General features: G+C 73.0%; 106 protein-coding genes and 1 pseudogene (1 of these 107 running past the window's edge). 49 read left to right on the top strand and 58 right to left on the bottom strand.

Annotated features, from left to right (window positions below):
* The 4 genes from H291_RS0101525 to H291_RS0101510 form a co-directional block, all read right to left on the bottom strand.
* Positions 1-551 (bottom strand): ABC transporter ATP-binding protein (locus H291_RS0101525; protein ID WP_033325389.1); only part of this gene is annotated, 551 nt, incomplete at its 3' end.
* A gap of 185 nt (positions 552-736) precedes the next feature.
* Positions 737-2,848, bottom strand: a complete 2,112-nt coding sequence (locus H291_RS0101520) for an alpha-galactosidase (protein ID WP_020013212.1) — start codon at positions 2,846-2,848, stop codon at positions 737-739.
* Positions 2,845-4,887: a beta-galactosidase gene (locus tag H291_RS0101515; RefSeq protein ID WP_020013211.1), complete on the bottom strand. Its 2,043-nt coding sequence runs from the start codon at positions 4,885-4,887 to the stop codon at positions 2,845-2,847. The genes H291_RS0101520 and H291_RS0101515 overlap by 4 nt, the downstream gene beginning before the upstream one ends.
* A gap of 101 nt (positions 4,888-4,988) precedes the next feature.
* Positions 4,989-6,119: an ROK family transcriptional regulator gene (locus tag H291_RS0101510; protein WP_020013210.1), complete on the bottom strand. Its 1,131-nt coding sequence runs from the start codon at positions 6,117-6,119 to the stop codon at positions 4,989-4,991.
* A 138-nt stretch (positions 6,120-6,257) separates the two neighbouring features.
* Between H291_RS0101510 and H291_RS0101505 the strand changes: the two genes are divergently transcribed.
* From H291_RS0101505 to H291_RS0101495, 3 genes are read left to right on the top strand one after another with little or no spacing between them, the layout of a single operon-like run.
* The gene (locus tag H291_RS0101505) at positions 6,258-7,547 is read left to right on the top strand and encodes an ABC transporter substrate-binding protein (RefSeq protein WP_033325327.1); all 1,290 of its coding nucleotides are present in this window, start codon (positions 6,258-6,260) and stop codon (positions 7,545-7,547) included.
* Positions 7,548-7,560: 13 nt separating this feature from the next.
* A complete protein-coding gene (locus tag H291_RS0101500; RefSeq protein WP_033325387.1) occupies positions 7,561-8,487 on the top strand; it encodes a carbohydrate ABC transporter permease in 927 nt (308 codons plus the stop codon).
* Positions 8,484-9,392 (top strand): carbohydrate ABC transporter permease, encoded by a 909-nt coding sequence (locus H291_RS0101495; RefSeq protein ID WP_020013207.1) that lies wholly within the window; start codon positions 8,484-8,486, stop codon positions 9,390-9,392. Before H291_RS0101500 ends, H291_RS0101495 begins: the two co-directional genes overlap by 4 nt.
* Before the next feature lie 54 nt (positions 9,393-9,446).
* On the opposite strand, the gene H291_RS0101490 is transcribed toward H291_RS0101495, so the two are convergent.
* Positions 9,447-9,656, bottom strand: coding sequence for an EF-hand domain-containing protein (locus H291_RS0101490; protein ID WP_020013206.1), 210 nt, complete (start codon positions 9,654-9,656; stop codon positions 9,447-9,449).
* A gap of 134 nt (positions 9,657-9,790) precedes the next feature.
* Between H291_RS0101490 and H291_RS0101485 the strand changes: the two genes are divergently transcribed.
* From H291_RS0101485 to H291_RS0101475, 3 genes are read left to right on the top strand one after another with little or no spacing between them, the layout of a single operon-like run.
* Entirely contained in the window at positions 9,791-10,384 is a 594-nt protein-coding gene (locus H291_RS0101485; protein ID WP_020013205.1) for a hypothetical protein, read from the top strand.
* A gap of 15 nt (positions 10,385-10,399) precedes the next feature.
* Positions 10,400-12,109, top strand: coding sequence for an acyltransferase (locus H291_RS34750; RefSeq protein ID WP_020013204.1), 1,710 nt, complete (start codon positions 10,400-10,402; stop codon positions 12,107-12,109).
* Entirely contained in the window at positions 12,106-14,451 is a 2,346-nt protein-coding gene (locus H291_RS0101475) for a beta-galactosidase (RefSeq protein ID WP_020013203.1), read from the top strand. The genes H291_RS34750 and H291_RS0101475 overlap by 4 nt, the downstream gene beginning before the upstream one ends.
* A 19-nt stretch (positions 14,452-14,470) precedes the next feature.
* Here H291_RS0101475 and H291_RS0101470 read toward each other — a convergent pair whose 3' ends face one another.
* From H291_RS0101470 to H291_RS0101460, 3 genes are all read right to left on the bottom strand, one after another.
* Positions 14,471-15,166, bottom strand: coding sequence for a GOLPH3/VPS74 family protein (locus H291_RS0101470; RefSeq protein WP_020013202.1), 696 nt, complete (start codon positions 15,164-15,166; stop codon positions 14,471-14,473).
* On the bottom strand, positions 15,163-15,972 hold the full coding sequence (locus H291_RS28205; protein WP_020013201.1) for a helix-turn-helix domain-containing protein: 810 nt from the start codon (positions 15,970-15,972) through the stop codon (positions 15,163-15,165). Before H291_RS28205 ends, H291_RS0101470 begins: the two co-directional genes overlap by 4 nt.
* A gap of 128 nt (positions 15,973-16,100) precedes the next feature.
* Positions 16,101-16,571: a carboxymuconolactone decarboxylase family protein gene (locus H291_RS0101460; protein WP_020013200.1), complete on the bottom strand. Its 471-nt coding sequence runs from the start codon at positions 16,569-16,571 to the stop codon at positions 16,101-16,103.
* 156 nt (positions 16,572-16,727) lie between these two features.
* Here H291_RS0101460 and H291_RS0101455 point away from each other — a divergent pair, with 156 nt between their 5' ends.
* Positions 16,728-17,654, top strand: a complete 927-nt coding sequence (locus H291_RS0101455; protein ID WP_020013199.1) for a S1C family serine protease — start codon at positions 16,728-16,730, stop codon at positions 17,652-17,654.
* Positions 17,655-17,668: 14 nt separating this feature from the next.
* Here H291_RS0101455 and H291_RS0101450 read toward each other — a convergent pair whose 3' ends face one another.
* Positions 17,669-18,349, bottom strand: coding sequence for an alpha/beta fold hydrolase (locus tag H291_RS0101450; RefSeq protein WP_020013198.1), 681 nt, complete (start codon positions 18,347-18,349; stop codon positions 17,669-17,671).
* 205 nt (positions 18,350-18,554) lie between these two features.
* Here H291_RS0101450 and H291_RS0101445 point away from each other — a divergent pair, with 205 nt between their 5' ends.
* The 4 genes and pseudogenes from H291_RS0101445 to H291_RS34890 all read left to right on the top strand — a co-directional run.
* Entirely contained in the window at positions 18,555-19,127 is a 573-nt protein-coding gene (locus H291_RS0101445) for a dihydrofolate reductase family protein (protein WP_020013197.1), read from the top strand.
* A 14-nt stretch (positions 19,128-19,141) separates the two neighbouring features.
* Positions 19,142-20,125, top strand: coding sequence for a helix-turn-helix transcriptional regulator (locus H291_RS0101440; RefSeq protein ID WP_020013196.1), 984 nt, complete (start codon positions 19,142-19,144; stop codon positions 20,123-20,125).
* A gap of 132 nt (positions 20,126-20,257) precedes the next feature.
* Positions 20,258-21,544 (top strand): AAA family ATPase, encoded by a 1,287-nt coding sequence (locus H291_RS0101435; protein WP_020013195.1) that lies wholly within the window; start codon positions 20,258-20,260, stop codon positions 21,542-21,544.
* Between the two features lie 73 nt (positions 21,545-21,617).
* Positions 21,618-22,148: pseudogene (locus tag H291_RS34890) on the top strand (RloB family protein); the annotation flags it as partial.
* A gap of 74 nt (positions 22,149-22,222) precedes the next feature.
* On the opposite strand, the gene H291_RS34385 reads toward H291_RS34890, so the two are convergent.
* Positions 22,223-23,035, bottom strand: coding sequence for a CHAD domain-containing protein (locus H291_RS34385; RefSeq protein WP_420038564.1), 813 nt, complete (start codon positions 23,033-23,035; stop codon positions 22,223-22,225).
* Positions 23,036-23,508: 473 nt separating this feature from the next.
* On the opposite strand from H291_RS34385, the gene H291_RS0101415 reads away from it, so the two are divergent.
* On the top strand, positions 23,509-24,579 hold the full coding sequence (locus tag H291_RS0101415; protein WP_020013191.1) for a radical SAM protein: 1,071 nt from the start codon (positions 23,509-23,511) through the stop codon (positions 24,577-24,579).
* A 20-nt stretch (positions 24,580-24,599) separates the two neighbouring features.
* Here the strand turns inward: H291_RS0101415 and H291_RS28200 are convergent, their stop codons facing one another.
* From H291_RS28200 to otnK, 3 genes are read right to left on the bottom strand one after another with little or no spacing between them, the layout of a single operon-like run.
* Positions 24,600-25,388 (bottom strand): DeoR/GlpR family DNA-binding transcription regulator, encoded by a 789-nt coding sequence (locus H291_RS28200; RefSeq protein ID WP_020013190.1) that lies wholly within the window; start codon positions 25,386-25,388, stop codon positions 24,600-24,602.
* 21 nt (positions 25,389-25,409) lie between these two features.
* A complete protein-coding gene (locus tag H291_RS0101405; protein WP_020013189.1) occupies positions 25,410-26,048 on the bottom strand; it encodes a class II aldolase/adducin family protein in 639 nt (212 codons plus the stop codon).
* Positions 26,045-27,283: a 3-oxo-tetronate kinase gene (gene otnK, locus H291_RS0101400; RefSeq protein ID WP_020013188.1), complete on the bottom strand. Its 1,239-nt coding sequence runs from the start codon at positions 27,281-27,283 to the stop codon at positions 26,045-26,047. Before otnK ends, H291_RS0101405 begins: the two co-directional genes overlap by 4 nt.
* 121 nt (positions 27,284-27,404) lie before the next feature.
* Between otnK and H291_RS0101395 the strand changes: the two genes are divergently transcribed.
* On the top strand, positions 27,405-28,781 hold the full coding sequence (locus H291_RS0101395) for a hypothetical protein (protein ID WP_020013187.1): 1,377 nt from the start codon (positions 27,405-27,407) through the stop codon (positions 28,779-28,781).
* A 52-nt stretch (positions 28,782-28,833) separates the two neighbouring features.
* On the top strand, positions 28,834-30,174 hold the full coding sequence (locus H291_RS0101390) for an SLC13 family permease (protein ID WP_020013186.1): 1,341 nt from the start codon (positions 28,834-28,836) through the stop codon (positions 30,172-30,174).
* Here H291_RS0101390 and H291_RS0101385 read toward each other — a convergent pair.
* The 3 genes from H291_RS0101385 to H291_RS32125 all read right to left on the bottom strand — a co-directional run bounded on the left by H291_RS0101385 (position 30,171) and on the right by H291_RS32125 (position 35,108).
* Positions 30,171-30,965, bottom strand: a complete 795-nt coding sequence (locus tag H291_RS0101385; RefSeq protein ID WP_020013185.1) for an SDR family NAD(P)-dependent oxidoreductase — start codon at positions 30,963-30,965, stop codon at positions 30,171-30,173. The genes H291_RS0101390 and H291_RS0101385 overlap by 4 nt on opposite strands.
* Positions 30,966-31,083: 118 nt before the next feature.
* Entirely contained in the window at positions 31,084-32,745 is a 1,662-nt protein-coding gene (locus H291_RS28195) for an HNH endonuclease (RefSeq protein WP_020013184.1), read from the bottom strand.
* A 689-nt stretch (positions 32,746-33,434) separates the two neighbouring features.
* Positions 33,435-35,108: a zf-HC2 domain-containing protein gene (locus H291_RS32125; RefSeq protein ID WP_026365272.1), complete on the bottom strand. Its 1,674-nt coding sequence runs from the start codon at positions 35,106-35,108 to the stop codon at positions 33,435-33,437.
* 183 nt (positions 35,109-35,291) lie between these two features.
* On the opposite strand from H291_RS32125, the gene H291_RS0101370 reads away from it, so the two are divergent.
* Entirely contained in the window at positions 35,292-35,624 is a 333-nt protein-coding gene (locus H291_RS0101370) for a nuclear transport factor 2 family protein (RefSeq protein WP_020013183.1), read from the top strand.
* Positions 35,625-35,629: 5 nt separating this feature from the next.
* A complete protein-coding gene (locus H291_RS0101365; protein WP_020013182.1) occupies positions 35,630-36,142 on the top strand; it encodes a MarR family winged helix-turn-helix transcriptional regulator in 513 nt (170 codons plus the stop codon).
* 6 nt (positions 36,143-36,148) lie between these two features.
* Here H291_RS0101365 and H291_RS28185 read toward each other — a convergent pair whose 3' ends face one another.
* From H291_RS28185 to H291_RS0101345, 4 genes are all read right to left on the bottom strand, one after another.
* On the bottom strand, positions 36,149-37,015 hold the full coding sequence (locus H291_RS28185) for a DUF4184 family protein (RefSeq protein ID WP_020013181.1): 867 nt from the start codon (positions 37,013-37,015) through the stop codon (positions 36,149-36,151).
* 22 nt (positions 37,016-37,037) lie between these two features.
* The gene (locus H291_RS0101355) at positions 37,038-37,550 is read right to left on the bottom strand and encodes a mycothiol transferase (RefSeq protein ID WP_020013180.1); all 513 of its coding nucleotides are present in this window, start codon (positions 37,548-37,550) and stop codon (positions 37,038-37,040) included.
* Positions 37,551-37,637: 87 nt separating this feature from the next.
* Positions 37,638-38,657, bottom strand: coding sequence for an L-idonate 5-dehydrogenase (locus H291_RS0101350; RefSeq protein WP_020013179.1), 1,020 nt, complete (start codon positions 38,655-38,657; stop codon positions 37,638-37,640).
* Complete coding sequence (locus H291_RS0101345) at positions 38,654-40,042, bottom strand: MFS transporter (protein WP_232215953.1); 1,389 nt, start codon at positions 40,040-40,042, stop codon at positions 38,654-38,656. The genes H291_RS0101350 and H291_RS0101345 overlap by 4 nt, the downstream gene beginning before the upstream one ends.
* 152 nt (positions 40,043-40,194) lie before the next feature.
* Between H291_RS0101345 and H291_RS0101340 the strand changes: the two genes are divergently transcribed.
* From H291_RS0101340 to H291_RS0101310, 7 genes are all read left to right on the top strand, one after another.
* On the top strand, positions 40,195-40,905 hold the full coding sequence (locus H291_RS0101340) for a GntR family transcriptional regulator (protein WP_020013177.1): 711 nt from the start codon (positions 40,195-40,197) through the stop codon (positions 40,903-40,905).
* Between the two features lie 116 nt (positions 40,906-41,021).
* Positions 41,022-41,714 carry an ABC transporter ATP-binding protein gene (locus H291_RS0101335; protein ID WP_157236647.1) on the top strand — a complete coding sequence of 231 codons (693 nt, stop codon included), beginning with the start codon at positions 41,022-41,024 and terminating at the stop codon, positions 41,712-41,714.
* Positions 41,711-42,994, top strand: coding sequence for an ABC transporter permease (locus H291_RS0101330; protein WP_020013175.1), 1,284 nt, complete (start codon positions 41,711-41,713; stop codon positions 42,992-42,994). Before H291_RS0101335 ends, H291_RS0101330 begins: the two co-directional genes overlap by 4 nt.
* Before the next feature lie 110 nt (positions 42,995-43,104).
* Positions 43,105-44,604: an arylsulfatase gene (locus tag H291_RS0101325; RefSeq protein WP_020013174.1), complete on the top strand. Its 1,500-nt coding sequence runs from the start codon at positions 43,105-43,107 to the stop codon at positions 44,602-44,604.
* Entirely contained in the window at positions 44,601-45,599 is a 999-nt protein-coding gene (locus H291_RS0101320) for a formylglycine-generating enzyme family protein (RefSeq protein WP_020013173.1), read from the top strand. The genes H291_RS0101325 and H291_RS0101320 overlap by 4 nt, the downstream gene beginning before the upstream one ends.
* On the top strand, positions 45,596-46,501 hold the full coding sequence (locus H291_RS0101315) for a haloacid dehalogenase-like hydrolase (protein WP_020013172.1): 906 nt from the start codon (positions 45,596-45,598) through the stop codon (positions 46,499-46,501). The genes H291_RS0101320 and H291_RS0101315 overlap by 4 nt, the downstream gene beginning before the upstream one ends.
* 53 nt (positions 46,502-46,554) lie before the next feature.
* Complete coding sequence (locus tag H291_RS0101310) at positions 46,555-46,968, top strand: hypothetical protein (protein WP_157236646.1); 414 nt, start codon at positions 46,555-46,557, stop codon at positions 46,966-46,968.
* Positions 46,969-46,977: 9 nt separating this feature from the next.
* Here the strand turns inward: H291_RS0101310 and H291_RS34380 are convergent, their stop codons facing one another.
* The 4 genes from H291_RS34380 to H291_RS28180 all read right to left on the bottom strand — a co-directional run bounded on the left by H291_RS34380 (position 46,978) and on the right by H291_RS28180 (position 51,594).
* Positions 46,978-49,725, bottom strand: a complete 2,748-nt coding sequence (locus tag H291_RS34380) for a helix-turn-helix transcriptional regulator (RefSeq protein ID WP_157236645.1) — start codon at positions 49,723-49,725, stop codon at positions 46,978-46,980.
* A gap of 232 nt (positions 49,726-49,957) precedes the next feature.
* Positions 49,958-50,413 carry a DUF7144 family membrane protein gene (locus tag H291_RS0101300; RefSeq protein ID WP_020013169.1) on the bottom strand — a complete coding sequence of 152 codons (456 nt, stop codon included), beginning with the start codon at positions 50,411-50,413 and terminating at the stop codon, positions 49,958-49,960.
* A complete protein-coding gene (locus H291_RS0101295) occupies positions 50,410-50,931 on the bottom strand; it encodes a DUF1269 domain-containing protein (protein WP_020013168.1) in 522 nt (173 codons plus the stop codon). Before H291_RS0101295 ends, H291_RS0101300 begins: the two co-directional genes overlap by 4 nt.
* A 96-nt stretch (positions 50,932-51,027) precedes the next feature.
* Positions 51,028-51,594 (bottom strand): hypothetical protein, encoded by a 567-nt coding sequence (locus tag H291_RS28180; RefSeq protein WP_020013167.1) that lies wholly within the window; start codon positions 51,592-51,594, stop codon positions 51,028-51,030.
* 205 nt (positions 51,595-51,799) lie between these two features.
* On the opposite strand from H291_RS28180, the gene H291_RS32120 reads away from it, so the two are divergent.
* Positions 51,800-53,230 carry a BadF/BadG/BcrA/BcrD ATPase family protein gene (locus tag H291_RS32120; protein ID WP_157236644.1) on the top strand — a complete coding sequence of 477 codons (1,431 nt, stop codon included), beginning with the start codon at positions 51,800-51,802 and terminating at the stop codon, positions 53,228-53,230.
* 66 nt (positions 53,231-53,296) lie between these two features.
* Positions 53,297-54,334, top strand: a complete 1,038-nt coding sequence (locus H291_RS0101280; protein WP_020013165.1) for a DUF4037 domain-containing protein — start codon at positions 53,297-53,299, stop codon at positions 54,332-54,334.
* Positions 54,335-54,339: 5 nt separating this feature from the next.
* Here H291_RS0101280 and H291_RS28170 read toward each other — a convergent pair whose 3' ends face one another.
* On the bottom strand, positions 54,340-55,005 hold the full coding sequence (locus tag H291_RS28170) for a M15 family metallopeptidase (protein ID WP_157236643.1): 666 nt from the start codon (positions 55,003-55,005) through the stop codon (positions 54,340-54,342).
* An 89-nt stretch (positions 55,006-55,094) separates the two neighbouring features.
* Between H291_RS28170 and H291_RS0101270 the strand changes: the two genes are divergently transcribed.
* Both H291_RS0101270 and H291_RS0101265 read left to right on the top strand, forming a co-directional pair.
* Positions 55,095-55,757, top strand: a complete 663-nt coding sequence (locus tag H291_RS0101270) for a response regulator transcription factor (protein ID WP_026365269.1) — start codon at positions 55,095-55,097, stop codon at positions 55,755-55,757.
* Positions 55,754-56,881, top strand: coding sequence for a sensor histidine kinase (locus tag H291_RS0101265; protein ID WP_020013162.1), 1,128 nt, complete (start codon positions 55,754-55,756; stop codon positions 56,879-56,881). Before H291_RS0101270 ends, H291_RS0101265 begins: the two co-directional genes overlap by 4 nt.
* 22 nt (positions 56,882-56,903) lie before the next feature.
* On the opposite strand, the gene H291_RS0101260 is transcribed toward H291_RS0101265, so the two are convergent.
* Complete coding sequence (locus tag H291_RS0101260; RefSeq protein WP_020013161.1) at positions 56,904-57,608, bottom strand: SDR family oxidoreductase; 705 nt, start codon at positions 57,606-57,608, stop codon at positions 56,904-56,906.
* On the bottom strand, positions 57,605-58,843 hold the full coding sequence (locus H291_RS0101255; RefSeq protein ID WP_020013160.1) for an MFS transporter: 1,239 nt from the start codon (positions 58,841-58,843) through the stop codon (positions 57,605-57,607). Before H291_RS0101255 ends, H291_RS0101260 begins: the two co-directional genes overlap by 4 nt.
* A gap of 77 nt (positions 58,844-58,920) precedes the next feature.
* Here H291_RS0101255 and H291_RS0101250 point away from each other — a divergent pair, with 77 nt between their 5' ends.
* A complete protein-coding gene (locus H291_RS0101250; RefSeq protein ID WP_026365267.1) occupies positions 58,921-59,394 on the top strand; it encodes a winged helix-turn-helix transcriptional regulator in 474 nt (157 codons plus the stop codon).
* 13 nt (positions 59,395-59,407) lie between these two features.
* On the opposite strand, the gene H291_RS0101245 is transcribed toward H291_RS0101250, so the two are convergent.
* The 8 genes from H291_RS0101245 to H291_RS0101210 form a co-directional block, all read right to left on the bottom strand.
* Positions 59,408-61,177, bottom strand: a complete 1,770-nt coding sequence (locus tag H291_RS0101245; protein WP_020013158.1) for an ABC transporter ATP-binding protein — start codon at positions 61,175-61,177, stop codon at positions 59,408-59,410.
* A gap of 87 nt (positions 61,178-61,264) precedes the next feature.
* Positions 61,265-63,586, bottom strand: a complete 2,322-nt coding sequence (locus tag H291_RS0101240; protein WP_026365265.1) for a PQQ-dependent sugar dehydrogenase — start codon at positions 63,584-63,586, stop codon at positions 61,265-61,267.
* 67 nt (positions 63,587-63,653) lie between these two features.
* Entirely contained in the window at positions 63,654-64,667 is a 1,014-nt protein-coding gene (locus H291_RS0101235) for a ThuA domain-containing protein (RefSeq protein WP_020013156.1), read from the bottom strand.
* Positions 64,668-64,735: 68 nt separating this feature from the next.
* Entirely contained in the window at positions 64,736-65,482 is a 747-nt protein-coding gene (locus H291_RS0101230) for an ABC transporter ATP-binding protein (RefSeq protein WP_026365264.1), read from the bottom strand.
* Positions 65,472-66,212 (bottom strand): ABC transporter ATP-binding protein, encoded by a 741-nt coding sequence (locus tag H291_RS0101225; protein ID WP_020013154.1) that lies wholly within the window; start codon positions 66,210-66,212, stop codon positions 65,472-65,474. The genes H291_RS0101230 and H291_RS0101225 overlap by 11 nt, the downstream gene beginning before the upstream one ends.
* Entirely contained in the window at positions 66,209-67,267 is a 1,059-nt protein-coding gene (locus tag H291_RS0101220; protein ID WP_232215952.1) for a branched-chain amino acid ABC transporter permease, read from the bottom strand. Before H291_RS0101220 ends, H291_RS0101225 begins: the two co-directional genes overlap by 4 nt.
* The gene (locus tag H291_RS0101215) at positions 67,251-68,135 is read right to left on the bottom strand and encodes a branched-chain amino acid ABC transporter permease (RefSeq protein ID WP_020013152.1); all 885 of its coding nucleotides are present in this window, start codon (positions 68,133-68,135) and stop codon (positions 67,251-67,253) included. Before H291_RS0101215 ends, H291_RS0101220 begins: the two co-directional genes overlap by 17 nt.
* A gap of 4 nt (positions 68,136-68,139) precedes the next feature.
* Positions 68,140-69,372, bottom strand: coding sequence for an amino acid ABC transporter substrate-binding protein (locus H291_RS0101210; RefSeq protein WP_051109350.1), 1,233 nt, complete (start codon positions 69,370-69,372; stop codon positions 68,140-68,142).
* Between the two features lie 140 nt (positions 69,373-69,512).
* On the opposite strand from H291_RS0101210, the gene H291_RS0101205 reads away from it, so the two are divergent.
* The 3 genes from H291_RS0101205 to H291_RS0101195 all read left to right on the top strand — a co-directional run bounded on the left by H291_RS0101205 (position 69,513) and on the right by H291_RS0101195 (position 71,617).
* Complete coding sequence (locus H291_RS0101205; protein WP_020013150.1) at positions 69,513-70,547, top strand: LacI family DNA-binding transcriptional regulator; 1,035 nt, start codon at positions 69,513-69,515, stop codon at positions 70,545-70,547.
* A gap of 205 nt (positions 70,548-70,752) precedes the next feature.
* A complete protein-coding gene (locus tag H291_RS0101200) occupies positions 70,753-71,115 on the top strand; it encodes an ArsR/SmtB family transcription factor (protein WP_033325319.1) in 363 nt (120 codons plus the stop codon).
* Between the two features lies 1 nt (position 71,116).
* Entirely contained in the window at positions 71,117-71,617 is a 501-nt protein-coding gene (locus H291_RS0101195; protein WP_020013148.1) for an SRPBCC family protein, read from the top strand.
* A gap of 122 nt (positions 71,618-71,739) precedes the next feature.
* On the opposite strand, the gene H291_RS0101190 is transcribed toward H291_RS0101195, so the two are convergent.
* Entirely contained in the window at positions 71,740-72,282 is a 543-nt protein-coding gene (locus H291_RS0101190) for a VOC family protein (RefSeq protein WP_020013147.1), read from the bottom strand.
* Between the two features lie 266 nt (positions 72,283-72,548).
* Between H291_RS0101190 and H291_RS0101185 the strand changes: the two genes are divergently transcribed.
* Together H291_RS0101185 and H291_RS0101180 are read left to right on the top strand one after the other, a co-directional pair.
* A complete protein-coding gene (locus H291_RS0101185; protein WP_020013146.1) occupies positions 72,549-73,958 on the top strand; it encodes an MFS transporter in 1,410 nt (469 codons plus the stop codon).
* Positions 73,959-74,110: 152 nt separating this feature from the next.
* Positions 74,111-75,397 (top strand): ATP-grasp domain-containing protein, encoded by a 1,287-nt coding sequence (locus H291_RS0101180; protein WP_020013145.1) that lies wholly within the window; start codon positions 74,111-74,113, stop codon positions 75,395-75,397.
* 63 nt (positions 75,398-75,460) lie between these two features.
* Here the strand turns inward: H291_RS0101180 and rpmF are convergent, their stop codons facing one another.
* The 6 genes from rpmF to rpmB are packed head-to-tail and all read right to left on the bottom strand — an operon-like array spanning position 75,461 to position 76,835.
* Positions 75,461-75,628, bottom strand: coding sequence for a 50S ribosomal protein L32 (rpmF, locus tag H291_RS0101175; RefSeq protein WP_020013144.1), 168 nt, complete (start codon positions 75,626-75,628; stop codon positions 75,461-75,463).
* Positions 75,629-75,631: 3 nt separating this feature from the next.
* The gene (rpmG, locus tag H291_RS0101170; RefSeq protein ID WP_020013143.1) at positions 75,632-75,799 is read right to left on the bottom strand and encodes a 50S ribosomal protein L33; all 168 of its coding nucleotides are present in this window, start codon (positions 75,797-75,799) and stop codon (positions 75,632-75,634) included.
* Positions 75,799-76,101, bottom strand: a complete 303-nt coding sequence (locus H291_RS0101165; RefSeq protein WP_020013142.1) for a type B 50S ribosomal protein L31 — start codon at positions 76,099-76,101, stop codon at positions 75,799-75,801. Before H291_RS0101165 ends, rpmG begins: the two co-directional genes overlap by 1 nt.
* Positions 76,102-76,115: 14 nt before the next feature.
* The gene (gene ykgO, locus H291_RS0101160; RefSeq protein ID WP_020013141.1) at positions 76,116-76,238 is read right to left on the bottom strand and encodes a type B 50S ribosomal protein L36; all 123 of its coding nucleotides are present in this window, start codon (positions 76,236-76,238) and stop codon (positions 76,116-76,118) included.
* Positions 76,239-76,293: 55 nt separating this feature from the next.
* A complete protein-coding gene (gene rpsN, locus H291_RS0101155) occupies positions 76,294-76,599 on the bottom strand; it encodes a 30S ribosomal protein S14 (RefSeq protein WP_020013140.1) in 306 nt (101 codons plus the stop codon).
* The gene (gene rpmB, locus H291_RS0101150) at positions 76,599-76,835 is read right to left on the bottom strand and encodes a 50S ribosomal protein L28 (RefSeq protein WP_026365262.1); all 237 of its coding nucleotides are present in this window, start codon (positions 76,833-76,835) and stop codon (positions 76,599-76,601) included. The genes rpsN and rpmB overlap by 1 nt, the downstream gene beginning before the upstream one ends.
* Before the next feature lie 125 nt (positions 76,836-76,960).
* Between rpmB and H291_RS0101145 the strand changes: the two genes are divergently transcribed.
* Positions 76,961-78,145 (top strand): GTP-binding protein, encoded by a 1,185-nt coding sequence (locus H291_RS0101145; protein ID WP_020013138.1) that lies wholly within the window; start codon positions 76,961-76,963, stop codon positions 78,143-78,145.
* A gap of 4 nt (positions 78,146-78,149) precedes the next feature.
* Here H291_RS0101145 and H291_RS28165 read toward each other — a convergent pair whose 3' ends face one another.
* From H291_RS28165 to H291_RS33595, 3 genes are all read right to left on the bottom strand, one after another.
* Positions 78,150-78,671, bottom strand: a complete 522-nt coding sequence (locus tag H291_RS28165; RefSeq protein WP_020013137.1) for a GNAT family N-acetyltransferase — start codon at positions 78,669-78,671, stop codon at positions 78,150-78,152.
* A 96-nt stretch (positions 78,672-78,767) separates the two neighbouring features.
* Positions 78,768-78,974, bottom strand: coding sequence for a hypothetical protein (locus tag H291_RS0101135; RefSeq protein WP_020013136.1), 207 nt, complete (start codon positions 78,972-78,974; stop codon positions 78,768-78,770).
* A gap of 199 nt (positions 78,975-79,173) precedes the next feature.
* On the bottom strand, positions 79,174-79,842 hold the full coding sequence (locus H291_RS33595) for a hypothetical protein (RefSeq protein ID WP_157236642.1): 669 nt from the start codon (positions 79,840-79,842) through the stop codon (positions 79,174-79,176).
* 307 nt (positions 79,843-80,149) lie between these two features.
* Here H291_RS33595 and H291_RS34030 point away from each other — a divergent pair, with 307 nt between their 5' ends.
* From H291_RS34030 to H291_RS0101110, 4 genes are read left to right on the top strand one after another with little or no spacing between them, the layout of a single operon-like run.
* Positions 80,150-80,356 carry a hypothetical protein gene (locus tag H291_RS34030; protein WP_020013135.1) on the top strand — a complete coding sequence of 69 codons (207 nt, stop codon included), beginning with the start codon at positions 80,150-80,152 and terminating at the stop codon, positions 80,354-80,356.
* Positions 80,357-80,412: 56 nt separating this feature from the next.
* A complete protein-coding gene (locus H291_RS33585) occupies positions 80,413-81,153 on the top strand; it encodes an ASCH domain-containing protein (RefSeq protein WP_020013134.1) in 741 nt (246 codons plus the stop codon).
* A gap of 54 nt (positions 81,154-81,207) precedes the next feature.
* On the top strand, positions 81,208-81,549 hold the full coding sequence (locus H291_RS0101115) for a hypothetical protein (RefSeq protein ID WP_020013133.1): 342 nt from the start codon (positions 81,208-81,210) through the stop codon (positions 81,547-81,549).
* Between the two features lie 47 nt (positions 81,550-81,596).
* A complete protein-coding gene (locus H291_RS0101110; protein ID WP_020013132.1) occupies positions 81,597-81,935 on the top strand; it encodes a hypothetical protein in 339 nt (112 codons plus the stop codon).
* A 54-nt stretch (positions 81,936-81,989) separates the two neighbouring features.
* On the opposite strand, the gene H291_RS0101105 is transcribed toward H291_RS0101110, so the two are convergent.
* Complete coding sequence (locus H291_RS0101105) at positions 81,990-82,601, bottom strand: TetR family transcriptional regulator (protein WP_020013131.1); 612 nt, start codon at positions 82,599-82,601, stop codon at positions 81,990-81,992.
* Between the two features lie 151 nt (positions 82,602-82,752).
* The gene (gene argS / locus H291_RS0101100; protein WP_020013130.1) at positions 82,753-84,501 is read right to left on the bottom strand and encodes an arginine--tRNA ligase; all 1,749 of its coding nucleotides are present in this window, start codon (positions 84,499-84,501) and stop codon (positions 82,753-82,755) included.
* A gap of 150 nt (positions 84,502-84,651) precedes the next feature.
* On the opposite strand from argS, the gene H291_RS28155 reads away from it, so the two are divergent.
* The 3 genes from H291_RS28155 (at position 84,652) to H291_RS33125 (ending at position 87,110) form a co-directional block, all read left to right on the top strand.
* Positions 84,652-85,197, top strand: a complete 546-nt coding sequence (locus tag H291_RS28155) for a hypothetical protein (RefSeq protein WP_020013129.1) — start codon at positions 84,652-84,654, stop codon at positions 85,195-85,197.
* 162 nt (positions 85,198-85,359) lie between these two features.
* Complete coding sequence (locus H291_RS0101090) at positions 85,360-85,983, top strand: hypothetical protein (RefSeq protein WP_020013128.1); 624 nt, start codon at positions 85,360-85,362, stop codon at positions 85,981-85,983.
* Positions 85,984-86,081: 98 nt separating this feature from the next.
* Positions 86,082-87,110 (top strand): nuclease-related domain-containing protein, encoded by a 1,029-nt coding sequence (locus H291_RS33125; protein WP_084467573.1) that lies wholly within the window; start codon positions 86,082-86,084, stop codon positions 87,108-87,110.
* 25 nt (positions 87,111-87,135) lie between these two features.
* On the opposite strand, the gene H291_RS0101080 is transcribed toward H291_RS33125, so the two are convergent.
* Genes H291_RS0101080 through H291_RS0101070 form a run of 3 tightly spaced genes read right to left on the bottom strand, consistent with a single transcriptional unit; the run spans position 87,136 to position 89,594 of the window.
* Positions 87,136-87,720, bottom strand: coding sequence for an NAD-dependent epimerase/dehydratase family protein (locus tag H291_RS0101080; RefSeq protein WP_020013126.1), 585 nt, complete (start codon positions 87,718-87,720; stop codon positions 87,136-87,138).
* A 51-nt stretch (positions 87,721-87,771) separates the two neighbouring features.
* Positions 87,772-88,410 carry a response regulator transcription factor gene (locus tag H291_RS0101075; protein ID WP_020013125.1) on the bottom strand — a complete coding sequence of 213 codons (639 nt, stop codon included), beginning with the start codon at positions 88,408-88,410 and terminating at the stop codon, positions 87,772-87,774.
* On the bottom strand, positions 88,401-89,594 hold the full coding sequence (locus H291_RS0101070; protein ID WP_026365260.1) for a sensor histidine kinase: 1,194 nt from the start codon (positions 89,592-89,594) through the stop codon (positions 88,401-88,403). The genes H291_RS0101075 and H291_RS0101070 overlap by 10 nt, the downstream gene beginning before the upstream one ends.
* Positions 89,595-89,722: 128 nt before the next feature.
* Between H291_RS0101070 and H291_RS0101065 the strand changes: the two genes are divergently transcribed.
* Positions 89,723-90,367, top strand: a complete 645-nt coding sequence (locus tag H291_RS0101065; protein WP_020013123.1) for a DedA family protein — start codon at positions 89,723-89,725, stop codon at positions 90,365-90,367.
* A gap of 79 nt (positions 90,368-90,446) precedes the next feature.
* The gene (locus H291_RS0101060) at positions 90,447-91,910 is read left to right on the top strand and encodes a serine hydrolase domain-containing protein (RefSeq protein ID WP_020013122.1); all 1,464 of its coding nucleotides are present in this window, start codon (positions 90,447-90,449) and stop codon (positions 91,908-91,910) included.
* A 148-nt stretch (positions 91,911-92,058) separates the two neighbouring features.
* Here the strand turns inward: H291_RS0101060 and H291_RS0101055 are convergent, their stop codons facing one another.
* Positions 92,059-92,586 carry a DUF6232 family protein gene (locus H291_RS0101055; protein ID WP_020013121.1) on the bottom strand — a complete coding sequence of 176 codons (528 nt, stop codon included), beginning with the start codon at positions 92,584-92,586 and terminating at the stop codon, positions 92,059-92,061.
* Positions 92,583-92,936, bottom strand: a complete 354-nt coding sequence (locus H291_RS0101050; protein WP_020013120.1) for a hypothetical protein — start codon at positions 92,934-92,936, stop codon at positions 92,583-92,585. Before H291_RS0101050 ends, H291_RS0101055 begins: the two co-directional genes overlap by 4 nt.
* 278 nt (positions 92,937-93,214) lie before the next feature.
* On the opposite strand from H291_RS0101050, the gene H291_RS0101045 reads away from it, so the two are divergent.
* The gene (locus H291_RS0101045) at positions 93,215-93,763 is read left to right on the top strand and encodes a hypothetical protein (RefSeq protein ID WP_157236640.1); all 549 of its coding nucleotides are present in this window, start codon (positions 93,215-93,217) and stop codon (positions 93,761-93,763) included.
* A gap of 2 nt (positions 93,764-93,765) precedes the next feature.
* On the opposite strand, the gene H291_RS0101040 is transcribed toward H291_RS0101045, so the two are convergent.
* Positions 93,766-94,800, bottom strand: coding sequence for an MBL fold metallo-hydrolase (locus H291_RS0101040; protein WP_020013118.1), 1,035 nt, complete (start codon positions 94,798-94,800; stop codon positions 93,766-93,768).
* 93 nt (positions 94,801-94,893) lie between these two features.
* On the opposite strand from H291_RS0101040, the gene ypfJ reads away from it, so the two are divergent.
* Complete coding sequence (ypfJ, locus tag H291_RS0101035; protein WP_020013117.1) at positions 94,894-95,778, top strand: KPN_02809 family neutral zinc metallopeptidase; 885 nt, start codon at positions 94,894-94,896, stop codon at positions 95,776-95,778.
* 163 nt (positions 95,779-95,941) lie between these two features.
* Positions 95,942-97,213, top strand: coding sequence for a threonine--tRNA ligase (thrS, locus tag H291_RS0101030; RefSeq protein WP_020013116.1), 1,272 nt, complete (start codon positions 95,942-95,944; stop codon positions 97,211-97,213).
* Positions 97,214-97,217: 4 nt separating this feature from the next.
* Here the strand turns inward: thrS and H291_RS0101025 are convergent, their stop codons facing one another.
* Together H291_RS0101025 and H291_RS0101020 are read right to left on the bottom strand one after the other, a co-directional pair.
* The gene (locus tag H291_RS0101025; protein WP_020013115.1) at positions 97,218-97,874 is read right to left on the bottom strand and encodes a hypothetical protein; all 657 of its coding nucleotides are present in this window, start codon (positions 97,872-97,874) and stop codon (positions 97,218-97,220) included.
* A 54-nt stretch (positions 97,875-97,928) separates the two neighbouring features.
* Complete coding sequence (locus H291_RS0101020; RefSeq protein ID WP_020013114.1) at positions 97,929-99,125, bottom strand: MFS transporter; 1,197 nt, start codon at positions 99,123-99,125, stop codon at positions 97,929-97,931.
* 128 nt (positions 99,126-99,253) lie between these two features.
* On the opposite strand from H291_RS0101020, the gene H291_RS0101015 reads away from it, so the two are divergent.
* A complete protein-coding gene (locus H291_RS0101015; protein WP_020013113.1) occupies positions 99,254-100,852 on the top strand; it encodes an ABC-F family ATP-binding cassette domain-containing protein in 1,599 nt (532 codons plus the stop codon).
* 154 nt (positions 100,853-101,006) lie between these two features.
* On the opposite strand, the gene H291_RS0101010 is transcribed toward H291_RS0101015, so the two are convergent.
* From H291_RS0101010 to H291_RS33120, 3 genes are read right to left on the bottom strand one after another with little or no spacing between them, the layout of a single operon-like run.
* Complete coding sequence (locus H291_RS0101010) at positions 101,007-101,954, bottom strand: SURF1 family cytochrome oxidase biogenesis protein (protein ID WP_020013112.1); 948 nt, start codon at positions 101,952-101,954, stop codon at positions 101,007-101,009.
* Positions 101,951-102,202 (bottom strand): hypothetical protein, encoded by a 252-nt coding sequence (locus H291_RS0101005; RefSeq protein ID WP_020013111.1) that lies wholly within the window; start codon positions 102,200-102,202, stop codon positions 101,951-101,953. The genes H291_RS0101010 and H291_RS0101005 overlap by 4 nt, the downstream gene beginning before the upstream one ends.
* Positions 102,202-102,615: a DUF3099 domain-containing protein gene (locus H291_RS33120; protein WP_020013110.1), complete on the bottom strand. Its 414-nt coding sequence runs from the start codon at positions 102,613-102,615 to the stop codon at positions 102,202-102,204. The genes H291_RS0101005 and H291_RS33120 overlap by 1 nt, the downstream gene beginning before the upstream one ends.
* Before the next feature lie 261 nt (positions 102,616-102,876).
* On the opposite strand from H291_RS33120, the gene fabG reads away from it, so the two are divergent.
* Positions 102,877-103,614, top strand: coding sequence for a 3-oxoacyl-ACP reductase FabG (gene fabG, locus H291_RS0100995; protein ID WP_033325355.1), 738 nt, complete (start codon positions 102,877-102,879; stop codon positions 103,612-103,614).
* Positions 103,615-103,774: 160 nt separating this feature from the next.
* Positions 103,775-104,309, top strand: partial view of an enoyl-ACP reductase FabI gene (fabI, locus tag H291_RS0100990; protein ID WP_020013108.1) — the 5' portion only. 236 nt of this gene lie beyond the right edge of the window; only the first 535 of its 771 coding nucleotides appear in the window; it begins with the start codon at positions 103,775-103,777; its stop codon lies off the right edge, out of view.

The following is a 104,309-nucleotide window of genomic DNA, read 5'->3' as shown; positions in this document are numbered from 1 at the left end:
GAGTCCAGGTTGCCCGTCGGCTCGTCCGCGAACACGACGTCCGGCTGCGCGATCAGCGCACGCGCGATCGCGACCCGCTGCTGCTGACCACCGGAGAGCTCACCCGGACGGTGCGTCAACCGACCCGACAACCCCAGGGTCTCGACCAGGGTGTCCAGCCACGCCCGGTCCGTGGTCGCGCCGGCCAGCTCGACCGGCAGCGTGATGTTCTGCTCCGCGGTGAACATCGGCAACAGGTTGAACTGCTGGAACACGAACCCGATCCGGTCCCGCCGCAGCTTCGTCAGCGCCTTGTCGCTCAGCCCGGTGATCTCGGTCTCCCCGAGGAACGCCTGCCCACCCGTGGCCGAGTCCAGCCCGGCCAGCAGGTGCATCAGCGTCGACTTACCCGACCCCGACGGGCCCATGATCGCGGTGAACCGGCCCTGCTCGAAGTCCACGTCCACGCCGTCCAGAGCGCGCACGATCGCCTCGCCCTTGCCGTACGTCTTGGTCAGGGAGCGGGCGCGCACTGCGGGCGACGACCCGGGCGTATACACGGTGGTGTCCATGCGGCAGACGCTACGGATCGGCGGCGTGCCAGGGCATCAGGCCGGGGTCTGGTCTTGGTCTGCCCCAGGGTCATACCTGGGTCGTACGCCCCCTGGGCCGCTGGTCAGGGGGCGGGCCCGCCCACGTGTCAGACGCACAGTTCCCTCGGGTGAACCGTGCGTCTGACACGTGGGGGACGGCGGGGTCAGTCGACGGCGTCGAGCTCAAGGACGACGGCCTGCGCCGGGTGCAGCAGCGGGAGCCGCAGCCCGACCGAGCCGAGCGCGGCGCCGGGCACCACGGCGTCGTCCAACGCCTCGAACAGCGGCGGGGCGTTGCGGGGGAGCGGGCCCGGCAGCGGCAGGGAGACGCGGTAACGCCGTCCGGGGTCCAGCCCGGGCACCCGCTGCAGCGCGGGCAGCGCGCGGTCGCCCGTGACCGACCGCGCCACCCGCACCACCGCCCGGCTCCGGTCCGGCGCCACGATCACGGTCGCGCTCGTCCCGGCGTCGCCGGTCGGCGGGTGGTGCACGTCGCCCGAGTGCAGCAGCGGCCGCAGCCGCCGGTAGGCGGCGATGCCCGCGCGGAGCCGGTCCAGCTCGTCCGGGGTGCACTCCGTCAGGTCCCACTCGATGCCGAAGTGGCCCAGCAGCGCCACGGCGATCCGCAGGTCCAGCCCCGTGGCGCGCTTCGTGGTGTGGGCCACGGGCGGGCCCACGTGCGTGCCGACGAGCTCCGGGGGCAGCAGCAGCTCGGTCCAGCGCTGGATGGCCAGGCGCTCGACCGGGTCGTTCGTGTCCGAGGCCCACACCCGGTCGGTGTGCTCCAGCACGCCGAGGTCCACGCGCGCCCCGCCCGACGCGCAGGCCTCGATCTCCAGGCCGGGGTGCCGGTCCCGGAGCGCGGCCAGCAGCCGGTAGACGGCCGCGGTGTGCCGGTGCACGTTCGCGCGGCCGCCGGTCACGGCCTCGATGAGGTCGCGGTTCTGGTCCCACTTGACGTAGTCGAGCCGGTACTCGGTCACGAGCGCCGAGATCGCCTTCAGCAGGTGGTCGAACACGTCCGCCCGCGACACGTCGAGCACGTACTGGTTGCGCCAGGGCCGCACCTCGTTCTCGATCGGCTGCAGCAGCCAGTCCGGGTGCGCGCGGGCGAGCTCCGAGTCGAGGCTGACCATCTCGGGCTCGAGCCACAGCCCGAACTCCATGCCCTGCTCCCGGACCACGTCGACGAGGGGGTGCAGCCCGTCCGGCCAGGGTTCCGGGTCGACGCGCCAGTCGCCCAGCCCGGCCGAGTCGTCGCGGCGGCCCAGGAACCAGCCGTCGTCGAGCACGAACCGCTCCACGCCGGCGTCGGCCGCGACCCGGGCGAGCTGCGTGAGCTTGCCCAGGTCGTGGTCGAAGTAGACGGCCTCCCAGGTGTTCAGCGTGACCGGGCGGGGCCGCCGCGGGTGCCCCGCCCGCCCGCGCACGTACCGGTGGAACCGGTGCCCGAGCCCGTCGAGCCCCGCGTCGCTCCAGACGAACAGCGCGGCCGGGGTGCGGAACGCGGCGCCGGGCTCGACCGTGACCTCGCCGGGCCGCAGCAGCGGGCCCGCGCCGAGCACGGTGCGGCTCTCGGGGAGGGCGTCGACGCGGTGCACGGCGTCGCCGCTCCAGGCGAGGTGCACGGCCCACAGCTCGCCCCGGCTCTCGTCGAACCCGGGGGTGCCGAGCGCGAGCACGAGCGGGGAGTCGTGCCCGGTGCGGCCGCGGCGCGACTCGCGCGCGTGGCTGCCCTGTGCGAGCGGGCGGCGCTGCGGCGTGCGTTCGCGCGTCCAGCGCCCGGAGAAGTCCATGACCTCCGCGGCGAGGTCGCCGACCGGCAGCGTCGCCTCCAGGATCGCGAGGTCGACCGGCTCGGCGCCCGTGTTGTGCAGCTCGTGCGTCACGGCGAGCACCCCCGACGGGTCGAGGGTCAGGTCGACGACGACGCGCAGGCCGGTCGCCTCGGCCGTCACCCGGAGGTGCCGCTCGTCGCCGTCGGCCCCGGTGCGGCGCCAGCGCGGCAGCAGGGCACGCCGCCCCACGTGGCCGGCCAGGCCGGGGCGGCCCTCCCAGCCGTCGTGCTCGCCGGGCAGCACCGTGAGCGGCCACGGCCCGTCCAGCGCGCTAGGCGACCCGGGGCGCGCGACCGACCGGAGCAGACGGCGCGCGTCGGCGGGGCCGAGCGGGCCGAGGTCCCGGCCCCAGTGCACCACCTCGGGCAGGCCGTCCTGCGGCAGCGCGACGACGACGCCGACGCCCGCCGCGCGCAGCACGTGCACGTCCGGCGTCACTCGGCGGCGCTCTCGCGCAGCACGACGACGCGCCCGGCGGGCACGAGCGCGGCGCCGTCGAACGTCGCGTCGTCGAGCAGCGACCGGCCCGACACGGCCACGGTCTCGTCGGCGTCCGAGTGGTTGATCAGGAACAGGACGTCGCCGTCCGCGGTGTTCCGGCGGACGGCCTCGATCCCGGTGCCGGCCTCGACCGCGCGGGGCAGGCCGAGCTCGGAGATGAGCCGGTCGGCGACGCGCGTGGCCGAGTCGAGCGGGAGCTGCGCGGAGACGTACCAGGCCGCGCCGTCGCCGACGGCGTTGCGGGTCACCGCCGCGCGGCCGGCGGAGTCGCCGTCGGCGTACGTGACGACGGCCTCGGCGCCGTGCAGGTTCGTGTCCTCGCTCCAGTCGGTCACCCGGCCGCCGTCGGACAGGAGCACGGTCTCGTCGGCCTGCAGCGGGCGGAACTCCTCGGTCGTCACCCCGAGCAGGTCGCGGAACGCGCCGGGGTAGCCGCCGCCGCGCACGCGGCTGGTCTCGTCGACGATGCCGGAGAGGTAGGTGGCGAGCACGGTGCCGCCGCCGCGCACGAACGCGTCGACGCGAGCCGCCTGCGCGTCCGAGACCACGAGCAGCGTGGGCAGCACCACGAGGTCGTAGCCGTCGAGGTCGGCGTCGACGGGCAGCACGTCCACCAGCACCTGCCGCTGCCAGAACACGCGGTGCCAGAGCCGGGTCTCGTGGGCGTACCGCAGCGCGCGGTGCGGCTTGAGCCCCTGCTGGAGCGCCCACGCCGACTCCTCGTCGACGAGCAGCGCGACCTTCGCGGGCTCCACGGGCGCGCCCGCGATGCCGGCGAGCCGGCGCAGCGCGGACCCCAGCTCCACGACCTCGCGCCACACGCGGCTCTCGGTGCCCGCGTGGGGCAGCATCGCCGAGTGGAACTGCTCGGTCCCCGCGGTCGAGGCGCGCCACTGGAAGAACATCGCGCCGTCCGACCCGCGGGCCACGTGGGCCAGGGCGTTGCGCAGGATCTCGCCGGGGGCCTTGGCGCGGTTGCGCTGCTGCCAGCTCGGCGCCCCGGTGGAGTGCTCCATGAGCAGCCACGGCTCGCGCGCCCGGGTCAGGCCGCGCATCCGGTCGGCCGCGAACGCGAGGTCCTGCTCGCGCACCCGGTCGTCCACGATCGTGTAGTGGTCGTTCGCCACGACGTCGACGTGCCCGGCCCAGTCGGAGTAGTCCACGACGTGCCCGCCGGAGCCGACCATGAAGTTGGTGGTGACGGGCACGGCGCTGCGCTCGCGCAGCACCGCGGCCTCGGCGAGGTAGTGCTCCAGCAGCTCGTCGGAGGAGAACCGCTCGAACGCGAGGAACATCCCCGGGTTCGCCTTGTGCTTGTCGCCCCGGGGCGGCTCGATGTGCTCGATGTCGGCGAAGGTGTGCCCCCAGAACGCGGTGCCCCACGCGGCGTTGATCGCCTCGACCGTGCCGTACTCGGCACGCAGCCACTCGCGGAACCGCGCCGCCGACACGTCGCAATAGCACCGCCCGTTGCCGCCGCCGAGCTCGTTGCTCACGTGCCACAGCCGCACCGCGGGGTGGTCGCCGTAGCGCTCGGCGAGCGCGGTCGTGATCCGCAGCGCGTGCTCCCGGAACACGGGCGAGCTCGCGCACCAGCCCAGCCGCCCGCCGGGCACCTCCCGCTCGCCGTGGGCGTCCACCGGCAGCACCTCCGGGTGCGCGTGCAGCAGCCAGCTCGGCGGCGCCGCGGTCGGGGTGGCCAGGTCGACGGCGATGCCGGCGTCGTGCAGCAGAGCGATGATCTCGTCGAACCAGGCCCAGTCGTACTCGCCCTCGCGCGGTTCGAGCAGGCCCCACGAGAAGACGCCGAGGGTGACGATGTTGACGCCGGCCTCGCGCATCAGCCGCACGTCCTCGCGCCACACCTCCGGTGACCACTGCTCGGGGTTGTAGTCGCCGCCGTAGCTCAGGCCGTCGGTGGGCCAGGCGGGCAGGTCGCGGCGGGTGTGGGGTCGTTCGGTCGCACGGCGGGCCACAGGGCATCCCCTTCGATGTCGGTGCGGGGACGGTTGCGCCCCCGGGGCGTCAGACTTGTCGAGCGCCCGCCCGTTTGTCAATACGCGAAACAAACAGCGGGTCAGAACCGCAGCATCGTCCGGATGCCCACGACGGCGCCGCCGCGGGCCCACTCGTCGAACTGGAACGGCTGGACGTCGAGCGCCAGCGGCGGGATGCCGGGCGAGCGCACCTCGTCGATCGTGGCCCGCACCTCGTCGCCCGCGAGCTCGAGAACCACGAGCCCGTCGCCCGCGAGCACGATCTTCTGCGGGTCCAGCGCGTTCGCCACCGTGCCGACCAGCACCCCGAGCGCCTGCCCGGCGTCGGCGAAGGCGCGCCGGGCGGCCACGTGGCCCTCCCGGGCCAGCGCGACGGCGCCCGCGAAGTCGAGCCCGGGCATGCGCAGCGCGTCCACGATCGCCTGGTTGGGCAGCAGCGCGCTCACGCAGCCGCGGTGCCCCTGCCCGCAGATGGGCCCCGCCGAGTCGACGCGCAGGTGGTCGAGCCGGCCCGCCCGCCCGTGGTGGCCGGTGACGACGCGGTCGTCGACCACGAACCCGAAGCCGACGCCGGTGCCCACGGTGATCAGCGCCAGCGAGGTGCAGCCCACGCCCGCCCCGAACCAGTGCGCGGTGGCCGTCAGCGCGCGCACGTCGTTCTCCGCCCCCGTGGGGATGCCGAGCCGCTCGGTGAGCCGTTCGGCGAGGGGCACGTCCGTCCAGCCCAGGAACGGCGAGTCGGTGACCATCTGCCGCCCGTCGACGACGGCGAGGTCGCCCGCCAGCGCGATCCCGCCGGCGACGATCGAGTCGAACCGCCCGGCGAACCCGGCGTGGACGGCGGCGATCTGGTCGATCACGGCGTCCGGGTCCCGCACGGGGATGGGCTCCTCGTGGGCCGCCACGATGCGGGCGCCGAGGTCGGTGACGACGGCGAACAGGGCGTCGCCGGTGAGCTTGACGCCCAGGAAGTGCCGGGCCGCGTGCCGCACCACGAGCAGCTCGCTCGGGCGCCCCGTCGCGCCGCGCAGCTCGACCTCGCCCTCGGTGACCAGACCGTGGTCCATGAGCGCGCGGGTCACGCGGGTCAGGCTCGCGCGGGAGACGCCGAGCCGCCGCGCGATCTCCGCGCGGGGCAGCGGGCCGTGGATGAGCAGCTCGCGCAGCGCGTTGCGCTCGGCGTCGCCGAGCGCGGGCCAGCCTCGTGACATCGCTTCCTCGTCTCTGGGGAGCTCGGATCCTATCCGGCACCGACTTTGTTTCAATAATTGACAAAGATTAGGCGCGCCGCCAGACTCTGGTCCAGTCGGCGCCCGGCCGCCGACGAGTACCGATCAAAGGAGATCCCGATGCGAATGAGACCCCTCGTGGCGTGTGCGGCCACGGTCGCCAGCCTCGCCGTCCTGAGCGGCTGCGGCGCCGCGAGCGCCGACCCGGAGGGCCCCGTCACCCTGGAGTACTGGGCGTGGCCGGCGGGCAGCAAGGCCGTCGTCGACGAGTGGAACGCGGCGAACCCCGACATCCAGATCAAGCTCTCGGACGCGGGCGGCGGGGACGAGTCGTCCCAGAAGCTGCTGACGGCGTCGCGCGCGGGCAACGCGCCCGACCTGGCGCTCGTGGAGTACACGACGCTGCCGTCGCTGATCGTGGCGGACGTGCCGCTGGAGATCACCGACTACGTGGGTGACGTGCAGGACGCGTTCACCGAGGGCACCTGGGCGCAGACGACGTTCGACGGCGCCGTGTTCGGCGTGCCGCAGGACGTGGGCCCGATGGCGCTGGTGTTCCGCGAGGACCGCTTCGAGGAGCTCGGCGTGCCGGTACCCACCACGTGGGAGGAGTTCCGTGAGGCCGCGGCCGCGGTGCAGGAGGCCGACCCGGACACCGTCATCGCCAGCCTGCCGCCCACGGAGTTCGGCTTCTTCGCCGGCGTGGCCACGCAGGCGGGCGGGCAGTGGTGGTCCGTGGACGGCGAGGAGTGGTCGGTCGGGATCGCCGACGAGGCGTCCCTGGAGGTGGCGGACTACTTCGAGGAGCTGGCCACCGAGGGGCTGATCCAGACGGAGCCGCTGCTGACCCCCGAGTACAACGCGATGGTCAACGCGGGCACCATGCTCTCGTGGCCGTCGGCGGTGTGGGCGCCGAGCGTGATCGAGTCGGTGGCCCCGGACACGGCGGGGAGCTGGGCGATGGCACCGCTGCCGCAGTGGACGCCGGGTGACACCGCGGTCGCCTACCAGGGTGGTTCCGCCCTCGTGGTCACCAAGAACAGCGAGCACCCGGAGGAGGCGGCGAAGTTCGCCACCTGGCTGAACGCGTCCGAGGAGGGCAACACCCTGCTGCTGGACGAGCAGAGCCTGTACCCGGCGTCCAGCCTCGGGCAGGAGATGGCGGAGAGCAACGACCCGCCGACCCTCATGCCGCAGCAGGACGACTTCTACGCGGTCTCCGCCGACATCTCGGCCCAGACCGTCCCGGTGACCTGGGGCCCGAACGTCAACCTCGCCAAGTCGGTGTTCGAGGACGAGCTGGGCAAGGCCATCCGCAACGGCACCCCCTGGCGCGACGCGTTCGTCGCCACGCAGGACGCGGTGGTGGCCGACATGAAGGAGACCGGGTTCGCTGTGAGCAACGGCTGACCGGGTGCCCTCGATGTCCACCACCCTGCAACCGGCGCGCCGCCGTCCCCGACGGCGGCAGGTGGCGCCCTACCTGTTCACCGCCCCGGCGGTCATCCTGTACGTCGCGTTCATGCTCGTGCCCGTCGGCTACGCCGTCTGGCTGAGCACGCGCGCCTACCGCATCGAGGGCGCCCTGCTCGGGCGCAAGACCGAGGTGTTCGTCGGCCTCGACAACTACGTCGCGGTGCTGACCAACCCGGAGTTCGCGGCGGGCTTCGGGCGGCTCGCGGTCTACGGCGTCATCGCCGTGCCGCTCACGCTCGGCCTCGCGCTCCTGTTCGCCCTCGTGCTGGACACGCCGGCCGCCCGCCTCAAGCGGTTCGGCCGGACGGCGATCTTCATCCCGTACGCGGTGCCCGGCGTCGTCGCGGCCCTGCTGTGGGGCTTCATGTACCTGCCGAGCACCAGCCCGTTCTCGTACGTCACCCGGGCGCTCGGCCTCGGCACCATCCCGTTCCTCGACGGCCCCGGGCTGTTCGGCTCGCTGGCGAACATCGCGATCTGGGGCGGCGTCGGGTTCAACATGATCATCATCTACACCTCGCTGCGGTCCATCCCCGGCGAGATCTACGAGTCCGCGCGGCTCGACGGCGCGGGAGAGGTGCAGATCGCGCTACGGATCAAGGTGCCGCTCGTGGTGCCGGCGCTCGTGCTCACCGGCGTGTTCTCGCTGATCGGCACGCTGCAGCTGTACAGCGAGCCCGCCACGCTGCAGCCCATGACGAGCGCCATCTCCAACACCTGGGTGCCGCTGATGACCATCTACCGCGACGCGTTCGGCACCGACGACCTGCCCCAGGCGGCCGCGGCGTCGACGGTGCTCGCGGTGGGCACCGTGCTCGTCTCGGTGGTCATCCTGCGCATCGTCAACCGCAAGCGCATGGGGGTCGAGAGATGAGCGTGCTGACCGCCCGCCCGGGTCCGGCGTCGACCCGGCGCGACCCGTCCGACCGGGCGCGCTCGCGGGCGCGGCAGGGCGGCTGGGGCGTGCTCCCGACGATCGTGCTGCTCGTGGGCGCGTTCTACTGCCTCGTCCCCGTGCTGTGGGTCTACGTCGCGGCCACCAAGACGCGCGGCGAGCTGTTCACCACGTTCACCTTCGCGCCCGGCACCGGGCTGGGGGAGAACCTGACGGCGCTGTTCGCCTACGAGGGCGGGCAGTACCTGCTGTGGTGCCTGAACTCGCTGATCTACTCCGGCGTCGGGTCGCTGCTCTCGGTGCTCGTCTCGACCATGGCCGGGTACGGGCTGGCCAAGTACGAGTTCCGGGGCCGCTCGTTCCTGTTCCTGTCGATCCTGGCCGGCGTGCTCATCCCGGGCATCGTGCTGGCCGTGCCGCAGTACCTGCTGCTGTCCCAGCTCGGGCTGGTGGGCACCCACTGGTCGGTGTTGCTGCCGAGCATCGTCAGCCCGTTCGGCATCTACCTGTCCCGGGTGTACGCGATGTCGGCGGTGCCGCAGGAGACGCTGGAGGCCGCGCGGATCGACGGCGCGGGGGAGTGGCGGATCTTCCGGACGATCGTGTTGCCGCTCATGGTGCCGGGCATGGTCACGGTGTTCCTGCTGCAGTTCATCGGCACCTGGAACAACTTCCTGCTGCCGTACATCATGCTCTCGGACCAGAGCCGCTACCCGCTCACCGTCGGGCTGTTCACGCTGCTGGCCAAGGGGTCGAGCTCCCCGGCGCTCTACTCCGTGGCGATCACGGGGGCGGCGGTCTCGATCATCCCGCTGCTCGCTCTCGTGCTGTTCCTGCAGCGCTACTGGCGTCTCGACCTCGTCTCGGGCGGGCTCAAGGGCTAGCGGACGCCGGCCGTCGGGCGCCCGGTACCCGGGTGCCCGACGGCGGGTGAGGGCTCAGGCGTCCCAGGCGATCGTGAACTCGGCGAGGTCGATCTTGCCGTCCCGGTCGTGGTCGGCCTTGCCGAAGATCTCGTCGAGGTCCTTGTCGGTGGTCTCCTCGCCCCGGGTGGCCATCGCCTGGCGGAACTCGTCCGCGGTGATGCGGCCGTCGCCGTCGGAGTCGAACTCGACGAAGGTGCGGGTGAGCTCGTCGTCGGCAGCCATGCTGATACCTCGCAAAGTCGGAAACAATTCGAACCGTATGCAATCACATATCGGTTTGATCGGTTGTGGAATTGCTGGGTGGTATGTCCGGTACGGTGCGGCGTGCTGACCGTCGAGAACCGGAGGACCCGACCATGAGGCTGTACGCGGCCGCCCCCGCGCGGGGCGCTCGGCAGGCGCTCGGTGACCTGCTGCTGCTCGCCTGGATCGCGGGCTGGGCCTGGGCCGGGCGCGAGGTCTGGTCGGCGACCCTGGAGCTGGGCGCCCCGGGCCGCGCGACGGCGTCCGCGGCCGACGAGATGGCGGGCCGGTTCCACGACGTCGAGGGTCGGATCGGCGGCATCCCGGGCGTGGGCGACGACCTGGCCGCGCCCTTCAGCGGGGCCGCCGACGCCGCGGAGAGCCTCGCGCAGGCGGGCCGCTCCCAGGCCGAGACGGTGGCCGACGTCGCGCTGCTCGCAGGCCTCGCCGTGTTCCTGGTCCCGGTGCTCCTGGTCGCCGTGCTGTACGTGCCGCTGCGGGTCCGGTTCGTGCGCCGCGCGAGCGCCGGCCGGCGCCTGCTGGCCGCCGACCCGTCGCTGCTGGCGCTGCGGGCCCTGACGAACCAGCCGCTGCGCGCCCTGACCAGGGTCTCCGACGACCCGGTGCGCGCCTGGCGCGAGGACGACCCCGTCGTCGTGCGCCGGCTGGCCGACCTCGAGCTGCGCAGCCTCGGGCTGCGCCGGTAGCCGTAGTCTTGCGGCGTGCATCACTCATCGGCTGACGGCGTCCGACGTATCGACTTCCTCCCCTGGGAGTACGACCCCGCCTCACCGGAGGGCGAGGCGCAGGCCGCGCGGCAGCGCGAGCTCACCGACGCCGGTGCAGAGATCGCCGCCGGTGCCTTCGTCGCCCCGAACGCCGCGGTGTACTGCGACTCCCTCGTGCTCGGCGAGCGCAGCTACGTCGCCGCCCTCGCCTACCTCTCGGGCGACCTGACCATCGGCGCGGACTGCTCGGTCAACCCGTTCGCCGTGGTCCGCGGCGAGATCCGGATGGGCGACGGCGTGCGCATCGGCGCGCACAGCTCGATCCTCGGGTTCAACCACCGCATGGACAACGACCGGCCGGTGTTCCAGCAGGGCACCTGGAGCAAGGGCATCACCATCGGCGACGACGTCTGGATCGGCTCCAACGCCACGATCCTGGACGGCGTGACCGTGGGCGACCACGTGGTGGTCGCGGCCGGCGCCGTCGTCACCAAGAGCGTGCCGGACTGGGCCGTGGTGGCCGGCAACCCCGCGCGCGTGCTGCGCGACCGCCGCGCCGAGAAGGGTGCGACCGCCCCCGACCTCGGCGACCGCCTGGCGGCGTTCGGCGACCGCGCCCGCGAGCAGGCGGCCGACCTGCTGGCCCGCTGCTACGAGGACGGCCGGTTCGTGGACCGCCCGGCCGCCGCCGCGGGCCCGCTCGCCCCGGCCGTGCGCCCCTGGGCGGACGCCGTCGAGCTCGCCGACCTGCTGCTCGGCACCCCGCCGCCCGGGTTCGCCGCCGCCGACCTGGTCCGCCGCCTCACGGCCCGCCAGGACCCGGCCACCGGCCTGATCCCGGAGGGCGACCTGTCCGACGCGGGGCTCGAGGAGCCGGGCCGCACCACCGGGCCGCTGTCGGCGACGGACGGCGACGCCGCCTACCACGTGCTCAGCGTCGGCTACGCGGTGCGGCTGCTCGGCGCGCGGCTGCCGCACCCCGTGCGCGCCGTCCACGAGCTGACAGACCGCGACCTGGCGGCGGCCCTCGACGCGCGCGACTGGGGCGCCCACGCCTGGGGGAGCGGCGCCGCCGTCGACTCCCTGGGTACGGCGTGCGCCCTGAACATCGCCGACTTCTCCGCCGAGCTGCCCGACGGCGGCGTCGGCCCGCTGTACGGCCTGCTGGGCTGGCTGACCGCCAGGGCGGACCCGGCCACGGGCCTGTGGGGCGCGCCGCAGCCGGGGTCGCGCTGGCTCCAGGCCGTCAACGGGTTCTACCGCCTCACGCGCGGCTCGTACGCCCAGCTCGGCCTGCCGCTGCCCTACCCCGAGGCGGCGATCGACACCGTGCTGGAGCACGCGGCCGACCCCGCGCTCGCCACCGCGGACGGCTGGACCGCCTGCAACGTGCTCGACATCGTGCACCCCCTGTGGCTCGCGGCGAAGCAGACCTCGCACCGGCGGGCGGAGGGCGAGGCCTGGGCCCGCGCCCAGCTCGACCGGGCGCTGGAGAGCTGGGCGGACGGCGCCGGCCTCGCGTTCGCGCCGCGCAGCGACGGCGCCGACGGCGTGCCCGGCCTCCAGGGCACCGAGATGTGGCTGAGCATCGTCTGGTACCTGGCCGACTACCTCGGCGCCGCCGACGCCCTCGGGTACCGGCCGCGGGGCGTGCACAGCCCGGACCCGCTGGTGCGGATCGCGCCGGTGGCGGGGGCGCTGTGACCGTCCGTCACCTTCGCGTCCCGGCCGCGCCGCCCGTACGGCCGGCGCCCCTGGACCTGGGTGACCCCGCCGGAACGGCGGACGCCGTCCGCCTCACGGACCGGTACGTGGAGCGGGACGGGCGGCCCTGGTTCCCCGTGATGGGCGAGTACCACTTCAGCCGGGACCGCCCGGAGCAGTGGGAGACCGAGCTGCGCAAGATGCGGTCCGGCGGGGTCGGCGTCGTGGCGACCTACCTGCTGTGGATCCTGCACGAGGAGGAGCGCGGGCAGGTGCGCTGGGACGACGCGCTCGACGTGCGCCGGTTCGTGCGCACGGCGAGCCGCGTGGGCCTCGACGTCGTGCTCCGCATCGGCCCGTGGGCGCACGGCGAGACCCGCAACGGCGGGTTCCCGGACTGGCTCCAGGCGCTGCCCGTGGCGCACCGCACGAACGACCCCGCCTACGTGGACCTCGTGCGCGGCTGGTACACGGCGATCGCGGACCAGGTGCGCGACCTGATGCACGCGCCCGGGCAGCCGGGCGGCCCCGTGGTCGGCATCCAGGTCGACAACGAGCTCTACGACCAGCCCGAGCACCTCGCCACCCTGCGCGACCTCGCCGAGGAAGCCGGCCTGCGCGTGCCGCTGTGGCTCGCGACCGGCTGGGGCGGCGCCCAGCTGCCGCCCGGCCGCGTGCTGCCGGTGTACGCGGGCTACTCCGACGGGTTCTGGGAGGAGTCCACCACCGGCTGGCCCGAGTTCGGCGCCACGCACTACGTGTTCAGCACCGTGCGCGACGACCTCACGGTGGGCGCCGACCTGCGCGACGGACCCGTCACGGCCCAGGCTGCCGACATGGCCGCGGCCGGCGCCGCCGACCCGTGGCCGTTCGCCACCTGCGAGCTCGGCGGCGGCATGCAGGTCGCCTACCACCGGCGCCCGCTGGTGGACGCCGACGACGTCGCGGCGCTCGCCCTGACCAAGCTCGGCAGCGGCTCCGCGTGGCAGGGCTACTACCTGTACCACGGGTCCACCCAGGTGCTCGGGGAGCTCTCGACCACGCAGGAGTCGCACGCGACCGGCTACCCGAACGACCTGCCGCTGCGCGACTACGACTTCTGGGCCCCGCTCGGGTCGGCGGGGCAGCAACGCCCGCACTTCCACGCGCTGCGCCGCCAGCACCTGTTCCTTCAGGCGTTCGGCGCGGACCTGGCGACCTACCCGGTGGTGCTGCCGTCCGGTGCTGACGGCGACGACGTGCGCTGGTCCGTCCGGGGCGACGGGGAGCGCGGCTACCTCTTCGTCAACAACCACCAGCCCGCCGCCGCGCCGCTGGCGGACGTCGACGGCGTCCGGTTCGAGGTGACGCTCGGCGACCACGCGGTGACCGTCCCGACCGAGCCGTGCCCGCTGCGGGCGGGCGTGGCGGCTGCCTGGCCGCTGCGCCAGCCGTTCGGGACGGTCCCGGCGCTCACCGTCCCGGCGCAGCCGATCACGTCGCTGGAGACTCCGGACGGGCCGGTGGTCCTGTTCGCAGCGACCGACGGCATCGACGTCGAGCTGCAGATCGAGGGCGTGCCCGCCGCCGACGTCCGCGGGGCCACGACCCGCCAGGAGGACGGGCGCGTCATCGCGGTGCCGGACGCCGCGCCGGGGCTCGCCGCCGAGGTCGTCGTCGGCGGCACCACGCTGGTGTTCCTGCCGCCGGAGCTGGCCGACGCCGTCTGGAAGGGGCCGGTCGACGGGCGCGAGAGCCTCGTGCTGTGGCGCGGGAGCGGCTGGTTCGACGGGGAGTCGTTCCGCGTCGAGGCCGACGCCGCCGACCGGACCGTCGACGTGCTGCCCGCCCTCGCGTCCGCCCGGCACGCCGAGGTGCCGGGGGAGGGCAGCCGGTTCACGCGGTACGCCGTCCCGGGCGAGCAGGTGACCTTTCCGCTGCCCGCGCCCCGGTTCGACGCCGTGGTGGCGCCGGTGCGCACGGGCGGCAGCGCGGGCCGCCTGTCGGCCCCGGACGACGCGGACTTCGCGGCGCTGGTCCCCGTGCGGCTGCCCGTGCCCGACGACGCCTTCACCGACGCCGAGCGGGTGCTGCTGCGCCTGGACTGGACCGGCGACGCGATGCGGGTCCACGTCGGCGACACGCTGGTCGCCGACCAGTTCTGGTCGGGCCGCGCGCTCGACGTCGACCTCACGCCGTACCGCGAGCGGATCCGGGCGGAGGGCCTGTGGCTGCGGGCCTTCGCCTGGTCGCCCACGGCCGGCGTGCACGTCGACCCGCGGGTGCGGCCGGCGTCCGAGGCGCCGGTGCTGGAGGTGCGGTCGGCGGCGGTGCGGGTGGTGCGGACCCGGGCGCTGCGCTGAGGCGCGCGTCGCGCCCGGATCAGGGGTTCTGGACGGCCGCGAACGCGATGGCGGCGCTCGAGACGGTGACCGCGATGGTGGTCCGGACGACCGCCTCGCCGGCGGCGGACGCACCCCAGTCGCCCTGCTCGAGCTCCTTGCCGCGCGTGTAGACCGCGCCGGACCAGGGGATGTCCTTGTCGAGGACCGGCAGGCTGCCGCTGGCGGAGAGCAGGGCCCCGAGCACCGCGGTGCGGGGGGCCGGGACTGCGCCGTCGGCCAGCACGGGGCGGACGGCGGCGACCAGCTCCGCCCGGCGGGGCGTGCCGCCGTCGGTCAGGGCGGTGGTGGGGATGAACCCGAGCGCCTTGCGCTTCTCGCGGCCCACGTGGCCGCGCTCGACGAGCCGGTCGAGCAGCGGCTCGCGCAGGTAGGGTCCCACCTCGGCGAGGAAGGTCTGCGCGCCGCGCGGCTTCTGGACGAGCAGGTCCCAGCGTTCGCGCAGCAGCGGGTCGGCGGGCGGGCTGCCGGCGTTCGCGGTGACCCGGTTGCCGGTCAGGCCGGGCTTGCTGTCGATCTCGACGTGGCCGCCCACCGCGAGCTCGGTGAGCACCGCGCCGGCCAGCGTGTAGAACAAGGTGTTCTCGCCCGCGATGGTGCCCGACCGGGGGTCGAACAGCAGCAGGAGCAGGTCCTCGGCGATCAGCGGGGTCGCGGGCGTGGCAGGTGCGGTCATCGTCTCGTCCGTCCGTCGGGGTCGGGTCTCGGGGTGCTGCGGGGACTCTGGTTCACGACGAGGTCCTCGGCGTCGAGCCGTTCGTCAGTCTCGCCGGTGACGATCAGGTGCGCGCGGTAGAGCACCTCGAGCTGGGCCGGGTGGTACAGCTCGCGCAGCGCCGGGACGATGGCGCTCTCCGTCCGCCCGGGCCCGTGCAGCGAGTGCGACTCGGCCTCACCGAGCGCGGGATACGCCGTGAGCTGGTCGCGCAGCAGGGGCGCGATGCGCTCGGCGAGGGCCTGCCTGGTCGCGCGGTCGGCGTCGGCGGGCAGGGCCTGGAACTCGTCGTCGGCGGCCGTCACCGGCTGCTCGTGCATCATCGTGCGCAGGGCGTCCATGGCGTCGTCGTCGAACACCTGCGCGTAGATCATCAGCATGGACCGGTCGACGTCGGACAGCTCGCCGCCGACGGCGCTGAACCCGGCGGGCAGGTCCGCCGGGGCGCGGTGGCGCAGGATCACCGCGAGCTCGGCCCGGACGCGCTGGAGCCGGGTGATCGTGGCCTCCAGCTCGGAGTCGAGCACGCGCAGCGCCTCGTCGGGGTCCTGGTCGGCGCGGCCCATCGAGGCGATCTGCGCGAGCGGCACGCCGAGGTCGCTCAGCCGCTTGATCTGCAGCAGCCGCACCAGGTGCGCCGTCTCGTACTGCTTGTAGCCGTTGGACCGGCGGGCAGGCTCGTCCAGCAGGCCGATCTCGTGGTAGTGCCGCACGGCCTTGATGGTGGTTCCCGCGATCTCCGCGAGCTGACGGGTGCTCCAGGCCACGGTCCGCTCCTCTCGGTCCGCCGGCGGGAACGCCGACGGACAAGAGTTCAAACCATGCCCCAGGGGCACGGTCAAGCCCGCCCGGCGGCGCGCCCGCCCCGTACCGAGGGCGGGCGCGCCGGACGGCGTCAGAACTGGCCGGGCACGTAGCCACCGGCGGGCTGCCGGTTGATGACGTTGATCCGGTTGTACGCGTTGATGAGCGCGATCAGGGAGATCAGCGCGGCGAGCTGGTCCTCGTCGAAGTGCTTGGCCGCCAGGGTCCAGGTCTCGTCCGAGACCCCGCCCGACGCGTCCGCGAGCCGCGTCCCCTCCTCGGCCAGCTCGAGCGCCGCCCGCTCCGGCTCGGTGAACACCGTCGCCTCCCGCCAGGTGGCGACCAGGTTGAGGCGGAGCTGCGTCTCACCCGCGGCGAGCGCGTCCTTGGTGTGCATGTCGGTGCAGAACCCGCAGCCGTTGATCTGGCTGGCGCGGATCTTCACGAGCTCCTGGGTGACGGCGGGCAGCGTCGAGTCCACGATCAGCTTGTTCGCGGAGTTGAAGTGCCGCAGGACCTTTCCGGCGACGGGGTTGCCGAAGTAGTCGATCCTGGCTTCCATGTGTTTCTGCCTCCTTGGTCAGGGTGGGCCCGGAGCCGGGCCCGGAGACATGACCGGGACCGGCCCGGAAACGTGACCGGCCGCGACGGAACAGGTCTGTCTGCCCGTGGCGAATCCACCTCCCGCCGCGCCCGCCGCGAGGTGTGTGATGGGCTCATGGACGATTCCGAGGCGCTGGACGCCTACTCGGCGTCGATCGTGCGCGTCGTCGACGCCGTGCTGCCGTCGGTCGCGGCGCTCTCGGTGCGCACGCCCCGCGGCGCCGGGGCCGGCAGCGCCTCCGTCATCCCGGGGGAGCGGCTGCTGCTCACCAGCGCCCACGTCGTGGAGGGCGGCGGCGAGGTACGCGCCGCCTTCTCCGACGGGTCCGAGGTCGCGGCCCGGGTGGTCGGCCGCGACCCGCTCTCCGACCTCGCGGTGCTCCGGGCCGACGACGTCGTGCCGCCCGCCCTGACCCTCGGCGACGCGGCGACGCTGCGCGTGGGGCAGCTCGTCGTCGCGCTCGGCAACCCCCGCGGCCTGGCCGGCAGCGTCACCGCCGGCATCGTGTCCGCCCTCGGCCGCTCCCTGCCCACCGGGGCCGGCCGGATCATCGACGAGGTGGTGCAGACCGACGCCGCGCTCAACCCCGGCAACAGCGGCGGGGCGCTCGCGGACACGGCCGGCCGGCTCGTCGGCGTCAACACCGCCGTCGCCGGCATCGGCCTGGGGCTGGCTGTGCCGGTCAACGCCACCACCCGCGCGATCATCGACACCCTGGTGCGCGACGGGCGGGTGCGGCGCGCCTGGCTCGGCATCGCCGGCACGCAGGTGGTGCTGCCCGAGCCCGTCGCGGAACGGGTCGGGTCGAAGACAGGCATGCGGGTGGCCGAGGTCATCGCCCGCTCGCCCGCCGACCTCGCGGGGATCCGCCGCGGCGACATCCTCGTGGCGATCGACGGCGCCACCGTCGTGACCACCACCGCCGTGCAGCGGCTCATGGTGGGCGACGCCATCGGCCGGCGCACCGAGGTGACCGTGTGGCGCAACGGCGCCCTCGTCGACGCGGTGGTGCTCCCGGAGGAGCTCGTCTCCGCGTCGTGAGGGCGCCGCCCCGCTTACCCGGCCGCGTCCACCAGGAGCCGGGCGAGCTCCGCCGGCCGCGAGAACATGGGCCAGTGGCCCGAGTCGAGGTCGACCAGGTCGACCTGCTTGGCCCGCGCGAGCTCCGGCACGTCGCCCGAGTCGATCCACTCCTGGGCCTGGGCGGGCGAGAACTCGGGGCACACGACCACGACGGGCACGCCGAACCGGCGCTCGTCGGTCAGGTGCACCACACCCTTGGCGACGCCCTCGGGCACCGGAACGGCCCGGGCCGAGAAGGTGGCGCGGGCCTCGGCGTCGAGGTCGTCCGAGTCCGGGCCCGCGAACGGCTCCCAGCCCGGGAACGCCATCACGCCGTCCGTGACCGGGAACAGGTCGGCGTAGGGCTTGCCGTCGTCCCACGGGAACCCGCCGACCAGCACGACGCCGGCCACGGCGTCCGGCCGCGCGTCGGCCGCCAGCCAGGCCAGGGTGCAGGCCGCGGAGTGCCCCACGACCAGCGTCCGGCCCGACGCCGCGTCCACGGCCGCGAGCACCGCGGCGACCTGGTCGTCCAGCGTGGCGTCCGTGCGCCCGTCGCCCTGGCCGGGCAGCGTGACCGGCACCGCCCGGTGGCCGAGCGCCTCGATCCGCGGGACGACGTCGTCCCAGGCCGAACCGTCGAGCCAGAGGCCGCCGATGAGCAGGATGTCCATGATTCTCTCCCGTACCGATCGAGCTGAGATGAGGTGCGGCGCGCTGCCGACCACACCAACGGTAGGACCGGTTCCGGACGATCCGCTTCCGGATCAGAAAACCTGCACGACGCCGATGAATTTGCCGCGACGCTCCCGTCCATCCCCGTAGAAAATGCCCGCAGCAGGCCGCACCGCGCGGCCGTCACGACAGGAGATCCACCCCATGCGCACCATCGTCGCCACGCACTTCGTCTCCCTCGACGGCAAGGTCGACCCCACCGGCGGGGACCCCGAGCTGCACGACACGGCGTGGACCTATCGGACCGTCGAGATGGTCCCGGAGGCCTACGAGCTCAAGGGCCGCGAGCAGGAGGAGGCCGGCGCGCTGCTGCTCGGCCGCGCCAGCTACCAGATGTTCGCGCCCGTCTGGCCCGACATGGCCGAGTTCACGCGCTACAACGAGCTGCCCAAGTACGTCGTCTCCACGACGCTGACCGACGCCGACCTGGCCGACGGTTGGGGCGAGACCACCATCCTCCGCTCGCTGGACGACGTCGCCCGGCTCCGCGAGACCGACGGCGGCGAGATCCAGGTGCACGGCAGCGTGAGCCTGACCCGGGCGCTCGCGGACGCCGGCCTCGTCGACGCCTACCACCTCCTGGTCTTCCCGGTGATCCTGGGCCAGGGCAAGCCCCTGTTCAGCGACACCGACAAGCCCGCCCAGCGCCTCAAGCTCACCGAGCACGAGGTGTACTCGAACGGCATCCAGAAGCAGGTCTTCGAGGTGCTGCGCTGACATAGCCTGCAGGGGTGCCGTCCGAGACCAGCCCCACCGCACGCGCCCTGCGCACCCTGGAGATCCTCCAGACCCGCCCGGGTACGACGGCGGACGAGCTCGGCGCGCGGCTCGGCGTCACCGAGCGGGCCGCGCGCCGGTACGTCGAGATCCTGCGGGAGGCCGGGATCCCGGTGTCGTCCGTCCGGGGGCCGCACGGTGGGTACCGGCTCGGGCGGGGCACCCGGCTGCCGCCGGTCACGTTCACCCAGACCGAGGCGCTCGGCCTGGTCATGGCCGTGCTCGACAGCCACCCCGAGGCCGACGACCTCGTCAGCACCGCGCTCGGCAAGGTGATCCGGGCCCTGCCCGAGGACGTCGGCCGGCAGGCCGCCACGCTGCGCGAGCACGCGTCGGCGGCCCCGGACCGGTACGCGGCCCGCCCGGACACGGCAGTCACCAGCGAGCTCGTGGCCGCCGTCGCCGCCCGACGGCGCGTGCTGGTCACCTACCGCGGCGAGTCCGGCAGCGAGTGGGTCGCCGAGGTGGACCCCTGGGCCGTCGTCGTGCGGTACGGGCGCTGGTACCTCCTGTGCCACTCCCACCGCGCCGACGCCGTCCGCACCTACCGCGTGGACCGCGTGCTCGCCGTCGAGCACACGGACCGGGCCTTCGAGCCGCCCGCCGACCTCGACCCCGTGGCGGCGCTCGAGGAGCACCTGGGGACCGGTTGGCAGTTCACCACGCGCGTCGTCTTCGACGCCCCGCTCGCCGACGTCGCGCCCTGGGTCGGCGCGCAGATGGGCCGGCTGGAGGCCGCGGGGGAGGAGCGGTGCGTGCTGACGGGCACCACCCGCAACCCCGCGATGTACGCGCAGGAGTGGCTGGCTAGCGTGCCGTTCGCGTTCCGGGTGGAGGACGGCCCGGAGCTGCGGGCGGCGGTGGCGACGCTGGCGGCGCGCCTGGCGGCGGCGGTGGGCGAGGCGGCGGCCGACGGCTCGAAGTCGAACGGGCCCTGATCGCCGGCCGGCGACAAGGCCCGCGCTGATGCGCCCCTTCGATGGGCAAATTGCTTGCCATCAGATCGGTGATTTCGTCGCACAGTGACGAAATCGAGGCTCTGATTGCGTGTCACGTGTACGCTCGGTCGCATGCTCATCCGGTTCGAGGTCACCAACTTCCGGTCCATCGCGGACCCGGTCGGCCTGTCCCTGGTCGCCATCGACCGGGATCGCGAGGCTGCCCGGCCGGCCAAGAGGCTGGGCGAGAGTCTGCTGACCCGTGCCGCGGTCTACGGCCCGAACGCGTCCGGTAAGTCGAACCTCCTGGTGGCGCTCATCTGGCTGCGTGACGCGGTGACCGACTCGCTCCACGCCTGGGACGACCGGATCCCGGTGGACCCGTTCGCCTTCGGCGAGGGCGGCGAGTCGCCGAGCGAGTTCGTGCTCGACCTCCTGGTCGACGGGGTGCGGTTCGAGTACGTCCTCGAGCTCGACGCCGAGCAGGTGCACCACGAGGCGCTCTACCACTACCCGGAGCGCCGGCGGCGGACCCTGTTCGAGCGTGAGGCGGGTGACCTCAACCTGCACCGGAGCCTCGGTTCGCCCGCCGGCGCCCGAGAGCTGCTGACCCCGACGTCGCTGGCCGTCACGATCCTGAACCGCCTTCGGGTCGAGCCGGTACAGGGCTTCTTCGACGGACTCGCGGGCTTCGAGGCAGCGGGCATGGAGCGGGTGGCACGCCGGACCCTCGCACCGGGCAGGTACCTGCGCGCGCTGTTCGACGACGCGATGCCAGGGCCAGATCCGCGGATGCCGGACGGCGAGCGCGCCCGCCAGCGGGAGCAGGCGAGGTCGCTGCTACGCATGGCGGACCTCGGGATCCGTGACGTCACGGTGGTCGACGCCCGCAACCCGATGGTGGACCTCCGGTCGATGACTGAGGCACTGCTCTACGGCCCCGAGCGAGCCGACCGCTCCGTCCAGCTCGTCCACGAGGACGGCGGGACAGGTCGGTCGCTCCCGTTCCACGAGGAGTCGGCGGGTACGCACGCCTGGTACTCGGCCATCGGCACGGTGCTGCCGGCCCTGCACGGCGGCTCGCCCGTCGTCTTCGACGAGCTCGACGCCAGCCTGCACCCGACACTCGCGGCGCAGCTGCTGCGGATCTTCGCCGACCCGGCGATCAACCCGAAGGGTGCGCAGCTGATCTTCAGCTCGCACGACACGAGTCTGCTGGCGCACCTCAACCGGGACGAGGTGTGGCTCACCGAGAAGCGCAGGAACGGCTCCACCAGGCTCGGCGCCCTCTCCGACTTCGCGGGCGAGCGGGTCCGCGCGTCGGTCAACCTCGAGAGCGCGTACCTGCACGGGAAGTTCGGAGCGCTGCCCGACGTCGACCAGGCCGGCTTCCTGCGGTCGCTCGGCCTGATCGGCTGAGGGGGTGGGCAGGCAAGGAGGGCGCGGGCGTCGGGAGAGCAAGCCGCTCAAGCGGAGCGCGGGGACGCGCCGGATGAGGAAGACGGTCTGGGTGTTCACCGAGGGCCGGAAGACCGAGCCCGACTACGTCCGGGCGCTGAAGCAGCTCGATCACGTGCGGGAGAGCACGAGCATCGAGATGGAGATCGCCCGCGATCACGTGGTGCCGTACCCGCTCGTGCAGAAGGCGCTGGCCAAGGCGGGCGTCGACGACGTGGACGAGGTCTGGTGCCTGTTCGACGTCGAGTCGCCGCAGGCGCATCCCCGGCTGCGCGAGGCGATCGAGCTCGCGGAGCAGGGAGGCGTGCGGGTCGCGGTGTCGAACCCGTGCTTCGAGGTCTGGCTGCTGCTGCACGATCGCGCGGTGAGCGGGAACCTGACGACGAGCCAGGCCGAGAAGCATGCCCAGGACCTGCTCGGGGTCGACGGCAAGAACATCGTCGACCCGTCCGCCCTGATCGGACGCCGGGCTGAGGCAGGCCGGCGCGCCGTCCGCCTGCGGGCGGGCCACCAGTCGGCGGGCACGAGGTTCCCGGACGACAACCCGTCCACCACGGTGGACCTGTTCGTCGAGTCGGTGGAGCGCGCGCCGCCACGACGTCCGGCTGACGGCGCGCTTGTGGACGACCCGCGCTGCGGTCAGTCCCGCGCCCGACGCTCCAGGTCGGCCAGGGCCGCCGGCAGGTCCGCCAGGGCGGCCAGCGCCAGGCCCTGGCACAGGTCGACCACGCCGTCGTACACCCGGGAGTCGTGCGCGTACGCGCGGGAGTGGTCGCGCACGTGGCCGGCCAGCAGCAGGGCGTCGCGGTGGTCGCCGAGCACGGACTGGATCCGGTGGCCCACCGAGCCCAGGTCCTTGGTGCCCTTCCCGAGCAGCTCGACGGGCTCGCGCGTGATCGCGTCGCACGTGTGCCGCAGCCGGCGCGCGGCCTTGCGCAGCTCGTGGGCGGCGTCCGGGTCGGCGAGCCGGGGCGCCGTCCGCAGGGTGCGGACCGCCTGGCAGTGCGCCGTCCGGCGGGCCGCCTTTTTGGCCGGCTGACCCGCCCGGGCGCCGAGCCGGGGCAGCGTGGCCCACTCGGTCAGCAGCCGGTCCAGGTCGCGGCTGTGCTCCGACCGGGTCCAGCGGACCGCCTCGTCGTGCGCGTGCAGGTGGGCCGCCCACAGCGGGTCGACCAGCGCGGAGCGGGGCTTGTCGTCGAGGCCGGCGGCGTCGGCGGCCGCCGCGGCCTGCTGCGCCCGGACCTCCAGGTCCCGCGCGTGCCCCAGCACGTCGCCCCACTCCTTGAGCTGGGACCGCAGCGCCGCGGCCGCGTCCCGGTCCAGGTAGCGCCGGAAGGCAGCCAGCACGTTGCGCAGCCGCCGCACCGAGGTGCGCAGCCGGTGCACGGCGTCGGGCTCGTCGGCCAGCGCCCGCGGCACGTCGTCCTGGATCTGGCGCACGAGGTCGCCGATGGCGAGGGTCAGCAGCTCGCCCGCGGTGTCGGGACGGTTCGTGGTGGCGATCCCGTCAGGCTACCGCGCGGTCTGCGCCGAACCCCCGGGAGCGGCCGGCGCGGGGCCAGGAAAATCCCTGGGGGCGCCGCACGGCCCGCTGATACGTTGCCGCACATCATGATCGAGGTCGACAGACTCTAGCCGCCGAACTGCCGGTGGCCCTCCAGCACAGGGCGCGGGCCGGACCCCCGTCCTCGCCAGAGCCTCCCCGGCACGTTCGCGACGCACCGGCCATCGGTCATGGTCTCGTGCGCGCGCTCTGTCGACAGCCCCTCCCGCATGGTCCCGTGCCAGGTCGACCGTGCCCCCTCGGTACCCGGACGGCTTCGTGCTGCCCTGCCGCCGTCGACTACCCCGCGTCCCCGGGTCCTGCCCGTGGTCGGTCGCGCCCTCAGCCCCGCTGATCGGCAACCGCACACGAAAGGCAGTTCATGCAGCATCGAACCTCCACCGCCGTCGACCTGACCGCCCGGAGCCGCTGGATGCGGATCCGCGACCACCTGACCGCGACCGGCAACCCGGACTTCCGGTTTCGGCAGGTGATCAGCGCCTGGCAGGGCTCGACGGCGGAGACGTTCGCGGACGTCCGCGCCCTCCCGTCGAACCTGCGCTCAGAGCTGGCCGAACGGTTCGGCCCGCGGCTCCACCCGCTCACCGCCGTCGAGGTCCAGCGCGACGACCACGTCGAGAAGGTGCTGTTCGCGGCCGAGTCGGGGGCGCGCATCGAGACCGTGGTGTCGCACTACCGGGCCGGCTGGGACTCGATGTGCGTGTCGTCCCAGGCCGGGTGCGGGCTGGGCTGCACCTTCTGCGCGACCGGCGCGGTCGGGCTGGTCCGCAACCTGACCGCCGACGAGATCACCGCCCAGGTGATGCACCCGCGCTGGACGCGCGAGGGGCTGCCCCGGCCTGCGAGCGTCGCCTTCATGGGGATGGGCGAGGCGCTCGCGAATCCGCACGTGTTCGACGCGCTGACCCTGCTCACCGACCCGGGCTACGCCGGGCTGTCGGCGCGGCGGGTCACCGTCTCGACCGTCGGGTTCGCGCCCAACCTCGACCGGCTGGTCGCGGAGCACCCGCAGGTGACCCTCACGCTGTCCGTGCACTCGCCGTTCCCCGGGCAGCGGGCCGAGCTCATCCCGCTGGAACGCCGGTACCCGCTGGCGGACAACCTCGCGATCCTCGACCGGCACGTGCGCACGACCCGGCGCAAGGTGTTCCTCGCGTACCTGCTCATCGCCGGCGTCAACGACGGCGAGGCCCATCTCGACGCGCTCGCCGACCTGGTGCGGCAGCGGTCCCGGCCGGAGCTGTTCCACGTGAGCGTCATCCGGTACAACGAGGCGGCCGGCGCCGACCCGGCCTACCGGGCGCCGTCGACGCGGCTCGTCGAGGGGTTCGTGCGGGGCCTTGTCGCCCGTGGGGTCCACGCCACCCGGCGTCGTCAGCTGGGGACGACGATCGACGCGGCGTGCGGCCAGCTGCACGCCCGCTACCTGTAGGGCGGGCTACCCGGGGCGCGTCAGGACAGCGGCGCCCGGACCACGTCGACGCCCAGCGCCTCGATCCGGCCGGTGTCGTCGTCGCCGAGCGCCGGGTCGCAGATCACCGTGTCGAGCTCGTCCAGCGACAGCACGCGGTACTTCGCGTAGCTGCCGAACTTGCCGCTGTCGGCGAGCAGCGCCGTCGTGGTCGCCGAGGCCATGGCGGCGCGCTTCGCCTCGATCTTGGCCTCCACGGGCGTGGTGACGCCGTGGCGCGCGTCCCACGAGCTGGAGGACAGGAACGCGACGTCCAGCGACAGCTCCGCCAGCGTCAGGGCCGCCAGGCGCCCGATCGTGGACTGGTTGTCGGGGTCCACACGCCCGCCCACGCTGATCAGGTCCACGCTCGGGTGGTCGAGGAACGCCTGCACCGTGCTCAGGTCGTTCGAGACCACGGTGAGCCCGGTGCGCTGCTCCAGGAACGGCCGCATGGCCTGCACCGTGGTGCCGGCGTCCAGGTAGACGGTCATGGAGTCGGTGACCAGCTCGGCCGCCGCGCGGGCGATGGCGGTCTTCTCGGCCAGCCCGGTCACGGCCTTCTCGGCGCGGCGCGGCTCGTTCAGCAGCCGGGTCACGAGCGTGGCGCCGCCCTGCGTGGCCTTGACGCGGCCCTGCTCGGCGAGCACCGCCACGTCCCGCCGCGCCGTCATCTGGCTGATGCCGAGAAGGTCGGTGATCTGCCGGTAGCTGAGCACCTGCTCGGTGCGCAGGTGCCGCAGGATCTGCTGCCTGCGCTGCTCCGGGATCAGGGCAGTCGTCTTCGCCATCGTCGCCTCCTGCGCGTCAGTCTAGAGTGCCGGGGTCCAGGGGCTGGACCACCGCTGGGCCAGCTCACCAATGTGCTCCGGCGTCAGCTCCCGACGCCGCGAACCCGCCGTGAGCAGGGCGATCCGGCACGCCTCCTCCAGCTCGGTGGCGCGGTCCACGGCCTCGTCCAGATCCGCTCCCGCGACGACGGCGCCGTGGCTGGCCAGCAGCGCCGCGCGCAGCGGCCACGGGGCGGCGAGCAGGTCGTCGCCCAGGGCCGGGTCGCCCGGGTGCCGGTAGGGGAGCAGGGGCGTCTGCCCCACCCGCATCACGAAGTACGGCGTCAGCGGCGGCACCGCGTTGTGCGCGGCCCACGGCTCCAGGCAGGCCAGCGCCACGGCGTGCGGCGAGTGCACGTGCACGACGGCGCGGTAGCCGTCCTCGCGCTGGTAGAACGCCGTGTGCAGGGGCGTCTCCTTGGAGGAGCGGGCCCCGCCCAGGTGCGTGCCGTCGAGCGCCACCTCGGCGATGCCGTCCGGCGTGAGCCGGCCCAGCGACGTGCCGGTGCCGCTGATCAGCACGCGGTCGCCGTCCCGCACGCTCACGTTGCCGCTGCTGCCCGGGCTCAGGCCCGCCTCGACGAGCTGGCGGCCGGCCGCGATCAGCGCAGTCGTGCTCATGCCAGCACCTCCCAGGCCGCGGTGAACAGATCCTCGCCGCCGAAGTTGCCGCTCTTCAGCGCCAGGGCCACGGTCCGGCCGGGGTCGCCGTCCACCCCGCCCACCGACCAGCAGACGCCGGGGGCCAGCTCCGGCCCGATGTGCAGGACCTGCACGCCGAGGGCACGCACCACCGAGCCGCTGCTCTCGCCGCCCGCGACGATCAGCGCGGTCACCGCACCGCGCTCCACGAGCCGCCGGGCCACGCCCGCGAGCACCCGCTCGACCACGGGCGCCACCTCAACGCCGTCCAGGTGCGAGCGGACGTCGGAGCGCTCGCGCGCCGCGCACACCACGGGGTGGCTCTGCGGCTCCTGCCGCTCCACCCAGTCGGCCAGCTCAGCGATGGTGCCCGCCTCGTCGGCGACCGCCGCGGCGACGTCGACCAGCCGGACCGGCTGGGTGCGCGCGGCGTGCGCGATCTGCGCCAGCGTCGTGGCGGACACGCTGCCGCACAGCACCGCGCCGCGTCCGCTCGTGGGCGGCGACCACAGGGCGTCGGGCAGGTGCGGGCCGGGGATGCCCAGCGCGAGGCCGGAACCGCCCGAGACCAGGACGTCGTCGGCCGTCGCGGCGCCGACCGTCACCAGGTCCACGTCCGCGGTCGCGTCGACCACGGCGTACCGGGCGTCCGACGCGTCCAGCGCCGCGCGGACGGCGTCCGCGCCGTCGCGCACGACGGGCAGGGTCACCTCGGCGACGTCGTACGACGTCTGCGGGCGCAGCAGGTCCGCGACGCGCGAGCGCGTCATGGGTGTCAGGGGGTGGTGCCGCATCGAGGAGTGCTCCAGCAGCTCGCGGCCCACGTACAGGTGGCCGTTGTAGACCGTGCGCCCGTTGGCCGGCAGCGAGGGGACGACGACGGCGCGGCGCGCGCCCACGGCGTCGGACACGGCGTCGAGCACCGGGCCGATGTTGCCCTCGTCGGTCGAGTCGAACGTGGAGCAGTACTTGACGTAGAACCGGTCCGCGCCCCAGGAGCGCAGGCGGTCCAGGGCGTCGAGCGAGGCGGTGACGGCCTCGGCGCGCGGCGCGGTGCGCGTCTTGAGCGCGACCACCACGGCGTCGACCTCCCGGAGCTGCTCGGGGGAGAGCGCGCCGTTCTCGATCACCACGGAGACGCGATGGCCCGCGGTGCGCAGCATGGTGGCGAGGTCGGTGGCGCCGGTGAAGTCGTCGGCGATGGATCCCAGCATGATCAGATCCTCTCACATGCTGTGACTATTTGATGCGAAGTTGGAAGATAGTAGAAAGTTGTGACACAGTGGCGGCCAGCCCGCTCGAACGCCGAGCCGGTGCACGACGATCGGAACAACGGTGATCCTCAATCACGTCTCTCGGACGCGAGGTCCCCTCCGTGTCGCCCTGACCGGGGCGAACGGCGGCTACGGACGTACGTTTCTGGCCCAGCTCGCGCTGACGCCCGAGATCCGCCCCGCGGTGCTGGTGGACCCGGACGTCGCGGGCGTGCGGCGCATGCTCGACGAGCTGGGTGTCCCGGCAGACCGGGTGGCCGAGTCGGCCGACCCCGCGACCACCGCGCGCCTGGTCGAGCAGGACCGCATCGCGCTCGTGGCTTCGGCCGACGCGCTCGACTGGACGGGCCTCGACGTGCTCGTCGAGGCCTGCGGCCGCGTCCCGGCCGGCTTCGGCTACGCCGCGGCGGCCCTGGACCACGGCACGCACGTGGTCATGGTGAGCAAGGAGGTCGACACCGTGGTGGGCGTCGAGCTCGGCGCCCGCGCCGCGGCCAAGGGACTGAGCTACCTCCCCGGCGACGGCGACCAGCCCGCCAACCTGCTGCGCCTGGTCGACTGGGTCAGCGCCGTGGGCCTCGACATCGTGGCCATCGGCAAGTCGGGCGAGTACGACCTGGAGCTCGACCCCGCCACCGGCCGCGTCACGCAGGCCGGGGTCACGGTCGAGGCCCCCGCCCTGCTCGACCTCCTCGAGCTGGGCGACGACGTCGCGGGCACCCTGGCCCGCCGCGCCGACGCCGTGCGCGGCCTCAAGCGCGCCGCCGCCGCCGACTCGTGCGAGATGGCCGTGGTCGCCACGCGCACCGACGCCTCCGCCGACGTCGAGGCCATGCACTACCCGGTGGCCAGGATCGCCGAGCTCGCCGACATCTACTCCGCCCGCGCGGACGGCGGCATCCTGGAGCACGACGGCGTCGTCGACGTGTTCTCGGCGCTGCGCCTGCCGGGCGAGGCCAGCTTCGCGGGCGGCGTCTTCGCCGTCGTGCGCACCGGCGACCCCGCCACCTGGGAGCTGCTGCGCGGCAAGGGCCACGTGATCAGCAGGAACGGCAGCTACGCCTGCATCTACTGGCCGTACCACTACATGGGCGTCGAGACGCCGCTGACCGTGCACGCCGCCGTCGACCGCGTGCCGGCCCTGCCGGCCCGGCCGACCATGCTGCTGGCCGCCCGCGCCACCGAGGACCTCGCGGTCGGCGCGGTGCTCAAGGTGGAGGGCCACCACCACGAGATCGCCGGGGTCGCCCCGGTCATGCTCGCCCCGACCGAGGGCGTCTCGCCCTACTACCTCCTCGACGGCGCGCGGCTGGCCAGGCCCGTCGCCCGGGGAGCCCTCGTCGGGCTCGACGACGTCGAGGGCGTCGACGAGCCGGCGCTGGACGCCTACCGCGCGGGCGCCGCCCGCACCACCGAGACGAACGGAGACGATCGATGACGATTCTCGCCGCGTGCACCCACACCGCACGCCTCCGAGAGGAGACCGCGGCATGACCGCCGAGATCATCGCCCTGATCGGGCTCGCGCTGGTCTTCGGGATCTCCGCGCTCCGCAACGTCCACATGGGGGCGCTCGCGCTGGTCGCCGCCTTCATCGTGGGCATCGGCGTCGTGGGGGAGGGCCTGGACGACGTGCTCGGCGGGTTCCCCGTCGACGCCCTGATCATCCTGGTGGGCATCACCTACCTGTTCGGCATCGCCCGCGAGACGGGCACCATCGACTGGCTCGTGGACCGCTCGCTCGGGCTGATCGGCGACCGCGTCGCCCTGCTGCCCTGGGGCCTGTGGCTCATCGCCACCGGCGTGGCCTGCCTCGGCACGTCCCACGCGGCGTTCGCCGTCGTGCCGATCGCCATGAGCCTCGCGGCGACGCACCGCATCAGCTCCACCATGATGGGCATCGCGATGAGCTCCGCGATCGTGGGTGGCGCGCTCGCGCCTACCAGCATCGTCGGCATCACCGTGCAGACCGTCGCCTCCAGCGCGGACATCCCGTACAACGCGGCCCTGATGTTCGGCCTGTCGGTCGGCGTCAACGGCCTGGTCGTGCTCGCGGCGTTCTTCATGTTCGGCGGGCGGGAGCTCATCCAGCGCACGCGCCAGGCCCGCACCAACGGGCCCGACGGCGGCGTGGGCGGGTCGGGCGGTTCGGCCGGCGGTTCCGGCGGCGGCGTCGCCACGCTGGAGCGCACCGAGGTCAAGGCGCCCACCAAGATCACCGCGATGCAGGTGCTGGTGATCGTCTCGATCCTCACGCTGATCGGCGGGTTCTTCCTGCTCACGACGCTCGACGTCGACGTCAACCTCGGCGTCGTGGCCCTCACCATCGCGGTGATCCTCGCGCTCGTGGACCCGGGTGTCGGCCGCAAGGGCATCGCGCGGATCGACTGGGGCACCATCCTGCTGCTCGGCGGCATCATCACCTACGTCGAAGTGCTGACCCGCCTCGGCGCCATCGAGCAGCTCGGCGAGGTCGCCCGCTCGGTCAGCGTGCCGATCGTGGCCGCGCTGGTGATCTGCATCGTGGCCGGCCTGGTCTCGGCGTTCGCCTCGACCATCGGCATCATCGGTGCGCTCATCCCGCTCGCCGTGCCGCTGCTCGTGCCCGGCGGCGGCCTGGAGACGACGGGCTTCATCTACGCCCTTGCCATCTCCGCGTCGCTGGTCGACTGCGCGCCGTTCGGCACCACCGGTGCCACGATCGTGGCCTCGACGGTGGAGCACGACCGGCCGCGTGTGAACCGGGACCTGACCATCTGGGGCCTGTCCATGGTCGTCATCGGCCCGGTGGTGACCCTGCTGACGATGGTCGTGCCGTTCCTCTGGTTCTAGGGAACGATCGAGTCCACGTAGCCGCCGTCCACCCGGACGGCGGCTCCCGTGGTCGCCGACGCGAGCGGCGAGCTGAGGTAGGCCACCAGGTTCGCGATCTCCTCGGGCTCGATGAGCCGCTGGAGGAGCGACTGCGGCCGGTGCACCCGCATGAACTCGCGCTGGGCCTCGTCCCAGGGCAGGTCCGGGTCCACCAGCTCGTAGACGAACTTCTCCACGCCCCCGGTGTGGGTGGGGCCGGCGATGACGGAGTTGACCGTCACGCCGGTACCCGCCGCCTCCTTGGCGAACGCGCGCGAGACGCCCAGCAGCGCCGTCTTGGAGACGCCGTAGTGGATCATCTCGGCGGGGATCACGATCGCCGAGTCGCTGGCGATGTTCAGCACCCGCCCCCAGCCGCGCCCCGTCATGCCCGGCAGGACGGCGCGGATCAGGCGCACGGCCGCGAGCACGTTCACCTCGAAGTAGCGGCGCCACTGCTCGTCGTCGATCTCCAGGGCCGGTACCGCGCCGAAAACGCCCAGGTTGTTGACCAGCACGTCGACGTCGCCCACGCTCGCCAGTACCTCCGCCGCACCCGCTGCGTCGCTGACGTCGCCGGTCGCGGGCACCAGGACGCGGTCCGGCGACTCCGCGCGCAGCTCGTCGATCGTGGCCGCGACGCCCTCGGCGCGTCGCCCGTTGATCGCCACGCGGGCGCCCGCGTCGGCGAGCGTCGCGGCGATCGCCCGCCCGATGCCCTGGGTGGAGCCGGTCACCAGCGCGGTCCGGCCGGTCAGATCGATCTGCATGCTTCCCCCTGCTGTGTCGTGGCGGCGCTACGCGGTGCACCCAGACTGGACCATCCGGCGCGGCGCGCAAGCGCGGTGTTCGCCTCCGGACGGTTGGCCCGTTCCGGTGCCGTGCTGGTCAGGTGGGGTGGGCCCAGGAGAGGTCGGGTCGACGTGACCTGCTTGGCGCTCTGCCGGGCGCTCGGCGAGGTGGCTGGTGTGCCGGGCGTGGTTGGCGCGGTGGAGGGCTCGGCCGGTAGGCGATCGCGCCGTGGGCGGGCGTGGTGTGGCAGCTGATCGAGTAGCGGCTGCGTGGGGTGCGGCTAGGTGCGGGGCCGGTCATGCCGACCGCCGGGGTCCAGGGTGGAGTCGCGGTGCGCTCACGAGTCGGGGCTGGGACCTGGGCGCGGTCGGTCTCCTCGGCCGCCGATGTTTTCTTGGGCGCGCCGGAGCCCTGGTGAGGGTCGGTGCCGCCGACAGGCGTGACGTCTCGTGGTGATCCAGCCTCATGACCCTGTGTCGTGCCGCTGGCCCTGACCGGTGTCGGTGGTGTGGGCGCGACCGAGACGTACGTGTGCCCTGTCGGGGTGACGGTCTCGACGGCATGGAGCCCGTCGAGCTGGGTGGTCTTCTGCGACCAGCCGGGGGCTTGCTTCGCGTGGTTGCACCGGGCACACAGGCCCTGGCCGTTGTCGAGGCTGGTGGGGCCGCCCTCGGCGTGCGGGGTGACGTGGTCGGTGTGTCGGATGGGCGCGTCGCACCAGGTGGTGGCGCAGATGCCCTGCTCCCGGGCCCGCAGCAGGCTCGACAGGCCCTGGGGGTGGAACCGGGACGTGGACGTCGTGGCCAGGAGGCGGCCATGCGGGTTGACGTAGATCGAGCGCAGCCACGCCGTGTCGGTGTCGATCGCATGGGCGGCAAGGTTGCGGGCCACGGGGGCTGGGACCACGCCTGCACCGGTCGGTGCACCCTCGACCACGACGGCGGGCTGGTTACCGCCAGCAAAGAGGGTCTCGTCGGAAACGAGGAGGTTGATCGTGACCGGGACATCGTCCGCGTGGCCGGGTTCACGGTTGGTGACGCGTTCGATGAGGGTGTCGGCCATGATCTGGCCCACCCCACGCTCGTCCCCGGACGCCTTGGTGGCGTCGGCGGTTGCCTTGAGCTGGGCGTAGGCCTGGACGCCTTGCGCCATGGGCACGAGGGCGGTGAGGTAGACCATGAGGTCGGGTGCCGGGCGAATGGAGACGCGCCGCTCCGAGACGGCCCTCGCGTTGCGCTTTACACAGGCGTGCACGTCGAATCGGGCAGCCAGCTCTTTGATCCGGGCGATGAGCCGTCGGGTGCTCATCCGGGCCAGCTCGGCCAGGTGCGCGGGTCCGCAGATCTCTTCGTCGATCAGGGCACGGTGTTCCAGGGACAGGTGGGAGGTCTCGCGGACCAGGATGGTGGCCCGCCACTGGGACAGCACGCCAGCCTGGAGTGCAGCAAAGGTGTGGGGCATCTGCGTGACCCAGACCCGGGACGTGGACACGAACCCGGCCCCGGCATGCGGGCTGACCCGTAGCGCCGCGCCGACCTGGTTCGACACACCACGACCTTGCCGCTCGGCGCGGATGCTTTGCCGTGCCTCGTCAGCCCGGGTGGCCTCGTCCAGCGCGACCGTCAGCCGTGCTTGCGTCGCGGTGATCGCGTTCTTGACGGACTCCAGCTCACCGAGCAGATCCACCCACTCCGCCTGCACTGCCCGCGAGACATCAGCATCACCGGACCCGATGTCAGTGGCACCCGGCAAGATCATCTCTGCCAGGGCCCGTCGTACGGCCCGGACACTCGCTACGTCGGCGGTTCTGTCGTGTGTCGGTGCGCCGGACTCTCCGGCGCGACCGGGCCGCAGTGGACTACCCGGCAGCAGGGCACCATCGGGCAGCACTGATCCGCCAGGCAGGTTCGGCCCGCTCCCGGGGAGCACCGGCCCGGCAGGCCGCCTTGGCCCGTTCTCGGGCAGCACCGATCGAGCAGGCTGCTTGCCTGCTCGTCCTGGTACCGCACCCGTTCGCGTCATACCATCAACATATGGCACACACGTACGTACCGCTCGTCGAACCGACCCGATCTGCCCACAGCAGAACGGGCTGCTCCCGCCTTGCGGACAAGCCTCGAATCTCGGTGGCCGGCGTCCCTTGTCTGCCGCCCGCGACGTCGGTGACACCAGACGCTCGCCGTGAGGACACGGCCTCCGGAGGGCAGGGCTGCGCAGTGCCGAGCGGGGCAACAGACCCGTTCGGGAGAGGGTCGCGCATCGCCGGGCTCGGCAGCGCACGGTCGGGAAGAGTGTGTGCATCACCGGTAGGGCGAGCGGTCCCCGACAGTGCTCCGAGCCGCGTCCGTGTGGGTGGCCTGCTCCGCGGCCCTCGGAGCGTGGGCGATCGAGATCCTGGGCGCCCGGCGTGTCGGGCCCCCGACCGCTGAGACCTCGGAACTGACCAGCTAGTCGTCGGCGCGGGACCAGCGGTCCCAGAGCCAGAGCAGGAAGACCAGCAGCAGGAACGCGGGGATGCCCGCGATGCCGAGCCGTGTGAACCAGTCCGTCAGCTCCGCGCCGATGCCAGGGCCGGCGCCGTCTGCGCTGCTGGGTCCGTCGACGTCGGTGCCACGGTCCGCACTGCCGTCGGCGTCGCTGCCGTTGTCTCTTCCGCCGTTGTCGCTAGTACTGCCGCTGTCCTCGGTGCTGCTCGCGGCGCCGTCGTTTCCGGACCCGGCGTCGGCGCCGGAGTCGTCCGACGCGCCGCCGCCTGCCGTGGTGTCGGCGCCGCCGTCGGACGAGTCGACCGGCGCGCCGAGGCTGTCGAGCCACGTCGCCACGCTGTCGGCGATGTCGCGGGCCGAGTCCTCGACGGCGTTCGAGCCGCCGCCGCCCGAGCCGCCCGAGCCGCCGTCGCCGGTGCCCGCACCGCCTGCCCCGCCCGTGCCGTCGGTTCCGGCCTGTGCGTCATCGCTTCCAGCGTCGCCGTCGCTGCCGTCACTGCCGTCGCTGCCGTCGCTGCCGTCGCTGCCTGCGGCGCCGCCTCCTGTCTCGCTCCCTGCGCCACTCCCTGTTCCACCCTCGGCCGCCTCGTCGGCGCCGCTCGTGTCAGCGCCGGCATCCTCGCCCGCGCCGCCCCCACCGCCCCCACCGCCCGGACCGCCCCCACCGCCCGCACCGCCCCCGCCGCCCGCACCGCCACCACCCCCGGCTCCGGGCTCGACGACCGACTCCGCGGCCGGCGGGTCGGCCGGCTGGTTGGCGACCAGGGCCGCCGCCCCGCCGCCGATCGCGAGCACGGCCAGCACCCCCGCCACGATCGCGGCCTCCTTCTTGCCGAACGACGGCTTCGGCACTCCGGCGGCACCAGCCGCCCCCGCACCGGCCCCCGCACCGGCCGCCCCCGCCGCCGCGGCCCCCAGCGCACCCGTCGCCATGGCGCCCGCCACGAGGTGCTGGCCCAGGTCGCGCAGCATCCAGGAGACCTCGCGCACGTCGTTGAACGCCCGCGTGCACTCGGCGCAGCCGTCCATGTGCTCCTCGACCCGGCCCCGGCGGCGGGGGAGGAGCCGGTCCTTGAGGTAGTCGTGCATCGCGGCGCGCGTGGCGCGGCACTCGGGCTCGTTGACCTCCTGGGCGTGCGCGGCGGCGAACGCACCGGCGAGGCGTTCCTCGGCCCGTCGCAGCCGCATGGTCACCGCATGCGGGCGCACGCCGAGGTCGCCCGCGATGTCGGCCACCGCCATGTCGCGGACGTGGCGGTCCAGCAGGATCTTGCGGTCGTCGTCGGCCAGGTCGGACAGGGCCGAGCGGAGCATCGAGACGTCCGCCTGGCGCTCGGCGTCCAGCTCGGCCCCGGCGACCGGCGGCACCAGGGCGGCGAGCGTGTCGTCCTCGACCGGGCGGGTCCGGCCGGCCTCGCGCGTCATCGAGATGGCCTCGTTGACCGCGGCCCGCCGCCAGTACGGGGCGGGGTCCTCGATGGTGCCGCCGGTCGAGACGATGCGGACCATCTTCTCCAGCGCCCGGCTGGTGGCCTCCTCGGGGTCGACGCCGGGCACGCGCGCCGCGACCGAGCGCACGACGTTGGGCTGGTGCAGCACCCAGTCGTCGATCTGCAGCGCGCGTGCGGCGGTCATACCGGCCCATCCCCTCCCGTTCAGGGAACATTCCACCGAGGCCGGGCACGACCCGCGCGACGAACCGCAGATTGTGCGTCAACGCACGGTCGGCTTGACGCTCGGCCCGCGGGCACCTACTTTGAGTGAAACTTCACGTAAATCTGGAGGGGTGTCATGTCGGACCAAGGGTTTGAGAAGCTGATGCACGCCAACCTGCTGGAGGTCTTCGGCGAGCGCGACGCCGCGCGCCGGGCGGAGGCGATCCGCGGGACGTACACCCAGGACGTGGTCTTCGCCGACGCCGAGGGCCAGGTCGAGGGGCACGAGGCGCTCGACGCCAAGGTGCGCGAGATCCTGGACGGTGCGCCGGGGTTCGTGTTCCGGCCGGACGGCGAGTTCTACCAGGTGCAGGACCTGGGCTACCTCGCGTGGTCGCTCGGACCCGAGGGCGCGCCGCCGGTGGTCCGGGGCGTGGACATGGGATTCGTCCGCGACGGGCTGCTTGCCAAGGTCTACACCGTCCTGTTCCGCTGAGCCGCATGGGCGGGCACGAGGTCCCTCCCGAGTCGCCCTTCGCGTTCCTCGACGACGACCAGGTGCGTGCCTGGTACGCCTTCATGAAGGTGCACCTGCGCCTGCGGTACGAGATGAACCACCAGCTCCAGGCCGACGCCGGCGTCTCCCTGGCCGACTTCGACGTCCTGGTTGCCCTGACCAGCGAGGACGACGGGAGGATGACGGTCTCCGACCTGGCCACGCGCATCGGCGCCGAACGCAGCCGGGTCTCCCACCAGGCGCTGCGCATGGCCCGCCGGGGACTCGTCGAGGTCACCCCGAGCGCGCGCGACCGCAGGGCGTCCGACGTCACGCTCACCGCCGAGGGGCGCGCCCTGCTCGGCCGGGCCTCGCCCGGCCACATCGCGTTCGTGCGGTCCGTGTTCCTCGACGCGCTCTCCGCCGCGCAGACCCGGCAGCTCGCGAGCGCGTTCGAGGACGTCTACGACCGCCTGATCGAGCACGGGACGCTGCCCCGGCCCGCGGACCATCCCTGAGAAGAGTCAGCCCCGCACGCCCCGCACGCCCCGCACGCCCCGGACGGCCCACCACCCTGCGACGTACAGCAGCAGCCCGACGATCACGGCCGCCCCGGCCCCGGTCGCGACGTCGGACAGCACGCCCTCGACCACGTCCCGCGCCGTCAGCCCCGCATCGTCGGACGACGACGAGCCGGCCGCCCACCAGCGCAGCGTGCCGAGCACCGCGCCGGCCACCGCGACGCCGGCGATCACCCAGAGCCCCCGGCGCGTCGTCCGCCAGGCGCCAGCCGCTCGCCCGGCGGCCCCGCGCCCACTCCACCCGGGCATCCGGTCCCGGCGCCGCCACAGGTAGATCCCGATGATCACCAGCCCGGCCACCGTGCTCAGGTGCTGCAGCGCCCGGGCCCACGTGAGGTCTCCGGCCAGCGGGGCGCTCAGGAACGGCACGTGCGTCACCACGTACCCGTCGCCGTGCGTGAAGGAGTCCCACACCAGGTGCGTCGCGATCCCGAGCGCCAGCGACACCAGCACCCACCCGGCGCGCACGAGCGGCCCGCCGGCATCCCGGGCCCCGGCACCCCGGGCCTCGGCGTCGCGAGCCCCGACGACAGCGGGCACCAGCCCCGCGACCGGCCGCCGCGCCGCCCGGAGGAACCCGTACAGCGCCAGCGCGTACGGCAGGCTCACGGTCAGCGCCCCGGCCAGGGTGTGCGACGTCGTCGCGTTCATGAACGGCTCGTACCAGGACTGCGCGCTCACCGGCACCGGCGTGCTGCGCGCGAAGTACGGCAGGTCGGGCGCGACGGCCCCGGCCACCAGGGCGGCCGCGCTGAACGGGCGCCGGACGAAGGGCAGCACCGCGGCAGGGTGCGAGAGCGTGAACGGCATGCGGGTCCTTCGTGCGACGGGTTCAGCGCCGCCGCAGCACCAGGCCGCGCACGTACGACGCCTGACCCGCGTGCTGCAGGTCGTCGCTGACGATACTGACCAGCCGCACCCCGAGCGTCACCGGCGGGTCCCACCGCGTGTCGACCACGCGGTCCATGTCGTCGTCGGACAGCCGGTTCAGGTAGCGCACCGTCTGGTCGTGCACGGCGTCGTGGTACCCCGTGAGCAGGTCGCCCGACGAGACGCGGACGGCGGCCACCTGGTCGGCGTCGTGCCGGTAGCCGGTCTCCTCGGCCGGGAACGGCAGGCCGAACCGGCGGTCCCAGGCGTCGTCGGACCAGATCTGGCTGGTGCCCGCGGCGTCCGCGACGTGGTCGTCCTGTACCCGGGTCAGGTGCCAGACGAGCCAGGCGACCGAGTTGGACCCGTCGTCGGGCCGGAAGGCGAGCTCGTCGGGGTCCAGGCCCCGCACCGCACCGTGCACCGTCTCCCGGATCCGGCCGAACGCGTCGACCAGCAGATCGGTACCCCGCATCGTTCCCCCTCGAACCTCGACGTCGCGTGCGGTGCCACGATGCCACAGCACCGCACGCGACGACCGGTCAGGCCTGTGGGCCACGAGTCAGCCGAGGCGGATCAGCACCTTGCTGCTGCCCGGCCCGGCGGCGGCCGCGAGGGCGGCACCGGCGTCCTCGATGCCGAACCGGTGCGTGATCACGCCGGACACGTCCAGCCCGTCGCCCAGGGCGGCGAGCGCGTCGCCGATCTCCTCGACGAACCGGTAGGCCCCGACCCAGGTGATCTCGCGGGTCACGAGGTCGCCGAGCGCGAACGGTGCCGCGGCCCCGGGCAGGTTGCCCACCTGGACGAGCGTGCCGCCGCGGGCCGTGGCCCGCAGCACGCCGCCGAGCGCGGCGGGTGCGCCGGAGGCCTCGAACACGAGCTCGCTGTCCTGCGGCAGCGCGTCGCCGCCGGCCACGTTCAGCACGTGGTCGGCGCCGAGCTCCTTGGCCACGGCCAGGGACGTGTCGGAGACGTCGGCCGCCGTGACGGACGCCGCCCCGGCGTGCCTGGCGGCGGCCACCACCAGGCACCCGATGGGCCCGGCGCCGTTGACCAGCACGTCCCGGCCACGGACGGCGCCCGCCCGCCGCACGGCGTGCATCGCCACGGCCAGCGGCTCGGCCAGGGCGCCCTGCTCGGTGCTCACGCCGTCGGGCAGCGCGCGGAGCTGCTCGGCCCGCACGGCCCGCAGCTCGCTGAACCCGCCGTCGGTGTGCGGGTGGAAGGCCGCCGAGCCGAAGTACCGCACCTGCGAGTGCAGGTTGGTGCGCCCGGCCAGCCGGTCGGGCAGCACGGAGTCCGGCGTGGCGGTCGCGGGGTGCACCGTGACCGCCGTGCCCGGCGCCCAGCCCGTGACGCCCGGCCCGCTGCCGACCACGCGGCCGGCCACCTCGTGGCCCAGCACCAGCGGGTCGCGCAGCACGGCCGTGCCCGAGGACCCGTTCCGCCAGTAGGCGACGTCGGACCCGCAGACGCCGCCCCACTCCATGGCGACCACCACCTCGCCGGGCCCGGCCACGGGGTCGGGGCGCTCCTCGACCCGCAGGTCCCCGGCACCGTGGACGACGACGGCCCTCATGCGGCGTCCTCGAGCTGGACCAGGTCGCGGCCCTGCGTCTCGGGGGCGAGGCGCGCGGCCACCAGGGTGATCGTCGAGTACACGACGAGCATCGCGGCGATGGGCCACCAGCTCCCGGTCGCCGCGGTGAGCGACGCGGCGATGACCGGGCCGATCGCGGTGGCGAGGATGCCGCCGATCTCCTTGGACAGGGCGAGCTGCGTGAACCGGGTGCGGGCGCCGAACAGCTCGGCCATCGTCACGCTCTCCAGGGCGAACAGGCCCAGCACACCGAGGTTCAGGCCGGCGATCATGCCGAGCAGCAGCGCGGCGGTGCTGCCGCTGGTGATCAGCAGCATCATCGGGAACGCGAACGCGATGGTCGCCAGCGACAGCACCGTGTACATGGCGCGGCGGCCGAACCGGTCGCCCAGCATGCCGACCAGCGGCACGGTCGCGAAGCCCGCGATGGAGCCCCACATGATGGCCTCGGTGGGCAGCGCCCGGTCCATGGCGAGGCTGGTGGCGATGTAGCCGACCAGGAAGGTCTGCACCAGGCCGGAGTTGCCCGCCTGCCCGAACCGCAGGGCCAGGGCCAGGAAGAACGCCTTGCCCTTGCGCTGGGCCAGGGCGGCCTCCAGCACCGGCGCGGACTCGGCCTCCTTGACCTCGGCGCGCGTCATGGCCACGCCGTCGACGACGTCGGGGCGGGCCTCGAAGACCGGGCTCTCCTTGACGTTCCGGCGGATCCAGACGGCGAAGATCATCAGCACGAAGCTGAGCAGGAACGGCACCCGCCAGCCCCAGGCCAGGAGCTGCTCCTCGCTGAGCACGACCAGCAGCAGCGCCCACAGGGCGGACGCCGCCAGCGTGCCGGAGTTGGTGCCGAGCGAGACCAGCGAGGCGACCAGGCCGCGGCGCTTGACGGGCGCGTACTCGGCGAGCATCACGGTGGCCCCGGCGATCTCGGCGCCGGCGCCGAAGCCCTGGACCAGCCGCAGCACCACGAGCAGGATCGGCGCGGTGATGCCGATCATCTGGTAGGTGGGCAGCACGCCGATCAGCGTCGTGGAGACGCCCATGAGCGCGATGGTCAGGAACAGCACCTTGCGGCGGCCGATCCGGTCGCCCATCCGCCCGAAGTAGACGGCGCCCGCAAGCCGGGCCACGTAGCCCACGCCGTAGGTGGCCATGGCCGCGATGAGCGCGATGGCGGGGCTGACCCCGGGGAAGAAGATCTGGTTGAAGACGATCGCGGCCGCCAGCGAGTAGAGCTGGAAGTCCATGAACTCCATGGCCGTGCCGAGCCAGCCGGACACGGCCGCCCGGGTGAGGTCCTTGGTCGACCGGGTCACTGCGTTGCCCGGGGAAGTGTTACCCGGTGAGGTCATAGCGGTGTCCGCCATGGGAGGTGCTCCTTGACTTCATTGACTGACGTCGTTGTCCGAACGGCGCGCGTGGCCGATGTGTGGCAGGTCTTGTATGTAAGCAGCGTCCACAAGCCGGTGTCAACCTTCGCCCGCGTGGAACCGAGCTCCGTCTCGTCTAGACTCCGGGCATGGGGCAAGCCTCGACCCGGTCCAACCGCAGCGTCGTCTACGAGACGCTGCGCCGTAAGGTGCTCACCCTCGAGCTGCCGCCCGGCGCCTCGCTGTCGGAGAACGAGCTGGCCGCGGCCCTCGGCGTCAGCCGCACGCCGGTGCGCGAGTCCCTGATCCTCCTGGGCGAGGAGGGGCTGGTCCGCGTCTTCCCCAAGGTCGGCTCGTTCGTCTCCCGGGTCGACGCCGAGCGCGTGGCCGACGCGCAGTTCCTCCGCGAGGCGGTGGAGCTGGCCGCCTTCGACGACATCCCCGGGACTCTCGACCCCGACGTGATCGCCGAGCTGCGCGCCAACCTGGAGCAGCAGCGCGAGCCGGGGCTCGACATCGAGCGGTTCTTCGCGCTCGACGAGGCGTTCCACCACGGCCTGCTGCGGCTCAGCGGGCACGGCAGGGCCTGGTCGACGGTCGTCGCGGCCAAGGGCCACCTGGACCGGGCGCGACGGCTCGGCCTGCACGAGACCAACGGCGTGGGCCGTTTCGTGGACGAGCACCATGCCATCCTCGACGCCGTCGTCTCCGGTGACATCTCCAGCGCGCGTGCCAGCCTCCGCTCGCACCTGCGCGCCGTCTTCGACGACATCGAGAAGACCCGGCAGCGCTCGCCCGAGCTCTTCGCCGCGGACGACGGCACCGTGCCGGTGCGCCGCAGCATCGCCGTCTGGGAGTAGCCGCCGGGCGGTACCAGCGGGGTACCCAGGAGTCATCCCTGGGCCGATTCGCGCGCGCCCGCACTGGACCAGAGTCGCTCTCGTCAGCTCCGGCACCAACGAGAGAGGCGGCCGACGTGGCGCCCCCATTGATCTCCGTCCATGACCTGCACAAGACCTACGGCTCCGGGCCCGGCGCCTTCGAGGCGCTGAAGGGCCTCGACCTGGACATCGCGCAGGGCGAGTCCCTGGCGATCGTCGGCAAGAGCGGGTCGGGCAAGTCGACCCTGATGCACCTGCTCGCCCTGCTCGACCGCCCCACCTCGGGCTCCATCACCCTGGACGGGACCGACACGTCGCGGCTGTCCGCGAAGCAGCTCAACCGCACCCGGAACGGCGCGTTCGGGTTCGTCTTCCAGCAGTTCTTCCTCAACGCCCAGGCCAGCGTGCTGGACAACGTGACGCTGCCGCTGAAGATCGCCGGGGTGCCGCGGCGGGAGCGCACCGCCCGCGGCCTGGCCGCCCTGGCCCAGCTCGAGCTCGACGACAAGGCGGGCAACCGGGCCAACGACCTGTCCGGCGGGCAGAAGCAGCGCGTGGTCATCGCCCGCGCCCTGATCAACCGGCCGCGCGTGATCTTCGCCGACGAGCCGACCGGCAACCTGGACACCGCGACGGGCGCCGTCGTCGAGGACATCCTGTTCGACCTGAACGAGCGCCAGGGCATCAACCTGGTGGTCGTCACCCACGACGAGGAGCTCGCCTCCCGCTGCGACCGCAGCCTGTACATCCGCGACGGCCGCATCGCGCGTGCGGAGGTGGCCGCATGAGGGCCGCCGACGTCGTCACCAGCGCCTTCCGGAACGCGTTCCGCTCGCGGCTGCGCACCAGCCTGACGGTCCTGGCGATCTTCATCGGCGCGTTCACGCTCTCGCTGACCAACGGCCTGGGCACCGGCATCAACCGGTACATCGACGACACCGTGGCCTCGGTCGGCGTCGACGACGTCATGACCGTCACCAAGGCGGACGAGGACGCCCCGGCCGACGGCGGTCCCGCCGAGTACGACCCGAACCGGATCGCGGCCGACGGTCCGCCCGGCACCACCACGACCGCCCTGACCGACGACGACATCGAAACGATCGCGGACGTCGACGGCGTGCAGGCGGTCGAGCCGGTCAAGGAGGTCAGCACCGACTACGTGCAGCACGGCGACGGCGACCGGTACCAGCTCTCGGTCTCGCAGTTCGTGCCCGGGATGAAGGTCGAGCTCGCCGCGGGCGCGCAGGTCGACCTGGACGCCGCCGACCCGCAGGTCGTGCTGCCGGAGAGCTACCTGGAGCCGCTGGCCCTGGGGAGCGCCGCGGACGCCGTCGGGCAGACCGTGGTGCTGGCCGTCACCGACGGCACGGGCACGCAGGTCACCACCGAGGCCGAGGTGGTCGGCATCGCGGAGCCCGGCGTGATCAGCATGGCCGGAGCCGTCCCCAACGACGCCCTGGCCCAGACGCTCCACGACCTCCAGGCCGAGGGCGTGCCCGCGGCCCAGGCCGCGCGCTACGCGCAGGCGTCCGTCACGTTCGACGCCGCCGCGGGGGAGGAGGCGACCGAGGCCCTGCGGGACCGGCTCGCGGACGCCGGCTACACCGCCAGCACCCTGCAGGACCAGCTCGGCACCATCACCTCCGTGATCGACGCGATCGTGCTGGTGCTGAACGGGTTCGCGGTGATCGCGCTGGTCGCGGCCGGGATCGGCATCGTCAACACGCTCTTCATGGCGGTGCAGGAGCGCACCCGCGAGGTGGGTCTGATGAAGGCGATGGGCCTGTCCAGTGCCCGCGTCTTCGCGCTGTTCAGCATCGAGGCCGTCGTGATCGGCCTGGTCGGCAGCGCGCTCGGCGTGCTGGCCGCGATCGGCGTCGGGCAGCTCGTGGGCGGCGTCGCCGGGGACCTCCTGGCGAACCTCCCCGGGCTCACGCTCATCGCGTTCGACCCGGTCACGGTCGCCGCCGTCGTGCTGGGCGTCATGGCCATCGCGTTCCTGGCCGGCACCCTGCCCGCCCTGCGGGCCGCCCGGCAGGACCCGATCTCCTCGCTGCGCTACGAGTGAGCGCCTGAGCGGCCGGGCGGTGCAACTCACCCGTTCTGGGGGAAGTACCGCCCGGCCGCGCCTGCCGAGCATGAGGGTCAGGCAGTGTGCGCCGACTCCGAGGAGACATCGTGGCCGAGACACCGAACATCCTGGTCATCTGGGGTGACGACATCGGGATCAGCAACATCAGCGCCTACTCCGACGGCGTGATGGGCTACCGGACCCCGAACATCGACCGGATCGCCGCCGAGGGCGCCCGCTTCACCGACTACTACGGCGAGCAGAGCTGCACCGCCGGCCGGGCCGCGTTCATCACCGGGCAGAACCCCTACCGGACCGGGCTGACGAAGGTGGGTATGCCGGGCGCCGAGGTCGGGCTCCAGGCCCCGGACCCCACGATCGCGACCGCGCTCAGGGACCAGGGGTACGCCACCGGCCAGTTCGGCAAGAACCACCTCGGGGACCGCGACGAGCACCTGCCGACCATGCACGGGTTCGACGAGTTCTTCGGCAACCTCTACCACCTCAACGCCGAGGAGGAGCCGGAGCAGGACGACTACCCGCGGGCGGAGGACTTCCCGGACTTCCGGGAGCGGTTCGGCCCGCGCGGCGTGCTGCACTCCTGGGCGAACGGGGACGGCACGCAGCGCATCGAGGACACCGGACCGCTGACGCGCAAGCGGATGGAGACGGTCGACGAGGAGTTCCGCGACGCCGCGGTCGGCTTCATGCGCGACAGGGCGAACGCCGGCCAGGCGTTCTTCGTGTGGTTCAACTCGACCCACATGCACTTCCGCACCCACGGCAAGCCGGAGAGCAAGGGCCGGGCGGGCCGGTGGCAGTCCGAGTACCACGACACCATGCTCGACCACGACGACGTCGTCGGCAGCCTGCTCGACGAGCTCGACGCGCTCGGCGTCGCGGACGACACCATCGTCATCTACTCCACCGACAACGGCCCGCACATGAACAGCTGGCCCGACGCCGGGATGACCCCGTTCCGCAACGAGAAGAACTCCAACTGGGAGGGCGCCTACCGCGTGCCGGCGATGGTGCGCTGGCCGGGCCGCGTCGAACCCGGCACGGTGCTGAACGACCTGTTCAGCCATGCGGACTGGTTCCCCACCCTGCTGGCGGCCGCGGGCGAGCCCGACATCGTGGGTCGGCTGCGCCAAGGGACCGAGCTGGGCGGCACCACGTACCAGGTGCACCTGGACGGGTACGACCAGCTCGGCTACCTCACGGGCGCCACCGAGGAGTCGCCGCGCGAGCACTTCTTCTACGTGTCCGACGACGGCGACCTGACCGCGCTGCGCTACGACAACTGGAAGATCGTGTTCCTGGAGCAGCGCGCGCCCGGCACCCTCGACGTCTGGCTGGAGCCGTACGTCGAGCTGCGCGCGCCCAAGATCTTCAACCTGCGCACCGACCCGTTCGAACGGGCCGACATCACGTCCAACTCCTACTTCGACTGGATGCTGGACCACGCCTGGATCCTCGTGCCCGCCCAGGCGTACGTGGCCCGGATGCTCACCACGCTGGCCGAGTTCCCCGCGCGCCAGGAGCCGGCGAGCTTCAACGTGCAGCAGGTGCTCGCCAAGCTCCAGTCGGGCCTCCCGAGCGCATGACCACGCACACCGACCACGACGCGCGCACCGCCGGCCTCGTCCGGCTGGACGGCGGGCTGTTCACGATGGGCTCGGACGAGCACTACCCGGAGGAGGCGCCCGCGCACCCCGTACGGGTCGACGGGTTCCGGATCGACCCCTACGCCGTCACCAACGAGCGGTTCGACGCGTTCGTCGCCGCAACCGGGTACGTAACGGTGGCCGAGCGGCCCTTGGACCCCGGGCTCTACCCGGGTGCCCCGCCCGAGAACCTCGTGCCCGGGTCCATGGTGTTCACGCCGACCAGCGGCCCCGTGGACCTGCGCCACCTCAGCCAGTGGTGGGCCTGGGTCCCGGGGGCGTCCTGGCGCCACCCGGAGGGGCCCGGCTCCGGGATCGAGGACCGCGGCGAGCACCCCGTGGTCCAGGTCGCCCACGAGGACGCCGCCGCCTACGCCGAGTGGGCCGGCGCGAGCCTGCCCACCGAGGCCCAGTGGGAGTACGCCGCCCGCGGCGGCCTCGACGGCGCCGAGTACACCTGGGGCGACCGGGCCCGCCCCGGCGGCCGCCTGCTCGCCAACACCTGGGACGGCCCCGACTTCCCGTGGCGGTCCACCGGCGGGTCCGGCTGGACCCGCACGGCGCCCGTGGGCTCCTTCCCGCCCAACCGGTACGGCCTGTTCGACATGGCCGGCAACGTCTGGGAGTGGACCGACGACTGGTGGACCGACCGCCACCCCGCGGCGGCCGACGCCTGCTGCGCGCCCGCCAACCCGCGCGGCGGCGCGGCCGAGGCCAGCCACGACCCGCACCAGCCCCAGTTCGCCGTGCCACGCAAGGTCGTCAAGGGCGGGTCGTTCCTGTGCGCCGACACCTACTGCCGCCGCTACCGGCCCGCCGCCCGACGGCCCCAGGCCGTCGACACCGGCATGAGCCACGTGGGCTTCCGCTGCGTGCGCGCCGACGCAGCGGCCGGCCCGCCGTCCGGCGCCACGCTGCTGGAGGTGCTGCCATGACCGACCAGCTCCCCTCCTGGCGGCCCGGGCCCACGCGTGACGCCCTGCTCAGCTTTCTCGCCGAGGCCCCCGGCCTCCCGCGCGAGGACCGCGTGGCCTACTTCGACAACGACGGCACGCTGTGGTGCGAACGCCCCACCTACGTGCAGTACGAGTTCTACGTCGACGCGCTGCGGCGGCGCGTGCGCGACGACCCGGCGCTCGCGGGCGAGGCCGAGTTCCGGGCCGTGCTCGCCGGGGACACCGCCGCGGTGGGGGAGATCGGGCTCGAACGCATCGCGCTCGCGCTGGCCGGCCTCTTCCAGGGGCTCGAACCGCGGGCGTTCACGAGGGAGGTACGCGAGTTCCTCCGCTCCGGCGCCCACCCCACGCTGGGCCACCCCCTGAGCAAGGTCCGCTACCGGCCGATGCTCGAGCTGCTGGACGTGCTGCGGGGGCTGGACTTCACCGTCGGCGTGGTGACGGGCGGCGGCACCGAGTTCGTCCGCGCCGTCAGCCAGGAGCTGTACGGCGTCCCGCCCGAGCGGGTGGTCGGCACGATGATCGCCTACGACCTCGGCCAGAACTCCCACGGGCGGCCCGTCCTGCGGCGTACCGGCCGGGTGCTGGGCGACGTCAACGAGGGCGCGGCCAAGGTGACGAACATCCAGACCCAGCTCGGCCGGCCCCCGGTGCTCGCGGCCGGCAACTCGGCGGGCGACCACGAGCTCCTGGAGTGGGCGGCCGCGAGCGACGGACCGCGCCTGTCGCTGCTGGTGGACCACGACGACGCCGAGCGGGAGTTCGCCTATGCGAGCCAGGCCCAGACCCTCGCGGCCACGGAACCCATCACGGCCACGGCCGACCGGCTCGGCTGGACCACGGTGAGCATGAAGGACGACTGGGCGGTCGTGTTCGGCTGACCCGGCGTCCGGCACCCGCCGCGGACCCGGTACCCACGGAAGAAGGACATGACATGAGGCGCACAGCGACAGCAGGAGTGCTGGTGGGACTGATGCTCCTGGGGACGGCCGCGTGCTCCGGCGGCGACACGGCGGAGGAGAACACCGCGCAGGCGTGCGGCGCCGCCGACGACCTCGACACGGCGCTGGACGACTTCCGGTCGACGCTCACCCCCGACGCGACGGTCGACGACGTCCGGGCCGCGCGGGACGAGCTCAGCTCGGCGTGGCAGTCGTTCGAGTCGGCCGCGACCGAGGTGGTCCAGGACCGTTCGCAGGAGCTCGACGACGCGTGGGCCGGCCTCCAGAAGGCCGTCGACGACGTCGCGGGCGACGCGACCGTCGCCGGGGCGCTCAGCACGCTCCAGGACGAGGCCGCCGGGGTGAAGACGGCGCGCGACGACGTGGTGTCCGAGCTCGACTGCTGAGCTCCTGCGTCACAGCAGCCGGAAGCTCCGCGCGATCTTCAGCGCCTCGCTGCGCCGCGACGCCGCGAGCTTGGTGTACAGGCTGGAGACGTGCGTCTTGACCGTGTTCTCCGAGACGAACAGCGCGGCGGCGATGTCCGCGTAGGTGGCGCCGCGGGCCAGCTCGTTGAGCACCTCGCGCTCGCGCGGGCTCAGCGCCGGCGGCACCAGGGCCATGCTCACCTCGCCGAGCTCGCGGGGTGTCGCCGTCATCGACGCGTACAGGACCGTCACGTCGGGCCGGTCGGCCGACGTCGCGGCGAGCTCGTGCACCCAGGTGCCGGCCGGGTGCTCGACGAGCCGGTGCAGCAGCGTCGCGATGGGCGTGCCCTGGCGGGCCCAGCCGAAGAAGGGCGCGGCGTTGCGCCGGGCCTCGGTCACGGAGATGGCCTCCACCAGCCGGTCCTGCGACCTGGTGGTGTCACCCAGCGCGTCCAGGATCTGCGCCTCGCACACCAGCGCCAGCGCCCGGGTGGGCGGCTGGGAGTAGGCGGCGTCCGCGGCGGCGGCCTCGAACGCGACCGCCGCGCCCCGGCGGTCGCCCTCGCGGTCGGCGCGCAGGCCCTGGACGAGCGCGGCCTCGCCGACGGCGCCGAGCGCGTCGAGCGTGCCGTGCAGCGACTTGAGGGTGTCGCGGTCGCTGGCGAGCACCGCCACGAACGCCTGCTCCACCAGCAGGGCGACCCGCAGGTGCTCGGGGAGCTGGTCGTCGGTCAGGCGCGGGCTCTCCCGCGGGGTGGCGAGGATGCGCCGGGCGTCGATCACGTCGCCGGCCAGGACGGCCTGGCGGGCGTCCCAGACGCGGAACCAGAAGCGGGTGCACAGGTCCGCGCCGTGACAGCGGGTGTCGATCACCTGCGCCTGGGCCGGCCCGGTGGGCGAGGGGACGTCGAGCAGGCGCGCGAGCAGCCGGGCGAGCCCGGCCCGCGCGGTGACGAACGGGAGCGTGCGGGCCCCCGGCGCGTCGGCGGCCACGAGCACCTCGCCGGCCAGCTCGACGCACGCGTTCTCTCGGCCGCGCATGTACTGCGTGAAGGCGAGGTGGCTCAGGGCGTGCACGCCGAGCGGCGCGAGCCCCTTGCTGCGCGACAGGCTGACGGCCAGAGTGAGGCTGGTCTCGGCCTCGGTGAGCTCGCCGAGCCAGTTCTGGGTCACGCCCAGCTCGGCCGCCAGCACGGGCAGCACGTCGGCGTTGGCCTCGCGCACCGCCGGCCGGGTCTGCGACGCGACCACCACGCGCTTGGCGTGCCCGACGGCGGCGTAGGCCGGCTCGAGCCCGAGCGCCACCCGCCACAGGCGCACGCAGGCGACCGTCGCGTCCAGCCCGTCGGACCCGCCGGTCAGCCAGGTGGGGGACCGTCTCCGCCGGTCCGCCAGCAGCCGGTCGCCCCAGTGCCGCGCGCCCTCCAGGTCGTCCCGCACCCAGCAGTCCAGCGCGATGGCGAACCAGGTGTCGGGCCGGTGGTCGACGATCTCGGGCTGCGCCCGGACGAACTCGCCCACGTCGTCGTGCTCGCACTGGTTGAGCACCATGCGCACCCCGTCGCGGGCCAGCACATCGGCGGCCTCGGTGGGCGCGCCCACGCGCACGAGGCGCGCGAACGCCTCGGAGAGGTTGCCGCGCGCCATGTCGAGCCGGACGGCGCGGATCACCGTGGACCGAGCCCGGGCGGCGTCCACACCGCCTGCGGCGAGCTGCCGCCGGACCACCTCGGCCAGCAGCGGGTGCACGCGGAAGCCGCCGGTCGCCTGCGCCTCGTCCGACGGCGCCGGCGGGCACCCGTGCTCCTCGCGCATCACCAGCAGGCCGGTGTCCTCCAGCTCGGCGAGGATCTCGCCGGCGTGCTGGTCGTGGGTCAGGTGGGCCGCCGCGGGAACGCTCACCACGCCGTCGCCCGCGATCGCGAGCAGCAGGTGCCGCTGCCGCGGGGTGAGCGTGCTGAAGACCTCGCCCGCGACGAGCGTGGCGATCGGCGCGACGTCGTTGGCCAGCAGGCGGGCCGCCGCCACCGGGTCCGGCGCGCCGCTGAGGTCCCGGGCGGCGAGCACCGCCGCCGCGCACCAGCCCTCCGCCTGCCGCGCCACGGCGTCCACCACCTGCCGGTCCCCGGTCCGGGCGTGCGCCGAGACCAGAGCCGTGTTCTCGGCGTCGCTCAGCCGCAGCAGGTCGCCCCGCAGCAGCGTGAAGTTGCCCAGCAGCTCCGGCACCAGCCTCGTCAGGGGTAGCACCCAGTGGCTCAGCAGCAACACCCGGATGGCCTCGGGCGTGTTGTTCAGCCGTTCGTCGACCCGGCGCAGGGCGGACGGCGCCAGCAGGTGGGCGTCGTCCACCACGACCAGCGCCGGCGGGTCCCCGGGACCGGCGGGCGACCCCGCGCCGTCGAGCACGGCGTCGATCTGCTCGGGCGTCCAGGACTCGTCGGCGGTGATCCAGACGGGGTGCTTTGCGTGCGCCGGGGCGGCGTGCCGCAGCCAGCCCGTCACGCCGAGCGTCTTGCCGGCCCCGGCCGGGGCGACCACGAGGGTCACGGCGCCCTCGGTCGCCTCGTCGAGCCGCTGCCACAGCCGCAGCCGCGGCACGTAGATGCGCGGCAGCCGCGGCAGGTGGTCGTCCTCGGCCATCCTCCGCGGCGTCGTGCGCGGGCCGTGCGCCGTCCGGGTCGCGTGGGGTGCGGGGCTGGTGCCGCGGTGGACGACAGGGCTCGGGTTGGCGCGCATTCCGCATGTTCCTCACTCGGCGTGAAGTGCGGCGGCCGCCCCCTGACCACCGGCCGGTGACGTGGTTACGGCACCGGCCTGGCATTCACGCATTCCCTCCGGAAAGCCGGGTCAAGAATGTCGCGTCGATGACCGCGGGCACCGAAACGGGATGTGCGCTTATTCGTCATGATGCCCGGCATCGTGCGGAGATGCCTGCGGACCACGGGGATTCACCCAATTCTCGGGGCGGTCACCTGCGGTTCGCGATAAGTGTGGACAACGCCCAGATTACGGCGACATCAAAGGCAATGACGACGAGACTCCAAATTGGGTAATAGGGTATGAATGCAAAATTCGTCAGGCACGAGATCGCGGCCAGGATGATGCCCAGGACGTAGGCCCACGTCTGGGTCGCCAGGACGCCGATGCCGGTGGCGAGCGCGAGCGCGCCCACGACGATGTGGATCCAGCCCCACGTGGACACGTCGAGCTGGAAGACGTACTCGGCACCCGTGACGTAGACGGTGCCCGCGGCGGTCGCCGCGATCCCCTGGAGGATCTGGAACACGGAGACCATGATGAGCATGACCCCCGCGAAGGCCGCGGTGGTCAGCGCCGCGGAGCTGGTCTCGCCGTACTCGATGGGGCCGCCCCGGCCGCCCGGGTAGGTGCCCTGGACCGGCTCCGAGCCGGATGCGCTGGTCATGATGCCTCCTCGGCGGTCTGCCGCTCCTCGCCGAAGACCTCGCGCAGCGCGGCCTCCTGCTCGGTGCTGAGGTTGGTGAACACGAGCTCGGGCGTCTCCTGCCCCGCGAACGCGTCCCGGATCTTGTCCACGACGGCGTCGGAGGACAGGATGAACAGCGCCGAGGTTCCCGGCGTGATCTTGTCCCGGACCCGGTTGATGAACCCGTCGTCGATGCCGACGTCCGCGAGCGCGCCGCTCAGGGCACCGGTGGCGGCGCCGATCGCGGCGCCGAGCAGGGGGACGAAGAACAGCAGGCCGAACAGCATCCCCCAGAAGGCGCCCCCGAGGGCTCCTGCGCCGGTCAGCGAGGACAGCTGGTGGGTCTTGGGCTTCTTGGCGCCGACCTCCCAGCGGACGGTGGCGGCGTCGTGCACCGTGACGAGCTTCTGCTTGGCGAGCTGCTGGATCGTCTTCGCCGCCGCGTCCGCGCCGTCGGCGGTCTCGAACTTCCAGGCGGTGAGGGTGGACTGGGACATCGACGTCTCCTTCGGGGCGCGCGTGCTGCCTGACGCTGCCACTCCACCGCGCCGCGGGACGTCGTGCCTCACCCGTTAACGGTGAATGCGGCCGGTCTACGCCTCCGCCTTGTCGGTGCGTGACCCCAGGCCGCGCCTCTGCACCATCGCGCCGATGACGGCGAGCACCACCCACAGCGCCAGGAACAGCGCCACGCCGCCGCCGGTCTCGGGCTGCCACAGCTCTCCGGCGTCGGTCCAGAGCCGGCCGACCGCGGACAGGACCAGGGTGGCGCCGCCGGCCGCTGTGCCCCAGACCAGGAACCGGCGCCCCAGCCGCCGGGCCAGGAACGCGCACAGCAGCGCCACGGCCGGGATCAGGATCACCGCGAGCAGCACGTCCGCGGTGCCGCCCTGCACCAGCACGAAGAGCTTGGCGCCGATCACCGCGCCGACGCACAGGCCGCAGACGAAGAACATCAGCCGGGCCGCGATGAGCGTGACCAGGAACGCGAGCACCGCGCCGGCCACCCCGATGAGCAGGGCCGTCCCGGTGTCGGCGTTCATGGCCACCGCGAGCGTCCACGACACGCCGAACCCGGCCAGCAGCACGGCCAGACGCACCGACAGGGATCCCGCGAGCAGCAGGACCAGCCCCACGACCAGTACGGCGAGGGCGGACATCAGGGGCCGCCGGGGGACGACGGGCGGTGGTTGCGCACGGCCCCATCGTCGGCGGTGCGGCAGCCCGCGTGGGTCACCCTCTTCGGGTGACGCCGCCGTATGACAGCCGACACATGCGCGGGGTGGCATACCGGGTGAATATGTGCCGGTGTCGATTGTGACTGGTCAGCTGGGTGGGGCAAAGGGCCCCGAAGTGGACGTTCGAGTGGTTGGCGTGGACATCGGCGGCACGGGTTCGCGCTTGCGGTTCGCCGCGTCCCGGGCGGGCCGGTCGTACGAGGTCACGGGGCCGCCCGCCACGATCGTCGGCGGCCGGTCGACGGTGCCGGAGGTGGTGCGCGAGCTGTGCCGCGGGTTCGCCGCCCAGTTCGGCGGGCGCCCGCGGGTGTCGGCCGCGGCCGTGGGCCTGCGGGGCTTCCGCTCCATGACGCACTCCGGGGCGCTGGACGCCAACCGCGTGCACGACATCCTGGCCGAGGAGCTGCGGACCCGCTCGACCGCCGTCTCCAGCGACGCCGTCACCGCGCACCTGGGCGCGCTCGGCACCGGGTCGGGCGCCACGCTCGCCGTCGGCACCGGCGCTGTGGCCGTGGCCTGCGACGACATCGGGCGCTGGCACCTCGCCGACGGGATGGGCCCGCACGTGGGGGACAACGGCGGCGGCGCCTGGATCGGCCGGCGCGGCCTGGACGCCGCGGCCCGGGCGATGGACGGCCGCCGCATGGGCGCCTCCCCGGGCCTGGTCCGGGCCGCCGAGGAGCACTTCGGCCGGCGGGAGCGCTGGACGTCGGTCGCCGACGTCTCGCAGTTCGCCGGGTTCGCGCCGCAGGTCATCACCGCCGCGGACTACGGCGACGCCGCCTGCCGCGAGATCCTCGACGAGGCCGCCCGGTCGCTCGCGGACGGGCTGTGCGCGGTGCTGAGCCACCCCGGCGTCGTGCCGGTCGCCGTCACGACCGGAAAGCTGCTGCTGCACGCGCCGACGTTCCGGTCGCTGGTGCTCCGGCACCTCACGGAGAAGCGCGACGACGTGCTGGTGCGGCCCAGCGCCGGGCTGCCGCTGGACGGCTCGCTGGCCCTGGCGCGCATGCTGGCCGCGCACCCGAACGTGGTCCAGGAGCACGTGCCGCTCCTGGCGGTCCGCATCGGGGCGGCGCCCCGCCCGGACGACTCCATCACGCTGCCGCGCGTGACCCTGCCCGCCGTGCGGCCGCTGCAGGCCGCGAGCGAGCCCACGGCCTGGGCCGTCGAGGTCAGCTCCGACCACGAGTGGTCGGCCGAGCAGTCGCCGGAGGACCGGCTGACCCCGACGTCGTCGTCCGACGCCGTGGTTCCGCTGACCGGCGACCGGCTCGTGGTGGGCCGGGCGTCGCGCAGCCGCGGCGTCGTGCCCGACATCGTGTGCGAGGACACCGGCGTCTCGCGCCGGCACTGCGAGATCGCCTGGACCGAGGCCGGCTGGAGCGTCGTCGACCTCGGCTCGGCCAACGGCACCTACGTCGCCGCGCGCGGCGACGCCCTGCCCACCGAGCCGCTGCGCCCGGGGGAACGGCGCTGGCTGGCCGACGGCGACCGCATCTACGTGGGCGGCTGGACCTGCCTCACGGCCCGCGCGGTGACGGCCAGCGTGCGGTGAGACTCGTTGGGCGGGCGCGCACCCGATCGCCTGGACCACGGGGGTCCCGGCTCCTAGGTTGACCGCATGTCCGGAACCGAGCTCGCCCGCGCCTACTGGTCCGACGTCGTCCGGCCGATCCTGGAGCGGGAGCTGCCCGGCCTGCCGCGCGCGGCCGCCCGGCTCGGCTCCGGCTCCGACGTGCTGGGCCTGGACGACGACACCTCGCGCGACCACGACTGGGGCCTCCGGCTGACCCTGCTGGTCCCCGCCGACCGCGTCACCGAGACCGACGAGGTGCTCGCCGCGACCCTCCCGGCGGCCTACCGGGACCTACCGACGGCGTTCCCCGTCACCTGGGACCCGGCCGTGCGGCACCGGGTCGAGGTCGCGGACCCGGTCGGCTTCGTGCGGTCCCGCACGGGGCTCGACCTCGGCGGTGGCCCCGGCGGCGACCTCGGCGCGACCGACTGGCTCTCCCTGACCGGGCAGGCCGTGCTGGAGGTGACGGCCGGGCCGGTGTTCGAGGACGGCCCCGGCGAGATCACGGGGCTGCGCGAGCGGCTCACCTGGTACCCGCACGACGTCTGGCTGCACGTGCTGGCCGCCGAGTGGACGCGCGTCGGGCAGGAGCTGCCCTTCGTGGGCCGCACCGGCCAGCGCGGCGACGACCTCGGCTCCCGGCTGCTCGCCGCCCGCCTGGCCGGCTCGCTGGTGCGCCTCGGCTTCCTCCTCGAGCGGCACTGGCCGCCCTACCCCAAGTGGGCCGGGACCCTGTTCGGGCGGCTGCCCGGGGCGCCGCCCGTCGCCGACGCCCTGGCGCGGGCGCTCGCGGCCGGCTCCTGGCCGGAGCGGGACGCGGCCCTGCGCGAGGCGTGCGAGGCGCTGCACGCGCGGCAGCGCGCCGTGGGGCTGCCCGCGCTGGACGGCCCGGCGTGCGAGGACTTCTACGACCGGCCGTTCACGGGCCTGCGCGACGTCGCGGGCGCGCTCCGCACCGCCGTCACCGACCCGGAGGTGCGGGCCCTGCCGCACCGGGGCGGCGTCGAGCAGTGGGTGGACGACGTCGGCACGCTCACCGACGCGGGCGTGCGCGGGCGGCTGGCCCGGGCGTCGCTCGCCTGACGGCCTCACCCGCCCGCGTTCTCGAGCAGCGCCGGGCACGTGCCGCCGGGCCGGGTGAGCAGCTCGAAGTGCCAGATCTCGTTGGAGTACACCTGGCACAGCCCGTACTCCGGCCCGTGCTGGATGAGCCAGTACGCGCCCTCGGTGGGGCCGATGTCGATGGCCTTGCCGTGCACGTGCTCGGACAGCTCGGGCGTGCTGACCCGCTCGCGTGCGGCGTCCAGGCTGCCGTAGGTCCGGACGGCGTCGTCGAGCAGCCGCTGCTGGTACGCGGGGCTGCGCCAGCCGCTGGTGACCCAGAAGTCGATGCCGTCGGCCGCGGCGTCGTCGGCGGCCGTGCGGACGGCGTCGGTGAGCGCGGCGTCGAGGCCGGTGATCGCCGGGAGGTCGTCGTCGAGCGTCGCCGCGCCGTCGGGGATGTCGCCGCCGGCCACGCCGGTCGCCTGGTCGGAGGACCGGGCGGCGTCCAGTGCCCGGTCGACGGCCTGCACCACCGGCTGGTCGGTGCGGTCGAGCAGGGGGTAGACGCCGAACACGGCGACGAGCACCACCGCGGCGGCCACGAGGAGGAACGCGACCGGGCGGCCGGAGCGGCGGCGTGCGGGGCGAGGGACGTGCCGGGCGGGACCGTTGCCGTACGCCGGGGGATGAGCGAGCTCTTGTCTGGTCATGGGCACCAGCCCACCGGGCCGCACGTTGCCAGGGCGTCTCCGGTTCTCGATACGCCGCCGATATGTGCCCGCCGGTAGCGTGTGCTGACATGCGTGTCTTGGTGGTGGAGGACGAGCCCTATCTCGCGGAGGCGATCCGGGACGGGCTCCGGCTGGAGGCGATCGCCGCGGACGTCGCGAACGACGGCGGCACGGCGCTCGACCTGGTCGCCGCCACGCCGTACGACGCCGTGGTGCTCGACCGGGACGTCCCCGTGGTGCACGGGGACGAGGTGGCCCGCCGCCTCGTCGCGGAGCACCCCGGGGTGCGGGTCATCATGCTGACCGCCGCGGGGGAGCTCACCGACAAGGTGACCGGCTTCGAGCTCGGCGTCGACGACTACCTGACCAAACCCTTCGCGATGCGCGAGCTCGTGTTGCGGCTGCGCGCCCTGGCCCGGCGGCCCGAGGCCGCCACCCCGCCCGTGCTGGAGCTCGGGCCGGTGCGCCTGGACCCGTACCGCCGCGAGGTCTACCGCGACGGCCGGTACATCTCCCTGACCCGCAAGCAGTTCGCGGTGGCCCAGGTGCTGATGGACGCGCGCGGCGGCGTGGTCAGCGCCGAGGAGCTGCTCGAACGTGCCTGGGACGAGAACGCCGACCCGTTCACCAACGCCGTCCGCATCACCATCTCGACCCTGCGCAAGCGCCTGGGCGACCCGTGGCTGATCCACACCGTGCCCGGCGTCGGGTACCGGTTCGGGGAGCAGTGACCGCGCCGGGCCTGCGGCGGCGGCGCGCCGGGCTGTCGGTGCGGCTGCGGCTCACCCTGAGCTACGCGGGGTTCCTGGTGCTGGCCGGGACCGCCCTGTTCGCCGCCCTGCTCCTGGTGCTGCGGTACGTGCCCGACGAGAACCTCACCGTGCAGGACGGCGGCGGCTTCGCGCCCAGCCGGTCCGACCTGCTCGACGTCGCCCTCCCGCTGTCGGGCGCGGCGATCGGCTTCCTCGCGCTCGTCGGCCTGGTCGGCGGCTGGGTCCTGGCGGGCCGGATGCTGCGGCCCCTGGACCGGATCGGCGCGGCGGCGGCCCTCGCCGCGGAGGGTTCGCTCGCGCACCGGATCGACCTGGAGGGGCCCGACGACGAGCTGCGCCGGCTGGCCGACACGTTCGACATGATGCTCGCCCGGCTGGAGCAGTCCTTCGCGGAGCAGCGCCGGTTCACCGCCAACGCCTCGCACGAGCTGCGCACCCCGAACACGGTGATCAAGGCGCTGCTGGAGGTGGCGCGGGCCGACCCGGAGGGGCGTGACGTCGACCGCCTGCTGAGCCGGCTGCAGGAGACCAACGACCGGTCGATCGTGATGGTCGAGTCCCTGCTCCAGCTCGCGCGGCTCGACCACGAGGGCCTGCGGTCCGAGCCCGTCGACCTGGCCGGCGTGGTGCGCGAGGCGGCCGCGGCGTCGTCCGACCTGGAGGGGCCCGGCGCGCCGGAGCTCGCGGTCGCGCTGGAGGAGGCGGAGGTCCGGGGCGACGCGGTGTTGCTCGGGCAGCTCGCGGGCAACCTGCTGGGCAACGCCGCGCGGCACAACCTCGCCGCGGGCGGCCGGGTGTGGGTGCGCACCGGGCTGGACGAGCGCCGTCGTCCGATCCTGGTCGTGGAGAACACCGGGGCGCCGCTCGACCCCGCGGTGGTCGGCACCCTGGCCGAGCCGTTCGTGCGGGCCGACGCCCGGACGCGGCGTCCGGACCGTGCCGCCGGGAGCGGGCTGGGGCTGTCGATCGTCGCGTCGATCGCCCGTGCGCACGGCGCGGAGCTGCTCCTGACGCCGCGGCCGGACGGCGGTCTGGTCGCGACGGTCACCTTCCCGGGTCAGACGTACAGGTCACCCGGGTGACCTGTACGTCTGACACGTGGGGTCAGGCGGTCTGGAGCTGCGGGTAGAGGTCGGTCAGCGGGCCCGAGAGGGCGGCCTTGACGCGGCGGCTGGTGTCGTCCGCGAGCACCTCGGGCTCGCCGGCCTCCAGCCCGTCGAGGATCGCGGCGACGATGTCGCGCGGGTCCTCCTTCGGGACGTCGAGCCGCTCGGTCATGGGCGTGTCGGTGTAGCCGAGGTGGGCGCCGAGCAGGTGCGTGCCCTGGCCCAGCAGCTCCACGCGCAGCGCGTTGCTGAACGACCAGAACGCGGCCTTGGTCGCCGAGTACGTGCCCATGGCGAACCAGCTCAGCGCGGAGTGCATGTTGATGATCGCGCCGCCGCCGTTGCGGGCCAGCACGGGCGCGAACGCCTGCGTGACGCCGAGCTGGGCGAACACGTTGGTCTCGAACACGGCGCGGACGTCGTCGAGCGGCGTGGTCAGCGTGGGCCGCCCGCCGTCGGAGATCCCGGCGTTGTTGACCAGGACGGTCGTGTCGGCGGCCGCCTCGGCCGCGGCGGCGACGGAGGCGGGGTCGTTGATGTCGAGGGCCAACGGCACCACGCGGGGGTCGGTCCACTCGCGCGGCGTGCGGGCGCTGGCGTAGACCTTGGCGGCCCCTCGCAGGAGGGCCTCGGCGACGAACGCGCGGCCGAGGCCGCCGTTCGCGCCGGTGACCAGGACCACGGCGTTGTTCAGGGAGGTCATCGTGAGCTCGCTTTCATGAGGGTGTGCGGTGCGGTGTCGAGGGGTGCGGTTCGGGTGGGGGCAGGCGTGGTGGTCCGGGCGCGGACGACGACCACGGCGGCCACGGCCAGCGCGGCGACGACGGCGCTGCCGACGACGAGCGCGACCTGCAGCCCGTGCCCGGTGGCCAGGCGGCCCACCGCGAGGGCGACGGCGGCCTGGACGAGGTAGGCGACGAGGTAGGCCGACGACGTGGTCGCGGCCCGGTGCTCGGGGCTCGCGCTGCGGGTGACCAGCGTGACGCCGCCCGAGAACAGCAGGCTGTAGCCGGCGCCGCCCACCAGCGAGTACGCGACGAGCAGCGGCATCGAGTGGGTGCTGCCCGCGACGAGCATCAGGCCCTGGGCGATGAGCGCCGCGACGGCGCCGAGGCGCAGGGCGGTCGACTCCCGCAGCCGGCCGGCGACCAGGGCGGTCGCCCCGATGGCCGCCGCGGACAGGGCCAGCACCACCCCGTTGACGAACGCGTCGTCGGACCGCACGGTGTCGCGGGCGAACTGGGCCCCGATGCCGAGGAAGATCGCGCCGAGCGCGTAGGCCGCCGAGACGCCGAGCGCGCCCGCCAGGAACGGCCTGCGGTGCCGCGGTGCCGCGAGGGGGCGCGGGCGCCAGCGGCGCACCGCGGTACGCGGGCGGCGTCGGAGGAACCAGGCCGCGACCACGGCCACGACGACGCCGGCGAGCAGCACCCCGTAGCCCGCGTGCAGCGGGTTGGTGCTGAACTGGACGGTCGCGCCGCCCACGAGCAGCGCGGTGATCAGCCCCACCGCGGACGCCCCGGCGGTGACGGCGCCGGTGCGGTCCCGGTCGTCGGCCGACCCGGCCGCCGCGATGACGCTGGTGGCCGGGCCGAGGCTGAGCCCCACCCCGACGCCCATCAGCGCGCGGCCCACGAGCAGCAGCGCGAGGTTCGGTGCGAGCAGGAACGTGAGGCCGCCGAGCCCCAGGAAGCCGAGGCCGGCGAGGATCGCGCCGCGGTTGCCCACGGTCTCGGCGAGCCCGCCGAGCAGCAGGAGGGTCGCGATCAGGGCGACGGGGTAGGCGGCGAACACCGTGGTGGTGACCGCCGTCGTCAGGTGCCACTGCGCGGCGTAGACCGGGTAGACGAGCGTCGGCGCGGCGGACGCCCACAGGGCGAGGGCCACGGCGGCGGCCGCCGCCCAGCGGCTGCCGCGTGCCGCCCAGGTGAATGTCATCGGGGGATCTCCCATCTGAGTTGGGATTCACAACTTAGCACCTGGATTGGAATCCACAACCTAGGTAGGATGTGGGCATGAGCACAACGCCCCGCGAACGCAACGCCCGCTGCTCCGTGGCCCGGAGCCTGGAGATCCTGGGGGAGAAGTGGACGCTCCTGGTGGTCCGCGAGGCCTTCTTCGGCGTCACGCGGTTCGCCGACTTCCGGGCGCGCCTGGGCATCGCCCCCGACGTGCTCACCGCGCGGCTGGAGACGCTGGTCGAGGGCGGCGTGCTGGAGCGCCGGCCGTACCGCGACGCGGGTCAGCGGCAGCGCGACGAGTACGTGCTCACCGAGGCCGGCGGCCAGCTCAAGACCGTGCTGGCGGCGTTCGTGGAGTGGGGCGACGAGTACCGGCCCTCAGGGTTCGGGCCGTCGGTGGTCTACGTCGAGGAGACGACGGCGGAGCCGGTGCGCCTGGCGTTCCTCACGGAGGACGGCCGCGAGCTGCAGCCCGACGAGGTCGCCCTGGTGCGCGGCCCGGGTGCGCTGGGGGACGCGGCGGCCTGATCGGCGGTCTTCTTCAGCCCGCCTGGGTCTCGTGGAGCAGCGCGTAGCGGCCGCCGTGGGTCACCAGGTGGTCGTGCGTGCCCTGTTCCACGATCCGGCCGTGCTCCAGGACGACGATGCGGTCGGCCTGCCGGATCGTGGAGAGGCGGTGCGCGACCACCAGCGTCGTCCGGCCGCGCATCAGGCGGCCGAGGGCCTCCTTGACCAGGGTCTCCGACTCGGTGTCGAGCGCGCTCGTGGCCTCGTCGAGCAGCAGGATGCGCGGGTCGCGCACCAGGGCCCGCGCGATCGCGATGCGCTGCCGCTGCCCGCCGGACAGCCGCGCCCCGCGCTCGCCGACCACGGTGTCCCAGCCCTGCGGCTGCGCCTCGACGAACTCCAGCGCGTTGGCGTCCCGCAGCGCCGCGCGGACCACGTCGTCGGACGCGTCCGGGAGGCCGTAGGTGACGTTGTCGCGGATCGTGCCCTCGAAGAGCACCGACTCCTGCGGCACCACCGACACGTGCCGGCGCACCGTGCGCAGGTCGAGCTCCTGCGCGTCGACGCCGTCCACGAGCACGCGGCCCGACGTCGGCCGGACGAACCCGAGCACCAGGTTGAGCAGCGTGGACTTGCCCGACCCGGACGAGCCCACGAACGCGACCGTCTGGCCCGCGGGGATCGTGAGGTTCACGTCGTCCAGGGCGTCGCCGTCGGCGCCGGCGTAGCGGTGGTGCACGTGGTCCAGCGTGAGCTCGCCGCCCACGGCGTCGACGGCGGCCCGGCCCTCGTTCTCCTCCAGGTCGGGCTCCTCCAGCACCTCGGCGATGGAGCGCACCGACTCCATGCCGCGGGCCGTGACCGGGATGAGCATCAGGAGCTGCGTGAGCCCCTGGGTGAGCAGCGTGAAGTAGCTGGACAGCAGCACCACCTCGCCGGCGGTGACCGGCAGGAACCCCGTCAGGGAGAAGACGGCGGCGAGCGCGAGGCACGTGACGCCCAGGATCTGCATGGTCACCCAGGACAGCGACGCGACGCGCCCGTTGAGCATGTCCAGGTGCAGGCCGGCACGGCGGACGCCGTCGGCCCCGGCGGCCAGGCGGGTGACCGCTGTCTGCTCCAGGCCGTGGGCGCGGGTGATCGGGATGAGCGAGGCCATCTCGCCCACGCGCGACGCGAAGCCCTCGACCTCGCGGCGGAAGTTCTCGTTGCGGTCCCGCGAGCGCCGGGCCGTGACCCAGCGCAGCCCGAGCGCGAGCGGCACGGCCAGCAGGTAGACGGGCAGGAACTCGGGCACCCGCAGGGCGGTCATGGTGATCGCGCCGCCCAGCACCATGAGCGAGGACAGCAGCGGGTGGGTGACCTGCTGGAGCATCACCTCGATGTTCTCCACGTCGCGCACCACCTTGGACTGCACCACCGAGGAGCTGGCGCGCGAGTGGTAGCCGATCGACAGGCTCTGCAGGCGCGCGGCCAGCGCGTTGCGCAGCCCGGCGCCGGTGTCGCGCACGACGGTCATGAAGTTGCGCGTGTAGACGAGGTGGTTGGGGAAGTTCTGCAGCAGCAGGGCGACGGCTACGGCGAACCAGATCAGGACGTCGCGCACCTCGCCGCCGGTGGCCACGATGTCGATGACGGCGGCGGTGACGACGGGCAGGAACCACATCGGGATCTCTTTGACGGTGAATGCGGCGATGGCGACCGCCATCCGTCCGGGACGCCGGGCGAGCAGCCGCAGGATCGACCGTGCGGGCTTGGTGCTGTCGATGCGGATCGGGGCGGTAAGCGCTTTCTCGGCAGCCATGGAAGCCATGCTATGCGAGCGGAGCCACCGTTGGTCGAGCCTGTCGAGACCTGCCTGTGAGGTCTCGACAGGCTCGACCGACGGGGATCAGCGGGTCATGAGGCGGTACTGGGCCGCCACCTCCCGCGGCGTGATCGCGCGGTCCAGGAGCTGGATCGTGTCCATGCGGCAGTTGCAGGGGTTCCGCTCCTGCGTGTCCTGCGGGAAGCTGCCGCCGATCTTGATGCCCCGCGGCGTCGTGGCCGACGTGCCGGTGCCGTCCACCTGCCACGGGTCGCCGTCCGCCACGTAGAAGCCCGGCACCCGTTCGCCGTCGCGATAGAGGGCCATCTTTCCGGTGGTGTAGTCGAACGTCGCCGCCAGGTGCACCCACTCGTCCTGCGGCAGCAGGGTGCGCCAGTCCTCGTGCGCGGCGAAGGTCTGCGACGCGCCGCCGTCGATGCGCCGGCCCAGCGCGACCAGCCGCAGCTCGCCGTCCACCTGGATGATCTCCAGCAGGGCGCGCACGCCGTGCCCGTCGGAGTCCCCGCTGAGCAGGCCCGCCAGACCCACGGCGTTGTAGTAGTCGTCCGGGTTCGCGGTGGTGGTGTTCGGGCTCGGGTTCTGGCCGGTCATCTTGACCCAGCCCATCACCGTCACGCCGTCCACCCCGTTGAACGCCGACAGGGTGGGCACCCCGTTGGCGTTGTAGACGCCTGCCTTCCAGTCGTCGTTGCCCGCCGTCAGCGGGTCGACCTGGCCGAGCTGGATCGAGTTGTTGCTGCCCGGGTAGGCGCCGTCGGCCACCCGCATGTCCTCCCCGCCGTTGACCAGGTTGAGGTAGGTGCGGGACAGGCCGCGGTCGATCTCCACGGCGCCGTCCTGCTGGAACGGGTGCTCGAAGTCGTAGAAGCTCACCGAGTTCCTCTCCAGCGAGCGCGGCACGTCCTGCGGCACCGGCGCGTGCACCGTGTCCACGATCTTCCAGATCTTGCCGTTCGCCTTGGCCACCAGGTACAGGTCGCCCGCCGCGTCGCGGCCCATGCGCAGGTCGGCCCGCTCGTCACCCGTGAAGTCGGGCATCCGCTTGCGGGTGCCGTCGGTGTCGTACAGCGCGAGCTCGTACATCTGCGCCTCGGCCTTGCCGCGCCGCATCTGCGACTCCTTGGCGTAGAACACGCGCCCCTCGACCAGGTCCGTGAACAGGTACTTGCCGTTCAGCGCCGGCAGGTCGCGCCCGCGGTAGACGAACCCGCCGCTGATCGCGTACCCGCTGTCCGCCGTGCACGACCAGCCGGGCGGCGGGTCGTGGTCGTACGCCACCACGGGATACGTGAAGCCGAGCTCGTCGTCGTCCTCCGGCAGCGGGTACAGGTTGCACCGGTCGGACGCGTCGAAGACGTACTTCCCCTCCCGGTCGCCCCAGCCGAAGTTGTCCCCGGCGCGCACGTCGTAGACGGCCTCGATCGCGTGCTCGCCGATGTGGCCCAGGAACATGCGGCCCGTCTTCGTGTCCCAGCTGAACCGGTGCGGGTCCCGCATGCCGATCGCGTAGATCTCGCCCAGCGTGCCCGGGGTGTCCACGAACGGGTTCGACGCCGGGATGCCGTACGTGCCGCCCGGCCCGTTCGTGCCCGCCGGGTCGATCCGCAGGATCTTGCCCGCGGGGGTGTCCCGCTCCTGCGGCACGCCCGTGCCGACGCCGATCCCGCCGTCGCCCACCGCGAGGTACAGGAGGCCGTAGTCCTCGTCGCCGGGCTTCGCCGTCGGGTTGAAGTCGATCTGCTGGATCGCGTGCACCTGCCCCGCGAAGCCCAGGCGCATCACCTCCCGGCTCGTCCCCGAGAACACGTCGGCAGCCGGGTCGTCGGCCACCCACTCGGTCACCACCGCGTGCAGGAACGTGGGCGTCTGGGCCGGGTAGGTCGTGGGGTCAGACGGCGGCCCGGCGTTGCCGGGGCGCTCGCTGTGCACCGTGTAGAACGTGCCGTTGTGCTCGAAGTCCGGGTGGAACGCCGCGAACCCGAACCCGCTGCCCATGCCCCGCCCGGAGAAGAACTCGGGTGCGAACCGCGCGGCCACGTCCAGGTACACCCGCGGCTCGCCGTCCTCCACGAGGTACAGCGGACCGTTGAGGTCCGGCACGTACGTGCGGCCCGAACCGTCCGGCAGCTCACCGATCCCGTTGATGCGCGCGTGCCGCATCAGCCGCCGGTCGACGGGCGCCGGGATCGGCTCCGTCTTCGGGAACTGCGCGTACTCCTCGAGGACCAGGCCGATCGTGGACTGGATCTCCTCCGGCGCCGGGTCCTCGATCGGGTCGCCCACCGGGGCGGCCGCGGCCAGGGCCGCCGTCGTCAGCCCGGTCAGCGCGGTGGCGGTGATCGCCACCGCCGCCACCGCCGACCGCCATCTCTGTCTGGTGCGCATGGTGCCTCCTGAATGTCGTCGTCGTCATTGCGGAGTGCTGGATCGCAGGTCGAGCTTGTCGAGACCCCTAACGGCAGAACGGTCGCTCGCCGGCCGCGCTGAGGATGCCGCCCACCACGTGGGTCTTGAACGAGTCGGCCCCGGGCAGCGACGAGTCCGCGGTCCACGCGGCCGGGTCGTGGCCGAGCGACGTGACCCAGGCGCGGCCGCCGTCGTAGTACTGGCACCAGGACACCGGGTGCTCGCCCTCGTGCCCGGGATGGCCGTTGAACCCGGTGCCGGAGCCGATCGTGCCGGTGTCCACCTCGGCGAGGAACCGCACGCCCGTGGGGAACGGTTCGAGGTTGTACCACTCGTCGCGGAAGTCCCACCGGCGCGGCAGGTCCCTCGTCGAGACGTCGCGGCGGTTCACCGTGAGCACCTGCCCGTCGCGGTGCGGCCCGTGGTCGTAGAAGTTGGCGCCGCCGAGCAGCCCCTGGAACCACGGCCAGTGGTACATCGCGCCGAGCGTGTTGTGCACCGCCACGAAGCCGCCGCCCGAGCGCACGTACTGCAGCAGCGTGGTCTGCGCGGCGTCGTCGAGCATGGTGCGCGAGTTGCTGAGGAAGACCACGGCGTCGTACGGCGCGAGCCTGGCGGGGGAGTCGAGCTGGCGCACGTCCTCGGTCCAGTCCACCTCGAACCCGTACTCCTGCCCCCAGCGGACGACGGCGTTCTGCGCCACGTGCGCCGAGGTCAGCGGCGGGTTCATCCCGGCGGGCAGCAGCGGCCCCAGGTGGGCGTGCCGCGAGACGCCGGTCGCCGTGAAGACCAGCACCCGCACCCGCCCGTCCGTGGTGCGCGGCAGGTCCCAGTCGTTGTAGCAGGCCGGGTCCGTGCCCCGGCAGACGCCGTAGTCGGCCACCTTGTCCTGGTAGGGGTCGGCGCGGCCCGCGGACGACGGCGGGCCGGCCTGGGCGGGTGCGCCCGACGTCGCCGGAGCGAGGTGCAGGCCGGCGAGCAGGGCGGCCAGGATCGCCAGGCCGAGCACGACCTGTCCCGCACCGCCGAACGACTTTCCGAGCATGGTTCTGAGCGACATGACGGTTCTCCTTTGAACGGTCAGCAGTCAGTGCACGTGTGAGGCCCCCGCTGGACCGGCGAGAGGTCCTACGAGACCTCCTTCGGGCGGCCGCCCAGGTAGAGCTGGGCCAGCCGCGGGTCCGCGAGGAGGTCGGGGGCCGGGCCGGTGATGTGCACGCGGCCGAGGTCGAGCACGCAGCCGACGTCGGCCGACTCCAGCGCCCGCCGCGCGTTCTGCTCCACGAGCAGCACCGCCGTCCCGGCGTCGCGCATGCGCTGCACCTGCTCGAACACGACCGCCGTCGCCTTGGGGTCGAGCCCCATGGACGGCTCGTCCAGCAGCACCACCTTGGGCCGCACCATGAGCGAGCGGGCGAACTCGACCTGCTTCTGCTGCCCGCCCGACAGCGCGCCCGCCAGGGCGGACCACCGCTCGCCGACCAGCGGGAACAGCCCGGTCACGAAGTCCGTGCGGGCCTCGATCTCCGTGCGGTCGCGCACCGTGTACGCGCCGAGCAGCACGTTCTCGGCCACCGTCATCTCGGGGAACACGCTGTGCCCCTGCGGCACGTGCGACAGCCCGGCGGCCAGGAGCTGCTGCGGCGTGCGGCCGGTGACGTCCACGCCGTCGACCACGACCTGCCCGGCGCGCGGCTTGAGCATGCCGCTGGCCACCTTGAGCACCGTGGACTTGCCGGCGCCGTTCGGCCCCACCAGGCAGACCACGCTCCCGGGCGCGACCGTGACGGACAGCCCGCGCAGCACGAGGGCGGCGCGGCCGTAGCCGGCCTGGACGTCGGTCAGGCGCAGCAAGGGTTCCTGTTCAGACGCCAAGGTATGCCTCCAGGACCTGCGGGTCGTCCTGCACGACGGCGGGGGTGCCCTGCGCGATCGGCCGGCCCCGGTCGAACACCACCACGTGGTCGCTCAGGCCCATGACCAGCTCCATGTTGTGCTCCACGATGATGAAGGTGCGGCCCTCGGCGTTGAGCTCGCGCACCAGGTCGGCGATGCGGTCCACGAGCGCCGGGTTCACGCCGCCGGCCGGCTCGTCGAGCATGATCGTGTGCGGGTCACCCATGAGCACCCCCGCGAGCTCGAGCAGCTTCTGCTGCCCGTAGGAGATGTCGCGCGCCTCGGCGTGCTCCAGGTGGTCGATGCCGACGCGGGCCAGCAGCTCGCGGGCCCGGGCGACGTCGTCCGGGTTGCGCATGCCGCGCAGCCGCTGGAGCAGGCCGTGCGGCTGCACCGCGACCAGCACGTTCTCCAGCACGGTCAGCCGCGGGAAGACCCGGCAGAGCTGGAAGCTGCGGCCGATCCCGGAGCGGGCGATCCGGTGCGGGGCGAGCCCCGTGACGTCCCGGCCGGCGTAGGCGACGGTCCCGGCGTCGGGCCGGATCATGCCGGTCACGCAGTTGAAGAACGTCGTCTTGCCCGAGCCGTTGGGCCCGATCAGGGCGTTGATCTCGCCGTCGTGGAACGCCACGGAGGCGCCGTCGACGGCGCGGACGCCGCCGAACGACTTGGTCAGCCCCTCGGTCGTCACCGAGCCGGTGGTGCTCATCGTGCCGCCTCCTCGCGCTGCCGGGCCAGCTCCTCGGCGGTCACCTCGCGGATCGACGCCGCGCGGCGCCGCCGGTTCAGGAACGAGGTGATCGCGGGGATGACGCCGTCGGGCATGAACAGGACCACCAGGCCGAGCAGGATGCCCGTGGCGACCAGGTGGAACTGCGTGTCGCCGTACTGCGACTTGAACACCTCGACCGCGTACCCGACGACGACGGCGCCGAGCAGCGGGCCGAACAGGCTGCGCACGCCGCCGAGCAGCGACATCAGCACCATGTAGGTGCCGACCAGGATCGAGAACTGGAAGATCGGGTCGAGGTAGCCGAACCACAGGGCGTACAGGCCGCCGCCCAGGGCGGTGAAGAACGCGCTCGTCACCAGGGCGATCAGCTTGTACGCGAACGTGGGCACGCCGAGGGCCTGGGCCTTGTCCTCGTCCTCGCGGATCGCCTTGAGCCCGGCGCCCAGCCGGGAGCGCTCGATGAGCCACCAGGTCAGCAGTGCCAGCGCCAGGAGCACGGCGTGCAGGTAGAAGAACCGTTCGTGCTGCTCGGGCCGCAGCACGTCGGGGCCGAACGGGCGCGGCACGCGCAGCCCGCCCGAGCCGCCGGTGAACGTGTGCCAGCTCTGGAACGTGAGCTGCAGGATGAGCACCAGCGCGATGGACACGATCACGAACGAGGCGCCGCGCACGCGAAGCGACGCGATGCCGACCGGGATCGCGATCAGCGCCACGATCAGGGCGCCGACCAGGAGCGCGAGCCACGGGTTCAGCCCGGACCGCAGGATGAGCAGCGCCGTGGCGTACCCGCCGAGGCCCGAGTAGGCGGCGTGCCCCAGCGAGATGTAGCCGGTGAACCCGCCGACCAGGTTCCACGAGGTGGCCAGCACCGCGTAGCTGAGGATCACGACGCCGACGGACAGGATGAACGGGTCGGGGGCCAGCGACGGGAAGAGCAGCACCACGGCCGCGAGGGCGAGCAGGCCGCCGATCCGGAGCACGCGGGCCGGGGTCGGCCCGGAGGGTCTGGTGGCGCTAGAAGCGTTGGGCAAGGCGACCTCCGAAGAATCCCTGCGGGCGGATCATGAGGGTCACGAACAGGGCCAGGTAGAACACGGTCTGCGCCCACGTGGTGCCGAGCGGCACCTGCAGCAGGCTCGCCGCCACGCCCAGCAGCAGGGCCGCGATGGCGGCCCCGGGGATGCTGCCCAGCCCGCCCACGACGATGATCGCCATCAGCGGCCCGATCCAGTGCCAGTGCAGCGACGGGTAGATCGTGTAGTCCAGCGCCAGGGCGGTCCCGCCGACGGCGGCCGTGGCCAGCCCCAGCCCGAAGCCGAGCCCGGCCACGCGGTCGGTGTCGATGCCGACCAGGCGTGCTGCCTCCGGGTGCTGGGTGGTGGCCCGCAGCGCCCGGCCGAACGACGTGCGCCGCAGGATCAGGTACAGCGCGCCGAGCGAGACGGCCGCCAGACCGAACGCGATGAGCTTGACCACCGCGATGCTGACGCCCGCCACCTCGATGCTCATGCCGGAGTAGCCGAGCTGGACGCGGCGCTGCGTCCCGGTCCACACGAACCCGAGCAGCCCCTCGATCGTGAGCGCGACGGCGAAGGTGAGCAGCACCGACATCGTCGTCAGGCTGATGGGCCGCAGCCGGGACACGAGGAACCGCTGCATCCCGTAGCCGACCACGAAGAACAGCGGCACCGTGACGACCAGCGACAGCAGCGGGTCGATCCCCGTGCGCTCGTGGAAGTACCAGGCGAGGTACGCGGCCAGGATCAGGAACGCCGAGTGGGCGATCATCACCACGCGCATCACGCCGAAGTACAGGGTCAGCCCGGCCGCGAGGAGGGCGTACAGCCCGCCCAGCAGGATGCCGAGCACCAGGCACTGCGCGAACAGGGCACCGGTCATCGGGTCACCACGCGGGCTTCGGGTGCACGAGGTCGGCTTCCTTGACGTCGTCCGGCAGCACGATCTTGATCTCGCCGTCCACGTACTGCTGGATCAGGTGCGCGCTCTGCGGCCGCCCCTGCGCGTCCCAGCTCAGCGTGCCGACGACGGTCTCGACCTCGTTCTCCTTGAGCCACCCGACAAGCTGCTCCTGGCACTCCGGGCTCGGGTCGGCGCAGCCCACCGCCTCGACCGCGGCCGCCACGACCTGGCCCGTGGTCCAGGCGTTCGCCTCGTCCTCGGCCGGCGGGGCGTCGTGCTCGGCCGTGTAGGCCTCGACGAACTCCTGGTTGGACGGGTACGGCGCCGTCGGCGTGTACCCGGTGGGGGCCAGGATGCCCTCGGTCTTGTCGCCGATCGCCTCCGGGAACTCGGCGTTGGTCGGCGCCCCGGAGATCGCCGCCATCTGCGGCTGGTAGTCCTGCTGCTGCAGCGCCACCACGAGGTTCACGCCGTCCTGGTACTGCGAGCCCACGATCAGCAGGTCCGCCGCCGAGTCCGCGATCTTCGCCGCGATGCCGCTGAAGTCCGTGGTGTTGGGCGGGTAGACCTCGTCGACCACCACCTCGATCCCAGCGTCGGCGAGCTTGTCCCGCAGGCCGTACGCGGTGCCCTGCGCGAACGGGTCGTCCATCGACGCCACCGCGACCGTCTTCGGCCGCTCGTCCTCCGGCAGCGCCAGGACGTACTCGGCCAGGTGGTCGTAGTGGTCGTCGGCGATGGCCGGCGCCGCGTAGAACAGGTTGTCGAAGCCCTGCTCGAACACCTCCGCCGCGGCGCCCGCCGGCTCCACGAACAGGAACCCGTAGTCCTGGGCCACCTGCGCCGCCGGCACCACGAGCCGCGTCGAGAACGGCCCGAAGACCAGGTCCACGCCGTCCTGGTTGATCAGCCGCTCGTAGTCCGAGGCCACGCGGTCCGCGTTCGACTGGTCGTCGACGATGACCAGCTCCACCTGGCGGCCCAGCAGCCCACCGTTCTCGTTGACGTGCTTGGCCCAGGCTTCATATCCCCGTTGCACTCCCTTGCCCGGCTCGGCGAAGTCGCCCGTCAGCGGGAGCGAGACGCCGATGACGATCGGGTCGTCCGGACCGCCTCCCTCACCGCCGCCCTGCTCCGGGCTCGCCAGACAGGCGGACAGGGAAAGTGCCGAGGCCGCGGCGATTGCCGCTACCGTCAGGCGTCGGGTTGCTCTCATGGTCCACTCCCTTGTGGGTCCACATCATCGTGGGCAAGCGCTTCCGTAACCGCTTACGGCACTCTAGGAACTGGGGCGCCGTGTGACAAGGGTTCTGGCACCATTCATTACCTGGCGCTTTACCGTGGCGAGGAGATTCGATGCGCAAGCACACCGCCGGGCTCCGCCTGGTCGACGTCGCAGAGCACGCCGGCGTGTCCATCGCGACCGCCTCCCGCGCCCTGTCCGGGGCCGCCGGGGTCTCCGAGGCGCTCGCGGAACGCGTCCGCGCCGTCGCCACCGAGCTCGGGTACGTCGCCAACGTGCACGCCCGATCGCTCGCGAGCGGCGCCAGCCCCGCGGTCGGGCTGGTGGTGCACGAGATCGGCGACCCGTACTTCGCCGAGATCGCCAGCGGGGTGCTGGAGGTGGCGGGTGCGCACGGGCGCATGGTGCAGATCTGCCACACGGGCCGGGACCCCCACGCCGAGGTCGCGCAGCTGCGTGCGCTGGCGGGGGCCGGCGTCGGGATCATCGTCGTGGCCGGGTCCGGGCACCTCGACCGTGACGTGCAGGCCCAGATGAAGGCGCAGGTGCATGCCTTCGAGGCGACCGGCGGGCGGGTCGCCGTGATCGGCCGGCACCCGCAGCTCGGCGTCGACGCCGTGGTCCCGGCCAACGTCGCGGGCGGCCGGGCCATCGCCGAGCACCTGCTCTCGCTCGGCCACCGGCGCATCGCCGTCGCTGCCGGGTCGCGGCGGCTGGCCACGATGGCCGACCGGCTGGCCGGCGTCGAGCAGGCGCTCGGCGACCACGGCCTGCGGCTCGCGGACCTGCCCGTGGTCGAGGCCGCGTTCACGCTCGACGGCGGCAAGGACGCCGCCCGCCGCATCCTCGACGCCCACCCCGACGCCACCGCGATCCTCGCGCTCAACGACGACATGGCCGTGGGCGTGCTGTCGGTGCTGGGGGAGCGGGGCGTCTGGGTCCCGGACGACGTGTCGGTCACCGGGTTCGACGACGTCACCGTGGCGGGCCACCTGTCGCCGGCCCTGACGACGGTGCGCCTGCCGATGAAGGACATGGGCCGGCAGGCGTTGGAGCTCGCCCTGCTGCCGCGGGCCGCGCGCGCCCGCCGTCGGACGGCGGAGCAGCGGCTCATGGTCCGGGCGTCGACGGCGCCGGCGCCGGGCTGAGGTGCCCCCGGGGCCGTCGTCGGTCTCCGGGGAAAGCATGATGCGGACGGAGGGGTAACGGAGCGGTAGCACTGCTACCGCTCCGTTACCCCTCCGGCTGTGTGTGCTTCCCACGGCGAGTCATCGGTAAGGAGGAGCCGATCCGGTTCGGGGTGATCTTCGGGAGCGCTCTTGACGCATTCCCATATGGGTATATGTTTGAGGCATGGCACGAGCAGCGACCACTACCGACGCGTTCAACGCGGTGGCCGAGCCGCGCCGCCGCGAGATCCTCGACGCCCTGGCCGGCGGCGAGCTCGCGGTGGGCGACCTGGTCGAGCTGCTCGGGCTCGCCCAGCCGCAGGTGTCCAAGCACCTGCGGGTGCTGCGGGAGGTGGGGCTGGTGGATGTGCGCGACGACGGGCGCCGCCGCCTCTACCGGGTCAACGGCGCGCCGCTGCGCGCCGTCCACGACTGGGTCGCGCAGTACGAGCGGCTCTGGAACGAGCGGTTCGACCTCATGGACGACGTGCTCGACGAGCTCGGGACGCGGCCACCGACCGATGCAGGAACCGGACAAGGAGACTGACATGACCACCACGACCAAGGGCAGCGCCGTCCTGACGCTCCCGACCGACACCGAGATCCTGGTGACCCGCGAGTTCAACGCGCCGCGCCACCAGGTGTGGCGGGTGCTCACCGAGCCGGAGCTGATCCGGCGCTGGTGGGCCGGGCAGCGCGGCACCGTGACCGAGGCGACCGTCGACCTGCGGGTCGGCGGATCGTGGCGGTACGTGATGACCGCGAACGACGGCTCCGAGGTGGGGTTCCACGGCGAGTACCGCGAGATCGCGGCGCCGGAGCGGATGACCCACACCGAGGTGTTCGAGGGCATGCCCGACGGCGACTCCGAGCCCACCCTGAACCACTACACGCTCACCGAGCACGACGGGCGCACCACGCTCACCGTCCGCACGGTCGTCCCCAGCAAGGAGGTCCGGGACATGATCGTCGGCTCGGGCATGGAGGGTGGCATGCAGGAGGGTTACGACCTGGTCGAGGAGCTGGCGGTCGAGCTCGCGGCGTCCTGACCCCGCCGTCGGCCCGAGGGGGTTGCTCCCCGCCGTCGTCCACCCTTCACCTTCGAGGCCTAAGTTTCTTCGCTTTGACCCCCGGTCAAAGCGAAGAAACTTAGGCCTCGAAGTGCACCGGGTCAGCTCTGGCCGGACGGCGCGACGGGCGCGCTGCTGCGGCCCTGGTCGCGTCCGCTCAGCTCGGCGTCGAGCGTCGCCTGGGCCACGCGCATGCCCTCGGCGTAGACCGGGTCCTGCAGCCGCTGCCACATCACGTCCTCGGGGACGTCCTCGACGTGGCTGACCACCCACCAGATGTTGCCGAAGGGGTCCCGAACCCGGCCACCGCGCTGGCCGAAGGCGCTGTCGCCCAGCTCGGTGACGACGACAGCGCCCGCCGCCACCGCCCGGCCGAACGCGGCGTCGGCGTCCGGCACGAACACCCGCAGCAGGCTCGGCATGACCGGCCACTCGGGGCGGCGGTCGAAGGCCAGCACGACGGTGTCGCCGACGCGGATCTCGCCGTGGCCGACCTGGCCGTCCTCGGTCACGACGCGCGCGAGCTCCTCGCCGTCGAACGCCTGGGCCACGAAGTGTAGAAATGCGCCGGTGTCGTCGGTGACGACCCAGGGAGCCACGGACGTGTATCCGGCGGGGGCGGCGGTGGTGGTCTGCTCGGGCATGACGGGTCCTCTCGGGGGCTTGTCTCGGTGTTCCCGACGCTAGGCGGAGAAGCGGCCGACTTCTGTCCTGTACCTGGCCACCGTGGGCGGATCTCGGTTGGCGCGGGCAACTATGTAAGGTGCAGGTATCCCCCTCGTGCCCGGGCGGTGCTCGTGCTGCGAGCACGCCGAGCGTGCCGAGGCCCGCCCGCTCGTCGAAGGGTTGTCTGCCGCGCATGAGATTCCGCTTTCCCCCTGGTGGCCAGGACCGTTCTCGGCTCACGCGGATGCCGCGCCCGGGCCTGGTGATCGCCGTCCTCGCGTTCGCCGGCATGGGGGCGTCGTTCATGCAGACGATCCTGCTGCCGATCCAGGCGGAGCTGCCGACCCTGCTGGGCGTATCGCGTGACGTGTCCGCCTGGGTGATCACGGTGACGCTGCTGGTGGCGGCGATCTGCACGCCCATCTCCGGGCGGCTCGGCGACATGTACGGCAAGAAGACCGTCGCGCTCGCGCTGCTCGGCCTGCTGGCCCTGGGCTCCGTGGTCGCTGCCCTGTCGCCGTCGGTGGTGCTCCTGATCGTGGGGCGCGGCCTGCAGGGGATGGGCATGGGCGTGGTCCCGCTCGGCATCTCGATCCTGCGCGACGTGCTGCACCGGGACCGGCTCGGCTCTGGCATCGCGCTGGTCAGCGCGACGCTCGGTGTCGGGGGAGCGCTCGGCCTGCCGATCAGCGCCTTCGTCACCGAGCGCTACGACTGGCACGTCGTGTTCTGGGTGGCGGCCGGGATCGGCCTGCTCGCGCTGGCGCTGGTCGCGTGGATCGTGCCCGTGAGCACTCTGCGCACCGGCGGGCGGCTCGACGTCGTCGGCGTGATCGGTCTCGCCATCGGCCTGACGGGCGTGCTGCTCGCGGTCTCGCGCGGCAACGACTGGGGCTGGGGCTCGCCGCGCACGCTCGGGCTGCTGCTCGGCGGGCTGCTCGTCCTGCTGGTGTGGGGCTGGTACGAGCTGCGGATCCCCGAGCCCCTCGTGGACCTCCGGGTGACGGCGCGCGGCACGGTGCTGTTCACCAACCTGGCCTCGATCGCGATGGGCTTCGCGCTGTTCGCCTCGAACGTCGTGTTCCCGCAGCTCCTGGAGCTGCCGACGGCGGCGGGCGGCCTGGGGCTCAGCCTCATGCACGCGAGCCTGATCCTCATGCCGTCCGGCCTGGTGATGCTCGCCATGTCGCCCGTCGCGGGCCGGCTCGAGCACCGCTTCGGACCCAAGCCGCTGCTCGCGGTGGGGTCGGCCGTCATCGCCATCTCGTACGTGATCGCCGTCGTGGTCGACCTCGACGTGTGGCACGTGCTCGTGGTCAACCTCGTGGTGGGCGTCGGTATCGGCCTGGGGTTCGCGGCGATGCCCGCCCTGATCATGCGGGTGGTGCCGTCGCACGAGACGGGCGCCGCCAACGGCCTCAACACGCTCATGCGGTCGCTGGGCACGACGTCGGCGGCCGCCGTCGTCGGCGGGGTGCTCGCCGCGGGCGGTGCGGAGCTGAACGGGGTGCCGGTGCCGTCCGGCGACGCGTTCCGCACGGCGCTGCTGCTCGGGCTCCTCGCGTCGATCGTGTGCGCGGTGCTCGCGCTGCTCATCCCGCGGCCGAAGCCGCCCGCCGACGAGCACCCCTCGCTCCCGGACGGGGTGCTGTAGACCGTCGACTGTGGTGCGGCGCCCCGCGGTCCTGGCCTCGCTTTTCCACAGGCTCCACCCGGCCGACGAGAACGACCTCACGATCCGTGGCAGGCTGTGCGCCATGTTGAGAACGACTCTCGTTCGCGATCGAACGCGCGGAGCGTGCTGACGTGGCGAACCTGCTGATGATCGAGAGCTGGCTCCAGTCGACCGGCCTCATGCTCCCGCCCCTGCTGCACGACGCCGGCCACCGGTACGTCCTGATCACGCGCGACCCCGGCCTCTACGAGCTGCCCGACGAAACGGAGCATCCGGTGCTGGCGCTCGCCGCCGAGGTGGTCGTCGCCGAGACCAACGACGACGCAGCCCTGCTCGCGGCGGCGCGTGAGATCGCCGCCCGGGAGCGCGCCGCGGGCCGGCCCGTCGACGGCGTGCTGACGACCTGCGACTACTACCTGCCCGCCGTCGCGCACGTCGCCGAACGGCTGGGCCTGCCCGGGGCGCCCGCGCACGTGCTGCGCACCGCGACGCGCAAGCACCTGGTGCGCGCGGCACTGGCCGCCGGGGGAGTGCCCGACGTTCCGTTCGCGGTGGCGTCCACCTGGGACCAGGCGCGCAAGGAGGCCGCGGGCCTCGGTTACCCGCTGGTGGTCAAGCCTGTGGACATGAACTCCGGCACGGGGGTGCGCAAGGTCACGGACGAGGCCGGCCTCGCCCTCGCCTTCGCCGAGGTCACCGGCCCCGAGCGCAACACCCGGGACCAGCCGCTGGAGCGGCTCGCGCTGCTCGAACGGGTCCTGGACGGGCCCGAGTACAGCGTCGAGTCGGTGACCCGGGACGGCGTCACGCGGGTGCTGGGCATCACCGCCAAGTCGGTGGCCGAGCCCGGTGTCGAGGGCGGTTCCGGGTTCGTCGAGTCCGGCCACCTGTTCCCGGCGCCGCTGGCGGCAGCAGAGCGGGACGCGATCGAGCGGCACGTCGCCGCGGTGCTGTCCGCCGTCGGGCTCACGCACGGCATCAGCCACACCGAGGTGCGGCTCACGGCGTCCGGACCCCGGCTGATCGAGCTGAACCCGCGCCAGGGCGGCGGGTACATCTTCGAGCTGGTCCGCCTCGTGACCGGGTACAACCCCCTGCGGGTGCTGGTCGACCTCGCGCTCGGCCGCGAGCCCGTGCCGGGTCCCGCGGTCGCCACGAGCGCGGCGGTCACGTTCCTGCTGGCCCCGGCGGACGGCGTCGTGCGCGAGGTGCGGGGCGCGGAACGGCTGGCGGACGACGCCCGCGTGCTCGGCCACGAGACGCCGTCGCCCGGCCGCGAGGTGCGGCCGGGCGACAACAACGAGCGGATCGGGCACGTGCTGGTCGCCGACCCGTCGGGCCACGCGGCCAAGGACTGGGCCGACGAGCTCGTGGCCGGCCTCGACGTCCGGATCGACGCCCACGCGCTCGCGCGCTGACCCCGCTCGCACGACGAGAGCCCCGGCGCTGCTGCGCCGGGGCTCTCGTCGATCAGCCGGTTCTCAGTCCGGGACGACCAGGCCGCGCCGGACCGCGGGCACGAGCCGCGCGGGGATGCGCACCTGGCGTCCGTCCACGGTCACCGCGACCAGGTCGGGCACCTGGGCCGTCCACTGCGCGCGCCGCGACCGGGTCCGCGACCGGGACATCTTCCGCTTGGGGACCGCCATCGATCAGCGCTCCTCGCGGAAGTCGACGTGCTGCCGCACCACGGGGTCGAACTTCCGCAGCACGAGCCGGTCGGGGTCGTTGCGCCGGTTCTTGCGGGTCACGTAGGTGAACCCGGTGCCCGCCGTCGAGCGGAGCTTGATCACGGGACGGAGGTCAGTGCGCGAGGCCATCAGTTACCACCCTTGCTGTCGGTGCTCGTGTTGTGCTTGGCGTAGCGCTGCCGGAACTTCTCGACGCGTCCGGCGGTGTCGACCACGCGGGCCGATCCGGTCCAGAACGGGTGGCTGGCGCTGCTGATCTCGACGTCGACCACGGGGTAGGTCTGGCCGTCGGACCACTCGATGGTCGCCGTCGGGCGGCCGGGGCCGGAGTCGGTGCTGCCGGCGAGCGTCGAGCGGGTCAGGAACGTGAATCCTGCGCTCGCGTCCCGGAAGACGACGGGGCCGTAGGCGGGGTGAAGGTTCTGCTTCATGGTTTCTCTCCTCTTCAGCCCTGGCGCGCCTTCCAGCGCGGGTTGAGCTTGTTGATCACGAACGTCTTGCCGTGCCGGCGCACGACCTTGGCGCCGGGCTTGTCCTTCAGGGATCGCAGTGATGCGCGAACCTTCATGTGTCACTCCTTACGTGCGGGGGGCGGACGGCGGGGCCGCCGCGGGGACCGGACCTCACCAGCTCGACTTGGTCACCCCGGGCAGCTCGCCGCGGTGGGCCATCTCGCGCAGGCGGATCCGGGAGAGCCCGAACTTCCGCGAGTACGCGCGGGGCCGTCCGTCGACGGCGTCGCGGTTGCGCACCCGGGTCGGGCTGGCGTCGCGCGGCTGCCGGGACAGCTCCGCGGCTGCGGCCTGGCGCTCCTCGGCCGGCAGGTCGAGCCTGCGCAGCGTGCGGCGGAGCTCCGCGCGCCGCTCGGCGTACCGGGCGACCAGCTCGCGGCGCCGGGTGTCGGCGGCGATCTTCGACTTCTTGGCCATCAGACCTTCTCCCCTCTTGCCAGGATCTGGGCGACGACCACGTCGATCCCCTTGCGATCGATGGTCTTGATGCCCTTGGCGCTCACCCGCAGCGTGACGTTGCGGCCGAGCGACGGAACCCAGTAGCGCTTCTTCTGGATGTTGGGGTCGAACCGCCGCTTGGTCCGCACGTGGGAGTGCGAAATCGAGTGGCCGAACCCCGGCACGGTGCCCAGCACCTGGCATCTGGCTGACACATGACCTCCTGTCGCGGCGAGCTGGCCGCCGCTGGTGAGAACCGTTCTCATATCGCGCTACAGTGAACCAGAACTGAGAACGGTTATCAATTATTCCGGGGCTGGTCCCCGGGCGAGGAGGCAGCATGTACCGAACCGGAGACCACCGCGGAATCATCCCGGTGAGCGTCCTGGCCACCATCGACCCCGTGCTGCGCGACTCCGCGCTCTTCGGTCTGCTGACCGACGCCCCCGGCGTCGTCGCGACCCGGCACGACATCTACGAGGACCACCTCCGGCGGGTCGTCCTCGACGCCACCGGCGTCATCGAGGACGTGCTCGTCCCGCTCGAGCACGCCTGCCTGTCCTGCGCCGTCCGCGAGGACGCCGTGCCCACCATCGCCCGCCTCGCCCGCGACGGCCGCTGGGACCACGTGCTGCTCGCCCTGCCCACCAGCGCCGAACCCCTGCCCGCGGCCCGCGCCCTCGCCGCCGAGACCGTGCGCGGCGGCGACCTCGACCACACCCGCGTCGCCACCTCGTTCACCGTGGTCGACGTCGACACCCTCCAGCACGACCTGCTCGGCGACGACACCCTGCTCGAACGCGGCCTCGGGCTCACCATCGGCGACGAACGCTCCGTGGGCGAGGCGCTCGCGGCCCAGATCGAGCAGGCGGACCTGGTGGTGACCCACACATCGCACGCCGAGCCCACCGAGACGCCGTCGCCCACGCCGTCCGGCCTGCTGGACCGGCTGCGCGGCGCCGGAACCCGCCGGGTCGACGGACTGCACTCCCTGACGGCCGCGGCGCTCGCCGCCGCCCGGCACTCGCCGGCCCGGGCCGAGCACCGGGCGCACCCGCTGGGCGCGGTGGCGATCAGCGGCCGGGGCGGCGTCCCCGAGGACCGGAGCTGGACCCTGGAGCTGCGCTCACCGCTGCCGTTCCACCCGGAGCGGCTGCTGGCGCGCATCGAGTCGCTCGGCGCGGGCGGGCTGCGGGCACGCGGGGTGTTCCACGTCGCCGACCGTCCCGGGCTGGCCTGCCTGTGGGACGGCGCGGGCGGTCAGCTCGCCGTCGGGGACCTGGGGCCGTGGTCGGAGGTCTGCGCGGGTACCCCACCACACACCAGGATCGTGGTGGTCGGGGTCGCGGACGCCGTGGACGCCGACGCCGTCGGGCCTGATGCGGCGGGCCTGCTCGACGAGCGGCACCGGCTGCGCGAGGTGTTCCACGAGGCGCTGTGCACGCCCGAGGAGGCCGCCGCCGGCGTCGAGTGGCTGTGGCGCGAGGACCACCTGGCTCCCTGGCTGGGTGCCCGCACGGTGTAGCGGGTCAGCGGGGGCAGAGGTAGCTCGCCACGCGCGGGTGGGCGTCGTCCGGCCCGGTCCAGCCCGCCGGCCCCTCGGCCACGCGCGCCCACCCCAGGCGCTCGTACAGGCGGACGGCCGGGCCGCCGTCGTCCACGACGTCGAGCACGAGCCGCCGTCCGCGCCGGACGGGCGAGTCCTCGATGCGCTCCAGCAGCGCCGTGGCGACCCGCGCGCCGCGCGCCTTGGGTGTGACGAACAGGCGGCTCACGCCGGCGAGCCCGGCCACGGACATGCGGGCGGCGGCGGCCAGCTCGTCGACGTGCTCCACGCCGTCCGCGGCGACGAGCATCACGTGGCCGACGACAACGCCGTCGGCCAGGGCGACCCACGCGCCGATCGTGCCCGCGGGGCAGAGCCAGGCGACCGGGTCGTCGGGCCAGAGCATGGGGTAGCGGTCGGCCTCGTGCACCAGGCGCAGGGCCTCGGCGACCCGGTCGAGGTGAGCCGTGTGGCGCTGGGCGATCATGAGGTCGGGCACGGGCACGGGCTCAAGGTATCCGACGGCGGGGCGGATCGGCGTCCCGGGTGTTGCCTCGGGAGCGTCGCGACGGCGGCCGGGCGCGACGGCGTGCGCCCGGCCTCAGCGGAACAGCCCTCGCTCGACGGCCAGCCGGATCGCCGTCCGGTAGCCGTCGGGCAGCTCCCACTCGTCGCGCTCGTTGCGCAGGAGAGGGAGCCGGCCGCGCCAGCCCACGACCGCCTTGACCGAGACGGGAAGCTGGTACTCGAAGTAGCCGGGATTGCGTTCGACCAGGTAGGGCTCGCCGGGGGAGCGGGTGTTCAGCATGTGACCGTCCTATCGCACCCGTCGGCCGCGCACGACACCCGCGAGCTCGTGTGGCGCAGCGGGCCGAATTTCCTGGACGATTGTTCAACTTTTCCGGACGGCTGTTCAAGAAAGCCGTGAGGCCCTTTCCCGGAACTCCGGGAAAGGGCCTCACGTGTATATCTAGCCGCTTCTCACGGCGCTGACGCCGATGTCATGCTCACCCGGCGGGCAGGGGCACGGGCAGGGGGACCGGCAGCCCGCCGCCGAGGGCGCCCAGCAGGGTGCTGAGCAGGCCGCCGACCGCATCCAGCAGCGAGCTCAGGAGGCCGCCGGTCGGCAGCGGGACCGGGAGCTCCGGGATCGGCAGGTCGTCGACCGGCAGGTCCGGAACGGGGAGGTCGTCGACCGGGAGGTCAGGGATCGGTGCGTCGACCGGGAGGCTCGGGACAGGCGCGTCGACCGGGAGGTCGGGCACGGGGGCGTCGACCGGGAGGTCGGGCACCGGTGCGTCGACGGGCAGGTCAGGGACCGGGGCGTCGACGGGGACGTCAGGCATGGGGGCGTCGACGGGGACGTCGGGTACCGGTGCGTCGACCGGCACGTCCGGCACGGGGGCGTCCACCGGCACGTCCGGAACCGGTGCGTCGACCGGGACGTCCGGTACGGGCGTGTCGGCGGGAGCGTCGGGCACGGGCGCGTCCACCGGTGCGTCCGCGGCTGGGGCGTCGACGGGAGCGTCGGCTGCTGGGGCGTCGACCGGGTCGGTCGCGCCGATCAGGTGGGCCGCGGGCAGGGCCCCTGGCGTCACCATCGCGCTCGCACCTGTTGCCGCCGTGCAGACCAGGCCGGCCGAGATGGCCAGGACTGTTCCTGCACGACTTATCACACGGAATCCTCGGATCATGGTGTTTCCCCTCGAATCGCTCCGCCGAGACAATGGCGATCCACGCACGCGTAGTTCACCGCGAAGAGCGTCCGGCCGAGATTTCACCCTGTCAATCGGAAAGTGATCCGAGGTGCGCCGATTGAAACAAGACATTCCAGGACCGAACCATCCGGCAGGCCGCCATTAATAACCGTAACTCCGACATCACAACCGTGATATCCGGCCGTTGCCTGGACACTGTCTGGGTGGATCCGGAACGGGAAAATGCCGTGTTTCGCGGCTGTCCGGATGCGTATCGTCCTTCTCGATGAGCACCCCGAAGCGCCAGGTGCGCGCCGTCCACGACGCCGACACCGTCACCGTCTACCAGGCCTACCCGCCCGCTCCTGTACGACGACGCCGCGGCGTGGGCCGGGCAGAAGTCGTCCAGCCCGGTGCGGGTGAGACGCCGTACCCGCTGCCGGTCGACGTGGCGGCGCGGGTCGGTGCGGACGGTCAGGGCGTCCCGGGCTGACGGGCGCACGGGAAAAGCCTCGGCGCGCGGGCGCTGAACGTGCCACGATCCCGCCCATGACGACGGCGACCGGCCCTGCCCTGACCGCAACCGAGCAGCGTCTGATCGACGCCGCCCTGGAGGTCGTGTCGCGCCTGCCCGAGGACGGGTCCTACCTGAACACCGTGGCGTCGGCGGTGATGGACGTCCACGGGGACATCTACACCGGCGCCAACGTCGGCCACTTCACGGGCGGGCCCTGCGCCGAGCTCGTGGCGCTCGGTACGGCCGCCGCCGGTGGGGCCGGGCCGATCGCGCTGATCGTCGCGGTCGGCGACGAGGGTCGCGGCGTCATCGGTCCGTGCGGGCGCTGCCGTCAGGTGCTGCTCGACCAGCAGCCCGACTGCCACGTGATCGTGTCCGACGGCGACGAGCCGTTCTCGGTCCCCGCCCGCGACCTGCTCCCGCACTCGTACCAGCACCCCGACGCCGACCCGCCGCGCCTGCTGTGGTTCAGCCCGCAGCACTGGACGAGCGTGTCCGACGGCGGCAAGACCGCGACCACCCGGTTCAACGATCCCGCCGCGCCGGGGCCGACGACGCTGCTGTTCGAGTTCGACGACCGGTTCGAGTTGCTGCCCGGGGTGGTCGACTCGGTCGAGCGGGTCCGGTTCGGCGGCATCACGGACGCCCAGGCCGCGCTGGAGGGCTGCACGGCCGACGAGCTGCGCACCGCGCTCCGGACGTACTACTACCCCGACGTCACGGACGACGACCTGGTCGACTTCGTGCGCTTCCGGACGGGCGAACCGAGCTGACCGCGGGTGGATAAGGACTCGATCCACGCTGCCGGCCGTGCCAGTATCCCGCCCATGACGACGGTGACCCTGTGGCGGCCGACCGGGCCGAAGGAGCTGGCCCTGGTCGAGGAGTCGGGCTGGCGCGCCTGGCCGCCGCGGCTGCCGGACCAGCCGATCTTCTACCCGGTGCTGAACGAGGACTACGCCACGCGGATCGCGCGCGACTGGAACGTGAAGGCCAGCGGGGTCGGGTACGTGACGCGGTTCGAGGTCGCCCAGGACTTCCTGGACCGGTACCAGGTCCAGCAGGTCGGCGGGCAGACGATCCTGGAGTACTGGATCCCCGCCGAGGACCTGGACGAGCTGAACGAGAACATCGTCGGGCGGATCGAGGTCGTGGCGGAGTTCCGCTGAAGCCTGCGTCCGGGACCCGTGCGGCGACGTCGTGCCAGGATGCTTGCATGCGGATGACGATGCTGGTCAGCGACTGGCTGGTGCTTGACGCGACCATGGACAACGCGGGTGCCGTCGCCCGGCAGTCGGGTGGGCGCGACGATGTCGCGGCCGCGACCCGGTCGATCCGGCAGGAAGGCTGGGACCAGGTCGCGACACACGGATCGGACGACGGCTGGCCACCCCATGGCGCGACGACTCAGGTCGAGCTGTCCGTGGCGCAGTGGCAGTTCGTCGCCGATCAGCTCCGGCACTGGGCGGCCGTGGCGGCGTCGGTAGGCGACGTGGCGGTCGCCGACCAGCCCGGATCGCAACTCGCGGGGCGGATCGGCGCCGTGCTCGGCTGAGCAGTGCCTTCGCGACCGGCCCCGAGGTACCAGGCCAGACCGTGCGGGCCGGTGTCAGACCTGCGGCCGCAGGGTCGCGAAGCTGCGTTCGAGCAGCTCGCTCGCGGTGGTGCCGTCTTCGGCGTTCGCCCAGGTGGTGAGCGCGACGTCGAGGCAGGCGATGGCGGCCTGGACGATGATCTCGGCCCGGAGCGCGGCGTCGTCGTCGGGCAGACGGGCGGCGACGAGCGGCGTGAGCATGCGCGCCCACAGGAGGTGCTTCTCCAGGCTGCGGGCCCGGAGCGAGGCGGCGCTGACGAGGACGCGCATGCCGCGCTTGCCGCGCTCGTCGTCCCGCGGCGCCCGGGTGACGAACGCCTCGAAGGACAGGCGCAGCGAGTCCCAGACGGGCTCGTCGGCGGGCCGGTCGGCGAAGGCGGCGCGGACGAACTCGCCGCCGTGCGCCGGGTCGCCGATGACGACGTCCTCCTTGGCGGGGAAGTAGCGGTGGAAGGTGCGCGCGGACATGCCGGCCTCGGCGGCGATCTGCTCGACGGTCACCTGCTCGAAGCCGCGCTCGGCGAACAGCTCCAGGGCGATCTCGGTGATGCGCGCTCGCACGGCGTCGCGGCTGATCTCGCGCAGGGTCTGGCCGCTGCCCGGTCCGCTGCTCGTCGTGCTCGACATGGCCCCAGCGTAGCGTTGGTGCCACTTGTGTCAGGTCCTGACAGCCGTGACGGCTGGGGCGCTGACCTGCGTATCGCCGCGAGTGCGACCATGCAGTTCCTGCCAGGGCACGGCTCGCCCTGGCAGCAGCTGCATGGTCGCCGCGGCAGGGCTACATGCGGTCGGGCGCCGCGATGCCCAGCAGGTCGAGCCCGGTCGCCAGCGTGCGGCCCGTGAGCTCGCACAGCGCCAGGCGGTTGGCGCGGACGCCGTCGTCGTCGGCCCGCAGGACGGGGCACTGGTCGTAGAACTCGGTGTACGCGCGGGCCAGGCCGAACAGGTAGCCGCACAGACGGTGCGGTTCGAGCGTGCCGGCGACGTCGTCGAGCGTCGCCGCGAGCTCGTCCAGGGTCAGGGCCAGCGCCCGCTCCGCGGGGTGCAGCGGCAGGGCCGGGTCGACCGGGCGGCCCGCCGGGATGCCGGCGGCCGCGGCCTTGCGCAGGATCGAGCGCACGCGGGCGTGCGCGTACTGCAGGTAGACGCCGGTGTTGCCGTTCAGGGCGACCATGCGGTCGACGTCGAACACGTAGTCCTTGGTGCGGGTGTTCGACAGATCGGCGTACTTGACCGCCCCGATGCCCGCGGCCTGCGCGATGTGCTCGAACTCCTCGGGCGACAGGTCGTGGTCCTTCTTGGCCAGCTCCGCCCTGGCCCGGGCCACCGCCTGGTCCAGGAGGTCGGTCAGACGGACCGTGCCGCCGTCGCGCGTCTTGAACGGCTTGCCGTCCGGGCCCAGCACGGTGCCGAACGGCACGTGGGTCGCGTCGACGTCGTCGGGCAGCCAGCCGGCGCGGCGGGCGACGTCGAAGACCATCCGGAAGTGCAGCGCCTGGCGGGCGTCGACGACGTAGAGGATGCGCGTCGCGCGGTACTCGTCGACGCGCAGGCGCAGCGTCGCGAGGTCGGTGGCGGCGTAGCCGAAACCGCCGTCCTTCTTGCGGACGATGAGCGGCACCGGATCGCCGTCGGGCCCGACGACGCCGTCCGTGAAGGCGCACAGCGCCCCGTCGGAGTCGACGGCGATGCCGCGTGCGACGAGCTCGTCGACGACGCCCGGCAGGTCCGCGTTGTAGCGGGACTCGCCGTCGGCGTCGTCGAGGGTGAGCAGGATGCCGAGGCGGTCGTAGACGGCCTGGAAGGCCGCCTCGGACTCGGCGACGAGCTCGCGCCAGGTGGCCAGGGTGGCGGCGTCGCCCGACTGGAGTGCGACCACGCGGGCGCGGGAGCGGTCGGCGAAGTCCGGGTCCTGGTTGAACTCGGCCCGCGCCGCCCGGTAGAGCGCGTCCAGGGCGGACATGGAGGCCTCGCCCTGCCAGGTCCGCTCGGGGTGCTCGTCGATGAACTGGATGAGCATGCCGAACTGGGTGCCCCAGTCGCCGACGTGGTTCTGCCGGGTGACCTCGGCCCCGAGGTGGGCGAGGACGCGGGCGAGCGTGTCGCCGATGATCGTCGAGCGCAGGTGTCCGACGTGCATCTCCTTGGCGACGTTGGGCGCCGAGTAGTCGATGACGGTGCGCTCGCCGTGGCGGGTCGGGGCGATGCCGAGGTCGTTGGCGGCGAGGCGGGCGGCGACCTGGCGCCAGATGGTGGGGGTCGGGACGGTCAGGTTGAGGAAACCGGGGCCGGAGACCTCGGGGTCCACGTCGCTCGCGGCGAGGTGTTCGGCGGTGGCCGTGGCGAGGTCGCGCGGGGCGCGACCGGCCCGCTTCGCCGCCGCGAGTGGGCCGTTCGCCTGGAAGTCGGCGCGGTCGGATCGTCGGACCACCGGGTCGGTGCCGGCCAGCTCGGCCGGGAGCGCCTGGGACAGGGCGGCCTGGACGGCCGCCTCCACCTGGTCCTTGATCGCGACTACGTGGGACACGCGGGGCCTTTCGGGTTGGTTGTGGCGCCGGTGGGCGCGGGATCGGGTCAGTCTAGAAACGGGGGTGGTCAGGGGCGGCTTCTTTTTGGGGACGGTGCGTTCCCGGCGCTGCGCACCTGCCCGATATGGGCGTGATGTCATGCTGGCGCCGTGGACAACCTTCTCGCGCAGCTGCCAGCCCTGATCGGTGTGGCGCTCGGTGTGATCGGCACCCTGGCGACCACGATGGTCACCGATGCCGCGCGGTGGCGACGCGAGCGGTTTTACGACGCCTGCCTGCGGTACGCCAGGGCGCTGCGGCGGTACTCGCAGCTGGTCGCGGGCATCACGGCCGGGCGCCGGCCCGGTGCCACGACACCGGCGGTCGATCCGGCGCTCGGGCTCTCCCGCTTGTCGGACGAGGAGATCGATCGCGCGGTGACCGATGCCTGGGAGGAGCTCTGCCTGCTCGCGGACGCCGACACGGTCGACGCAGCCCGCAAGATGCGGGTCGCCGCGAAGCGGATGGAGGCGTTCGCCCGGGTGGGAGCCGACATTGAGTTCGACCTCGACGGGTGGGCCGTCCAGGGGCTGGAGCTCCGGCGCGCCCGTGACGACTTCTACAGGGCGGCGCGGTCCCGGATGGGGGTCAAAGCGCTGTCGACCAGCTCGAGCCTGATCCATCGGGAGGGTGGGCCGGGCTCGGGGCGGGGGTAGGGCAGGAAGTTGTTCCTAGCTGGCTGCGCATCCTTGGTCAAGTCCACTCATTGCCTGGACTTGACTAGTTTCGGATGCAATCATAGTTGATTCATAAAGCGGGTTGGGGTGGAGGTCTGGATGTGTCGAGCAAGCTCGGATCCTAGGGGTGGATATCGTTGCGTGAAGCCGGCTGGCTCCATCAGATTCCTGGGGCTCGCGAGGCAGAGTGTTCCTGCTGGCGCCGAGTCGAAAGTTCTCGACGCATTACAGGAGGTCTTGGGCAACACGCTGGTGACCGCAGGCGCAGAAAATGTCGACCTTACCCAGCTCGAGGGGGTCGACAGGATGCGGCAGATCGCGCAGCAAGAGGCGGTGTCGGCCTGCATGGACGAGTGGCAACGGCTCGACGACCTGGAGCGTAAGGCTCTCATCGCTGATATCAAGGCGCCGAACGGGCGACACGTTTGTTGCGCGATCGCCGCGCTGATCGGTGAAGTGTGTACCTGGCCCGGCAAGTTGGTAGGTGATGCGGCGGCCGCAGTCGGCGACCGGGTCGCCCGGCGTACTGGTTCGCAGCTTGCCGGCAAGATAGCCACAGCGATGGCGAGGCGCCTGATAGCAAACGTCGTATTGCAGGCATCTTGTCTCGGTCAAGCCGAGCAGATTGGCCTCACTGCTGATGTGGCAGCGGTGGCCGAATGCCCGTCCCAGCAGGCCAAGCGCCGAGAGCGCCACCTCGCAGTCGAGGCCTGCGCGACTCGGCTGGTCAGGCGGACCGTAGACGAGGCTATGAGCGCTGTGTAGATCGGTCCTGTCTGGCAATTGGTAACGCGCTACTTCGACCGGAAGGTGTTCCACCATCGTGATACTCCCCGCCTCGTCGCTCAGCTATCTTCCTGACCATGGCTGACGGTCAGGAAGGAAGTCCGGGACCTGCGGTCACGACGAAATTTTGGAGTGCCCACGGGCGGAACCAACGGCTGTACGTGAAGGTCGACGGTGTGCAGATCGGCCATTGGGACATCGGTGCTCGGACTGCGGTTTCCGCAGAACCTGACCACTCACGTCTTGTCGAACAGCTTGAAACCATCGAGACAGCGGCACTTGCATGGCACGCTCGCCAGCAACAGAAGCGCGATAGGAAAGCGCATGCTGGGGTTCAAGGGACAGTCGCGGTGCCCGTGTCCGCTCCAGTTCCGGCCACCATCACGCAGTCGACCGACAATTCGACGCCACACCAGGCGGTAACGTCGGCCACAGCGGCTCAGTCGGAAGACCGTGGGCGGGACCTGTCCCTGAACCGCGCGGGCGATGGGGTCAGGGAGACCGCGCGCGCGAAGTTCCGGGAAGCTCCGGTTCGGAACCTGTTTCAGCGCATCTTTCGAGATGACGGTGACGACAAGAGCTGGCGCCAGGGAGTGCGAGGTGAGAGGGCGGTTGGTCGTGCCCTCCAGAGCGCGATGAAGCCGGGAAGCGGCTGGCACCTGTTGCACAGCATCCGCCGAAGCGTGAAGGGGACCGACGTCGATCATCTGCTGATCGGGCCGGGCGGGATCTTCTCGATCAACGCGAAGTTCCATGAGGGTAAGAGGGTGTGGCTCGGTGAACGTGCGATTTTCGTCGGCAGGACCCCCAAACCGCATCTCGGCGAGGCAAGGAACGAGGCCAAGCAGGTCAAGCGAGTCCTTGACGCCGCGTATCCCACACCGCGCGAGGTCACTCCCGTCGTGGTGATCGCTGGCAGCGCCAGCTTCTCCCGTGGCAAGTCACCGCCGGGTGATGTCGTCGTCATCCATGTGAGCGAGATACCTGAATGGTTCGAGTCCATGGGCGAGTCGATACGACAGTGGGAAGTCGATGCGCTTTACGACGTGGCACGTTGGGAACGGACGTGGCTGCCGGCCGCCGATGAGCCTCAGCGATCGTCCTAGCGAAGGAGGTAGCCGCCGAACCGCCTCAGACCTCCGGATCGGCCAGCACGACGACCCCCGCCTCGGCGTCCAGCAGCGGCACCGTTCGCCGCGCCGCGTCGTCCACGTGGATCCGGGGGTGCGCGGGCGGGTCCGTCTCGAAGTACGTCCCCGGGCCGTAGAGCTGCCCGTAGCGGACCACGACCCCGCCCGCGTCCAGCACAGCGGCCTCGTGCCAGCCCACGGCCTCGCCCCTGCCGGGCGGCGTCCACGCGATCGACTGCGCGAGCAGGCGGGGTGCGCCGGCGGCCTTCGCCGCCGCGAGCAGGTTGGCCGTACCCTCGGTCCGGATCCGCGAGTTCGCGGCGGCGCGCTCCGGGATCGCGGCCGGGTCGTCGGGCAGGTCGGTGAGCTGGTGCATCACCAGGTCGGGCCTGGACCCGACGACGGCGGCAGTGAGCGCCTCGGCGTCGTACACGTCCACGACGACCGGGCTGCCGCCGAGGGCCTCGATCAGGCTCGCGCGCCCGGGCGAGCGCGTGGTCCCCGTGACCTCGTGCCCTGCGGCGACGAGCAGGGGCAGCAACCGGGACCCGATGACGCCGGTCGCCCCGGCGAGGAAGATGCGCATCCGGTCACCCTATGAACGGCGATCGTCGAGGCGCAAAGGCCTTTGTGCTGCTCACGACTCCAGCCACCGCAGGATCGCCAGCACCCGCCGGCTGTACCCGCTCTCGGCGGCCAGGCCCAGCTTGTCGAAGATCGCGTTCGCGTGCTTCTCCACCGCCGACGTCGAGATGAACAGCGCCTGCGCGATTCCCGCGTTCGTGCGGCCCTCGGCCATCAGCCGGAGCACCTCGCGCTCGCGTTCGCTCAGCATCCCGAGCGGGTGCGAGGTGTCCCGGAAGAGCTGCCCGACGACGTCGGTGTCCAGCACGAGGCCGCCGGCCCGTACGCGGTCCAGCGCGTCGAGGAACTCGTCCACGCCCATCACGCGGTCCTTGAGCAGGTAGCCGACGGCGCGCGCCTCGTCGCCCAGCAGCACCTGCGTGAACTGCCGCTCGACGTACTGCGAGAGCACGAGGATGCCCACCTCCGGCCAGCGCTCGCGGATCTGCACCGCCGCCCGGACGCCCTCGTCGGTGTGGGTGGGCGGCATGCGCACGTCGAGCACCACGACGTCCGGCCGCTCGGCCTCCAGGCGCTGCAGCAGTCCTTCCGCGGTGCCGTAGGCCGCGACGACGTCGTGACCCTCGTCCGTCAGGAGGCTGCGGACGCCCTCGCGCAGCAGCGCGGAGTCCTCGGCGAGCATCACGCGCACGGCAGCGTCACCTCGATCCGTGTGGGCCCGGCCGCCGGGCTGTCGACCGTCAGCGTGCCGCCCGCCGCGGCGACCCGGCCGGCCAGGCCCGCGAGCCCGTGGCCGGGACGGACCTCGGCGCCGCCGGCGCCGTCGTCGGCGATCAGGACGCGTAGCTCGCCGCCCGGGCCGGTCTCGTCGGGATCGCCGTCACCGGCTGCTCCGTGGGACACGGTGACCTGCGCCTTGGCCGCTCCCGAATGCTTCGCCACGTTCGTCAGGGCCTCCGCCACCACGTAGTACACCGTCGTCTCCACCCCACCCGGCAGCCGGGCCGGGACGTCCCAGTCCAGCACGGCGGGGACTGCCGCGTGCGACACGAGCTGCCGCAGCACCGGCTCCAGCCCGTGCGTGTCGAGCGTGGTGGGCCGGACCCGCCAGGCGACGTCGCGCAGGTCCGCCACGAGCCGCTCGGCCTCGCGACCGGCCTGCTCCAGCAGCACGGTTGCCGGCGCCCCGGGCCCGGCGAGCCGCCGCGCCCGGTTGACCAGCAGGCCCAGGGCCACGGCGCGCTGCTGCACGCCGTCGTGCAGGTCCCGCTCGATCCGGCCGCGCTCCGCGTCCAGGGCCGCGAGCAGGTCCGCTCGGCTCACCGTCAGCTCCTCGACCTGCGCCTCCAGGAGCTCGCTCCGGCTCGGGGAGAGCCATCTGGCGGCGGTCCACCGGTCCAGCAGTCCCACCCCGAACAGCCCCATCAGGTCCAGGTAGAGCAGGATCGCGCCGATGGGCACCAGCATGAGCACGTCCGACGTCGACAGGCCGCCGCCCTGGAACGCCGCGTCCACCGTGAGCCGCACGTCGAACAGCCAGGACGCCAGGCTCACGAACACCCCGAACAGCCCGTACACCAGCAGCCCCAGCACGAGCATGCTGAGCGAGCTCATGCCGACGCGCAGCGCGAGGTATCCCGCGGCACGGCGGCTCGTCAGCGGGGCGCCGTCGTCGACCCAGCCGAGATGGCGTGCCGTGCGACCGCGGTGCCAGGAGATCAGTGCGCGAACGGGTGGGAGCGGAGCCGGGCGAGCTGCCGTCACGACGGCCAGCACGGCGCAGACCAGGTCGAGCGGCCAGGTGACCGCGCCGAGGGCGGCACCCCACAGCAGGCGCATGGGAGCGCCGTTCGCGGCGGCTTCGGCTGAGTTCACGTCGCCAGGATATGGAGGAGCGGGGCCGGGCGGACTGCGGAAAACCACACCCTTTGCTGTGGCTTACCTGCGTCATCTGCCGGACTACCACAGTCCGCGGACCCCTCAGGGCCCAATAGCGTAGGGGCATGACGACACAAAGCTTCGCCACGACCGTCGCCGACTGGGCCGTCGGGCTCATGGAGACCCTCGGCGCACCGGGCGCAGGCGTAGCGATCGCCCTCGAGAACCTGTTCCCGCCCCTTCCGAGCGAGGTGATCCTGCCGCTGGCAGGCTTTACAGCGGCGCAGGGCACCCTCGTGCTGTGGCACGTGCTGATCTGGACGACCGCCGGCTCCGTGGTCGGCGCCGTCCTCCTGTACGGACTCGGGGCCTGGCTCGGCCGGGAACGGCTGCGCAACATCGTGGACCGCATGCCGCTGGTCAAGCTGGAGGACGTCGACAAGGCCGAGGACTGGTTCAACCGGCACGGCGACTGGGCGGTGCTCATCGGTCGCGTCATCCCGATCGTGCGCAGCCTCATCTCCATCCCGGCCGGGGTGGAGCGCATGCCCCTGACACGCTTCCTGCTGTTCACGACCCTGGGATCCGGTGTCTGGAACACCCTGCTGGTCGGTGCCGGCTACCTGCTGGGCGACCAGTGGCACATCGTCGAGGAGAGCGTCGGCGTGTTCCAGAAGGTCGTCATCGTCGTGGTCGTCCTGCTGATCGTGTGGTGGCTGGTCAAGACCCTGCGCAACCCCGACCGGCCCCGCCACGCCCGCCAGCGGTGACCGCGCCGAAAAAACCGGTCGGCCCGAAATACGCATCGGGCATGATGCCCCCGACACCACCACGCCGAGAGGACCCCTGTTGACCGAGGACCGCACCGCCCAGACCCTCCGCTCGATCGCTCCCTACCTCGCCGACTGGGCCTCGTTCCAGGCCGCGTACCACGGCGTCCCCGGCCTGCAGCTCGCCGTCGGCCGCCGCGGCGAGGTGCTCGTCGACCTGGCCTGGGGCAAGGCCGACGTCGAGACGGGGGAGGACCTCACCAGCGACCACCTGTTCCGCGTCGCGTCGCACTCCAAGACGTTCACCGGCGTCATGGTGATGCAGCTCGTCGAGCGCGGCGAGCTGCGGCTCGACGACCGCGCGGGCGACCTCGTGCCGGAGCTCGACGGCTCGCGTGCCGCCGGCGTCACCGTCCGGGAGCTGCTGGGCCACCAGGCCGGGATCATCCGCGACTCCTCCGACGGCGACTTCTGGCAGCACCACAAGCCCTTCCTCGACCGCGCCGAGGTGCTGGAGTGCGTGCGCGCCGAGGGCGTCGTGTTCGAGCCGAACCAACACTTCAAGTACACGAACATCGGCTACAGCCTGCTCGGGATCATCATCGAGCAGGTCACCGGCAAGACGTACGACGAGGTGGCCCGCGTCGCCGTCGTCGAGCCCCTTGGGCTGACCCGCACCGGGACCGAGCTGGACCCCGCCCGCGCCGCCGAGTACGCGGCCGGCCACACCGGCCGGATCGCCCACGGCGACGCACGCCGGGTCATCCCGCACGTCGACACCCGTGCCATGGCGGCCGCCACCGGCTGGTACTCGACCGCCCTGGAGATGGTCCGCTACGGCGCCGCCCACACGTTCGGCGACACCACGCTGATCAGCGACGCCAGCAAGCGACTCATGCAGCGCGAAGAGTCGCGCGTGGCGGTCCGCGGCAAGGAGCTCGGCCGGTACGGCGTCGGCATCGAGGTCGGCAAGGTCGGGGACCGCGAGGTCGTCGGGCACTCCGGCGGCTACCCCGGCCACATCACCCGGACCTGGATCGACCCCGTCGAGGGGATCGTCGTCTCCGCCCTGACCAACGCCGTCGACGGCGCCGCCGGGCAGATCGCCAACGGCGTCATCCAGCTGATCAACCTGGCGCTCGCGGCGGCCGACGAGGTCGCTGCGTCCGCCGTCACCGGCCAGGGCAGCGACGGCAGGGGCGGCGACGGCAGGGGCAGCGACGGCAAGGGCGGCGAGCAGGTTCCGGGTGTCCCGGCGGACGCGCCGATCGGGCGCTTCGCCAACCTGTGGGGCGTGGCCGACGTCGTGGACCTCGGCGGGATCCTGCACACGATCAACGTGCGGGCCGCGGAACCGGCGGAGGTCGCGCAGCGGCTGGTCGTCTCCGACGGGCGGCTCGTGCAGGAGCCCGTGGCCGGTTTCGGCACCGTGGGGGAGCCGGTCCAGACGGAGCGGGACGCCGACGGCGCGATCGTCTCGGTCCGGATCGGTGCGATGACGTCGTGGCCGGTGGAGGAATACCGGGTGCACGGCGGGCGATAGGACCTGCGAGATCGGCCCGCTCGGGGTGGTTCGTTCAGCGACCTACCCCGAGCGGTGGCGGCTTCCGAGTGGCCGAGCTCGGTGAGCACACACGTTTCGTCAGCACCCGAGACGTGGGCTCAGATGCCGTGCGGAACATGCATCTCCGCTACCAGTGGTTGGTCGAGGCGCTGTTGCCCTCGCCTCCGATGTTGATCGCATTGTTGGACCCGAGATGGATCAGTGGTCCTCGATACGTCGCGTCGCGCTGGGCCCTGTTGGCATCTTCCTGGATCCGGTCCAGTGGCTCGCGAGTCCAGCTGCTGAGCACGATCGCGACTCGGCCGCCCATCCGGATGTGGAGCTCGTGCCAGATCTTGCGAGACCTGAGGCGCCCCAGGACATACACGAGAACCCCTGCTCCGATCATTACGCACCCGAGCACCCCGATCCCTGCGGGCGTCAGCCCCGTGGTCAGGTCGGTCCCCGACCTTCCGGCCACGAGGAACGCGACCCCGATCAGGATCGAGAGTCTGGCGAGCAGCCTGGCGAAGCGGTTCCTGCTCCGAGCCGGCCTCTTCCACCAGCTCTCCATGCCCTCGATGTGCTGTACGGAGTACGAGCTGCCACCGACCCAGAGCAGACCGTCCGCGACCTGCACCGTGAGGTCCTGCGGCGGCTTGTCGCCCTGGCTCACAGTCCGAGCGCCTTGATCGCGTCACCAACGGCCTTGGCTGCTCCCGCAGCCAGCGCCGTCGTCCCGCTGAGCCCCTCGATGAAGGAACGTGCGAGGGTCAGCTTGCGACCGAGGCGTGCCGAGTCGTGGGGCGGCACCTGAACGATCTCCTCCGCCACCTCGTCGAGCACTGCCCGGTCGGCGTCCGGTACGTGGGGCGCCAGCTCACGTATCGCCTGCACCGCCGCGATCAGCTCGCTGTGTGCGGGGCCGTTGCCGAGATTGGTCACGTTCGCTGTGTTCCTGGAGCCGCCGATGTTGATGGCGTTTCCGGAGCCGGCAGTGAAGTAGTTCCCCGAGCTGTTGTTCAAGGGTTTTCCTCTGCTTGTGAGATGGGCAGTCAGCGGGAGCAGGGCGGGTGAAGAACGGGGCTCGATTCTTGCAGATGCTGCCTGGAGCCCGCGGCCGAATTCGGCACCTGCGCTCCGGGAAGGCGCGACCATGAAAGAGGTCGCCGCGTGGGCGAAAGTACGTTTCTGGCCCGGCTTTCGGCCCGCGCCGAACTACCTGGGAACGTGTCCCGGCCCGACCTACGCTCGCCACGGCCTGAGAGGCAGGCCGCTTGGCGACACGGGGAGAGCTGAGACAGATGAGCAGATCCAGCACTAGCAGCGCGAGTACCGCAGTGGAGCAGGACCGCCCGGCCGGTGGCAGGAACAGCGGCGGCGGTGTGCGGCCGGCACGACGGCTGACCGCACTGGTGGTCGCACTGCTGTCGGTCTTCGCGGTGGGCATGGCGACACCGGCCGTCGCCGACCAGGGAGGCGACCAGGGAGCCGACCAGGCGCAGGCCGCACCGCTCAAGGGCGACCCGTCGATCTGGCCCAAGCCGAACATCGTCGAGACCAACCTGAGCGCGACGCAGTCCGAGCAGATGGTCGGGGACTGCCCGCTCTACCACCTGTGCGTCCGCAACCAGGAGGCCGACGGCCTCTGGTCCGCGTACGCCCTCTACTACTGCCTCCCGGACGGGCAGTACTACGAGCTGACCAACTTCACGGGCACTGTCTACGCCCAGAACAGCCAGGACGTCGCGGTGCGACTTCTACGGGCCGACAACTCCGAGGTCGACCGTATCGGTGCGCTCACCGGCAAGGACGTGTACTGGAACCCGGTCTGGAAGATCGACCTCTGCTGAGCTCACCCCTCGAGCTTGTCCCGCACCAGCAGCTCCAGGACCTGCATGAAGCGCTGCGCGCGGGCCCGCCCCAGGACGAACGGGTTCTGGTCGCCGGCGGTCCCGTCGCGCAGCGCACGCATGCGGTCGAGGCCGGCGTCGGTCTGGCCGTGGTTGCTCAGCTCGACGTCCACGCCCGAACGCCGCATCAGGGCCGCGTAGTCGATCACCGACCGCAGGTAGTCCCGCTTGCCCGACGTCGGCTCCGGGAGGCCGGTGCCGCCCCACAGCATCGCCGTGTGCCGCCGGCCGTTCCACCACACGGGGAAGATCGGCGACACCGTGCCGGGGGTGTGGCCCGGCGTGTACGGCAGCCGCATGGTCGTGCCGCCCAGGGTCAGGCGCTGCCCGTCAGCGATCTCCAGGTCGCGCTCGGGGACGTCGGGCGAGGAGTCCTCGGCCGCGACGTCCCAGTCGGTGGGGCTCATCAGCACGCGGGCGCCGTACTTGTCCGCCAGGTACTGGGCGCCGCCGAAGTGGTCGGCGTGCCCGTGCGCCACCACCACGTACTTGATCCGCGCGGGGTCCACCCCCAGGGAGCGCAGCTCGGGGACCAGGATGTCCGCGGCCTGCTCCCGGGACTCCAGCGCGTCGATCAGGATCACGCCGTCCGAGGTCTCGACCGCCGTGGCCGACACGAAGTCGGTGCCCACAACGGTGACGTTGTCGAAGATCCGGGTCGGCTCCGGGTCGGGAGCCTCCGGCGGCAGCCAGCCCGGCGTGAAGGCCGCGACCAGCGCGAGCAGCACCGGGTCGTCGCCCGCGAGCTCGGCGGCCTGCTCGCCGTCGTCCTTCGTCCCCGTCTCCTCCGGGGTGCCGGACGGCGATGCCTCGTCGTCCGGCGCGCCGCTTCCCTGCCCGCCCTCGGTCGGCGAAGCGGCTGTCGCGCCCGCGCCGCCCGCCGGCGCCGACGGTTCCCGCGCGCACCCCACGAGCGGGACGAACGCCGCGGCGAGCACGGCACGACGGGACAGCTCGGCATGTCGCAGCAGGTCCATGCGCCGATCGTACGGACGCCCCCGCCGTCTCGCCGGGTCTCCGGACCCGGCAGCCTCCAGGTCCCGGCCCCCGCCTCGCGGTAGCGTTGTCAGGTGACTTTCAGCGAGGGCGGGCAGTTCGAGGGCGGCCGGGTCCGCAAGGGCGGCGGACGACGGGGCGCGGTCGGTGCCGGCGTCGGCGGCGGTGCGGCGCTCGTCATCGCGCTGCTGTACATGGTGCTGACCGGCAACAGCCCGGCTGACATCCTCGGGACCACCACCGACTCCGGGGGCGGCGAGCAGGGCTACATCGGCGAGTGCACGGCCGAGCAGGCCAACACGGACCCCGAGTGCCGCCTCAGCGCCGCCGTCGACTCCCTGGACGTGTACTGGGCCGAGACCCTTCCGCAGCAGAGCGGCGTGGAGTACGAGATGCCCGAGGTCGTCAGCTTCACCGACGCGGTCGACACCGGCTGCGGCTCGGCGACGTCGGCCACGGGGCCGTTCTACTGCCCGGCCGACACGACCGTTTACGAGGACCTCTCGTTCTACGACCAGCTCTCCAGCCAGTTCGGCGCCGAGGGCGGCCCGCTGGCGGAGATGTACGTGACGGCGCACGAGTTCGGGCACCACATCGAGAACCAGCTCGGGCTGTTCGAGCGGGCCGACCGGTCGGGCACCGGCCCGGAGTCCGACTCGGTGCGCATCGAGCTGATGGCCGACTGCCTGGCCGGCATGTGGGCCGGCAACGCCGCGACCACCGAGGACCCGGACACCGGCGTACCGTTCCTCGAACCCATCTCGCAGGCACAGCTCGAGCAGGCGTTGTCCGCGGCCGCGGCCGTCGGCGACGACAACATCCAGCGCCGGTCCGGCGGCGACGTGAACCCCGAGGCGTTCTCGCACGGCTCCAGCGAGCAGCGCGTGCGGTGGTTCTCGATCGGCTACGAGGGCGGCACCATCCAGGACTGCAACGCCCTGGACGCCCGCACCCTCTGACGTTACGGTTGACGGCATGCATCTCAGCGCACGCACGACGACGCCGGACCCCTCCGGCGCGCGCTGACGCTGCACCCAGCAACCAGGCCCCGGAGCTCGCTCCGGGGCCTTTGTCGTGCGCGACGGCGGCACCGGGGCGGCTCCTCCACCCAAGGAGTGACCCATGAACGTCCCCGCCGTCCTCGACCATCGCGACCTCGGCCGCGACATGCGGATCTTCGACACCAGCCCGCTCGTCGGCCCCGGGCTGCCGCTCTGGCTGCCCGCCGGGGCCGCCGTCCGGTACGAGCTGGAGCAGTACGCGCGCGAGGTCGCGCTGCGCACCGGCTGCGAGCCCGTCTACTCGCCGGTGCTCGGCAAGCGCTCGCTGTACGAGCGCTCGGGCCACTGGGCCAAGTTCGCCGACGACATGTTCCCGCCCATGTACCTCGGCGGCCCGCAGGGCGCTTCGGACATCGCCCCGGACGGCGACGCCGACCCCCTCGTGCTGCGCCCCGCCAACTGCCCGCACCACGCGATGATCTACGCGTCCGAGCCGCGCTCCTACCGCGACCTGCCCGTGCGGTACTCGGAGCTCGCGTCGATGTTCCGCGCGGAGCGGTCCGGGGTGCTGTCCGGGCTGAGCCGCGTGCGGCAGATCAACCTCGACGACGCCCACGTCTTCTGCCGCCCCGACCAGGTCGGCGCCGAGGTGCGCACCGCCGTCGTCGCCGTGCTGGAGGTGCTCGACACCCTGGGCATCGAGGTGTCCTACCTGCGGCTGTCCGGCCGGGACGACTCCGGCCGCTGGCTCGGCGAGCCCGCGCAGTGGGCCGAGGCGGAGGACGCGCTGCGCGCCGTGCTCGACGACGTCGCGGCGCCCGCCGGGCTGCCCTGGCACGCGGAGGCGGGCGAGGCAGCCTTCTACGGGCCCAAGATCGACGTGCAGGTGCTCGACGCCCGGGGCCACGAGGAGACCCTCGCGACCGTCCAGCTCGACTTCAACCAGCCTGAACGCTTCGACCTGACCTACGTCGCAGCCTCGGGGGAGCGGGAGCGGGTCGTGATGATCCACCGCGGCACCGTCGGGGCGATGGAGCGGATGGTCGCGTTCCTCCTGGAGCGGCACGGCGGGCGGCTCCCGTTCTGGCTCGCGCCGGTGCAGCTCTGCCTGCTGCCCGTGGGCGACGCCGCCGTCGACGAGCTCGCCGCGGACCTGCGGTCCCGCGGCCTGCGCGTCCGCGTCGAGCGCGACGGGTCGCTCGGCAACCGGATCCGGTTGGCCCGGCAGCGGCGCGACGCGCTGCTGGGCGTGCTCGGCACGCGGGAGGCGGCGTCGGGCGAGCTCGCGGTGACCGACCCGGCGTCGGGCGCCAAGGCCTCGGTGCCGTTCGCGGAGCTGGGCGACCGGCTCGCGGAGGCGGCCCGGCGTCGGGTGCCGCGCGTGGCGCTCTGACTGCTCAGCGCACCCAGGTGCGCCGGTCGCGGGCCGCGAGGTGGACGATCTCCAGCTCGCGGTCCGTGAGCACCGGCCTGCGGCGCTCGAGCCACGGCACGAGCTCGCGCGTCGTGAGCACCTCGACGCCCTCGCGCGAGCCCTCGACGCGGGGCTCCTTGGTGCGGACGAACACGATCACGGGCTGCACGGTGATCGGCACGCGCGTGGCCGCGCCCAGGATCTCCTGGGTGCGGCGGGCCTCGTTCCACGCGGCCTCGGCGGTGACGTCGTGCGTGGGGCGGTAGATCGTGTGGATCGTGAACACGCCGCCCGGCCCGAGCACGAGCTGGTCGAGCTCCAGGGCACCGCCGTCGGACTGGACGGACTGGAGGACGCGCCAGGTGGGGCGCCGGGCGGCGAGCTCCCAGAGCTCGCCCGCGGCGGCGCGGGCGCCGGTGATCCGGTGCCGCATCCCGCGGTGGTACTGGTCGGGGCTGCCGGTCAGCCGGCCGCGCAGCACGGCCGCCGCATGCTGCCGGAAATACGTGCGCCGCCGGTCGATCAGGTGCTTCGCCGGCCGGTTGCTCGTGAGGTCGTCACCGCCCGTCAGCCGGCCTGCGCGCAGGTGCGGCAGCGCGTCGGCGACGGTGACTGGAACGCTGGTCGTCTCAGGGCCCATGGGGCGGACGTTACGTCCGCGTTGCCATGTGCGCGCGTTCTGCCGGTGAAGTGATCACCCGGCGCCGGCCGGGAACGCCCGCCGCGCCACGAGCACCACGACGAGCGCGGCCACGACGAGCACCGCGCCCGTCCAGGGCAGCGCGGCGGCGCCGCCGACGCCGAGCACGAGCGCCCCGAGGGCCGCGCCGCCGCCGATGCCGATGTTCGCGGTGGCGTTGACCAGGGCGCCGACGACGTCGGGCGAGGCGCCGCGCGTGCGGATCGCCGCGGTCTGGAAGACGGCGGCGACGGCGCCGAAGCCGATGCTCCACACGGCTGCCGCGGCGAGCGTGCCCACGGTCGCCGGGAACAGGACGCCCAGGACGAGGACGCCGCCCGCGACGACCGACAGCGTGACGACCGTGGTCTGCCGGGGCCGCACGTCGAGCCGCGCGGCCGCGTAGGCCGCCCCGATCAGCCCCAGCGCGCCGATCAGCAGCAGGGCCGGGCCGAGCGCCGCGGTGGCCAGCCCGGCGGCCAGGAGCAGCACCGAGACGTAGGTGTAGACCGTGAAGTGCCCCAGGTAGGCCAGGGCGTTCGCCACGCTGACCTGCGCGAGCGCGGTCCGCCGGGCGCCGCGGGCGGCGTCGTCCGGGGGAGCGCCGCCGCCCGGGACGGACGGCAGCAGCAGGGCCGTGAGCACGGTCGCGACGACGCACACGCCCGTGAGCACGAGGAACGCGTTGCGCCAGCCGACGGCGGTGCCCAGCGACGTCGACAGCGGGACGCCGAGGATGAACCCGGCCGACGCGCCCAGCGTGACGAGCGCCAGCGCCCGCCCGGCCAGGTGCGGGCGCACCAGCCGCGAGGCGTACCCGATGCTCACGGAGAAGAAGACGGCGTGGGCGGCCCCGCCCAGCGCACGGGCCGCGGCGACGACGGCGAAGGTGGGGGCCAGCGCGACGATCACGTTGCTCGCCGTGTAGACGGCCAGGGTGCCGAGCAGCAGCGTCTTGCGGGGCAGCCTCCGCGTCGCGGACGTCAGCGGCAGGGCGAGCGCCGCCACCATGAACGCGTACGCCGTGACCAGGAGGCCCGCGACGGACTCCGAGACGGCGAGGTCGTCGCTGATCAGCGGGAGCAGGCCCACCGGGACCAGCTCGGTGGTGACGGCGACGAACGTGGCGAGGGCCAGGGCGAACAGCCCGCCGGCCGCCTCGCGGACGTCGCCGGGCTGCCACCCGGCGGCGTCGGCGCGTGAAGAGGGCATGGGCCCCATGGTGACATTCGTCGCGACCCGCCCGATGCCGGACCCGCACCCCCTAGACTGGACCGGCCCCCGCCGCCGTGGGCCGATCTCTGTCGTACGACCACCCCCTGACCGTGAGGAACACCTGCGTGATCACTGCCCATGGCGTCGAGCTGCGCGTCGGCGCGCGCGTGCTGCTGAGCGAGGCCACCTTCCGGGTCGCCTCGGGCGACCGGATCGGCCTCGTGGGCCGTAACGGCGCCGGCAAGACCACGCTGACCAAGACCCTCGCGGGGGAGACCCAGCCCACGGGCGGCCAGATCGTGCGCGGCACGGACATCGGCTACCTGCCGCAGGACCCGCGCACGGGCGACCTCGAGGTCGTGGCGATGGACCGCGTGCTCTCCGCGCGCAACCTCGACCGCGTGATCGCGCAGATGCGCGCGACCGAGGGCGAGATGGCGTCGGCCGACCCGGACACGCAGGCCGCGGCGCTGGAGCGCTACCCCAAGCTGGAGGCGCGGTTCCTCGCCGCCGGCGGGTACGCCGCCGAGTCCGAGGCACAGATCATCACGGCGAACCTCGGCCTGGACGAGCGCGTGCTGGGCCAGCCGCTGAGCACCCTCTCGGGCGGTCAGCGCCGCCGCATCGAGCTCGCGCGCATCCTGTTCAGCGGCGTCGAGACGCTGCTGCTGGACGAGCCCACCAACCACCTCGACGCCGACTCGATCATCTGGCTGCGCGACTACCTCAAGGCGTACAACGGCGGGTTCATCGTGATCAGCCACGACGTCGACCTGCTGCGTGCCACCGTGAACAAGGTGTTCCACCTGGACGCGAACCGGGGCGAGCTCGACCAGTACAACATGGGCTGGGACACGTACCTGGAGCAGCGCGAGACGGACGAGCGGCGTCGTCGGCGCGAGCGGGCGAACGCGGAGAAGAAGGCCGGCACCCTGCTCGCCCAGGCCGAGAAGATGCGCGCCAAGGCGACCAAGGCGACCGCCGCCCAGAACATGATCAAGCGCGCCGAGAAGATGCTCGGCGGCCTGGAGAACGAGCGCGCCGCCGACCGCGTGGCCAAGCTCCGCTTCCCGACGCCGGCGCCCTGCGGGCGCACGCCGCTGACCGCGAGCGGGCTGTCCAAGGCGTACGGGTCGCAGGAGGTGTTCGCCGGGGTCGACCTGGCGATCGACCGCGGGTCGCGCGTCGTGATCCTCGGCTTCAACGGTGCGGGCAAGACGACGCTGCTGCGCATCCTCGCGGGCGTCGAGGCCCCGGACACCGGCGAGGTCGAGCCCGGCCACGGCCTCAAGCTCGGCTACTACGCCCAGGAGCACGACACGCTCGACATGGACGCGACCGTCGTGGAGAACCTGCGGCACGCCGCGCCCGACCTCACCGACACCCAGGTGCGCTCGGTGCTCGGCTCGTTCCTGTTCAGCGGGGACGACGCCGAGAAGCCGGCGCACGTGCTGTCCGGCGGTGAGAAGACGCGGCTCGCTCTGGCGACGATCGTCGTCTCGGGCGCCAACGTGCTGCTCCTCGACGAGCCCACCAACAACCTCGACCCGGCGTCCCGCGCCGAGATCCTCGGGGCGCTCAAGACGTACGAGGGCGCGGTCGTCATGGTGACCCACGACGACGGCGCGGTCGAGGCGCTGGAGCCCGAGCGCGTGCTCCTGCTGCCCGACGGCGACGAGGACCTCTGGAACGACAGCTACCAGGAGCTCGTCTCCCTGGCCTGAGCCAGGCACACGCCCGGAGAGGCTCCGGGAGACGGTTGCGCGGACGAGGGGGTAACGCTGAGCGAGCAATGCTCGCTCAGCGTTACCCCCTCGTCTGAGTGCGTCTTCCCCCGGAGGGTCGGACGGCGTCCGCCGGCGCGCCTCACGACCGCCGTCAGCGCAGCTGGGACTCGATCAGCGCGTCTTCCTCGTCCTCGGCGCTACGCCGGCGCTCCTTGGGCGCCTTGCGGGCCCGGACCCCTTCGCCGTCGGTCGCCTCGCCCGAGGCCAGCAGCAGGTCGCCCGCCGACACGTTCTCCCCGCGCAGCGCCCCGCGCTCGCGGCGCCACAGCACGATGTACCCGCCCACGGCGCCGAGCGCGAAGATCGCCCACTGGAACGCGTAGGAGAGGTGCGAGCCCGGGTCGGTGTCGGGCTTGGGCAGGGTCGCCAGCGCCACGTCGGGAGCGGGCTGCTCCGACCGCAGCGCGCCGTACGCGCCGACCGTGCGCCCCTCGGCCCACCCGGCGCCGTCGGGTCCGGCGGCGAGCACCTGGGCCGTCGAGATCGCCTGCACCTGGCCGGGCTGCGCGCCACGGTCGGAAGGCGGTTCGTCGGCGCGCAGCGACACGACGACGGTCACGTCACCGGACGGCGCGTCGGGGACGGCGTCCGGGCCTCGTGCGTCGCGCCCGAGCGGAACGGTGCCACGGTTGACGACCAGCACGAGCTCCTGGCCGTCCGGCAGGCGCGCCTCGAACGGCACCAGCACGTGGTAGCCGTTGCGGCCCGCGACCGGCCGGTTGCGCAGCAGCACGGTCGCGTCCGTGACGTAGTGGCCCTCCAGCTCGACCGGGCGCCAGACGTCGGAGTCCGGCACCACCGCGCCCGGCCCGGGCAGGATCTCGTCCACGGGCACCGCGGGCGCCGACCAGTTGTTCTCGATGAGGTCGATCTCGGCCTCGCGGGACTCGTACCGGTTCCACTGCCAGCGTCCGGCGACCAGGCACAGTGCGGCCAGCACCACGGCGGCCACCGCCAGGATCACCCACTGGCGGGTGGTGCGCGGGCCGCGCGCGTCGTCGGGCGCCGGGGGTCGCTCGGCCACGTGCGTCTGGCTCACGAGACCCTTTCCAGCTCCGCGACCGGGACGGTCTGCTTCCAGAAGGACCGGGCGCCCAGGAACTGCTCGAGGTGCTCGCGGTGCTCGTCGCAGGCGAGCCACACCTTGCGCCGCTGCGGCGTGTGCAGCTTCGGGTTGTTCCAGAGCAGGCCCCACGCGGCCTGCTCGCGGCAGCCCTTGGCGCTGCAGATCAGCTCGCCGTCGGGAACGGCGTCGGGCGTCCCGCCCGTCAGTCCCAGCACGTCCATCAGTCGTCCACGTGGTTGATCACGCGGCCCGAGCCGGGGCTCAGCCGTCCGGTCCCGTCGTGGGTGCCCGGGTCGTCCGGGCGGTCGTCCTGCGTCCCGGCCGGCCTGCCCTCGTGCGCGACCGGGGGCGCCTCCTCGGGCAGCTCCTCGAGCATCGGTGCCGCCTGCGGCGTGACGGGGGAGGTGTCGTGCGTCGTGTGGTCGCGCCCGGCGTTGGCGACGAGCACCGCCGAGTACGGCAGCACCACCGCGGCCGCCACCAGGGCCCAGCGGACCCAGCCGTCGACCAGCACGGCGCCGATGATGCAGACCACGCGGATGGACATCTGGATGAGGTAGCTGCGCGTGCGGCGCGCCTGGTCCACCGCCAGCGGCTCGGGGGCCGAGGTGATGGAAGGAACCGGCTCGCTCATGCTGTCAGTCTACGTGCGCCGGACCTCCCCGGACACGACGCCGACGTACCTCACACGATGTCGTGCATGCTGGACGTACAAGAGGTTGTTGTAGGAAACCGACAAGGTCCGGTGGATCCCTGTGGCCCGCCGCGCGCGGCGCGCGTCCGACGCGCGGGGTAGCGTCGCAGCGGACCCGGATCGACCAGGTACCGGCCGCGGCCCCCAGCCTCGCGCGGCCCCTTGCGAAAGCCCAGCATCGAGGAGCCTCAGGTGACCACCATGCCCGCCACTCAGAGCATTGCCGCAGGTCCCACCGGCCGTGTGGTCGTCGTGACGGGTGCCGCTCGCGGCATCGGCCGCGCCATCGCGGAGCGTTTCGTCGCCGAGGGCGACCGCGTCGCCACGATCTACCGCGGCGGGGACCTGCCCAAGGGTGTCGAGCCCTACGTGGCGGACGTCACGGACACCGAGGCCGTCGATGCCGCCTTCACCGCGATCGAGGCCGACATGGGCCGGGTCGAGGTGCTCGTGGCCAACGCCGGCGTGACCAAGGACCAGCTCCTCATGCGCATGAGCGACGAGGAGTTCGAGACCGTCATCGACGTGAACCTCAAGGGCACGTTCCGCTGCGTCCGCCGCGCCTCCAAGGGCATGATCCGGGCCCGCAAGGGCCGCATCGTGCTGCTCGGCTCGATCGTCGGCACGTCCGGCGGCCCCGGCCAGGTCAACTACGCCGCCTCGAAGGCGGCCCTGGTGGGCATGGCCCGCTCGATCACCCGCGAGCTGGGCTCGCGCGGCATCACCGCGAACGTCGTCGCGCCCGGCTACGTCGAGACCGACATGACGGCCGCGCTGTCCGACGACGTGCGCAACGGCTACCTGAAGTCGATCCCCGCGGGGCGCTTCGCCACGCCGGACGAGGTCGCCGCCGTCGTCTCGTTCGTCGCCTCCGACGCCGCCGGCTACGTCTCGGGTGCCCTCATCCCCGTCGACGGCGGTCTCGGGATGGGTCACTGACCCGTAGTCTGACGCCGCCACCAGCGGTTTCGTCGGTACATATCCAACATTCCCCGCGCGTGACACGGCGCGGAGTTTCGTTCCACGCTGCAATCCGCATTACGCTCGCACCCAGCACAGGGGTTGCTCCGGCACGCCTGCGCCTGATCGGAAGGACAACATGGGTCTCCTCGAAGGTAAGAAGCTGCTCGTCACGGGCGTGCTGACGGACTCGTCGATCGCATTCCACGCCGCCCGGCTCGCCCAGGAGGAGGGCGCGGAGGTCGTGCTCTCGTCCTTCGGACGGCAGATGAAGCTGACCCAGGCCTTCTCCAAGCGTCTCCCCGTCGAGGCGCCGGTCGTGGAGCTGGACGCCACCAGCCAGGAGAACCTCGACGCGCTGGCCGACGCCGTGCGTGCGGAGGGCTTCGAGCGGCTCGACGGCGTCGTGCACTCGATCGGGTTCGCGCCGCAGTCCGTCATGGGCGGCAACTTCCTCTCGGGCACCTGGGAGGACGTCGCCACCGCGCTGCACGTCTCGACGTTCTCGTACAAGTCGATCGCGGTGGCCGCCAAGCCGCTGATGACCGACGGCGGTGCCGTCGTCGGCCTCACCTTCGACGCGCAGTTCGCCTGGCCCGTCTACGACTGGATGGGCGTGGCCAAGGCCGGTCTCGAGTCCGCCAACCGCTACCTGGCGCGCGACCTCGGGCCCG

The organism is Promicromonospora sukumoe 327MFSha3.1 (assembly GCF_000385135.1).
GTDB lineage: Bacteria > Actinomycetota > Actinomycetes > Actinomycetales > Cellulomonadaceae > Promicromonospora > Promicromonospora sukumoe_B.
The sequence above is the reverse complement of the archived record's forward strand: the minus strand, read 5'-3'. Positions and strand labels throughout refer to the sequence as shown.

Bases quoted from the DNA above. Each gene is read 5' to 3' on its own strand.
- H291_RS0101510 (WP_020013210.1), bottom strand. From the start codon at position 6,119: ATGTCACGAGGCTGGCCCGCGCTCGGCGACGCCGAGCGCAACGCGCTG.
- H291_RS0101505 (WP_033325327.1), top strand. From the start codon at position 6,258: ATGCGAATGAGACCCCTCGTGGCGTGTGCGGCCACGGTCGCCAGCCTC.
- H291_RS0101500 (WP_033325387.1), top strand. From the start codon at position 7,561: ATGTCCACCACCCTGCAACCGGCGCGCCGCCGTCCCCGACGGCGGCAG.
- H291_RS0101495 (WP_020013207.1), top strand. From the start codon at position 8,484: ATGAGCGTGCTGACCGCCCGCCCGGGTCCGGCGTCGACCCGGCGCGAC.
- H291_RS0101490 (WP_020013206.1), bottom strand. From the start codon at position 9,656: ATGGCTGCCGACGACGAGCTCACCCGCACCTTCGTCGAGTTCGACTCC.
- H291_RS0101485 (WP_020013205.1), top strand. From the start codon at position 9,791: ATGAGGCTGTACGCGGCCGCCCCCGCGCGGGGCGCTCGGCAGGCGCTC.
- H291_RS0101470 (WP_020013202.1), bottom strand. From the start codon at position 15,166: ATGACCGCACCTGCCACGCCCGCGACCCCGCTGATCGCCGAGGACCTG.
- H291_RS0101460 (WP_020013200.1), bottom strand. From the start codon at position 16,571: ATGGAAGCCAGGATCGACTACTTCGGCAACCCCGTCGCCGGAAAGGTC.
- H291_RS0101455 (WP_020013199.1), top strand. From the start codon at position 16,728: ATGGACGATTCCGAGGCGCTGGACGCCTACTCGGCGTCGATCGTGCGC.
- H291_RS0101450 (WP_020013198.1), bottom strand. From the start codon at position 18,349: ATGGACATCCTGCTCATCGGCGGCCTCTGGCTCGACGGTTCGGCCTGG.
- H291_RS0101445 (WP_020013197.1), top strand. From the start codon at position 18,555: ATGCGCACCATCGTCGCCACGCACTTCGTCTCCCTCGACGGCAAGGTC.
- H291_RS0101435 (WP_020013195.1), top strand. From the start codon at position 20,258: ATGCTCATCCGGTTCGAGGTCACCAACTTCCGGTCCATCGCGGACCCG.
- H291_RS0101415 (WP_020013191.1), top strand. From the start codon at position 23,509: ATGCAGCATCGAACCTCCACCGCCGTCGACCTGACCGCCCGGAGCCGC.
- H291_RS28200 (WP_020013190.1), bottom strand. From the start codon at position 25,388: ATGGCGAAGACGACTGCCCTGATCCCGGAGCAGCGCAGGCAGCAGATC.
- H291_RS0101405 (WP_020013189.1), bottom strand. From the start codon at position 26,048: ATGAGCACGACTGCGCTGATCGCGGCCGGCCGCCAGCTCGTCGAGGCG.
- otnK (WP_020013188.1), bottom strand. From the start codon at position 27,283: ATGCTGGGATCCATCGCCGACGACTTCACCGGCGCCACCGACCTCGCC.
- H291_RS0101390 (WP_020013186.1), top strand. From the start codon at position 28,834: ATGACCGCCGAGATCATCGCCCTGATCGGGCTCGCGCTGGTCTTCGGG.
- H291_RS0101385 (WP_020013185.1), bottom strand. From the start codon at position 30,965: ATGCAGATCGATCTGACCGGCCGGACCGCGCTGGTGACCGGCTCCACC.
- H291_RS28195 (WP_020013184.1), bottom strand. From the start codon at position 32,745: ATGATCTTGCCGGGTGCCACTGACATCGGGTCCGGTGATGCTGATGTC.
- H291_RS32125 (WP_026365272.1), bottom strand. From the start codon at position 35,108: ATGACCGCCGCACGCGCGCTGCAGATCGACGACTGGGTGCTGCACCAG.
- H291_RS0101370 (WP_020013183.1), top strand. From the start codon at position 35,292: ATGCACGCCAACCTGCTGGAGGTCTTCGGCGAGCGCGACGCCGCGCGC.
- H291_RS0101365 (WP_020013182.1), top strand. From the start codon at position 35,630: ATGGGCGGGCACGAGGTCCCTCCCGAGTCGCCCTTCGCGTTCCTCGAC.
- H291_RS28185 (WP_020013181.1), bottom strand. From the start codon at position 37,015: ATGCCGTTCACGCTCTCGCACCCTGCCGCGGTGCTGCCCTTCGTCCGG.
- H291_RS0101355 (WP_020013180.1), bottom strand. From the start codon at position 37,550: ATGCGGGGTACCGATCTGCTGGTCGACGCGTTCGGCCGGATCCGGGAG.
- H291_RS0101350 (WP_020013179.1), bottom strand. From the start codon at position 38,657: ATGAGGGCCGTCGTCGTCCACGGTGCCGGGGACCTGCGGGTCGAGGAG.
- H291_RS0101345 (WP_232215953.1), bottom strand. From the start codon at position 40,042: ATGGCGGACACCGCTATGACCTCACCGGGTAACACTTCCCCGGGCAAC.
- H291_RS0101340 (WP_020013177.1), top strand. From the start codon at position 40,195: ATGGGGCAAGCCTCGACCCGGTCCAACCGCAGCGTCGTCTACGAGACG.
- H291_RS0101330 (WP_020013175.1), top strand. From the start codon at position 41,711: ATGAGGGCCGCCGACGTCGTCACCAGCGCCTTCCGGAACGCGTTCCGC.
- H291_RS0101320 (WP_020013173.1), top strand. From the start codon at position 44,601: ATGACCACGCACACCGACCACGACGCGCGCACCGCCGGCCTCGTCCGG.
- H291_RS0101315 (WP_020013172.1), top strand. From the start codon at position 45,596: ATGACCGACCAGCTCCCCTCCTGGCGGCCCGGGCCCACGCGTGACGCC.
- H291_RS0101310 (WP_157236646.1), top strand. From the start codon at position 46,555: ATGAGGCGCACAGCGACAGCAGGAGTGCTGGTGGGACTGATGCTCCTG.
- H291_RS34380 (WP_157236645.1), bottom strand. From the start codon at position 49,725: ATGCGCGCCAACCCGAGCCCTGTCGTCCACCGCGGCACCAGCCCCGCA.
- H291_RS0101300 (WP_020013169.1), bottom strand. From the start codon at position 50,413: ATGACCAGCGCATCCGGCTCGGAGCCGGTCCAGGGCACCTACCCGGGC.
- H291_RS0101295 (WP_020013168.1), bottom strand. From the start codon at position 50,931: ATGTCCCAGTCCACCCTCACCGCCTGGAAGTTCGAGACCGCCGACGGC.
- H291_RS28180 (WP_020013167.1), bottom strand. From the start codon at position 51,594: ATGTCCGCCCTCGCCGTACTGGTCGTGGGGCTGGTCCTGCTGCTCGCG.
- H291_RS0101280 (WP_020013165.1), top strand. From the start codon at position 53,297: ATGTCCGGAACCGAGCTCGCCCGCGCCTACTGGTCCGACGTCGTCCGG.
- H291_RS28170 (WP_157236643.1), bottom strand. From the start codon at position 55,005: ATGACCAGACAAGAGCTCGCTCATCCCCCGGCGTACGGCAACGGTCCC.
- H291_RS0101270 (WP_026365269.1), top strand. From the start codon at position 55,095: ATGCGTGTCTTGGTGGTGGAGGACGAGCCCTATCTCGCGGAGGCGATC.
- H291_RS0101260 (WP_020013161.1), bottom strand. From the start codon at position 57,608: ATGACCTCCCTGAACAACGCCGTGGTCCTGGTCACCGGCGCGAACGGC.
- H291_RS0101255 (WP_020013160.1), bottom strand. From the start codon at position 58,843: ATGACATTCACCTGGGCGGCACGCGGCAGCCGCTGGGCGGCGGCCGCC.
- H291_RS0101250 (WP_026365267.1), top strand. From the start codon at position 58,921: ATGAGCACAACGCCCCGCGAACGCAACGCCCGCTGCTCCGTGGCCCGG.
- H291_RS0101245 (WP_020013158.1), bottom strand. From the start codon at position 61,177: ATGGCTGCCGAGAAAGCGCTTACCGCCCCGATCCGCATCGACAGCACC.
- H291_RS0101240 (WP_026365265.1), bottom strand. From the start codon at position 63,586: ATGCGCACCAGACAGAGATGGCGGTCGGCGGTGGCGGCGGTGGCGATC.
- H291_RS0101235 (WP_020013156.1), bottom strand. From the start codon at position 64,667: ATGTCGCTCAGAACCATGCTCGGAAAGTCGTTCGGCGGTGCGGGACAG.
- H291_RS0101225 (WP_020013154.1), bottom strand. From the start codon at position 66,212: ATGAGCACCACCGGCTCGGTGACGACCGAGGGGCTGACCAAGTCGTTC.
- H291_RS0101215 (WP_020013152.1), bottom strand. From the start codon at position 68,135: ATGACCGGTGCCCTGTTCGCGCAGTGCCTGGTGCTCGGCATCCTGCTG.
- H291_RS0101210 (WP_051109350.1), bottom strand. From the start codon at position 69,372: ATGAGAGCAACCCGACGCCTGACGGTAGCGGCAATCGCCGCGGCCTCG.
- H291_RS0101205 (WP_020013150.1), top strand. From the start codon at position 69,513: ATGCGCAAGCACACCGCCGGGCTCCGCCTGGTCGACGTCGCAGAGCAC.
- H291_RS0101200 (WP_033325319.1), top strand. From the start codon at position 70,753: ATGGCACGAGCAGCGACCACTACCGACGCGTTCAACGCGGTGGCCGAG.
- H291_RS0101195 (WP_020013148.1), top strand. From the start codon at position 71,117: ATGACCACCACGACCAAGGGCAGCGCCGTCCTGACGCTCCCGACCGAC.
- H291_RS0101190 (WP_020013147.1), bottom strand. From the start codon at position 72,282: ATGCCCGAGCAGACCACCACCGCCGCCCCCGCCGGATACACGTCCGTG.
- H291_RS0101185 (WP_020013146.1), top strand. From the start codon at position 72,549: ATGCCGCGCCCGGGCCTGGTGATCGCCGTCCTCGCGTTCGCCGGCATG.
- rpmF (WP_020013144.1), bottom strand. From the start codon at position 75,628: ATGGCGGTCCCCAAGCGGAAGATGTCCCGGTCGCGGACCCGGTCGCGG.
- rpmG (WP_020013143.1), bottom strand. From the start codon at position 75,799: ATGGCCTCGCGCACTGACCTCCGTCCCGTGATCAAGCTCCGCTCGACG.
- H291_RS0101165 (WP_020013142.1), bottom strand. From the start codon at position 76,101: ATGAAGCAGAACCTTCACCCCGCCTACGGCCCCGTCGTCTTCCGGGAC.
- ykgO (WP_020013141.1), bottom strand. From the start codon at position 76,238: ATGAAGGTTCGCGCATCACTGCGATCCCTGAAGGACAAGCCCGGCGCC.
- rpsN (WP_020013140.1), bottom strand. From the start codon at position 76,599: ATGGCCAAGAAGTCGAAGATCGCCGCCGACACCCGGCGCCGCGAGCTG.
- H291_RS0101145 (WP_020013138.1), top strand. From the start codon at position 76,961: ATGTACCGAACCGGAGACCACCGCGGAATCATCCCGGTGAGCGTCCTG.
- H291_RS0101135 (WP_020013136.1), bottom strand. From the start codon at position 78,974: ATGCTGAACACCCGCTCCCCCGGCGAGCCCTACCTGGTCGAACGCAAT.
- H291_RS34030 (WP_020013135.1), top strand. From the start codon at position 80,150: ATGAGCACCCCGAAGCGCCAGGTGCGCGCCGTCCACGACGCCGACACC.
- H291_RS33585 (WP_020013134.1), top strand. From the start codon at position 80,413: ATGACGACGGCGACCGGCCCTGCCCTGACCGCAACCGAGCAGCGTCTG.
- H291_RS0101115 (WP_020013133.1), top strand. From the start codon at position 81,208: ATGACGACGGTGACCCTGTGGCGGCCGACCGGGCCGAAGGAGCTGGCC.
- H291_RS0101110 (WP_020013132.1), top strand. From the start codon at position 81,597: ATGCGGATGACGATGCTGGTCAGCGACTGGCTGGTGCTTGACGCGACC.
- H291_RS0101105 (WP_020013131.1), bottom strand. From the start codon at position 82,601: ATGTCGAGCACGACGAGCAGCGGACCGGGCAGCGGCCAGACCCTGCGC.
- H291_RS33125 (WP_084467573.1), top strand. From the start codon at position 86,082: ATGGCTGACGGTCAGGAAGGAAGTCCGGGACCTGCGGTCACGACGAAA.
- H291_RS0101080 (WP_020013126.1), bottom strand. From the start codon at position 87,720: ATGCGCATCTTCCTCGCCGGGGCGACCGGCGTCATCGGGTCCCGGTTG.
- H291_RS0101065 (WP_020013123.1), top strand. From the start codon at position 89,723: ATGACGACACAAAGCTTCGCCACGACCGTCGCCGACTGGGCCGTCGGG.
- H291_RS0101045 (WP_157236640.1), top strand. From the start codon at position 93,215: ATGAGCAGATCCAGCACTAGCAGCGCGAGTACCGCAGTGGAGCAGGAC.
- H291_RS0101040 (WP_020013118.1), bottom strand. From the start codon at position 94,800: ATGGACCTGCTGCGACATGCCGAGCTGTCCCGTCGTGCCGTGCTCGCC.
- thrS (WP_020013116.1), top strand. From the start codon at position 95,942: ATGAACGTCCCCGCCGTCCTCGACCATCGCGACCTCGGCCGCGACATG.
- H291_RS0101025 (WP_020013115.1), bottom strand. From the start codon at position 97,874: ATGGGCCCTGAGACGACCAGCGTTCCAGTCACCGTCGCCGACGCGCTG.
- H291_RS0101020 (WP_020013114.1), bottom strand. From the start codon at position 99,125: ATGCCCTCTTCACGCGCCGACGCCGCCGGGTGGCAGCCCGGCGACGTC.
- H291_RS0101005 (WP_020013111.1), bottom strand. From the start codon at position 102,202: ATGGACGTGCTGGGACTGACGGGCGGGACGCCCGACGCCGTTCCCGAC.
- H291_RS33120 (WP_020013110.1), bottom strand. From the start codon at position 102,615: ATGAGCGAGCCGGTTCCTTCCATCACCTCGGCCCCCGAGCCGCTGGCG.
- fabG (WP_033325355.1), top strand. From the start codon at position 102,877: ATGCCCGCCACTCAGAGCATTGCCGCAGGTCCCACCGGCCGTGTGGTC.